Source organism: Pantoea sp. PNA 14-12, from assembly GCF_004364735.1.
GTDB classification, from domain to species: domain Bacteria; phylum Pseudomonadota; class Gammaproteobacteria; order Enterobacterales; family Enterobacteriaceae; genus Pantoea; species Pantoea stewartii.
Map to the genome: position 1 here is coordinate 1 of NZ_SOAJ01000005.1, position 115343 is coordinate 115343.

Annotated in this window: 114 protein-coding genes, 3 pseudogenes and 1 riboswitch (1 of these 118 running past the window's edge); of the genes and pseudogenes, 60 read left to right on the forward strand and 57 right to left on the reverse strand. The window is 50.5% G+C overall.

Features of this window, described 5'->3' with window-relative positions:
- The first annotated feature begins 676 nt into the window (after positions 1-676).
- From C7434_RS16680 to nhaA, 6 genes are all read left to right on the forward strand, one after another.
- Positions 677-1399, forward strand: a complete 723-nt coding sequence (locus C7434_RS16680) for a class I SAM-dependent methyltransferase (protein WP_133745673.1) — start codon at positions 677-679, stop codon at positions 1397-1399.
- On the forward strand, positions 1396-2472 hold the full coding sequence (locus C7434_RS16685; RefSeq protein WP_133745674.1) for a hypothetical protein: 1077 nt from the start codon (positions 1396-1398) through the stop codon (positions 2470-2472). The genes C7434_RS16680 and C7434_RS16685 overlap by 4 nt, the downstream gene beginning before the upstream one ends.
- A 1-nt stretch (position 2473) precedes the next feature.
- A complete protein-coding gene (locus C7434_RS16690) occupies positions 2474-3001 on the forward strand; it encodes a TIGR00730 family Rossman fold protein (protein WP_133745675.1) in 528 nt (175 codons plus the stop codon).
- Complete coding sequence (locus tag C7434_RS16695; protein WP_133745676.1) at positions 2998-3873, forward strand: DMT family transporter; 876 nt, start codon at positions 2998-3000, stop codon at positions 3871-3873. The genes C7434_RS16690 and C7434_RS16695 overlap by 4 nt, the downstream gene beginning before the upstream one ends.
- Complete coding sequence (locus tag C7434_RS16700; RefSeq protein WP_133745677.1) at positions 3870-4457, forward strand: non-canonical purine NTP pyrophosphatase; 588 nt, start codon at positions 3870-3872, stop codon at positions 4455-4457. The genes C7434_RS16695 and C7434_RS16700 overlap by 4 nt, the downstream gene beginning before the upstream one ends.
- Before the next feature lie 341 nt (positions 4458-4798).
- Complete coding sequence (gene nhaA / locus C7434_RS16705; RefSeq protein ID WP_133745678.1) at positions 4799-6013, forward strand: Na+/H+ antiporter NhaA; 1215 nt, start codon at positions 4799-4801, stop codon at positions 6011-6013.
- Positions 6014-6290: 277 nt separating this feature from the next.
- On the opposite strand, the gene C7434_RS16710 is transcribed toward nhaA, so the two are convergent.
- Entirely contained in the window at positions 6291-7418 is a 1128-nt protein-coding gene (locus tag C7434_RS16710) for a DnaT-like ssDNA-binding domain-containing protein (protein ID WP_133745679.1), read from the reverse strand.
- A 62-nt stretch (positions 7419-7480) separates the two neighbouring features.
- Positions 7481-7732 (reverse strand): helix-turn-helix transcriptional regulator, encoded by a 252-nt coding sequence (locus C7434_RS16715; protein ID WP_033774741.1) that lies wholly within the window; start codon positions 7730-7732, stop codon positions 7481-7483.
- 110 nt (positions 7733-7842) lie between these two features.
- Here C7434_RS16715 and C7434_RS16720 point away from each other — a divergent pair, with 110 nt between their 5' ends.
- From C7434_RS16720 to map, 17 genes are all read left to right on the forward strand, one after another.
- Positions 7843-8490: a LexA family transcriptional regulator gene (locus C7434_RS16720; RefSeq protein WP_166649061.1), complete on the forward strand. Its 648-nt coding sequence runs from the start codon at positions 7843-7845 to the stop codon at positions 8488-8490.
- Positions 8491-9289: 799 nt separating this feature from the next.
- Positions 9290-9577 carry a hypothetical protein gene (locus C7434_RS16725; RefSeq protein WP_205956240.1) on the forward strand — a complete coding sequence of 96 codons (288 nt, stop codon included), beginning with the start codon at positions 9290-9292 and terminating at the stop codon, positions 9575-9577.
- A 114-nt stretch (positions 9578-9691) separates the two neighbouring features.
- Entirely contained in the window at positions 9692-9889 is a 198-nt protein-coding gene (locus tag C7434_RS16730; RefSeq protein ID WP_133745681.1) for a hypothetical protein, read from the forward strand.
- A 64-nt stretch (positions 9890-9953) separates the two neighbouring features.
- Positions 9954-10220 carry a hypothetical protein gene (locus C7434_RS16735; RefSeq protein WP_133745682.1) on the forward strand — a complete coding sequence of 89 codons (267 nt, stop codon included), beginning with the start codon at positions 9954-9956 and terminating at the stop codon, positions 10218-10220.
- Between the two features lie 334 nt (positions 10221-10554).
- A complete protein-coding gene (locus tag C7434_RS16745; RefSeq protein WP_133745683.1) occupies positions 10555-11163 on the forward strand; it encodes a pentapeptide repeat-containing protein in 609 nt (202 codons plus the stop codon).
- A 397-nt stretch (positions 11164-11560) separates the two neighbouring features.
- Positions 11561-11746 carry a hypothetical protein gene (locus tag C7434_RS16750; RefSeq protein ID WP_133745684.1) on the forward strand — a complete coding sequence of 62 codons (186 nt, stop codon included), beginning with the start codon at positions 11561-11563 and terminating at the stop codon, positions 11744-11746.
- Positions 11743-12039: a host nuclease inhibitor GamL gene (gene gamL, locus C7434_RS16755; protein ID WP_133745685.1), complete on the forward strand. Its 297-nt coding sequence runs from the start codon at positions 11743-11745 to the stop codon at positions 12037-12039. The genes C7434_RS16750 and gamL overlap by 4 nt, the downstream gene beginning before the upstream one ends.
- On the forward strand, positions 12036-12839 hold the full coding sequence (locus C7434_RS16760; RefSeq protein WP_133745686.1) for a PD-(D/E)XK nuclease-like domain-containing protein: 804 nt from the start codon (positions 12036-12038) through the stop codon (positions 12837-12839). The genes gamL and C7434_RS16760 overlap by 4 nt, the downstream gene beginning before the upstream one ends.
- Positions 12840-12868: 29 nt before the next feature.
- Positions 12869-13957, forward strand: a complete 1089-nt coding sequence (locus C7434_RS16765; protein WP_226374669.1) for a RecT family recombinase — start codon at positions 12869-12871, stop codon at positions 13955-13957.
- 22 nt (positions 13958-13979) lie between these two features.
- The gene (locus C7434_RS16770) at positions 13980-14219 is read left to right on the forward strand and encodes an ANR family transcriptional regulator (RefSeq protein ID WP_133745688.1); all 240 of its coding nucleotides are present in this window, start codon (positions 13980-13982) and stop codon (positions 14217-14219) included.
- Positions 14220-14391: 172 nt separating this feature from the next.
- A complete protein-coding gene (locus tag C7434_RS16775; protein WP_133745689.1) occupies positions 14392-14673 on the forward strand; it encodes a hypothetical protein in 282 nt (93 codons plus the stop codon).
- Between the two features lie 166 nt (positions 14674-14839).
- The gene (locus tag C7434_RS16780) at positions 14840-15649 is read left to right on the forward strand and encodes a YadA-like family protein (protein ID WP_133745690.1); all 810 of its coding nucleotides are present in this window, start codon (positions 14840-14842) and stop codon (positions 15647-15649) included.
- Positions 15650-15758: 109 nt separating this feature from the next.
- Positions 15759-16013, forward strand: a complete 255-nt coding sequence (locus C7434_RS16785) for a hypothetical protein (protein ID WP_133745691.1) — start codon at positions 15759-15761, stop codon at positions 16011-16013.
- 77 nt (positions 16014-16090) lie between these two features.
- Positions 16091-16363, forward strand: a complete 273-nt coding sequence (locus C7434_RS16790) for an excisionase (protein ID WP_133745692.1) — start codon at positions 16091-16093, stop codon at positions 16361-16363.
- Complete coding sequence (locus tag C7434_RS16795; protein WP_133745693.1) at positions 16332-17417, forward strand: tyrosine-type recombinase/integrase; 1086 nt, start codon at positions 16332-16334, stop codon at positions 17415-17417. The genes C7434_RS16790 and C7434_RS16795 overlap by 32 nt, the downstream gene beginning before the upstream one ends.
- A gap of 124 nt (positions 17418-17541) precedes the next feature.
- Positions 17542-17784, forward strand: a complete 243-nt coding sequence (locus C7434_RS16800; protein ID WP_039339494.1) for a ParD-like family protein — start codon at positions 17542-17544, stop codon at positions 17782-17784.
- The gene (gene map / locus C7434_RS16805) at positions 17784-18569 is read left to right on the forward strand and encodes a type I methionyl aminopeptidase (protein ID WP_006121994.1); all 786 of its coding nucleotides are present in this window, start codon (positions 17784-17786) and stop codon (positions 18567-18569) included. The genes C7434_RS16800 and map overlap by 1 nt, the downstream gene beginning before the upstream one ends.
- Positions 18570-18632: 63 nt before the next feature.
- Here the strand turns inward: map and C7434_RS16810 are convergent, their stop codons facing one another.
- Together C7434_RS16810 and C7434_RS16815 are read right to left on the reverse strand one after the other, a co-directional pair.
- Positions 18633-19694, reverse strand: coding sequence for a diguanylate cyclase (locus C7434_RS16810; protein WP_058702518.1), 1062 nt, complete (start codon positions 19692-19694; stop codon positions 18633-18635).
- Between the two features lie 208 nt (positions 19695-19902).
- Positions 19903-20214: a hypothetical protein gene (locus C7434_RS16815; protein WP_006121995.1), complete on the reverse strand. Its 312-nt coding sequence runs from the start codon at positions 20212-20214 to the stop codon at positions 19903-19905.
- A gap of 158 nt (positions 20215-20372) precedes the next feature.
- On the opposite strand from C7434_RS16815, the gene C7434_RS16820 reads away from it, so the two are divergent.
- Positions 20373-21056 (forward strand): hypothetical protein, encoded by a 684-nt coding sequence (locus C7434_RS16820; protein ID WP_133745694.1) that lies wholly within the window; start codon positions 20373-20375, stop codon positions 21054-21056.
- Between the two features lie 264 nt (positions 21057-21320).
- Here C7434_RS16820 and C7434_RS16825 read toward each other — a convergent pair whose 3' ends face one another.
- Complete coding sequence (locus C7434_RS16825; protein ID WP_033742381.1) at positions 21321-22142, reverse strand: Cof-type HAD-IIB family hydrolase; 822 nt, start codon at positions 22140-22142, stop codon at positions 21321-21323.
- 225 nt (positions 22143-22367) lie between these two features.
- Between C7434_RS16825 and C7434_RS16830 the strand changes: the two genes are divergently transcribed.
- Both C7434_RS16830 and C7434_RS16835 read left to right on the forward strand, forming a co-directional pair.
- Positions 22368-23630, forward strand: coding sequence for a DUF1479 domain-containing protein (locus C7434_RS16830; RefSeq protein WP_133745695.1), 1263 nt, complete (start codon positions 22368-22370; stop codon positions 23628-23630).
- A gap of 58 nt (positions 23631-23688) precedes the next feature.
- On the forward strand, positions 23689-24438 hold the full coding sequence (locus C7434_RS16835) for a DNA-binding transcriptional regulator YciT (RefSeq protein ID WP_133745696.1): 750 nt from the start codon (positions 23689-23691) through the stop codon (positions 24436-24438).
- Positions 24439-24453: 15 nt separating this feature from the next.
- Here the strand turns inward: C7434_RS16835 and C7434_RS16840 are convergent, their stop codons facing one another.
- The gene (locus tag C7434_RS16840; protein WP_133745697.1) at positions 24454-25461 is read right to left on the reverse strand and encodes a LacI family DNA-binding transcriptional regulator; all 1008 of its coding nucleotides are present in this window, start codon (positions 25459-25461) and stop codon (positions 24454-24456) included.
- A 315-nt stretch (positions 25462-25776) separates the two neighbouring features.
- Here C7434_RS16840 and ascF point away from each other — a divergent pair, with 315 nt between their 5' ends.
- Positions 25777-27225 (forward strand): PTS cellobiose/arbutin/salicin transporter subunit IIBC, encoded by a 1449-nt coding sequence (ascF, locus tag C7434_RS16845; protein WP_133745698.1) that lies wholly within the window; start codon positions 25777-25779, stop codon positions 27223-27225.
- Between the two features lie 29 nt (positions 27226-27254).
- On the forward strand, positions 27255-28685 hold the full coding sequence (locus C7434_RS16850) for a 6-phospho-beta-glucosidase (protein WP_033742371.1): 1431 nt from the start codon (positions 27255-27257) through the stop codon (positions 28683-28685).
- A 94-nt stretch (positions 28686-28779) separates the two neighbouring features.
- Here C7434_RS16850 and C7434_RS16855 read toward each other — a convergent pair whose 3' ends face one another.
- Positions 28780-30546 carry a GGDEF and EAL domain-containing protein gene (locus tag C7434_RS16855; RefSeq protein ID WP_058702513.1) on the reverse strand — a complete coding sequence of 589 codons (1767 nt, stop codon included), beginning with the start codon at positions 30544-30546 and terminating at the stop codon, positions 28780-28782.
- An 823-nt stretch (positions 30547-31369) separates the two neighbouring features.
- On the opposite strand from C7434_RS16855, the gene C7434_RS16860 reads away from it, so the two are divergent.
- Positions 31370-31609 (forward strand): hypothetical protein, encoded by a 240-nt coding sequence (locus C7434_RS16860; protein ID WP_006122003.1) that lies wholly within the window; start codon positions 31370-31372, stop codon positions 31607-31609.
- A gap of 512 nt (positions 31610-32121) precedes the next feature.
- Here C7434_RS16860 and C7434_RS16865 read toward each other — a convergent pair.
- Both C7434_RS16865 and C7434_RS16870 read right to left on the reverse strand, forming a co-directional pair.
- Positions 32122-32892 carry a DeoR/GlpR family DNA-binding transcription regulator gene (locus tag C7434_RS16865; protein ID WP_133745699.1) on the reverse strand — a complete coding sequence of 257 codons (771 nt, stop codon included), beginning with the start codon at positions 32890-32892 and terminating at the stop codon, positions 32122-32124.
- A gap of 448 nt (positions 32893-33340) precedes the next feature.
- Complete coding sequence (locus C7434_RS16870; protein ID WP_133745700.1) at positions 33341-34534, reverse strand: diguanylate phosphodiesterase; 1194 nt, start codon at positions 34532-34534, stop codon at positions 33341-33343.
- A gap of 670 nt (positions 34535-35204) precedes the next feature.
- Between C7434_RS16870 and C7434_RS16875 the strand changes: the two genes are divergently transcribed.
- The gene (locus C7434_RS16875) at positions 35205-36977 is read left to right on the forward strand and encodes an EAL domain-containing protein (protein ID WP_133745701.1); all 1773 of its coding nucleotides are present in this window, start codon (positions 35205-35207) and stop codon (positions 36975-36977) included.
- A gap of 44 nt (positions 36978-37021) precedes the next feature.
- Here C7434_RS16875 and C7434_RS16880 read toward each other — a convergent pair whose 3' ends face one another.
- The 5 genes from C7434_RS16880 to C7434_RS16900 form a co-directional block, all read right to left on the reverse strand.
- Positions 37022-37693 (reverse strand): hypothetical protein, encoded by a 672-nt coding sequence (locus tag C7434_RS16880; RefSeq protein ID WP_033742365.1) that lies wholly within the window; start codon positions 37691-37693, stop codon positions 37022-37024.
- A 221-nt stretch (positions 37694-37914) separates the two neighbouring features.
- Positions 37915-38433, reverse strand: coding sequence for a GrpB family protein (locus tag C7434_RS16885; RefSeq protein WP_033742615.1), 519 nt, complete (start codon positions 38431-38433; stop codon positions 37915-37917).
- An 11-nt stretch (positions 38434-38444) separates the two neighbouring features.
- Positions 38445-39317 (reverse strand): 23S rRNA pseudouridine(2604) synthase RluF, encoded by an 873-nt coding sequence (rluF, locus tag C7434_RS16890; RefSeq protein WP_006122011.1) that lies wholly within the window; start codon positions 39315-39317, stop codon positions 38445-38447.
- A 229-nt stretch (positions 39318-39546) separates the two neighbouring features.
- Positions 39547-41520, reverse strand: coding sequence for an autotransporter domain-containing protein (locus C7434_RS16895; RefSeq protein ID WP_133745702.1), 1974 nt, complete (start codon positions 41518-41520; stop codon positions 39547-39549).
- Positions 41521-41817: 297 nt separating this feature from the next.
- Entirely contained in the window at positions 41818-42696 is an 879-nt protein-coding gene (locus C7434_RS16900) for a MurR/RpiR family transcriptional regulator (protein ID WP_133745703.1), read from the reverse strand.
- Positions 42697-43186: 490 nt separating this feature from the next.
- Between C7434_RS16900 and C7434_RS16905 the strand changes: the two genes are divergently transcribed.
- A complete protein-coding gene (locus tag C7434_RS16905; RefSeq protein WP_133745704.1) occupies positions 43187-45316 on the forward strand; it encodes a TonB-dependent siderophore receptor in 2130 nt (709 codons plus the stop codon).
- A 16-nt stretch (positions 45317-45332) separates the two neighbouring features.
- A complete protein-coding gene (locus C7434_RS16910; protein ID WP_226374670.1) occupies positions 45333-46436 on the forward strand; it encodes an ABC transporter substrate-binding protein in 1104 nt (367 codons plus the stop codon).
- A 48-nt stretch (positions 46437-46484) separates the two neighbouring features.
- On the opposite strand, the gene C7434_RS16915 is transcribed toward C7434_RS16910, so the two are convergent.
- From C7434_RS16915 to C7434_RS16955, 9 genes are all read right to left on the reverse strand, one after another.
- Entirely contained in the window at positions 46485-47456 is a 972-nt protein-coding gene (locus C7434_RS16915; protein WP_039339530.1) for an XdhC family protein, read from the reverse strand.
- Positions 47453-48022: a nucleotidyltransferase family protein gene (locus C7434_RS16920; protein ID WP_133745705.1), complete on the reverse strand. Its 570-nt coding sequence runs from the start codon at positions 48020-48022 to the stop codon at positions 47453-47455. Before C7434_RS16920 ends, C7434_RS16915 begins: the two co-directional genes overlap by 4 nt.
- Positions 48023-48044: 22 nt before the next feature.
- Positions 48045-50384 carry a xanthine dehydrogenase family protein molybdopterin-binding subunit gene (locus C7434_RS16925; protein WP_133745706.1) on the reverse strand — a complete coding sequence of 780 codons (2340 nt, stop codon included), beginning with the start codon at positions 50382-50384 and terminating at the stop codon, positions 48045-48047.
- Positions 50381-51373 (reverse strand): xanthine dehydrogenase family protein subunit M, encoded by a 993-nt coding sequence (locus C7434_RS16930; protein WP_033742351.1) that lies wholly within the window; start codon positions 51371-51373, stop codon positions 50381-50383. The genes C7434_RS16925 and C7434_RS16930 overlap by 4 nt, the downstream gene beginning before the upstream one ends.
- Positions 51370-51858: a (2Fe-2S)-binding protein gene (locus C7434_RS16935; protein WP_033742349.1), complete on the reverse strand. Its 489-nt coding sequence runs from the start codon at positions 51856-51858 to the stop codon at positions 51370-51372. The genes C7434_RS16930 and C7434_RS16935 overlap by 4 nt, the downstream gene beginning before the upstream one ends.
- A gap of 223 nt (positions 51859-52081) precedes the next feature.
- Positions 52082-52903, reverse strand: a complete 822-nt coding sequence (locus tag C7434_RS16940; protein WP_058702585.1) for a metal ABC transporter permease — start codon at positions 52901-52903, stop codon at positions 52082-52084.
- Between the two features lie 2 nt (positions 52904-52905).
- The gene (gene sitC / locus C7434_RS16945; protein ID WP_133745707.1) at positions 52906-53754 is read right to left on the reverse strand and encodes an iron/manganese ABC transporter permease subunit SitC; all 849 of its coding nucleotides are present in this window, start codon (positions 53752-53754) and stop codon (positions 52906-52908) included.
- Positions 53751-54569, reverse strand: coding sequence for a manganese/iron ABC transporter ATP-binding protein (locus C7434_RS16950; protein WP_133745708.1), 819 nt, complete (start codon positions 54567-54569; stop codon positions 53751-53753). Before C7434_RS16950 ends, sitC begins: the two co-directional genes overlap by 4 nt.
- Positions 54566-55438, reverse strand: a complete 873-nt coding sequence (locus C7434_RS16955; RefSeq protein WP_226374671.1) for a metal ABC transporter substrate-binding protein — start codon at positions 55436-55438, stop codon at positions 54566-54568. Before C7434_RS16955 ends, C7434_RS16950 begins: the two co-directional genes overlap by 4 nt.
- A 355-nt stretch (positions 55439-55793) precedes the next feature.
- Between C7434_RS16955 and C7434_RS16960 the strand changes: the two genes are divergently transcribed.
- From C7434_RS16960 to C7434_RS16975, 4 genes are all read left to right on the forward strand, one after another.
- Positions 55794-56084, forward strand: a complete 291-nt coding sequence (locus C7434_RS16960) for a hypothetical protein (RefSeq protein WP_054687896.1) — start codon at positions 55794-55796, stop codon at positions 56082-56084.
- A 227-nt stretch (positions 56085-56311) separates the two neighbouring features.
- Positions 56312-56557, forward strand: coding sequence for a regulatory protein YcgZ (ycgZ, locus tag C7434_RS16965; protein WP_033742343.1), 246 nt, complete (start codon positions 56312-56314; stop codon positions 56555-56557).
- A 164-nt stretch (positions 56558-56721) separates the two neighbouring features.
- Positions 56722-57009 (forward strand): hypothetical protein, encoded by a 288-nt coding sequence (locus tag C7434_RS16970; RefSeq protein ID WP_033742341.1) that lies wholly within the window; start codon positions 56722-56724, stop codon positions 57007-57009.
- 142 nt (positions 57010-57151) lie between these two features.
- Positions 57152-57406 (forward strand): biofilm/acid-resistance regulator YmgB/AriR, encoded by a 255-nt coding sequence (locus C7434_RS16975; RefSeq protein ID WP_033742340.1) that lies wholly within the window; start codon positions 57152-57154, stop codon positions 57404-57406.
- Positions 57407-57486: 80 nt separating this feature from the next.
- Here C7434_RS16975 and C7434_RS16980 read toward each other — a convergent pair whose 3' ends face one another.
- The 3 genes from C7434_RS16980 to C7434_RS16990 all read right to left on the reverse strand — a co-directional run bounded on the left by C7434_RS16980 (position 57487) and on the right by C7434_RS16990 (position 60869).
- Positions 57487-57681 (reverse strand): hypothetical protein, encoded by a 195-nt coding sequence (locus C7434_RS16980; RefSeq protein WP_072021715.1) that lies wholly within the window; start codon positions 57679-57681, stop codon positions 57487-57489.
- Positions 57682-58657: 976 nt separating this feature from the next.
- Positions 58658-59341 carry a hypothetical protein gene (locus tag C7434_RS16985; RefSeq protein WP_133745710.1) on the reverse strand — a complete coding sequence of 228 codons (684 nt, stop codon included), beginning with the start codon at positions 59339-59341 and terminating at the stop codon, positions 58658-58660.
- Positions 59342-60005: 664 nt separating this feature from the next.
- Complete coding sequence (locus C7434_RS16990; RefSeq protein WP_325992818.1) at positions 60006-60869, reverse strand: CfaE/CblD family pilus tip adhesin; 864 nt, start codon at positions 60867-60869, stop codon at positions 60006-60008.
- Here C7434_RS16990 and C7434_RS22230 point away from each other — a divergent pair.
- Positions 60850-61050: a hypothetical protein gene (locus C7434_RS22230; protein WP_226375812.1), complete on the forward strand. Its 201-nt coding sequence runs from the start codon at positions 60850-60852 to the stop codon at positions 61048-61050. The two genes, C7434_RS16990 and C7434_RS22230, sit on opposite strands and share 20 nt — an antisense overlap.
- A 49-nt stretch (positions 61051-61099) precedes the next feature.
- Here C7434_RS22230 and C7434_RS16995 read toward each other — a convergent pair whose 3' ends face one another.
- The 6 genes and pseudogenes from C7434_RS16995 to C7434_RS17025 all read right to left on the reverse strand — a co-directional run bounded on the left by C7434_RS16995 (position 61100) and on the right by C7434_RS17025 (position 67923).
- Positions 61100-63736 carry a TcfC E-set like domain-containing protein gene (locus tag C7434_RS16995; protein ID WP_133745712.1) on the reverse strand — a complete coding sequence of 879 codons (2637 nt, stop codon included), beginning with the start codon at positions 63734-63736 and terminating at the stop codon, positions 61100-61102.
- A 128-nt stretch (positions 63737-63864) separates the two neighbouring features.
- Positions 63865-64362 (reverse strand): CS1 type fimbrial major subunit, encoded by a 498-nt coding sequence (locus C7434_RS17000; RefSeq protein ID WP_033742332.1) that lies wholly within the window; start codon positions 64360-64362, stop codon positions 63865-63867.
- A 33-nt stretch (positions 64363-64395) separates the two neighbouring features.
- On the reverse strand, positions 64396-65130 hold the full coding sequence (locus C7434_RS17005; RefSeq protein ID WP_133745713.1) for a fimbrial protein: 735 nt from the start codon (positions 65128-65130) through the stop codon (positions 64396-64398).
- Between the two features lie 1178 nt (positions 65131-66308).
- Positions 66309-66485, reverse strand: a pseudogene (locus C7434_RS22235) (transposase domain-containing protein); the annotation flags it as partial.
- Positions 66484-66681, reverse strand: a pseudogene (gene tnpB / locus C7434_RS17015) (IS66 family insertion sequence element accessory protein TnpB); the annotation flags it as partial. The pseudogenes tnpB and C7434_RS22235, both read right to left, overlap by 2 nt.
- Positions 66682-67149: 468 nt before the next feature.
- A complete protein-coding gene (locus C7434_RS17025; RefSeq protein ID WP_039339554.1) occupies positions 67150-67923 on the reverse strand; it encodes a YoaK family protein in 774 nt (257 codons plus the stop codon).
- A 334-nt stretch (positions 67924-68257) separates the two neighbouring features.
- Here C7434_RS17025 and C7434_RS17030 point away from each other — a divergent pair, with 334 nt between their 5' ends.
- Positions 68258-68590, forward strand: coding sequence for a hypothetical protein (locus C7434_RS17030; RefSeq protein WP_033742327.1), 333 nt, complete (start codon positions 68258-68260; stop codon positions 68588-68590).
- A gap of 22 nt (positions 68591-68612) precedes the next feature.
- On the forward strand, positions 68613-68984 hold the full coding sequence (locus C7434_RS17035) for a RidA family protein (protein ID WP_006122018.1): 372 nt from the start codon (positions 68613-68615) through the stop codon (positions 68982-68984).
- 1425 nt (positions 68985-70409) lie between these two features.
- Here C7434_RS17035 and C7434_RS17040 read toward each other — a convergent pair.
- From C7434_RS17040 to C7434_RS17055, 4 genes are all read right to left on the reverse strand, one after another.
- The gene (locus tag C7434_RS17040) at positions 70410-70589 is read right to left on the reverse strand and encodes a hypothetical protein (RefSeq protein ID WP_133745716.1); all 180 of its coding nucleotides are present in this window, start codon (positions 70587-70589) and stop codon (positions 70410-70412) included.
- An 895-nt stretch (positions 70590-71484) separates the two neighbouring features.
- A complete protein-coding gene (locus tag C7434_RS17045; protein WP_033742325.1) occupies positions 71485-72456 on the reverse strand; it encodes a ParB family protein in 972 nt (323 codons plus the stop codon).
- Between the two features lie 7 nt (positions 72457-72463).
- The gene (locus tag C7434_RS17050; RefSeq protein WP_039339560.1) at positions 72464-73663 is read right to left on the reverse strand and encodes an AAA family ATPase; all 1200 of its coding nucleotides are present in this window, start codon (positions 73661-73663) and stop codon (positions 72464-72466) included.
- Positions 73664-75506: 1843 nt separating this feature from the next.
- Positions 75507-76436: a RepB family plasmid replication initiator protein gene (locus tag C7434_RS17055; RefSeq protein ID WP_006122024.1), complete on the reverse strand. Its 930-nt coding sequence runs from the start codon at positions 76434-76436 to the stop codon at positions 75507-75509.
- 459 nt (positions 76437-76895) lie between these two features.
- Between C7434_RS17055 and C7434_RS17060 the strand changes: the two genes are divergently transcribed.
- Positions 76896-78266 carry an aldehyde dehydrogenase family protein gene (locus C7434_RS17060; protein WP_033742323.1) on the forward strand — a complete coding sequence of 457 codons (1371 nt, stop codon included), beginning with the start codon at positions 76896-76898 and terminating at the stop codon, positions 78264-78266.
- Positions 78267-78391: 125 nt separating this feature from the next.
- Here the strand turns inward: C7434_RS17060 and zigA are convergent, their stop codons facing one another.
- Positions 78392-79624, reverse strand: coding sequence for a zinc metallochaperone GTPase ZigA (gene zigA, locus C7434_RS17065; protein ID WP_033742321.1), 1233 nt, complete (start codon positions 79622-79624; stop codon positions 78392-78394).
- A 220-nt stretch (positions 79625-79844) separates the two neighbouring features.
- Between zigA and C7434_RS17070 the strand changes: the two genes are divergently transcribed.
- From C7434_RS17070 to C7434_RS17085, 4 genes are read left to right on the forward strand one after another with little or no spacing between them, the layout of a single operon-like run.
- Positions 79845-81371, forward strand: a complete 1527-nt coding sequence (locus tag C7434_RS17070; protein WP_033742320.1) for an ABC transporter substrate-binding protein — start codon at positions 79845-79847, stop codon at positions 81369-81371.
- The gene (locus C7434_RS17075) at positions 81371-82306 is read left to right on the forward strand and encodes an ABC transporter permease (protein ID WP_033742319.1); all 936 of its coding nucleotides are present in this window, start codon (positions 81371-81373) and stop codon (positions 82304-82306) included. The genes C7434_RS17070 and C7434_RS17075 overlap by 1 nt, the downstream gene beginning before the upstream one ends.
- A complete protein-coding gene (locus tag C7434_RS17080) occupies positions 82303-83094 on the forward strand; it encodes an ABC transporter permease (RefSeq protein ID WP_033742318.1) in 792 nt (263 codons plus the stop codon). The genes C7434_RS17075 and C7434_RS17080 overlap by 4 nt, the downstream gene beginning before the upstream one ends.
- Complete coding sequence (locus tag C7434_RS17085) at positions 83079-84491, forward strand: ATP-binding cassette domain-containing protein (RefSeq protein WP_133745717.1); 1413 nt, start codon at positions 83079-83081, stop codon at positions 84489-84491. The genes C7434_RS17080 and C7434_RS17085 overlap by 16 nt, the downstream gene beginning before the upstream one ends.
- 12 nt (positions 84492-84503) lie before the next feature.
- On the opposite strand, the gene C7434_RS17090 is transcribed toward C7434_RS17085, so the two are convergent.
- Complete coding sequence (locus C7434_RS17090) at positions 84504-85052, reverse strand: XRE family transcriptional regulator (protein WP_033742317.1); 549 nt, start codon at positions 85050-85052, stop codon at positions 84504-84506.
- A gap of 102 nt (positions 85053-85154) precedes the next feature.
- Between C7434_RS17090 and C7434_RS17095 the strand changes: the two genes are divergently transcribed.
- The 6 genes from C7434_RS17095 to C7434_RS17120 all read left to right on the forward strand — a co-directional run bounded on the left by C7434_RS17095 (position 85155) and on the right by C7434_RS17120 (position 89332).
- Positions 85155-85820 (forward strand): AzlC family ABC transporter permease, encoded by a 666-nt coding sequence (locus C7434_RS17095; protein ID WP_033742316.1) that lies wholly within the window; start codon positions 85155-85157, stop codon positions 85818-85820.
- A complete protein-coding gene (locus C7434_RS17100) occupies positions 85817-86137 on the forward strand; it encodes an AzlD domain-containing protein (protein WP_133745718.1) in 321 nt (106 codons plus the stop codon). Before C7434_RS17095 ends, C7434_RS17100 begins: the two co-directional genes overlap by 4 nt.
- A 77-nt stretch (positions 86138-86214) precedes the next feature.
- A riboswitch (TPP riboswitch) is annotated at positions 86215-86334 on the forward strand.
- Between the two features lie 138 nt (positions 86335-86472).
- Positions 86473-87417: an FAD-dependent oxidoreductase gene (locus C7434_RS17105; protein WP_033742315.1), complete on the forward strand. Its 945-nt coding sequence runs from the start codon at positions 86473-86475 to the stop codon at positions 87415-87417.
- Complete coding sequence (thiS, locus tag C7434_RS17110) at positions 87402-87599, forward strand: sulfur carrier protein ThiS (RefSeq protein ID WP_006122036.1); 198 nt, start codon at positions 87402-87404, stop codon at positions 87597-87599. The genes C7434_RS17105 and thiS overlap by 16 nt, the downstream gene beginning before the upstream one ends.
- 2 nt (positions 87600-87601) lie before the next feature.
- Complete coding sequence (locus C7434_RS17115; RefSeq protein WP_033742314.1) at positions 87602-88360, forward strand: thiazole synthase; 759 nt, start codon at positions 87602-87604, stop codon at positions 88358-88360.
- Between the two features lie 9 nt (positions 88361-88369).
- The gene (locus tag C7434_RS17120; protein WP_033742313.1) at positions 88370-89332 is read left to right on the forward strand and encodes a HesA/MoeB/ThiF family protein; all 963 of its coding nucleotides are present in this window, start codon (positions 88370-88372) and stop codon (positions 89330-89332) included.
- Positions 89333-89354: 22 nt separating this feature from the next.
- Here the strand turns inward: C7434_RS17120 and C7434_RS17125 are convergent, their stop codons facing one another.
- Genes C7434_RS17125 through C7434_RS17135 form a run of 3 tightly spaced genes read right to left on the reverse strand, consistent with a single transcriptional unit; the run spans position 89355 to position 90908 of the window.
- Entirely contained in the window at positions 89355-89819 is a 465-nt protein-coding gene (locus C7434_RS17125; RefSeq protein ID WP_006122039.1) for a GNAT family N-acetyltransferase, read from the reverse strand.
- 59 nt (positions 89820-89878) lie between these two features.
- Complete coding sequence (locus tag C7434_RS17130; RefSeq protein WP_033742312.1) at positions 89879-90481, reverse strand: LysE family translocator; 603 nt, start codon at positions 90479-90481, stop codon at positions 89879-89881.
- Positions 90482-90533: 52 nt separating this feature from the next.
- Entirely contained in the window at positions 90534-90908 is a 375-nt protein-coding gene (locus C7434_RS17135; protein ID WP_006122041.1) for a VOC family protein, read from the reverse strand.
- Between the two features lie 65 nt (positions 90909-90973).
- Here C7434_RS17135 and C7434_RS17140 point away from each other — a divergent pair.
- Positions 90974-91368 (forward strand): annotated as a pseudogene (locus tag C7434_RS17140) (nuclear transport factor 2 family protein).
- 17 nt (positions 91369-91385) lie between these two features.
- On the opposite strand, the gene C7434_RS17145 reads toward C7434_RS17140, so the two are convergent.
- On the reverse strand, positions 91386-91799 hold the full coding sequence (locus C7434_RS17145) for an ASCH domain-containing protein (protein WP_006122042.1): 414 nt from the start codon (positions 91797-91799) through the stop codon (positions 91386-91388).
- Positions 91800-91858: 59 nt separating this feature from the next.
- Positions 91859-92410, reverse strand: coding sequence for a thioredoxin domain-containing protein (locus C7434_RS17150; protein ID WP_033742311.1), 552 nt, complete (start codon positions 92408-92410; stop codon positions 91859-91861).
- 343 nt (positions 92411-92753) lie between these two features.
- On the opposite strand from C7434_RS17150, the gene C7434_RS17155 reads away from it, so the two are divergent.
- From C7434_RS17155 to C7434_RS17165, 3 genes are all read left to right on the forward strand, one after another.
- The gene (locus tag C7434_RS17155; RefSeq protein WP_058702484.1) at positions 92754-93338 is read left to right on the forward strand and encodes a flavin reductase family protein; all 585 of its coding nucleotides are present in this window, start codon (positions 92754-92756) and stop codon (positions 93336-93338) included.
- 12 nt (positions 93339-93350) lie between these two features.
- Complete coding sequence (locus tag C7434_RS17160; protein WP_006122045.1) at positions 93351-94367, forward strand: NAD(P)-dependent alcohol dehydrogenase; 1017 nt, start codon at positions 93351-93353, stop codon at positions 94365-94367.
- 112 nt (positions 94368-94479) lie between these two features.
- Entirely contained in the window at positions 94480-95007 is a 528-nt protein-coding gene (locus C7434_RS17165; protein WP_033742309.1) for a sterol desaturase family protein, read from the forward strand.
- On the opposite strand, the gene crtB is transcribed toward C7434_RS17165, so the two are convergent.
- From crtB to C7434_RS17195, 6 genes are all read right to left on the reverse strand, one after another.
- Entirely contained in the window at positions 94946-95875 is a 930-nt protein-coding gene (gene crtB / locus C7434_RS17170; RefSeq protein WP_006122047.1) for a 15-cis-phytoene synthase CrtB, read from the reverse strand. The genes C7434_RS17165 and crtB overlap by 62 nt on opposite strands.
- Positions 95872-97350 (reverse strand): phytoene desaturase, encoded by a 1479-nt coding sequence (locus C7434_RS17175; RefSeq protein ID WP_006122048.1) that lies wholly within the window; start codon positions 97348-97350, stop codon positions 95872-95874. The genes crtB and C7434_RS17175 overlap by 4 nt, the downstream gene beginning before the upstream one ends.
- Positions 97351-97361: 11 nt before the next feature.
- Complete coding sequence (gene crtY / locus C7434_RS17180; RefSeq protein ID WP_006122049.1) at positions 97362-98510, reverse strand: lycopene beta-cyclase CrtY; 1149 nt, start codon at positions 98508-98510, stop codon at positions 97362-97364.
- Positions 98494-99789 carry a glycosyltransferase gene (locus tag C7434_RS17185; protein ID WP_033742308.1) on the reverse strand — a complete coding sequence of 432 codons (1296 nt, stop codon included), beginning with the start codon at positions 99787-99789 and terminating at the stop codon, positions 98494-98496. Before C7434_RS17185 ends, crtY begins: the two co-directional genes overlap by 17 nt.
- Positions 99790-99798: 9 nt before the next feature.
- Positions 99799-100710, reverse strand: coding sequence for a polyprenyl synthetase family protein (locus C7434_RS17190; RefSeq protein ID WP_033742307.1), 912 nt, complete (start codon positions 100708-100710; stop codon positions 99799-99801).
- 246 nt (positions 100711-100956) lie between these two features.
- Positions 100957-101505 carry a YtfJ family protein gene (locus C7434_RS17195; RefSeq protein WP_243835880.1) on the reverse strand — a complete coding sequence of 183 codons (549 nt, stop codon included), beginning with the start codon at positions 101503-101505 and terminating at the stop codon, positions 100957-100959.
- A 150-nt stretch (positions 101506-101655) separates the two neighbouring features.
- Between C7434_RS17195 and C7434_RS17200 the strand changes: the two genes are divergently transcribed.
- Positions 101656-101874, forward strand: coding sequence for a hypothetical protein (locus tag C7434_RS17200; RefSeq protein ID WP_033742609.1), 219 nt, complete (start codon positions 101656-101658; stop codon positions 101872-101874).
- Between the two features lie 60 nt (positions 101875-101934).
- Here the strand turns inward: C7434_RS17200 and C7434_RS17205 are convergent, their stop codons facing one another.
- Positions 101935-103662, reverse strand: a complete 1728-nt coding sequence (locus tag C7434_RS17205) for a DUF2534 family protein (protein ID WP_133745719.1) — start codon at positions 103660-103662, stop codon at positions 101935-101937.
- A 67-nt stretch (positions 103663-103729) separates the two neighbouring features.
- Entirely contained in the window at positions 103730-104155 is a 426-nt protein-coding gene (locus C7434_RS17210) for a DUF2946 domain-containing protein (RefSeq protein WP_133745802.1), read from the reverse strand.
- 206 nt (positions 104156-104361) lie between these two features.
- Between C7434_RS17210 and C7434_RS17215 the strand changes: the two genes are divergently transcribed.
- Positions 104362-105303, forward strand: a complete 942-nt coding sequence (locus tag C7434_RS17215) for a D-2-hydroxyacid dehydrogenase (RefSeq protein WP_033742301.1) — start codon at positions 104362-104364, stop codon at positions 105301-105303.
- A gap of 1 nt (position 105304) precedes the next feature.
- On the opposite strand, the gene glsB is transcribed toward C7434_RS17215, so the two are convergent.
- A complete protein-coding gene (glsB, locus tag C7434_RS17220; protein ID WP_006122057.1) occupies positions 105305-106225 on the reverse strand; it encodes a glutaminase B in 921 nt (306 codons plus the stop codon).
- Positions 106226-106247: 22 nt separating this feature from the next.
- On the opposite strand from glsB, the gene C7434_RS21995 reads away from it, so the two are divergent.
- On the forward strand, positions 106248-106397 hold the full coding sequence (locus C7434_RS21995) for a hypothetical protein (RefSeq protein ID WP_155489655.1): 150 nt from the start codon (positions 106248-106250) through the stop codon (positions 106395-106397).
- Positions 106398-106480: 83 nt separating this feature from the next.
- Positions 106481-107875, forward strand: coding sequence for a H(+)/Cl(-) exchange transporter ClcA (gene clcA, locus C7434_RS17225; RefSeq protein WP_033742298.1), 1395 nt, complete (start codon positions 106481-106483; stop codon positions 107873-107875).
- 172 nt (positions 107876-108047) lie between these two features.
- Here the strand turns inward: clcA and C7434_RS17230 are convergent, their stop codons facing one another.
- A complete protein-coding gene (locus C7434_RS17230) occupies positions 108048-108221 on the reverse strand; it encodes a GhoT/OrtT family toxin (protein WP_006122059.1) in 174 nt (57 codons plus the stop codon).
- A 342-nt stretch (positions 108222-108563) separates the two neighbouring features.
- Here C7434_RS17230 and C7434_RS17235 point away from each other — a divergent pair, with 342 nt between their 5' ends.
- Positions 108564-109100: a YbhB/YbcL family Raf kinase inhibitor-like protein gene (locus tag C7434_RS17235; RefSeq protein WP_006122060.1), complete on the forward strand. Its 537-nt coding sequence runs from the start codon at positions 108564-108566 to the stop codon at positions 109098-109100.
- A 58-nt stretch (positions 109101-109158) separates the two neighbouring features.
- On the opposite strand, the gene proP is transcribed toward C7434_RS17235, so the two are convergent.
- The 4 genes from proP to C7434_RS17255 form a co-directional block, all read right to left on the reverse strand.
- Complete coding sequence (proP, locus tag C7434_RS17240) at positions 109159-110634, reverse strand: glycine betaine/L-proline transporter ProP (RefSeq protein ID WP_054687877.1); 1476 nt, start codon at positions 110632-110634, stop codon at positions 109159-109161.
- Positions 110635-110966: 332 nt separating this feature from the next.
- Entirely contained in the window at positions 110967-112169 is a 1203-nt protein-coding gene (locus C7434_RS17245; RefSeq protein WP_039339306.1) for an MFS transporter, read from the reverse strand.
- Between the two features lie 218 nt (positions 112170-112387).
- Positions 112388-113212: a CDP-diacylglycerol diphosphatase gene (locus tag C7434_RS17250; protein WP_033742293.1), complete on the reverse strand. Its 825-nt coding sequence runs from the start codon at positions 113210-113212 to the stop codon at positions 112388-112390.
- 245 nt (positions 113213-113457) lie between these two features.
- Complete coding sequence (locus C7434_RS17255; protein WP_006122064.1) at positions 113458-114360, reverse strand: LysR family transcriptional regulator; 903 nt, start codon at positions 114358-114360, stop codon at positions 113458-113460.
- 99 nt (positions 114361-114459) lie between these two features.
- Between C7434_RS17255 and C7434_RS17260 the strand changes: the two genes are divergently transcribed.
- Positions 114460-115343: the 5' portion of an SDR family oxidoreductase gene (locus C7434_RS17260; protein ID WP_033742291.1), read on the forward strand. The gene runs 184 nt beyond the window's last position; 884 of the gene's 1068 nt are visible here — the first part of the coding sequence; it begins with the start codon at positions 114460-114462; its stop codon lies off the right edge, out of view.

Sequence of the window (115343 nt, forward strand, 5' to 3'; positions counted from 1 at the left end):
TGAGGACGGGTTGAGTTATTACGATATCGCCGCAGGAAAATTGATTGCCCAGGAAAACGGCATTCAGGTCAGGCAATTTTCTGGCGAAGAAGCCCATGAAGGTTCGGTGATAGCAGCACGTCCTGAACTTTATGACTGGTTCCATCAACGCTTTTCATAACCCCTCTGTGAGCTATATGCATGTATATACGAAATGCGCAAAAGCGAGATGTGTCAGCTCATAGCTTTTTAAACTATTTAGCACCACATACCTCAAGTATGCATGTCAGTGGAGTTCGTTTAACTTCTGACCCGACTTTGAACGGTGTCGCATATAACGGACTCAGGTATTCTTTAATGCCCATGTTGTGCCAGAAGCGTACCCCGCTAAAGCGGCCTGTACTAAATTGAGGGGAAGCGCAATAACAATGCCACCACCTTAATTAACTGCTAAAATTAACTTTCGTTTTTTCTTGAAAAATATTCTTCTATAAAAGGGAAGTGACGGCTTATTGGTCAAATTTCAACCAACATAATGCAACATGAAAATTAACATCATGTTAAACCATTTATTATCATACAACTCATTGTTTTATATTTAAAAGAATAAAAATGATGCATATTTTTGTTCACATACTGTTGAATACTGTTTAAGGATGGTTAATATAACTCAGGGTTACTTGACGAGGGCACTAGTTTGGATTTCAAAAAAAATGACTTTAATGAAATATATAACCAGCCTACACCTGACAGTTATATCTCACAGCTTGGAAGACTGAATTATCGGAATGATGATTTTGTTTATGGTCCGCTTTTAAAGCAAATGGAAATCTATACGAAGCAGCGTGGAGAGTGCAAAATCATTGATGTAGCTTGTAGTTATGGATTCAATGGCAGGATAGCTAAATATAGAGTTCCATACGGTAATTGGGATGAAAAATCATCTCCTTTTGCTAACAATATATGTAATGTGATCGGTATTGATGTCTCAGACAGGGCCCTGGCATATGCGCTAAAAGAGAATTATATAGATTATCTCATATGCCAGAATCTCGAAGAGGAAGAACTTAAAGAAGAGAATTTTAATCTTCTGTCAAACACGGATCTAATTGTTGCTTCCGGTGCATTTAGTTATGTTGGTGTTAAAACTTTTTCTAAAATTTACTCCCACCCTGAAAACAAAGCTGATTTTATTGGTTGGCCAACATGTAGCTTCGATAAGAACGAACTATTGTCTTTTCTTGAAAAAGAATTTGATCGCGTTGAAATTCATCCTGAAGTTTTTCCTATGCGAAATTTTGCGTCAAATTATGAACGTGATTCATACTTTGAAAATTTAAAAATTCACAATCCTGAATATATGAATAAGAGTCATAACGCATTGTCCGTTTTTCAAATTAATGCATATGGTAAAAGATGATGAAAAAAACACTGCCCCCTATTGGAATTAGTCATACTACCCATAGTATAGAAGATTTATACAATGAAAAACTCAAAGGGAAAAGTCAGCTTGTATTTCATCCGGCAGCTCAGCCAAATAGTTACCCTCACTTTGGGACAGTTACTTCGTTAATTAGCACTTTCGCACTTGCTAAAAAGCTTAAAGACAATTGTGGTACAGAGTCCAAGGTTCTTTTTTGGGAGCTTGAGAACGCACCGGGCGATACGTGCGAAATTGATGGTTCTATTTTCTACAGAACGCTGGGTAAATCTCCTTGTAATGACTATGACTCTAAGTCCGAAAAGCATTTGAAAGAATTTCGCAATCTTCTAAAGATTTTTTCTGATATTTCAGGCATTCCATATAACTCTTGGAGTTATAACGACTTCCAGTCTACCCCTGAAGTAAGAGAAATAATTATTAACTTGATTGAGAGGGAGGATGAGTTAGCTACACTTCTCTGCCCTTCAGAAAAGAAATTTAAAGTAAGATTCGCCTGTCCAGTATGCGATTTCGCCGAAAAGACAGGTGGGGAGTATGCAGGTAAAAGTACAGATGGTGGCCGTATTTATGAATGCTCTTGCCCTTTACATGGTAGTTATGAAGGTCTTTTGTCTGTAAACAATACTGATCTTTTCGATATAAACACTCCTGTTAGAGCACTCGCTCGCGAAATTTATTATATATACAAGATGAAAAAGGCTGATGGACAAAACATGATGAGTGATGGTGCTGACTGGGTTCAATACGCCACCCTAAACATGGAGGCGTTAATACGTTATGGTGTTCCAGTAGAAGATCACCCGCTCCGTTTTTTTTCGCCTGTAATATTAGATGAGTTTGGCGCAAAATTGGCAAAATCTGCTCAGATAGGTAGTGACTGTTATGCACACCTTCCCAAATATAACGTTGACTCCACCTGTCTTGAGCACACATTTGGAAGTGATATCTACTATCGGCTATGGAAAGAAGTCTCGGGTTGGTTAGAACACCCGCGTAAAGTTTTCAGGAATTACACCGTGAAATATTTCGAGGAATTACTGGGCCACTAATATGAATATATGTGTATTTTGCAGTTCAGGGAATGGTATCAATCCACTTTTAAGTTATGCAGCCTACGAGACAGGTAACCGTCTGGCAAAGCGAGGTGATACAATCATACATGGAGGTTCTCGGAGCGGATTAATGGGAAAGCTTACCGAAGGAGCAGAAGCTGCCGGAGGTAAAGTGATAGGCGTAACGTGTCCACAGGTTCGCCCCTCTGAACCTTTACCAGAAAGTTCACTTGAAATAATAGAAACCGACTCACTTAGCTTGAGAAAAATAGCGATGATAAATATAGCTGATGAGTTTCTCATTCTTCCAGGTGGTTTTGGGACATTAGATGAGACGTGCGAAGTCATCACACAAAAACAGTTAGGACTGATTAAGCAAACTGTAAGCTTTATAAATATCAATAACTATTGGGATAAGTTTTTTGAATTTATTAAAATAGCTGAGCGTGAAGAGATGATCATTACTGAAGGAAGAGATACATTCAGAAAATACGCCTCGCTTGATGAGTACTTCACAAAATCATGATTAATTATCTCCTTAATGGTACACTAATACTGCTATTAGGCCTTTTATGGGCATCTGAATCAGTCCTTGGCAAGTTGCTTTTAACAAATGGGGCAGGTATTTTTGATTTCCCCATAGTTCTGAACTTTGGAACTGTCATCGCTATTCTTATATTGGCATTATTAAAGAGAAATGTGAGGATTTTGACAGATGTGAACATTAAATCCTGCATTTGGTTGCTTAGTACAGCATTGACTTTAGTATTCTTTCCATACTGCATTCTTTACTTTTCCTTGCAGCAAATGAGTCCTGCCGAAACCTCTCTTATAACAAGCTTAACGCCAGTATTTTCAATGATACTAGGCCTTATGCTCGGACAGATGAGGCTTAGTGCTTTATCTATAGTGGCACTAGCCTCTGGTGTTTTTGGGGCATCTCTATTGATAGTGCCTCAGTTAGATAGTAGCTCTGGCAATGCTTCTTCATTCTATTATGTTATCATGCTTTTAGTACCACTTTCATACGCGGCTAGCGGCTATTTTCTGAAAGCTTCTTTTCGCGCCGGAATAACGTACAACCAACTCCTTCTTGCTACAAATCTTGTTTCTGGATGCTTGTTTTTAATTTTAAATGACGGATTACCCAGCAATATACAGATTAGTAGCACAGGTATTTATTTAACAGGTGTTGTATTTAATATTGCGGCAATAGCACTAATGCTTTTTATATCGGGCCGAAGCACACCGTTTTCATTAAGTTTTTCAAATCACGCAACACTTGTTTTTTCTTTTATTTTCTCTGCTTTATTCTTTAACCAAGGAATGAACTTCGCTATATTCTTATCAGTTATCCTTATAGTTTTTAGCTCCGTCCTAACACAGGTAAAAAAATGATGATTCATTTTATTACAGGCAACTCAGAAAAATTCAAAGATGCACGGCGACATTTTGACTCCTGTGGAATTAACTTAAAACAGACCATCATGTTTGTTCCTGAGATACAGGCTGAATATGCAAATGAAGTTTGCAAAAAAAAAGCAGAGTATGTATCAGGGAAAATTAATCTCCCCTTTTTTGTGGAAGACAGTAGTTTTCATATTCCTGCCCTAAAAGAGTTTCCTGGGGTTTATGTAAAATATGTTTTAGAAACTCTTGGCACGGAAGGCTTACTCAAAGTAATGAGTGGAATAAAGAATCGCGAATGCTATTTCAGAAGTTGCATTTGCTATTACAATGAAAAAAAAGAAAAGCATGAGTTTACGTTTATCAGAGATAATCTTTATCTCACTGAAAAACCATATAGCAGCATACATGGCTGGTCACAGCTTTGGAATATAATCGGCTTAAGCGATTATGGTAAACATTTTAGTGAACTCAATCCATTGCAGGCTTCAGCACTGGAAGATAAGTGGAGAAAAGAAACTCCTTTCACCCAGCTTACTGATTTTATACGAGAAGTTAATCAAGATGACGTATAATCAAAAATATATAAGCCAATAAATTTACAATTTTCAGTTATCACTTACGTTAGCTGAAGCAAACGTCCGCTTTTCGCTCATAGCGGACCTTCAGCCCAGTCAGACTTCCGCTTAGTGCCAGAAGCGGAACTTGCTTACATCGCGCTATATTGGTTTGCTGGGAACCGGTCACCGCACTGCCACAGAATGGGGGAGCAGGATTAAAAAGGTCTGGAGAGAGAAGTATTCCAAGACTCTGGTGGTTAGGTTGCGGTAAGATGGATGCCGGGTGTCACCGCATAATGCGGCAGGGCAGGAAAACTCAACGCAGGTCGGGCCGCCGCGTGGAGTTCCCGTGCCCAATGAACCTGGATCCCTCGCGCCTTAAAGACGCTCACGAATACCCTGCAACATCTTCCGCTCTTGCATTTCTGTCCCGATTCTTTGCCGCTGAGTCAGCGGGCGGCCTGATCCTCATGGCATCAGCTTTCGCTGCGCTTGTTGTCGCCAATTCCCCTCTGTCTGCTGGCTATTTCTCAGCACTGCATATCAAGGTCATTGGCCTGTCGGTTGAGCACTGGATTAACGACGGCCTGATGGCTGCCTTCTTCTTGCTAGTAGGCCTTGAGATCAAGCGTGAAATGCTGGTCGGCCAGTTATCCAGCTGGAACCAAAGGGCTCTGCCAGGATTTGCCGCTTTGGGGGGCATGCTTGTACCGGCACTAATCTACCTCGCCATTAACTGGGGAAACGCTGTGACCATGGGAGGCTGGGCCATTCCAGCAGCAACTGATATCGCCTTTGCTCTCGGGGTGCTTTCGTTGATTGGAAAGCGTGTGCCTATATCGCTCAAGGTCTTCCTTTCCGCCTTGGCGATTCTGGATGACCTGGGGGCAGTGGTAATTATTGCACTGTTCTACACGAGTGGTTTGTCCGTCAGCATGCTCCTAGCATCGCTGGCCGTTATCGTTCTTTTGGTGGTCTTCAATCGTTGTGGAGTAACTAGGCTTTTTCCTTATCTATTAGCTGGCGGGCTACTTTGGTTCTTTATGCTTCAATCCGGTGTTCACGCGACCTTGGCGGGTGTCATTCTTGCGTTGTGTATACCTTTAGGTGACTCGGAGAACGAGAGTAGGTCACCGCTCTTACGCCTGGAGGGCAAGCTTCATCCTTGGGTAGCGCTTGCCATTGTGCCTATCTTCGGCTTTGCCAATGCGGGCGTATCGCTTGCAGGTATTTCTCCTGACAACCTGGTCGACCCGGTGCCGCTGGGAGTGACTCTCGGATTACTACTTGGGAAGCAAGTCGGGGTGTTTGGCTTCGCTGCACTAGCGATCAGTTCAGGGTTGTCAAAACCACCCACTGGATGTGGATGGCTACAACTCTACGGAACTGCGCTTTTATGCGGCATTGGTTTCACGATGAGTCTTTTTATCGGCGCTCTGGCTTTTCCGGACAGCCAGCATTTGGTCGACGAAGTGAAGGTCGGTGTGCTGATGGGCTCTGTCATTTCCGCCATCCTGGGTGTCGTTGTATTGCTGTGTGCCAAGCGTCGAACATCTGGGCAATCCATCTAGTTGAATGAACCGTGCCTAGCTCTTGAGAGGACAATCAATCCCGCTTCCTTGCATTGGCTGCAGGCGAGCGGGATTCTGATAAGGGGAGGGTGTTCAACCAGTTCAGGTTTTAAAAAAAGCGCGGTAAGCGCTCCTCAAGGCTGTTTGCATCGCATTAATCCCTTATTCATTCAGTTGGAAAAGCTAAAAATCTTCTGCTCTAAGTAGAACTCCCCCAGACCAGAATCTATCTGGTGATAAATGTCCGCTTCTCGCTCAAAGCGGACGTAGAAACCTCTCACCCTCCCCTGAACCCCTCAGGTATTGCGTAATCCATTTCTGAAACTTGCGTGAAGTCTCGTCTTTCGCTGAAGCGCTTTGTGGGAGGCTTTTTACACCCCTTCTCAATGAACCGTGCCAGTTTTATTTCCCACTGGCTTTGGTAGTACGCCACGTTTTCTGCCATCCAGTAACGCACAAAATCAGCCAGCTGAAGCCTGTCAGGTGTATCTGAAATCTTTATGCCTATATGACTGGCGGTTTGAGTGAATGCTTGTGAAGGCTGCCACCCGTCAAACATAACGAACTTATGCTCTGGAGATTCTGCGCTAGTGGGATATTGGCTAACCGCTGGAGGAATTTGCTGAAGTGCATCACGCTGCGTTACGACAGAAGCGTTACGTTGCACCAGTGCTGATGCGTTACGCTGCGTTACGGTAGCGTTATGCTCGGGCGTTACGCTTTGCGTAACGTAACGCGTTACGCCATTATCCTGATCAACCTGTGGCTGCATCGGCTGAAGCAGCACCTCCGCCTTAGACCCCTGCTCTGCCATAAATCCTTGTGCCACATGGCTTTGCAGCATATCAGACTCTGGGTTATCCACAGTACCACCGGAATTTTCACGCGCGGTATGTGTGTTGTTTTGATTGTTATGTGTTGTTTTAGATCTTAAATAATCAAAACACGCGTAACGCGTTACGTTACGCGTTACGCTTGGTGTAACGCTTTTCTGAGCACGCTTCTTATTTCTGTAACGGCGCTGACGTTCAGCAGCTGCGGAGGGTTTTGAACTCTTAACCATTTCAAGCTCATCACCGGTTGTTAGAACAACACATTGATTTTCAGCATCGTAAACGGCCCACCCTACTGCAGCCATTGCCTCACCAAACCCTTCAAACTCAGCAAGCACATCCAGATAGCTTAGGTCGGCATTAATGAACACGTCATTTGGGGCGTATTCTTTTGCTGCTCCCCAAATACTGAGCAAACCAGTGACTGTAATGCACCTGGTAACATTTCGTGTCAGGAGTAAAGATTTCTGCCCATCAAGGGAGACGTCCAATCGTTCACACCCATCTGGCTTGCGCTCAAGCCATGCGGCGATCTGATTGACTTTGGGATGTGTCTTCAGCAAGGCATTCATTTTTATACTTGTGCCGCACATACAGAACCTTCGCATTTATTACACATTGATTTATCTGTAAATTATGTGGACTGTGAAGTAAAGTTGTCGGGAGGAGTTGAACTTGGTTGGGTTGAAGAAGTTACAAATTGATCCATACTTGTACAAAAACCATAAGAACCGAGGATGTCTATCATCTTTCGGCAAGTATTAATTGTCATCTGACGCTTACCTGATTCCCAATGTGATATTGCTCCGGGAGAACAGTTAGCTAGATGAGCAAGCTCCTTTTGAGTCAATCCGATAGCTTTTCTATAAAGTTTTAAGTTGTTCATAAGTACCTCCATAGGGGATCTATACATTATGTATATATAAGATGCAACGATGCATACAAAAATATACGCCGAGGTTAAAACAACACGAAACTTGTAAGGCATTGATGCTCATGAAATGGAACGAAGTCGCTAAAAGCCGAATGAAGGATCTCGGAATCACTCAGGAGAAACTGTCAGAACACTTAGGTATTACACCCGGTGCGGTAAGCCATTGGCTGAATGCTCGTCGCTCACCAGAACTTGAAGTCATAGCAAAAATTCTTCATCTGCTAAATGTTAATGAATTCAAAGTGGATAAAGATGGATCAATATTAACTTTGGATAGCTTTAAAAATTGTGAACATGAAAAAGCAATCCAGTGTTATCCGCTGTTTTCTAAAGAAATTATCCTAGGGAATATTAATAACTTAGGTTCAAAAGAATCCGAGGTTATTGCTAATGAGTGGATCGAGTCAGCTGCTGTCGTTCTTGGCAAAGGGTTTTGGTATAGGGTCGAGGGTGATGCCATGCTGTCTCCTACCGGTTTTGGAGTGCCGTCAGGTTCTCTGGTTTTATTTGATATGGGTAGAACCCCACAAGACGAGGATCTGATACTTGTTACATCAGATAGCGCTAGTGACCTTAGCTTCAAAAAGATTCAATCGGATGGCCATAGGCGCTTGCTAGTACCAATGAACCCAAGATGGCCAGTGGACTCAATGACTGATAAACATAGGATTTTAGCCGTAGGCGTGGAGTCAAAACTAAAATTGAAATAGGACAGAATAAAACACTAAGTATACATAAGCAGCAACCTAAAAACAGAACATCACCTCTTCACCCCCACATTATCCTAATAAAATCAATGAAATTAAACTCGCCGACTAACGATACATTTTGTATTGAACATTAAACGCGCAGTGGGTACTCTTTATGAAAAGCTGAACGGCACAGCATATTGTCGGGCGGGAGGAGTGCAGAAGCGCGAGATCCCGAAGTGGCAAAACCCAACCTCCCTGCAACAAAAGAGATGGTACTCACCAGTATCATTTCCTTTGTTGACGGAGGATTGTATGAAGAAGCACATTATCGACTGCCCTCTGTGTGGACGCAGTTTTGACCCGAGGGCACCCTATCCCCATATCCAAGAGTATCATGCGCTAGCAAGCGACGCTGAGTTAGCTCCGTTACGTGACGCCCGACGTCGCTGCTTCGGAAAGAGTAAGCCCATAAAGAAAAAATCCTACTTACTCACTTACAAGTTATCCGTATCCCGTTGATTCCCCGAACCTTCATACTGCTTAGTGGACCATCACATTCCTGAGTTTCAGCATTTATTCAGAATTATGAAAACGGGATTCGCTATAAATATATCGTCAGGCCAAGCACGACAGCCTGATGAAAGGAAAGTAGTGATCCCCTGGCCATAATAATGATAACTCTTGTTCTTTCCCGCCCCCTCGTGCGGGATTTTTTTTGCCGTGAAGATGTTCACCTCTTAGGTCAACACCAGGGTTTTTTTTCACATCAGTAATCATTTCACGCTGCCCTTAGGGCAGGCCTACAGGAGGAGTAGCCATGCTGTATCGTGAAGCTGCAGTTCGTATCAGCCAGACAGTGATGACGTTATCCCGAGAACTCAGAGTGTCTGTTGCCCAGATGCATCAGTATCAGAAAGAGGGGAAAGTCACTGAAGAGCAGGCGGGTACGCACATGCACAAGGTGAATGTGATCCTGGAGATCCTTTATACCGAACTTTTGGACCCCATTATCACGGGCGGTTATCCAGATTTAGGCGCCGAATGCCAGCCTTATGAAGGGGAATATGACAATCCCCCGCATGAATCTGAGCAGCCGCAAAACTGAATGATATTAACCCCACCTCACCATTAAGGTGATACCGCGATCCATGCGGCCAGACAAACCAAACTCAACCCGCTTCGGCGGGTTTTTTTATGCCTGATAAAAAAGGAATAACATATGCAAAAAAACACATCCCCGAATGCTCTCTCTTCGAAAGAAATGCAGCACCTCGCACTGATGCATATGAAGTCTTATCTGGAAGCCTGTCAGTGCCAGTCCCGTGTTGACGTGCTCCGGGCACTGACTCAGTGGCAGAACGTGGGCGCAGACCTGGCAGATTTTGTCCGCCACATCCGCATTATCATTATTCATTAACCCAGTTGAGCCCTGCTTGGAGCGCCTCCCCCCGCAGGGCATTCAACCCAGTTGGAGACACATTATGAAAAACCGTGAAGCAGCGGAATTCGTTACTGAAACTCTGCTGGCATTAACAGCACTCGTCACTACATCCGTTCAAAAAATCTATGACATGAATAAGGATGGCAAAGTGAGTTCAGAGGAAGCAGCGTTGTATCGTCAAAGCCTCATGGACCCACTGGATAAAATGCTCGGTGCAAACCTTGAAGGCATCTTTGAACAGCATCCTGAGATGAGGCCTCAATGCACCTGTTGTGAATCTCAACAGGAAGAAAAAATGGATGACTAAGATACCGGTCATCACGTCAATTTTGACCGCCCCCAAGGCGGTTTTTTTACGTCAGCAGGCGACATTTTATGAGGCACAACGAAATGAGGGTTAGCTGATGCCCAAACCTCATGCTCCTGCACGAATAAGGTTGCGGGCTCAGCGAATCAAGCAACACTGGCGCGCCGGTCTGGTTCATGCGAGACGAACTTACCGGGGCAAATATCTCACCCTGCGTGTGACGCCTCAGTGGCGACTGTTATCAAAAGACAATGGTCAGCACTGGGAACTGCTCAGTCACGCGGACTATGACAAACAAATATAGGCAGCGTTTTGCCTGAAACGAGGAAACATCATGAAAAAAGAAGAGTTTCAACATCACCTTGCTGCTCATGAGCGCTGGCTGGACTCTGAGGGCAGAGAAGGAAAGAGACTGCATTTAACCAGTGCATGTTTAGCGGAGTATGACCTTGAAAAGGTGAGACTAGACAGCGCTATTTTCTACCATACGAATTTCCAGGGTGCCCGTCTGCATTTCACAAAACTGAGAAACGCAACGCTTGAAAAATGCGATTTACGTAACGCCTCGCTTCATGGCGCGAAGCTTAACAATGCCTCACTCAACAATGCGATTGTCAGGTTTACCGATTTCAGTTTAGCAGACCTTCGTGGAGCGAGCCTGCTGGGTGTAGACCTGCGTTACTGCCATTTTTTAGCAACCCGCATGCCTGAAAAAACCTGGCTGATTGTAGGTGAACGCTATGACATCCACATCATGAACGGTATCTATCTTAAGGCGGGATGTCAGCTACACACTATCGAAAACTGGCGCACAATGACCCGTGAGCAAGTTGAAGAAATGGATGGACAAAATGCGCTCAACTTTTACCCGCGGTTGCTGGATATTCTCGACTGCCATATGGGCGTCGGTGCACGGCCAGAATGGGTGCAAAGTAGTCACTGAAGTCTACGGTTATTTGAATTAACGACAGAGGACTCAAAAAAATGAGAATTCAATATATTGCGACACCAAAACGCGGAACGCTCCTCATTAAAACCTGCATTCTGAAGGCTTTCGTTCATGACCGAGTGGTTCAGGCAGCTCTTAAAGTCGCACCTGACGCTGAGGTCACTCACACAGGACTGTTTATTATTCGCACATTCATATCTGGAGACCCTGCACTCATCTATGCAGCTACCCGAGCGGCCCGCCGCGAGGAGGAAATCTGAACGCGGAACTGAGACCAGTTTCACCATAAATAATGATACTTCAACAAAACCCTAATCCGAAGCCCTCTCCACACCGCCGGACGTTTCGGCAACGAAGCCATTTAAACAGACCGTTCAAAGGAACATTTCCCATGATGCAACCAGACATCAGGGGCGATGCCGCTTTTGCTCGCCCCTTTCACGCTGTTCGTTCAATCGAATTCAGCTCTGAAAACATTCTCAGTAGCGCCAGCTTCCCTCCAGCGCCGCCAAAACCTCTGCTGCAGTTGCTGGCAGACAGGCTGATTGAAATTTTGCTTAAGGAGTACGAACCATGAGAGACCCCTGTGCATTACTTGAACTTCACAAGGACCACCTTGATGCCCAGGAACAAGAGGCTATCAGGAAGGAACAGTGGATTGATGACGAAGCAGAACGTCTGCTGAGCTGTTTTCCTGACTACCTCTATCTGTTCCGCCACTGGAATCTGCATCCGGAAGTAAAGAAATGTTGTGCCCATCCGGAAGCAGACGAGGAGTACATCAGCTTCATCAGAAATCTGGCCTACCTGCAGGCAGCACGGAATTACAACCTGCAGGTGGTACTTGGCTGGGAGGACACAGTCTCATGAAACCGGGCATTTACTATGGCCTCAGCAATGAGGCCTACCATGCCGGACCCGGCATCAGTAAATCGCAACTGGATGACATCGCCATTAACCCGGCAGTCTACCTGTGGCGTAAACATGCGCCTGTTGATGCTGAAAAAACGGCTGCGCTCGACATGGGGAGCGCTTTGCACTGCCTGCTGCTGGAACCAGAGGAATTCGCCAAACGTTTCGTTGTGGCCCCCTCGTTCAACCGGCGTACCACCCAGGGTAAAGCGGATGAGCAGGCATTCATAAAAGAAACCCGTGTGCACGGTCTGAGCGTTATGGACGCCGAACAGGGCCGAAAGCTGCAGCTGATGCGCGAGAGCGTAATGGCACACCATACCGCGCGTTTTTTACTTGAAGCAGACGGCCATTGTGAATCCTCTGTTTACTGGACTGACAATGAAACAGAAGAGTTATGCCGCATCCGACCCGACAAAATGCTGATGAACCGGCCTCTTGTCATTGATTTAAAAAAGGTCTGTGACATGTCCCGCTTTGCTCGCCATATCGAAGAATTCAGGTACCACGTTCAGGCAGCCATGTATTCCGAAGGCTTTTTCAACACCTTTAACACGCATCCGCAGTTTGTCTTTATTGCGGTAAGCGAAGCCATTGACTGCGGACTCTACCCAGTCCGGGTTTTTGAAGTCCATGAGGATGATCTGAGCGCCGGATACAACCTTTTTCGTCGCGACCTCAACACATACCATGATTGCCGTCTCAGTGGTCACTGGGGCGGCGTTGAAACTATCCGCCGCCCTGCATGGGCACGTTAACAGGAAAAACCACGATGAACACCCAACTGATGAATACTGACGCTGAAAATGCAGGCACTGCAGCCACGATTTTCAGTCCGGATGCACTGGACAAGCTGATTCGCTTTGCTGACATCATGGCCAGCAGCAGAGTTTCCGTACCAGCACACCTTGCGGGCAAAACGGCTGACTGTCTTGCCGTCGCCATGCAGGCCGCACAATGGCGCATGAACCCCTTCGCCGTCGCTCAGAAAACCTTCCTGGTCAATGGCGTACTCGGCTACGAGGCACAACTGGTGAACGCCGTTATCACAACTATGGCACCCACCCGTGACCGTCCACATTATGAGTGGTTTGGCCCCTGGGAAAAGGTCTTAGGCAAATTCGTCGAAAAAACGTCAGGTAAAGGACACAAGTACACCGTTCCCGACTGGACGCTTGAAGATGAAGCCGGCTGCGGCGTCCGCGTGTGGGCGACAATGAAGAATGAGCAGGAACCTCGCGTTCTGGAACTGCTGTTATCACAAGCACAGGTGAGAAATTCAACGCTGTGGGCGAGCGATCCGAAACAGCAGCTCGCGTATCTGGCTATTAAAAGGTGGGCCCGGTTGCATTGCCCGGATGTCATCCTCGGTGTTTATACGACCGATGAACTGGAAGGTACGGTTAAGACCGAACGTGATATCACGCCATCCACACAGGATGGTGATCTGAACGATTACATTAATCATTCGATGAAAATCGATGACACAGAAATCGGTAATAATGCAGAGAAGGTAGAGGTGCTTTTGCCCGACAATCCAAAAGCAGAGACCCCTGCCCCCGCTTTGCCACCTGAACCTCCTGCGAGGTCACCCATTAAGCCATCAGATAATACGCAGCCGGTTCCGCTTCAATGTGGAGCTGAGGTTATGAGTGAGGCGGATACTGGTAAACAAAAACGCTCCCCAGAAGAATTGCTGACTGATTTTTGTGAAGCCGCCATGAACAGCAAGTCAGTCAGAGCACTCGACCGATGTTATGCGTATGCGGCAAAACTTTTGCAACCAACGCCAGCCCTGCTGGAAAAAGCCACAGATGCCTTTCTTGTCAGAAAGGCTGAAATCGAGGAAGAAGCCTTAAACACAGAAACGCACTAGCTGCTTTTAGCAGGAGTCATCAATGAATACCGATAACCACCCCTTAATCGAATTACGCAACGTTCGATATTATACGGTAGCCGAGGCCGCTGCATTTGCCGAAAGCCGCGGCCAATACGAACATGCCGAGAAACTCTGGTCACAGGCAGCAAAGCTCGCAAAAAACATTATTAATGCCCAATGGGCAGAGCACCGTAACCATTATTGTTTAAGCGTAATACGTAATGGTTGGTCTTATAATTGTTTTCCTGCTAAATCCTGAACTCAGGAGTTTAAAAAATTATGGTCTGCAAACCACATAAATTCATTTTTATGACTTCACTGAGCATAACCACAGTGATAATTTACGAGCTCAACGCACAGGGGTAATAAGCAATAAAAAAAGAACAACCAAACTCGGCATTCTCAGACTTTTGCACCTGAAGGAGTAAGTGGTGAAAAATAAAATCTTAGAATATATTGATAATTTCCTTTTCCATTCCTCATCAGATCCTTCTGAGCAGTTGGTCTATCTTATTGCAAAGCTCTCACTTACCGCTTACCCGGTGGCATGGGTCATCATGCCACCGGGAGGTAACGGAGAGAGTTTATTTTCCTCCTACTCAGAGGCTGTTGAGTCGCTCAATAAACGTGCGAAAAAAGATGAATACATTGCCCCTTTATTCGCGACTTTAAAATTTGAGTTCTGTGAGGTGAGCAGAGAAAGTAAGGATTAATTTCAAATTAAATTAATAGGAGTAGTGAAACCATTAAAAAGAAATCCGATAAATAAAGTCAACGCTTTATTACAGCATACCACTTTGACAGCAATGGATTACCAGTTAAAAATCCTGCCGCCCTGTCATTTTATTTCTACCAATTAAATACAAAAGCACAGAGAAAATGAAATTAAAAACAGCCATGCCATTTTTTATTTTATGTGTGTCAGTTTTAACACCGGCATATGCAGATATACTTTCCATATTTCGCCCCTCCGAGAAGGAAAAACCCATTGAGCAACACTTTGCTGAAATAGACACATCAGCCATTGAAAATAATATTCATGAAAATGCCGCGAGCATAGAAACCAATAAAAAGAACATTTTTGCTAACGCTGATGACATTGAAAGCAATCGAGACAACATCAGCACCAACACTGCTGAGATTGAGACCAACCAGAAGAATATCCGCACAAATGCTGCTGACATTCAAACTAACAAGCAGAGTATCAGTACTAACGCAGCAGGCATAGAGGCCAACAAAGAGGAAATTGGGGCCAATATTGCCAGAACAGAAGCTAACAGGAACGACATTAACCACAATCGTTCAGCTATTGCGGTCAACCATGAAGCTACTCTTCATAATCATGAGCTCATTACTGATAACACTCATGCTATCCAAACTGTCACCAGCCAGTTAAGTACATTTAAATTCGAAGCTGAAAGCCGATTCAGCAACATTGAAAATGATATTAGAAAGAACGACAAAAAAGCGATGGCCGGGATAAGTGCGGCGATGGCAATGAACGCGATCCCCTTTATTGAGGGAAAAAACGTCAGCATGGGGTTAAGTGGTGGTTCATATGGCGGACAATCGGCGCTTGCATGGGGGTCGATTTTCAAGCTGGGCGACAATGTCCGAAGCGGAACCTATCTGAGTTATGACACCAGTAGAAACCTTGGTGTGGCAGCCGGTCTTTCTGTTGGGTGGTAAGTGATTGCCTGACACACCTTTCAACCAATGGTCATTTACCAAGCTCACTTAGCGGATGCCTGAACTCCCTGTCAGGCATCCTTACCCTGATTATGTTAGGAGGCGGGTTATGCATAGCCGTGAAGCAGCTAAGCAAGTAATAGACACTTTACTGGCGGTGACAACAACGCTGACAGAGTCAGTTAAGATTATTGAAGATCTAAAATTCAAGGGTATGGTCAGCTCCAAAGAGGCCAGCCGGTATCATCAATCCGCAGCTGATGCACTGACCAAATTGCATAACGTAAAGATTGATAACCTCTTAGGGCATAACCCGAACCTGAAACATGAGTGTCCTTGCGCGAGTGAGAAAGAAAAACCCTGATTTCAGCAAGTCACACAGCGACAGAACCTGACCGCCCGCTGGGCGGTTTTTTTATGCCGTAATTCCGGAGGCAGAACATGACGAAGCTACTCAATTTGCAGGAATGGGCGAGCACAACATATTCTGTGCCGCCCTCTCTCTCAACCCTGCGGCGCTGGGCACGGGAAGGCCGTATTTATCCCTGCCCTCAGTTGCACGGCAAAGAATATAAGCTCCACCCTGACTCTGTTTATATCAATCCACGAAAACTGACAAGAAACCTGAACAGCCACCCAAGCAGTTCTGGCTCAGGTAATTCGCTGCTGGAGAAAATCATCAATGGCGAAAAGGCCTCAAACCTACGATTCTAACCTTCCCCGTAATCTGACTTACAGGCATAAACGCAAAACCTATCACTGGCGCAATCCTCAAACGGGAAAGGAATTCTTTCTGGGCAGTATTGCCCGGAGAGAAGCCATCGCGCAGGCATTAGAAGCAAACAATTACATTGAACAAAATCACACGCCCTCTGCCCTGCTGGCGAAATTACAGATGAATGCGGTAATGACGGTAGGTACCTGGCTTTCAAGATATGAGCTTGTTCTGGCAAGTCGGCATGTTAAGCCTACAACAATGCGTCTTCGCCGTTATCAGCTCAAAGTCATCGCAAAACATCTCGGTGACTACTCCCTGTCCTCGGTTACGACCCGTCATATCGCGGAATTTATAGAAGGTTACATTGCTGACGACAAGAGGACCATGGCAGTCATTCTGCGTAGCCTGCTCAATGATATTTTCCGCGAGGCTATTGTGGCGGGTCTGATAGAAAGAAACCCTGTTGAGCCCACGCGCGCCAGACAGCCTGCGGTACAGAGAAGCCGGTTAACGATGGATCAGTTCAATTTGCTCACCGAATGCGTTCGCGAATCAGAGCCCTGGTTATACAGAACGATGTTATTAGCGCTGGTGACGGCACAGCGACGTGAAGACATCAGCCGCATGAAATTCAGCGATGTCAGCAACGGCCGCCTGTTTGTTACTCAGAGCAAAAAAGGGAGTAAACTCGCCATACCTGTTGATCTGGAAATGAAAGAAATCGGTATAACCCTCAATGAGGTCATTGGATTATGCCGTGAGAATAATCCTTCTGAGTACTTCATTTACTCCACTACCCGACGGAACGGACGCAAGCCCGGCCCCGTTTCGCCCGGCAATATCACCCAGGCATTTGCCCGAGCACGTCAGCGTTGCGGTTTGAGTGAAGAAACAAATCCTCCCACCTTCCATGAAATTCGCAGCTTATCCGGAAGGCTTTACGAAGCCCGGTTTGGGGAGGAGTTTGCGCAGCGATTACTGGGCCATAAAAACCTGTCGATGACCAAAAAATATCTCGACCCACGGTCAAATGAGTTTGTTTTGGTATAAGCAATGTATGAGAAATTCGGACAAATTTCGGACATTTTCGAACGGCCGTCGATTTGCTCTTGCAACTCATGACGTTAGCGTTATCCTGTATATAAAACGCATACATTTTATATACAGGATGAGTATGGGCATCGTAAAAATATCCGACGTGATGCATGAGAATCTTCGTATTGCCAGTCAGGCAATGAGCCGCTCGATCAACTCGCAGGCTGAGCACTGGTTAAAACTGGGCATGCTGGCCGAGCTCTATCCGCAGTTAACGCAAAATGAACTGGCGCAAACGCTCATTCGTATAGAAATGAACGGCGGTGCTGATATTCGCCAGGTGCTGCATAAGAGTGACCTGGCCCCACAGGGAGAAGTGTAATGGGAACAGTGAAAATACATTCCGCCGAAGAAATCGAAAAAGCTCGCGCGGCAGGTCATGCTGCAGCACAGGTGCTGGCCATGATCACACCGCACGTTCGTCCAGGCATTACGACGGAAGAGCTGGACGATATTTGCCACGATTTTATTGTCAATGAACTCAACGTGACGCCGGCTAATATCGGTTATCACGGTTATACGCGAACCACCTGCACCTCTGTAAACCACGTTGTCTGTCACGGCATCCCTGCGGCAAAAAAACTGAAAGACGGTGATATCGTGAATATCGATGTCGCCATTATCAAAGATGGCTGGTATGGCGACACAAGCCGCATGTATTTTGTTGGCACACCGTCCGTGCGCGCCAAACGCCTGGTCGATATCACTTACCAGTCGCTGGTTGCCGGTATAAAAACTGTCCGTCCTGGCGCGACCTTAGGCGATATAGGGGCAGCCATTCAGCGCATTGCTGAAAATGCCGGCTTTTCGGTTGTCAGAGAATATTGCGGTCATGGCGTCGGCGAGATTTATCATACCGACCCACAAATTTTGCATTACGGTACGCCCGGTGAAGGGATGCCCTTGAAAGCTGGTATGATTTTTACTATCGAGCCGATGATCAATGCCGGAAAAGCGGGCACCAGCGTACTTTCCGATGGCTGGACGGTAGTCACGAAGGATCGATCACTCTCCGCACAGTGGGAGCATACCGTTGCCGTTACCGACACGGGTTTTGACCTGCTCACGCCCTGGCCCGAGGGAACGGGCGATTATCCCGCTATCTGAGTCAATAAAGCCGCCCTTAACAGGCGGCTTTATTTTTGCGGTATAAGATATCGTGCCCTGTGCTTAAAGACCTCGCCATAACTTTAAACCATTACGTCCTGAGCGCTTAACGTCATATAACGCTTCATCGGCACGGCGCAACCATTCGTGTATCGAACTGGCTTTTTCTGCACAGGCAATACCAATACTGACTGAACAGGTAAAATCGGGCGAAGCAGGCAACCGTAACTGCGTAATGCGCCACTGAATATGCTCAGCGAGTTTGACGATGCCAGCGTCATCAGCATCACGGACAATGACGCCCAGCTCATCGCCACCGAACCGCGCCGGTGTGTCTTTCATTCCCACACTGTCGCGTAATAAACCTGAAATTTCCGCCAGAAGAAAATCCCCTGCTTCGTGACCATAGGTATCGTTAACATGTTTGAAATGGTCAACATCGATCAGAATCAGATAGGCTTTACTGTCTCCACGGCGGGTACGAAGAAATTCGCTTTCGAGTCGGCGCTCAAAAAGACGTCGATTAGGAATTTGCAGACCCGGATCCATTAATGCAATACGTTCAAGCTCGCGATTTTTTTGACGCAGCATATACGTCAGATTATGGGATACAACGCTTAACGCCAGCATATAAAAGGTCGCCAGCGGTAATGTCAGCCAGGCTGTACGCAGGCTGAATGTCATTGATACCGGCGCGCCTTCAAGCGTCCAGACCAGAAGAAAGGCAAAAAGAAATGACTGAAATGCGGACAAGAGCTGTGGCCAGCCGCCTGCTGCGTAACGGTCGGAAATTAATACTGCCATGATCACAAAACACGGCATGGGACTCAGCGCCAGCAACGCGACCCAGATACCGCCAAACGCCGCATCAAGCGTGAGATTCATTCTTTCCCTCGCGGTTGAATCACGCGCGGAAGCCGCAAGGCGATAGGCCAGAGACGGCCAGAGGATGACATTACCGATCAGTAACGCAAAAATGGAGATGCCGTGACCCTGTTCGACTAATACAGAAGCGATTGGCATGGCACATAAAATCGTCCCTAATTGACGCATTGCGAACATGCGACGAACAAATCGCGTCGATCGCATTTTGAGATGATTATCATCGGGTGAGTAATAGGTCATTCGAAGGCGTAATTAGCAGTCTATATAATGCAGTTTATCTACAAAAAGAGCAGGCAGCATGACTTTTCAAGATTCTTTCCGCTTTATTTATTATTTTTTCTGACGAGAAAATTTTAGCTGCCCGCATTTTAAAAAATACGTTTAAGCCCAACGCGCAACATCACCTCATTGTCATGCATCAGGCTGTCAATTTAGCAATACATTGCCGCTATCTCCTGCGGCCCTTCGCGACCGACGCAGACCAGTTAAAATCGCTGACTTCACTGGCAGTCAGTGAGGACGGTTTCTTTTTTCGGACAGGTTTTTTGTTTTCCTTTTCTGCTTTTAACTTTTCTTTAAGCAATTTATCCGCCATCACCTGCTGACGCGCTTCAAGGTTAAGCGCTTTCTCTTTTTTGACGTCCGGTTCTTTACCCGTACGTTGGCGGTATTTTTCAATCAAATGATGAAGCACTTCATTGACGGCAAGTCGCTCTTCATCGCTGAACTGATCGATGGAAATCATTTTCTTGTCATTCATCGTCGCTTTCCTCGTCGTGGGATCATCGGCAGTGTACAACAAGCCGGATGAATAAAAGGCATTTGCTTGCCTCTTAACGCATTTTAACCGGCAACGTGAGTATCATTTCGTCTCAGGACAGCTAAAATAAGCGAAAATTAACAACGAGAATCTGGATAATGAAAATCCCCCTGCCTGACGATCATAAAGCATTTATCACCGCACTTCTGGACGAACCCGTTGACGTCATTGAGATGCACTCTCCCCACGCTGAACACATTGATCGCGCTTATACTATCGCGCTACAGCAAAAAAATCATGAGGCTGAGGCAGACTGGAAACGGACGACCACGTTTCTGGCCCTGTTCGTTTTTCTCTATGCGGCGCTGGGTGCATCACTGACGCTGGACCTGAGTCCCGCCGGGGCGAGTCACAAAAGTATTGAATACGCGTTAGAAGCCGTGCCGGTGCTTATCGCCTTTTCCGGCTTTTTTATTTCTGTGCTTTACCTGTTTCTTGTGCGCGCGGGTTCACGTCAACGCCGTAACTGGCAACGAACACTTTTGATTCTGGAAAGGTATACCACAGGTCATGTATTTAAACTGACGCATCAGCAAGGCGCGGGTACCAGCAACTACTCGCTTTCATCCATCATGCTGGCGCTCGCGATGTTCATTTGCCTCACATGGTTAATCATCTATAACTATCTTACCTTCACTACCAGCGGTGTGTTTGGTAGCGTCATTTCACTGTTTATCAGTACGATGGTTTATGTCATTTTGGATATTCAGCTCCTGAAACCGTGGCAGTCAGAGGCTGAAAACGATCCCTCCGGTGTTGATGAAAATAAAGCCGATCGCTAACCTTCCATGGCCCGATATGCATCGGGCCAGCCTTTGCATCTGGCAGGCGAAACAGGCACATAGGTTAATGCCAGGGATAACCTAAAACGCTTAAAGTATGTTGTAACTATATTATGCCTCGTTGATGCTCAGCTTACGTTCAGGCTCGTCAGGGAGGCTGCTCACGATGAGTGAGCAGCCCCTGAAAACATCGCTACAAGTGACAACGTCACCTGTGGTTTCCGCAGGACGTGATTTGGGTTGGTTGATATCTGATTAGTGAAATCAGTCGAATGGAAATTCACGAGCCAGAACGCGGGCAATCACATTCAGCGCGCCCTCGTCCGTATTACTCTCGGTTTTAAAACGCGCGACAGCCGAGACAGCCTCACCCGCATTGGCCATTGCAAAACTAAAGCAGGCCTGACGTAACATCTCGATATCATTCGCGCTGTCGCCGACAGCCACCACTTCACAATCGCTAATGCCCCATTTTTGCTGAAGCAAAGCGATACCGTGTGCTTTATGGCAACCCGGAATAATCAGGTCAATAAAGCCATAACCGCTGGAAACGGGATGCATGATGTGATCGATTTCGCCCAATTGGGTATGCAAACGCGTCATCAGGCTTTCAATCCCTTCGTGCGCCAGATTGAGCGAGAACTTAAAGACAGTGTCATCAATATCGTAAAGGTTGTCGCGCTTCTCGAGTCGGTAATAATGATTTTTTAGCATGCCGATCACGCTATCCGGCATGGACGCATGAACATAAGCACTTTTGCGGCCACAAACAACGACGCTGATATCCGGTTCTCTGGCCAGAATATCGAGTACGCTGTGTACCCTTTCTTTTGCCAGCTCGCCACAAAATATCACTTCATCGCCATGCGACACCCACGCACCGTTTTCTGCCACGAAGGCAATTTCATTTTTGATGTCAGGAAAATATCGCTGTAACTGGTAATACTGATTGCCGCTGGCGACCACAAAATGAATACCTTTTTCTTTGAGCAGAGCATACTGGCGTGAAAAGCGCTGGACATTGTACTGCTTGTTTTCATCAAGAAAGGTACCGTCCATATCCACTGCAATCATCCTTACTGCCATTTTACTCCCCCTTTGCTCCCGGCCTTAACAGGCTAACTGTGTGGTTAAGCTTACTCGCTGTAAGGATTATTGAAAGTTACAAACGCTGAATTTCCGCCTGTTATGGCAAATTGTGCCGTCGCGCCCAGATTGAAAGTTAAAGCTCTGTTAATAATGACCATCACCTTCGAATGAAGGTTACATAAATTTCATTCGAAATAACATCATCTGTTAAGAGGTTAATCTATGCGCGAAGGACTTCACTACACCCCACTTCCTGAGGACATCTCTGCCTCTATCCGTAACTTTAAGCAGCGCGCACGTAAGCAGATCGGCGACGTTGAGCGCGTATTTCGGCAAGTCTGTCAGAAAACAGAAGAGGCCATTGCCGAAGCGAGGCAGGAAGAGGCTCAAACCGGGAGCGCCTGGCCCATCGTCACGGGCGAGGCGATAGCCTCAGGCACGGTTTCCCCGGAAACGCGGGCGCGTATCAAGCGGCGCGGCTGTGTCGTCGTCCGGCAGCATTTCCCCCGTGAGCAGGCACTGGCCTGGGACGCCGACATGTTGCGTTATCTGGATGAAAACCAGTTTGATGCACAGTACCGCGGGCCAGGAGACAATTTTTTCGGCAGTCTTGAGGCATCCCGTCCAGAAATTTACCCCATTTACTGGTCTCAGGCCCAAATGCAGGCCCGTCAACGCCCGGAAATGCATCAGGTACAGTCGTTTCTGAACCGGTTATGGACCTATGAATCGGAGGGGCAGCGCTGGTTTGATCCTGACGTGAATATCCTCTATCCAGACCGTATTCGTCGACGGCTACCGGGCACCACGTCAAAGGGACTGGGTGCGCATACCGATTCAGGCGCGCTGGAACGGTGGCTGTTGCCTGCTTATCAACGCGTCTTTCACGCCGTTTTTAACGGGGATATTGATCGCTACGATCCCTGGAATGCCGCTCACCGCAGCGACGTCGATGAATACGATGTGCCGGACACCACAAAATGTTCTGTCTTCCGCACTTTCCAGGGCTGGACCGCGCTGTCCGATATGATCCCGGGTCAGGGTTTACTTCACGTTGTGCCCGTCCCCATGGCAATGGCCTATCTTCTGTTACGTCCACTGCTCTCCGATGTGCCGGAAGATGAACTGTGCGGTGTCGCACCCGGCCGCGTCCTGCCTGTTAATGAAAAATGGCATCCCCATTTGATGAAGGGCTTATGCCCGGTACCGGCTATTACCGCCGGCGATTCCGTTTGGTGGCATTGTGACCTTATTCACGCGGTCGCGCCGGTCGAAAACCAACAAGGCTGGGGAAATGTGATGTATATTCCTGCTGCGCCAATGTGCGATAAAAACCGTGCGTATGCGCATCATGTGGCGCATGCGCTGAAGCAAGGTCATTCCCCTGCGGATTTCCCACCGGAGCATTACGAAGCTGACTGGAAGAATCGCTTTACCCTGGCCGATCTTAACCCACTCGGGAAACGCAGCCTGTGCCAGTCCTGATAAAAAAGAGTAAGCGGGTTAATGCCCGCTTTGGTTCAGTAGGATAAAGGGAGCCGGTATGAATACGCGCCAGGAAAAAATTATCGAACTGGTCAATGCGCGTGGCAGCATCACCGTCAGTGAACTGGCTCGCGTTGTCAGTGTGTCTGAGGTGACGATACGGCAGGATTTAACACAACTTGAACAGCAGCGCGTGTTACGTCGCGTTCACGGTGCAGCCATCGCCCTGGACAGTGATAATGTGAGCACACGGATGAACACACGTTTCAGCATCAAACAGGCTCTGGCCCGTTATGCCGCCGGACGGGTCAATGAGGGCGAATCAGTTTTTATCGAGGGCGGCAGTACGAATGCCTTACTGGCACTTGCGCTTGCCGGTCGAAAAAATCTGACGCTTATCACCGTCAGTCACTATATCGCTCATCTGCTGAAAGAAGCCGATTGTGAGGTCATTGTGCTGGGAGGCCGGTTACAAAAGAGCAGTGAATCGATGACCGGGCCACTGACGCGTTACTGCATTCAGCAGATTCACTTTCATAAAGCGTTTATTGGTGCTGATGGCTGGCACCCGGAAACCGGTTTTACCGGTCGCGACATGCTACGGTGTGACGTGGTGGACGCTGTACTGGCAAAAAACGCTGAGAGCTACATCCTGACAGACAGCAGTAAATTCGGACAGCTTTATCCCTATCCTTTATCGCCCGGTTATGCGCCGCGTCATGTCATCACGGAACATGGGTTGCCCGCGGATACAGTGAACCGGCTTACAGAGCAAGGCACCGAGGTGATACCGGTGACGATCGCTTAAAGGTGGCTGTCGGTTTCAGGGTGCGACGCTGACAGAATCGCGCAAAACCAGACTGGCGATAAAAGGCTTACGCTGCATTAACTCGCCGCCATCGAGCATGGCGACCAGCCGGTTGATAGTTTCATTGATCATGTCGGTAACCGGAAACTTCATGCTGGAAAGCGAGGGAATCACATACGGAGCCAGCGGGATGTCATCAAAACCTATCACCGAAACTCTGGCCGGTACGGCAATGTTGTTTTCCGTGAGTTGTTTAATGGCACCAATTGCCATTTCATCGTTGCTGGCTACGATAGCGCTGAAAGACTCCCCGCCGGCGAGCAGGGATTTGACCGCCAGCATGCCGCTTTGTGCGGTCCACTTACCCTGCACAATCAGCTGGGGATTAGGCGCAATGCCCGCCGCGCTTAATGCAGCCTGATAACCGGAAAGTCGTTCCTGACTGGTAGGAGAATCCAGCGAGCCGGTGATAAACGCGATATCACGATGCCCCTGTTCAAGCAGATGATTTACAGCCAGCCGCCCTGCTGCCTGCTGGTCGCTGAATACACAAAAACTTTCATGAATGCGCAGGCGGCGATTGATCACCAGAATGGGTTGTTTGTGGTCGGAAATAATAGCATCCAGTTCATCAATACTCAGAAAGCGCGGATAGATGATGATGCCATCGCAGCGCAGATCGAGCAAAAACTGAATCGCCGCGCGCTCCTCAGCGGCAGTGTGCTTCCCGTCAGCCAGAATTAACTGACGATTCTGCTGCTCCATAATCCTTGCGGAATGCGACATTAACTCGCTGAAAATATTGCCGCTGTACAGTGTGTTAGTCACCACCAGCCCTATGGTTTGTGTACTTTTATTTGCCAGATTACGGGCCAGTAAATTGGGCCGATAGCCTGTTTCAGCGATAGCCTGCAAAACGTGTTCACGTTTCTCTTTGCCGACGTAACCGTTGCCCGACAACACCCGGGAAACCGTTGCTTTTGAGACACCGGCGCGTTTTGCCACTTCTGAAATCGTTGTCATATGAGGATCGCCAGAATTCTCAGCCTGAAAGCAGTCTACCTAAGTCTTTCATTATTTGAAATATTTACACGCCAGCCCACAGGGCGCGCCAGATCATTGACAGTGACCTTAATCACAGAAATAACACAGGGTGATTATTGGCGCTTGTGTCAGCCCCAAAACAGCTTCATGATTTTGTGAAACCGGTTTCCTATTTTGCCGTGCCGATCGTCAGTGGTCACACAACGTTCCCCTGGCGAAAGACGTAAAACAATAAGGCAGCCGTCATGAGCGGAAACCAGAACGCACTTCCCTCTACCCTACGAGAGAAACATCATGTCAGGAAATTATGCCGGGATTTCACAGGCTATCGTTACCGCCTTAGGTGGCCTGAACAACATTAGCGCCATTACGCATTGTATGACGCGCCTGCGTTTTGTCGTGAAAGACGACGACAGTGTCGATCTGGCGGCCCTGAAGGCCGTCAACGGCATCATGGGCGTCGTGCATACCGATACACAGTATCAGGTGATCATCGGGAATAATGTTGCCAAAGCCTATCAGGCCGTTCTGGCCCTCGGTCAACCGCAGGCTGAAAGCGCTGCGCCAGTTAAACGTCGTATCACGCTGAAAAGCATTGGTGCCGGTATTCTCGATGCGCTTGTCGGTACCATGTCACCACTGATTCCGGCGATCATTGGCGGATCGATGGTCAAACTGCTGGCCATGATTCTGGATATGGCGGGCGTTTTTGACAAAGGCTCGTCCACGCTGACCATCCTGAACGTTATCGGGGATGGGGCATTCTTCTTTTTACCGGTCATGGTAGCGGCTTCTGCCGCACTGAAATTTAAAACCAATATGTCACTGGCGATTGCTATTGCCGGCGTCCTGGTGCACCCCACTTTCATCGATTTAATGGCCAAAGCAGCTCAAGGCCAGCATGTCGAGTTTGCTTCTGTTCCGGTGACGGCGGTGAAATATACCTATACAGTGATCCCCGCCCTCGTGATGACGTGGATTCTGTCCCATATCGAACGTGGCGTGGATCGAATTACGCCTGCCGTCACCAAAAACTTCCTCAAGCCCATGCTGATTGTGCTGATTGCGGCACCGATTGCGATTGTATTAATAGGTCCCATTGGCATCTGGATCGGCAGCGGTATCTCTGCGCTGGTCTACACCATTCACGGCTATCTGGGCTGGCTTTCCGTGGCCATCATGGGCGGGCTGTGGCCGCTACTGGTAATGACCGGCATGCACCGGGTTTTTACCCCTACCATCATCCAGACGATTGCAGAAACAGGTAAAGAAGGCATGGTGATGCCTTCAGAAATTGGGGCCAACTTATCACTTGGCGGTTCGTCGCTGGCCGTCGCCTTTAAAACGAAAAACCGCGAATTACGCCAAACGGCGCTTGCAGCCGCGGCCTCCGCTATTGTGGCCGGTATTTCTGAGCCTGCTCTTTACGGTGTTGCCGTGCGCCTGAAACGCCCATTAATCGCCAGCCTGATGAGTGGCTTTATCTGCGGTGCCGTTGCCGGAATCGGCGGGCTTGCCAGCCATTCAATGGCTTCGCCAGGATTATTTACCAGCGTGCAGTTTTTTGATCCGTCCAATCCCCTGTCGATTGTCTGGGTCGTGGCGGTAATGGTGCTTTCTGTCGTGCTGTCGTTCATTCTTACTCTCATTCTGGGGTTTGAAGATATCCCTGAAACGACCCAGCCGTCTGCGCCCTCGTCCGTCGTCACCGCAGAAAAAGCGAACGCGGTTAACGCCAGTTAATTAATGATTACAGTATTAAAGAGGATGTCATGTCTGAGTCAGTATTCCCGGAAGGATTTTTATGGGGCGGTGCCCTGTCCGCAAACCAGTCAGAGGGCGCTTTTCTTGAAGGCGGGAAAGGATTAACGACCGTTGACATGTTACCGCTTGGCCCGGCACGCATGCCGGTGAAACTGGGGCAGGAAAAACGCGTCACACTGCGCGATGATGAATTTTATCCCAGCCATACCGCTATCGACTTTTATCATCGCTATCGCGAAGATATTGCGCTGATGGCAGAAATGGGATTCACCGTCTTTCGCACCTCTATCGCCTGGAGCCGACTTTTCCCTCGAGGGGATGAATTAACGCCCAACGAGCAGGGGCTGGCGTTTTACCGTGATCTGTTTACCGAATGTCGTCGCTATGGCATTGAGCCACTGGTGACGCTGTGCCATTTTGACGTGCCGATGCATCTGGTAACGGAATATGGATCGTGGCGTCATCGTAAAATGATCGCGTTTTTCGCACGCTATGCACGAAGCTGTTTTGAGGCATTCGACGGCCTTGTGAAATACTGGCTTACCTTCAATGAAATTAACATCATGCTGCATAGTCCGTTTTCAGGCGCTGGACTGGTGTTTGAACCGGGTGAAAATACCGAGCAGGTTAAATATCAGGCCGCCCATCATGAACTGGTTGCCAGTGCGCTGGTAACGAAAATTGCTCATGAGGTCAACCCGGCCAACCAGGTAGGCTGCATGCTGGCCGGCGGCAATTTTTATCCCTGGTCAAGTAAACCCGACGATGTCTGGGCGGCACTGCAAAAGGATCGTGAAAATCTGTTTTTTATCGATGTGCAGGCACGGGGCGCCTACCCAGCGTATTCCGCGCGTCTGTTTCGAGAGAAAGGCATTGAGATCGTTATGGCGGAAGACGATGCGGAGATCCTTAAAAACACTGTCGATTTTGTTTCATTCAGTTATTACGCCTCTCGCTGCGCATCTGCTGATATGCATGACCAGAACAGCAGCGCAGCCAATGTTGTCAAATCGCTGACTAATCCGCACATCGCACGCAGTGAATGGGGTTGGGGCATTGATCCGCTTGGACTTCGCATCACCATGAATATGATGTACGACCGCTATCAGAAACCGCTGTTTTTAGTCGAGAACGGGCTGGGTGCACGTGACGAGTTAACACCAGAAGGCGAAATCATAGACGATTATCGTATCAGCTACCTGCGTGAGCATATTCGCGCCATGGCTGACGCGATTGGCGACGGTATTCCCGTACTGGGTTATACCACATGGGGCTGCATTGATTTAGTGGCGGCTTCAACCGGTGAAATGAGCAAGCGCTATGGTTTTGTCTATGTTGATCGGGACGACCACGGTAACGGGACGCTGGAAAGACGCCGGAAAAAATCGTTCTGGTGGTACAAGAAAGTCATCGCCAGCAATGGCCGCGATCTGGATTGAGTCGGTGTGCAGCCACGAGACGTGGCCAGACGCGACGGCGGTGAACCATTTAAAGGGATAAGGCGACAGATAATACTGTCGCCTTCTGGTCCGGTTATTTTTGCAGCAGCCAGTGTTCAATCTCGCTGGCTGGCAGCGGTTTAGAAAAAAAGTAGCCCTGAATCTGGTCGCAACCATATTGCTTCAGCAGACTCAGCGTCGCTTCGGTTTCGACCCCTTCCGCCAGAACCGTATAATTCAGCTCCTTCAACATCTGAATAATGCTTCTGACAATCACTCTGGACGCCTGATCGTTGTCCATGCGGTTAATCAGAGACATATCAACTTTGATAACGTCTAAGGGAATTTCCTGTAAATAGCTGATGTTGCTGTAGCCTGTGCCAAAATCATCCAGAGAGATAACAAACCCCTCGGTTCTCAGCGCTTCCAGGCCGTTTATAGCAACATGGCTTTCTGTAATGAGTTCATTTTCAAGGCACTCCACGCCCATAAAGGACGTAGGCAAATCAGCAGCCTGCATTTTACTGGCCAAATCTGCCGCAAAGCCGGGGCGTGAAAAGTCACGTTCACTGACGTTAACTGAGACAGGAATTAACTGATATTCCTGTTTCCACGTTTTGAGTTGAACGATGACACGATCGATGACCCAGTCCGTCAGCACCGAGATCAGGTTTGTTTTTACAGCCAGGGGAACGAAATCGGCAGGGAACAGCTCGCCTCGTTCCGGGTGATGCCACCGGATCAACGCTTCCAGCCCCACGGTTTTGCCGGTTTTTAAACACACTTTGGGCTGATAAGCCAGATAAAGACCTTCGTCTTTTTTCAGCGCCTGTGCCAAATCATTCATGATGAGAAAATCATCCGTGCGGCGCGAATCATAAGCATGATCGAAGGTCATGGCACCGCAATTCTGATAAATGCATTCATGCAGTGCGCTTACCGCCTGACGAACGATTTCATTGGCATCTATCTCTCGGGAGACAAATTCTGTTTCACCTGCATAAACGTCGATATCGATCGTGATATTGTCCGCTAAATCCGCCTTCAAATTCTTGAGAACATCAATCGTGCTTTGTGCCGTGTACCCTTCAAGATAGGGCTGGATGAGGGCAAACCGACCCGGTGCGAATGAATAAAGCATATCATCGGACTCAAGTTCGAGGCGCGCACTGACCAGGCCGGCGATTTGCCGGAGCAGGTTTTCTACCGGCGCGATACCAAAGGTGCGCGAGAGTTCATAAGCATGCGGAATATCAATGCAGTCGATAAGAATAAGGCGGAAGCGTCGATCAGGATTGCTCACGGCCAGCTGCTGCATATCACGCAACAACCGCGGGCGATTAGGAAGATGCGTGATCAGGTCAGTAAAACTGGCCAGATTCCAGGCGTCCAGAAATGAGGTGACCAGCCTCGCTAACGACTTTAAGGTTTCGAGTTGCGCATCGTTAAAGGTATGGGGTTGCGTATCTGTGACACATAACGTGCCCAGAACCAACCCTTCAACATTACATAATGACACGCCCGCATAGAAGCGGATATGCGGCTCGCCTTCCACTAACGGATGGAAAGAGAACCGATTGTCTTGCAGTGTATCCTGAATGACCAGTTGGCCGTCGCCATCAATAACATGTCGACACAAGGAAACATCACGTGACGACGCCTTAAGATTAAAGTTGCGGGAAACTTTAATGTATTGATTTTTGTCGTCAATAATTGAGATAAAACTGCCCGAAATGCCGAGTGCCTGCGCGGCAAGCTGTACAAATTTTTCCAGCACCTCATCCCTGGTTACATCAGGTGACAAAAGTGCTTTAACCGCTTTAAGACGATTTTCTTCATTGCCACTTTGATTATCGTGCACAACAGCCTCCCCATGTGCGGGTGCAAAACGCAGAAAACAATTTAGCCTAATTTTAAATATTTAGCGCCACATTGACCGACAATTTATAGCAAACAAGAGGCCATGCGAGACTGTATAACATGCAAGAAAAGGTTTTAAGTCATTTTTAACCGTAAATGTCACAACGTTCTGCGTTATGCCCGACACGCAGGCGGCACTTTTGGTGAGGAGACGACATCGCTGTCAATGTTCAGGCACAATAATCGATCAGCTTACCCCATTAAGGGTATTGGTCCACATTAAGCGGTTTTTTCTCCCGACGCTTTATCTTGCCACAGGCTGCCTCTCTCAGTAATGAATGCGCATTCAGTTATTACCTGTTGCGCGCCTGTAAGACTGCCGTTATGAAATATTACTTAAGCTTTTCTGTCAGAGATAAGAACTTAATAATGGCAAAACATCCTGACGGCACAGACGTTAATTAAATGCAAAATGTAAAGTTATGGAAGCAAAGATTAACAAACACGGTCGGGGGCTTCGTGATGGCGCGAGGAATACAGAACAGTTCAGGCATCTTAGTGTCTGCAGACACGATAAATGTCAGCAGACTTCTGGCTGAAAGCATAAGGAAATGGACGTTAGCCCGCTATCGCCGGCTACGGTATGCTGAACAGCTTTTCTTTTCGCTTATTAAACGACGCCCTGACGGTAATGATGGGCTGACACGCTGATAATTGGTACACTTATTGCCTTGGCGGAACAATGCCAATGCTGAACTCGATTAACAGGTTAAACAACCCTGCCAGTTGGCGCCAGCAGGTCTGGGTTGCTCAGGAAATGAAGTATGCTGACTGACGATCAACTGAATTACATTCTCAGCCACCCCGACGAATTTTCAGATCAGGTTGTGGCAATGGCGAAAGAGATACGGGTTTACCGTGCTGCGTTCGCACAGCCCTATGCGATCATTGAACCATTAGGTATGACGTTTATTGGCGATGAAAATGGCGCGATGGTGTGGCATCCGAAACACTACGAAGAAGGCGATACGCCGCTCTACCTCAGACCATCAATGGAAGAATAACCGTTGTGACGCATTCATACTTACACATCTGTAAATCCCCGTCCTGGCACGCCCCCGTTCACCTTCATTCATGTCAACGCTGCGAGACTCATGTTACACACTGATCCTCCCTTAGTCAGCCCTGCTCTTTACCCTGTAGCATCAACACTTCATCTATCCATGTTTAGTTTGATTCGAGACACTGCCTGGCGCTGCCATGATGCGTGTGGCGTGACCACCCGCTCTGCAGAAAGATAAGCGATTCGGTCACTTTTCATCGTCAACGCATACCGATGCCGTCCATTGTGGTTGTTGGCATCTGTCCCGGCTCTGCACTTACTGAATCACTGATGTGATGCGACAAGCGCGTGATTTAAGCGAGACCCAATCATCACAACACGCGATCACCGTTCTCAGCCGCCACCGGGCGAGTCAGAAAACGCGGGTTGACCGCATTTCTCTGGGCCCCATCGTTGCGGCTTCTGCGCCCATCAGTTTTTGTAAGTTGTTACTGGCAAAATAATGCAGGCAACTCAGGCAGGATGAGCGATAGTCAACGCAGGCACGCTGTTGGACAGGAGCGCTTTCCTGACATCTGCGTCCAGATTAGCGTCAGTGACAATATCCGTCAGCGCATCCAGATGAACCACATTGAAAAGAGACCAGGCACCGTATTTTGAACTGTCTGCCAGCAAAACACGTCGCCTCGCATTGATGATCAAATCGTGTTTCAGAGCCGCTTTTTCTTCCGTGGGCGATGTCACGCCTTTCGTCATATCCCATCCATTACCACTCAGGAAAGCAATGTCAGGATTGATATTGTTCAGCATCTTCCGACCGTGATCGCCAATGCAGGACTGGCTGCTTTCATCGATTCGCCCACCAATAATGGTTACTTCAATCTGCTTAAACTCGGAGAGGAACAGTGCAATATGTAAGTCATTGGTGATCACACGTAGCGGCATATGGGTAATTTGCCGGGCCAGCTCAAACATCGTCGTCCCTGCATCAAGGATTACAGCATCGCCTGCTTTAATGAAGGTGGCTGCAACGCGCGCAATAGCATGTTTTTCAGGCTGATTCCGTGACGATTTTTCCAGCGTCGTCGGCTGCGATGGAATAAAGCGGTTAAGCGTTACGCCCCCGTGCGTGCGGCTGACCACTCCTTCCTGATCGAGTTTAATCAGATCACGCCTGATAGTGGCAGGAGAAGCGCCTGTGACCGAAACAAGCTGTTCAACCGTTACCAGATTATTTCCTTTCAGGTAATTCATTATCGATTCTAAGCGACTGTTTTCTTTCATCTTCACATTGACCAGGGCGTTTTCTTTTTTGGATCATGCAGATATGATCGCAAAGTGCGATTTTTCTGTCCAGGTAATATCTGAGAAGATGATTAACTCAGCTCACGGGTGAGTAAATACCTTTGGATTCCTCACTGCACGACTAAAATGATGGTGATCCGCTTTCCTGCGCCATGCATACTCTCATCGCGAAAGCATTCTGTTCAGCATGACTTCTCAGCGAGCGACGGCGTGTTAATGCTCTTAGATGAATATAAGGTTTCGCCCCACTTCGTCTGAAACGAGGACGGTAAAAATTTGATGTGAAAGGCGAGATGACTGATTCAGGCGTGAAGTCGGGACAGGTTGAATGCGGTATCTGGAGCACTGCTGACGCAATCAAAACGGCAGCGGTCCCTGCTGCGAGTGATACGATGTCTTTATCGTGACATATAATATTAACCGGACCTTACATCGCGCTTCGATATTCCGGCCAGGCCACCGCGTCTGAATGAAGCGCACCTGAAGGAGCAAATAAACTGCCCTGGAAATTAATCACGCCCGCTGCTTCCAGCCACATCCACTCCTCCGCTTTCACGATGCCGGCAGCAATGACCGTAATCTCTAAGGCAGAGCAACATTTTATAATGGCCTGAACCACGGCTTGTTTCGGACCACTGCGGTGAACATCGGAAGTGATACTTGAGTCAATGCGAATCCGGTCGGGCTGAATATGTGTCAATAACGAGAGCCCGGCGGAACCGGCACCAAAATTATCGACGGACAGACTGATGCCCGCAGCCTTAAGCTCCCTGACGGCAACCGAAAAAGCTTCCACGCGTGAAATAACTTCCGTTTCGCTGACACCAATGACCACCTGCTCAGGGACCAGCCCTGCAGCATTTATGGCCGCAACAATGGTCTGAACCGCATCAGGTACGACAACCAGCGTCATAGGCAGCATACTGACATACAGCGTCATCTCGTCCGGGCAGGCCCGCCCGGCCATCCTGAACGCTGTAATCACCGCGTCAAGATCGGCATCATGTAACTGCTTTGACGAATCGCGCTGTTCAGTACGACGAAGCCGTGCGTCCGCTATCGCCTCAATCGCCGTCACTTGACGGGCAAGCGGATCGACGACGGGACGGAAAGTAATACCCGATACCGAAGGCGTCACCTTGCTGGCAGTGGTGCTTTCCGGAATGAATTCCCAGTATTCGGAGGGCAATACCTCGAAGTAATTCTCTTTCTCACGCGCCTCAACAAAGGTACGCAGGAACTGCAACGCGCGGTCAGCATAAGTTAACTGGTACTTCGACGTGCCTTTATCCAGCACCGCCTGAAGCACAGTGGAACGATCATGCTCACGTAAATCAAACAATTCCATGCCGGCATTACCGAACCGACGCGAGGGCGCATAATCACGCATCAACTCGACCAGGTTATGGTGACGTCGATCAGCACAAATGCGCTGATAAATGGCAAGCACGCCCTCTTCCGGGCCTTCCAGTAACTGGAAAAAGTGCGTGCCATTGAACAACAGAATACCGGTCACATCATGAGACGCATTCAGTATGCTGGCATCATCCACCATTCCGGGTAGCGTCTTAACAGGAACGTCATCCGAGATATGGCTGCGATAAATTATTGTGGTCAGCAAAGGGCATCTCCAACATCAACGTGATTGTAGTCGTCAGCTTATCAGTTATTCCTTTAACATGCAGGTCTCGGTGCGCGGACTGACGCAATAATTTACATTAAATTGCATCAGGGAGGAACAGTGATGGCGCGCAAGACAAAATAACATAAAGTAAACCCGGATCGGCTTCTCATTAATTATCGTTACTTTTTCAGCGGGGAACGATTACTGCCCTGACCTCTTTTTACAAGAGATATTTTTTAACTGCTAATGAGTGCGCTTTTATTTATTTTTTAACTCTATGTTTTAAAAGGCTTTAACCCACCTGCCGGTGACCCGCGCTTCTGGGTTTGCAGATTTATCCACCTGAAGCCGGCCCGACATGCCGCACGGAGAACGTCGGAAAATGTATCGCAGCCAGAAATTTCCCTTATAAAAAAGCGTAAGCGAAAATAAAATCTTCGTTCGAGGCTCCAGGGTTTCTGTTCTTTCCTCACCTGACGTATTAATCAATACGCATTAACTCAAAAAATAAACGGCCTTCATCCGGGACGTAAACGGTTATTCCATGACGGTTTAATATCGCAACGCATTAATTGCTTTCGCCTTTTATAGTGATTGGCTTTTATTTTTTAAAATCAACGTACAATTATTTTTTGCAATATCATTCAGCATATGGGCAGGAGCGGCAATGGCTCAGGAACCTGGCGACAAGGAATATCACCGCACCAGAACAACACAGTCACTGCGCTTCTCAGACAGAGGCCGGGATGAGGTGCTGAAAAAGTTTTTACGTCTGGCCTGTCAGTTAGTTGGTATTAATGGAAGTTATATCGCTGTCTTAAATGACGATAAGCATAGTGTGCGTGCCAATTACAATATTGAGCTGAGTGACACGACGCGCGAACAGGCCTTATGCCGACATGTTGTCGAAAGTGATGCGACGGTCATTGCACCTGATACCCGACTTGATCCGCGTTATGCCCATCACCCTTTGATTGTCCATGCCCCTTATATTCGCTTTTATGTCGGTACGCCGCTGAAAAACGCTCATGGACAGATACTGGGAACGCTATGCCTGACGGATACGGTGCCACGGACTTTTAGCCACCAGCAGAAACAGATCATTGAGTCACTGGCTGGATTGGTTGTTGCCTTTCTTGAAGCCTGGCATTCGGCGGCCTTTATCGAACCTGTTACCGGCATGGCCAATCGGGAACGTCTCTTTCGCGACATTCTGCATCTTGCCACGCTGAATGACACGGCACTGCGCCGTCTGGTGCTTATCGACTGTATTGATATGTCACGCGCCTACGACCTGTCCCGGTCACTGGGCATGGCGTCGCTGGAGTCCTTGCTTAAGGATGTCGCCACCCTGTTAAGGTTACGTCTTCGGCCTGCCAGTGGTGAGTCGATTTACACGATCGCGACTGGCCGCTTTGCGATTTTGACCCGTGCAGAAAGCCACGTTAGCGCAAAATGGGTTGAGGAACGGTTAAACGGGATTCATGCCGATATGGGCGACGGCCTCACTATGGCGTTGGCGACCTGTACCGCGCAGATCGACTTTATCGCCGGCCAGACCTTCCCCCAGGACGCTCTCAGACGGGCAGTCAATGCGCTGGAACGCGTGAGCGGTCCGTCCGTTCGTCTGTGTGATGCTGTTAGTGATGGAATTAAAGACGCGAGTTCCCACGCTGATTTCACCTTAATGCGTGATCTTGCAGACGCGCTGCGGCGCAACCAGGGACTGTATCTGGTTTTCCAGCCCAACGTTTGCTTGCTCAGTGGTAAACCGGTTAGCCTCGAAGCGCAGATCCGTTGGCATCATCCCCAACGTGGAGAGCTGGCAGCCGATAACTTTACTTCACTGGCCGTTGGGACTGAGCTGGGCACAACACTCACGACCTGGCTGATTGACAGCACCATTGCCCGGCTTAAACGTCTACGTAATCATCCTATTCAGTTACCTGTCACGATCAGTATTCATGAGCGGGATGTGACAGATCGGGCGTTTGCAGAAAAGCTGGCGGAAAAAATGCTTAAGGCAACCTTACCTGTGTCAATGCTGGTCATCAAAATCGTTCAAAAAGAGCATATCATTGACAGCCCCTCAGCCATGCTGGGCCTGGAAATGCTAAGACGTATGGGATTCACAATGACATGGGAATATATCGCGAAAGGCTATCGCAAAATACGCTATCTGCGCGGGACGCCGCCTGATGTTATAAAACTGGATAAAACACTGGCCAACGAAATCCATACAAATATTACTTCCCGACTTATCGCACACAGTATTTTTACGACGCTTAAAGAGCTCAATCTCCTTGTTTTAGCCTACAGCGATCGTCCCGCCTCTGTGGTCACCTCAGATAACAGTGAGGCTACCTATGAATATTTCAACATTAAACCTATGACAGAAACGGAACTCGATCCCTGGCTGAAATGGAAGTTACCGGGGTAAGCGTTTTCTCCCCGTTCTGTACTCGTGGACCATCCTGCTGGTATTTATTTTCTGGCCAGATGGCGTTTCGTATCACGGGCCTGGATACGCGCTTCTGTGGGTGAGGGAAACAGATAATGGTACAGATCGCGATACAGGCTCAGATGTTTCACCACGCCCTCATGAATGGTCTTGGTAATATCGTTGATTAAAAAATCGCAGGTGGTGTTGAAGTTTCCCATTTTAAAAAAGGCTTTATCAAAAACCGTAATAATGCCTTCCCATTTCATCTGATATTCATCCCTGATCGGATCATGAGTTGCAATGAACAGGCCTTTGTGGGACTTCACACCATGTTTGCCCACATAGGTGGTTTGCGAATCGTAGCCACGTTTACTCCGCCAACGGCAAAATTCATAAGGCACATCATAATGGGGCAAAATAAAGTCGGGACAGCGGAAATTCTCGTCGCTTAACAGGCCATCCAGCGTCACCGTGAAATGCAAAAAATCCTGCATAAAATCGAACTGACGCGTCTTGGTTAAGGTGACATTGATGGTGAAATTGCCTGAATGCACATACCAGTAGTTAGTAAAACCGTTGACCAGAATACAAAATACCTGCCAGTCGCTAAGCCGCCGGTCACCGGCTAATCCTCTGAAACGACTTATCATTAGCCTTGCTTTGGGATGCTGATACGCTTTGAACAACGGATCATTCATACCTTTCAGTAACATCAGGCCCACTCCTTTGTAATTTAGCGTATCCTGCCATGCCATTTTACTACTGAAAAGGTGGCGTCATCTGATTATGCGACGTTGCGCTTTCCTTTTGGGCACCGTCTTACTTATCGTTCTGTGATGCCGTCTGAAGCCATAAGCATCAGGCTGCATCATTGAATGTGCAGGCAAGGCTAAATTTTGCAAAAGGAAAATAAAGACGCGTTCAGAGAGATAATTCAGAAGGGATAGAGGGCTAGTGCGCGTTGCTGATGGGTCTGAACAAACGCATTTTTTAATTCACAGTAAACGTTACTCTCCCCCCGGCAGTCACGTTGCGCGGCGTATTTCACTGCCGCATAGCTGTCGCGGATGTCTGGATATTTTCGCAAATAATCCCGAAACGCCAGATGCCGGATGATATCTGGACTGCCCTGGATAAAAGCATGGACGTGATGCGTACGGCGGCCCTGAAGGCCCTTGGTATAATAGCGTCTTCCTGGCATACCGTTTTCGCCACGCGCCTGATAGCCAGAGGCGCACAACGCTGACGTAATGTCAGACGAATCATGAGTAATCACTTCCAGCAAAATATCGATGATCGGTTTGGCCGCTAATCCTGGCACCGCAGTGCTACCAATATGATGAATAGCGACAAGGTGTTTACCCAATCTCGCCGCTAACACAGCCGCCTCAGCAGAGAAATGATTCGCCCATTCAGGGCAATACTCACTCACGATTATCTGACGCCCGTTTATCATTTCGCTTTTTAGCGCCCTTTTTTCTTGCGACCCGGCTGCGTAAATCGCTTGCGTGAAGCGGGCTTATCATCAGCTTTTACGCCCGATTTAGGTTGGCTATTCCCTGGTTTTTTTGCAGGAGATTTTTTCTGCGGCGTCTTTTTTGCCGATTTGTCATCAGAAGTGGAATTTTCGAGCAGCTTAAACAGTTCGATTAATTCATCATCCGTCAGATCGCGCCATTCACCCAAAGGAATACCTTTGAGATTTACATTCATAATGCGCGTGCGTTCCAGTTTGGTGACTTCATACCCAAAGTGTTTGCACATACGACGGATCTGCCGATTAAGCCCCTGTACCAGCGTAATACGAAACACGTAGGGTGCTTCTTTCTTCACTTTGCACTTTTTGGTTACCGTGCCCAACATGGGAACGCCGGCTGCCATACCGGCAATAAATTCATCGGTAACGGGCTTATCAACAGTGACGACATATTCTTTTTCGTGGTTATTGCCTGCACGCAAAATTTTATTGACCAGATCGCCATGATTGGTCAGGAAAATAAGTCCCTGCGAATCTTTATCGAGACGACCGATGGGAAAAACGCGTTTACTGTGATTAACAAAATCACTGATGTTATCGCGTTCGCCCTCTTCCATTGTGGTGATAATGCCTGTGGGTTTATTCAGCGCGATCAGCACCAAATCATCTTCATCACGAGGCTCAATCAGCTGCCCATTCACTTTTACGACATCGCCAGCAAAAACCTGGGCACCAACGGCTGCGCGTTTACCATTGATAAAAACGTTGCCCTGTTCGATAAAGCGATCGGCATCGCGGCGGGAGCAGATTCCGCTCTCACTGATGTATTTATTGAGTCGTGTTGATGAATGCGTCAGCATGGTTCCTCCAAAAACGCGCACTATACCTTACCCGCTCTCGCTTGCGAAGCAGAAGGCATTAAACTTTTGGCCCCTTCATCGGCCAGTAAAATCAGGCCATATCCTCTGCGTTTTGAACCTGAAAGTGCAGGCAGACGACGTGACACATCAGTCTCGTCCCGCGCCTTTTTCGATGGCGCTGACCCGGGCCTGATCGATGCGACGCCCATAGCTCTGCACCGGGCAGGTACTAAAACCGCGCGCTCATGCCAAGGTTCCAGGTGACCTCATGATAATCACGTGCGCTCGCCACCGTCGACACAGCGGCAAAAGCGCTAACCGCGTCGCCGATGGGGACATTGGCCCCTACAGCTATATCCGCCCAGTCTTTATCCTGATTCGAACGGCTTTGTCGGAAAGCCGTTCGTGTCGATTTCAGACCTGCACTCACCGATGTATCCGTGTCGCCAAACTGATGGTTATAACTGACCTGTGCCCAGGGATTGATTCCTAATCCCTGGGTATCAATGCGCCACCCCACTGCGCCAGTTTGTGAATGCCGTGTTTGATCGGAGAAACGCATCGCACTGCTGCTGTCGCCGCGTTCCTGATAACCGTCGGCCCGCACATAATCCAGCGCATAGCTGACAACAGGCCCCGTGGTAATCGTCTCGTTTAAGGGAAAATCCCAACCGGTTTGAACCCGCGTGCCCATCAGCTTTCCACTACTGCTGCCCTGTTCAGTGCGGACCGCAGGGCCAAGTTTTATCTGACGTTCAATGCTGTCGTAATCCAGATCCGCATAATGGATATCGGCGTTGACCCACAGTCTGTCCATCAGTTGTAGCTGGCTCCAGAGTGCCACCATGTTGCCGTGTAGCCGGTAATCATAACGTTCAGAGGGATGCTGTCGTTGGCTGGCCGTTGACAGCAACGCCCCTGCCTGCAGGTTGTCGGTCAGCTGATAACCCATGCCGGCTGACAGGTTTGCGGTATCTGTGTCGCCATCATTAAAAACATCACGTTTGTTGCGCGCGTGCTGACCGGCGTAACCGCCAAACACGGTGAATTCTCCAGCTTCAGCGGGTTGCCTGCGCTGCTGCTGGAAATGACTGTCCAGCGTGTTATGCACATCCTGCAGCATCGACAGCGGTGCCTGCGTCAGTACCGCGACCTGGGCTGGTGCATCCAGGATTGACTGAATGTAGTCAGCAATCAGGGCATGCACCGCAGGGCTGGGATGAAGACGATCGGCAAACAAAAAAGTCTGTTGCGATGAGAAACCCGCTGTCGACGAAGTACAGACGGCGGAAGAGATGCCCGGTGGACAGGCCATGCCTGCGGTGTTAGTAAGACCATAAAGCGCCGGACTGGCGATCACTTCATTAAAAAGCCCATTAATATCGACCCGAACAATATTCCCCTGTGCAGCCGCCAGCGCGTTTTCTTCCTGCTGATTGTAACGGGCCGTCAGAGAAGCCGCCTGATCGCTTAACTGCTGCCAGGTGGCGAACAGCTGTTGTGCGATCAGGTCACGAACCGCCGGTATGGCAGAGAGCTGCGCAGCGGCCTGACCGAAAGCCGTCTGGATAGCCTGCTGCCGTTCCGCCGTAGTGAACGTGGTCGCCGCGTTCAGTGACTGAAACGCCGCCGCCACCGCTGCGGAACCGGCCCCCTGAAGTATTCCTTCTATCAGGGCAGGCGTCGCACCGACATTCGGCACGGTTGGCACTATCACCGTACCAGCGCCCGCATTCAGTAACGCGCTGACCTGGCTGGCGGCCGCACCGGCGCTGTTGTCAACCAGAGAAAGCGCCAGCGAGGGGCTGGGAATGAGCGTGGCAGCGGCCAGGTCATTCCCGCCGATCCAGTGAATATAGAGCCCGTTGGAATCGGCCCGGCCATTCGTTGACGACAGATAGCGGGCAACCTGATCCTGGGTATTAAACTGCGGATTGAGAGCAGGCACCGCCACAGCACCGCCTGCCGCGTAATTACTCCCGCCCTGAGAGGACGGCTGCAGCATCAGTCCCGCGTCACGGGCGATGATTTCATCATAGAGTGGATGACTGGCAGAATCGTAGGTAAAACGGCCGACGTTGCCTGTATCACTCAGGCTGTCGCCAAATACGGTAAGACTGTCCCAGGCCATCACCGCTGGTGGGCTTACCAGGATGCCAAGCGCGACGAACGACACAGGAAACCATGCACGATTTTTCTTCATGACCAGCTCCGTTCAGGAAAATAACAAGGATGGATAAATCAAAAGAACAGCAAATAAACATCACGGCTGAGTAATAGCCGCAGATTGAAGAACGCTCCAGACGAAAGCTGACGTGAGTTCGCAAAAACGAAAAATTTTTAAGCCATTCCGAAAAGTGTCTGCCACTTTTGCAAACCCGATCACGCCAGGTATTGAGGAAACACATCCAGGCGTTGCAGGGTGAGCGAAAGCGTTAAGCTGCGCCAGCCATGTACTGGCTCAACTCTCCTCTTGTCGTGTGACATCTGAACGAAGGATTTATTTTTTTATGGCAGGCTTAAGACCACGGTAGAAATCCTGTAGCCGTTTCATGGTCTTAGTCGTACGATCTGGCAGGGAAGCGGCCACCGAGAGAATCAACATTTCAAGGCAAACCATCACTGTGCCGTGTAACGGGATGCGCCCTTTTTCCCCGCCGCGTGGCACGTCAATAACCACATCCGCTTCCCGGGCAAAGAAGGCGTCGGTTGCATGGGTGAGAAGAATTATCGGAATGCCCAGCCTTTTGGCCTCACGCACCACTGTTGTTCCTTCGCGATGTGCCGACTTTTGCGCCATCATGATCAGCACATCGCCCCGTTGCAGCGCCAGCATCTGTTCCGCCAGCGCAATACCTGAACGGTTAAGTGAGAAGGCCGGCAAACCGATGCGATTTAACAGGCGGGCGGTGTAGTCAGCCAGAATACCCGAGGCGTTAATCCCGAAAACGGCCACCTGGCGGGCTTCACTCAGTAACCCCGTCGCTTCGGCCAGCGCCTGACGGTTTTGCTCAGAGGCCAGTACCTGACACGCATGGAGATGCCCCTGCAATACGAAGTCTATCGACGACGAAACATCCCGCGTCATAGCATTGACGGTGCTCAGCATTTTCTCTTCTGAAGAGAGGCCGGGACCAAACCAGGCCTGAAGGACGTTTTTCAAATCGCGCAGTCCTGAAAAACCCAGTGCCTGAATGGCGCGAATCACGGTCGCATCCGATGTGTTGTTCGCGCGGGCGATATCCATGGCAGTGCTGTCCAGAACCGTTTCCCGGTTGGTGTGAAGATAATGTGCAACAGTCAGCAGGCGGGGTGAGAGTTGCTGTTCCCGCGAACGCAAACGCTCGCCCAATATATCTGTACGACTTCTGGCCTGCATCAAGGAAGCCTGTCCCGCTGATTACTGTTAAAAACACCGATGAGATGAAACACTCTCACGCCCCCGTTAAATCCTGAACGATAATGTGTGAACCTGACAGGGTAAGCCCCTTCGACGATACTGTTCTTGCTTCGCCTGCGCTAAGCATGTCTCGCCCGGCTGTAGTCAGCAAGCCTTTTCTCCCTCACGAACAGCAAGGTTATGCTTCTTCTCATGGATACACTTCGCCAGAATAACTTTTTTAATTCATGAAAATTAATGATTTAACAATATAAAAACAGTTAAATCATCGTTAATACACTCTCCTGGAAATGTAGTAAAAATAAATGTTTTTATATTTACTACTACATTACTCAATGATTGAATGATTCTCAATTACAAAACAGCCTACCAGGACGGACGCAAAAACCTCCGCCTGAAGGCGAAAAACCCCCACGTTTAACGTGGCCTTTACGTTTATTTTGTTTTTGATGATCAGCGAAAAAATATAATGAAAACACGTCCAGGCGAGAGTAAGAACCTCAGATTTCAGCAGGCTTTAATAGTGGCGATCTGTTCCAGCGCCTGGCTTCCGGCCGGTAACAGCCTTGCCGCCACCGGGGATGATACCGTCACCGTCACCAGCGATGCTGACCGTGAAGAGGGCTATGCAGCCACCACCAGCAGCGTTGGCAGTAAAATGCCGACAGCGCGTCTCGACGAGGCCCAGTCTGTCAGTACCGTGACACAACAGCAGCTTGATGATTATCAGGTCAGCAATCTGAGCGATGCGATGCGCTTCGTCAGTGGTGTTGCGGAAGCCAACACGTTGGCAGGAACAGAGGACGGTTTCGTTCGCCGTGGCTTCGGTAGCAATTCTGATGGCTCGATATATCGCGATGGTATACGAAGCAGCCAGGGGTTAAATCTGGATGCGACCACGGAGCGGGTTGAGGTACTCAAGGGATCGGCATCTCTGCTCTATGGCATTCAAAATCCGGGCGGTATCATCAACGTCATCAGCAAAAAACCACGCTATTCATGGCAGTCTTCCGTCAGTGGGCGCTACGCAAGTGAAGGCGGTGGAGCCGGTACGCTCGATGTCACCGGCCCGCTGGGTAATGGTTTTGCTTTCAGGCTCATCGCAGAGAAGCAGCGTCAGGATTACTGGCGCAATTTTGGCAGTGATGCGCATTCTCTGCTCGCACCGTCATTGCAATGGTACGGTGAGAAAGCCAGCCTGTTGGTCAGCTACAGCGACTATCGTTATGACATTCCTTACGATCGCGGTACCGCTTTTATTAATGGCGCACCACTCGATGTCGGTTACAAACAGCGACTGGATGACAAAGCGAATCATGCCTGGGGACGTAATCAGGCACTGAACGCGCATTACGACTGGCAGTTCAACGACAGTTGGAGCACGCGCCTGACGCTTGGCTGGAATCAGCGCCGTTATGACAATAACGAAGTTCGGGTCACGGCGATTAATCCTGCTACCGGCGTGGTTACCCGGCGCGCCGATGCCAATCGCGGATTTAATCAGCAAACCAAATATCTGTCGTGGGACGTCCTGGGGAATCCGGACATATTCGGCATGGCGCATGCGCTGGTCTTCGGTACGGATTATGAAATGAACCAGACGTACCGGGCGCACCAGTATCAGGGCAAAAATGACCGCCGCTTTAACTACCTCAACCCCACTTATGACCTGCTGTCACCGGTAACCGACAGCACAACCGAAAATACGGCAAATGCTAACAACCTTAACCGTATCCACAGCCGTTCGGTTTATTTAAAAGACAGTATTTCGCTTACTCCAGACTGGATTGCGGTCATTGGCGGACGTTATCAACATTACGAACAACGCGCGTCAAAAGGATTTAATCCGGTCGTTGAAACGCTGAATGATGAGGGAAATACCTTCCTGCCACAAACCGGGCTGATTTATAAAATCACACCGGATGTTTCGCTCTATGCCAGCATGAGTAAATCGTTCACCCCATCGACGGATGTCGACGATGAAGGAAACGTCAGTAAGCCTGAGCAGGGCACCACCTGGGAGGTTGGCAGCAAATGGCAACTTTCTCCGCGCCTCTTCGCCTCGCTGGCGCTGTACAGAATCGATGAAAAGCGGATGACACTGAACATCAACGGTACTAACCGTCCGATCAACAAGGCGCGCTCGCAGGGCGTTGAGGTTGAGCTTAATGGTGAAGTGGTCCAGGACTGGGATGTCAGTGCCAGTTACAGCTATGACAACGCTGAAATTGTCGATGACCGGATTAACCCGGCGAATAATGGCAATCGCTTACAGAACGCACCAGAGCAGTCCGGTGCGCTTTACCTGAGCCATAATCTGATCGTCAGCAACGTGCCCGGTGATTTTCGTGTCGGCGGCGGCGCCCGCTATGTTGGCAGTCGTGCTGGCGATCCTGACAACAGTTTTACCTTACCGGATTATGTCGTAGCGGACAGCTTTATTGCCTGGAACAACGCGTTGCTGGGCAAGAAAACACAGATACGACTGAATCTGAATAACCTGTTTAATAAACACTATTACACGTCGAGCGGCGGAAACCTGCGCGTACGTGAAGGTGAAACCCGCAACCTGATGGTACAAGCCCGTGTTGAATTCTGATTTCTGTAAGCGCAGCCTGCTACGAACGCTCCTGCTGTTGGCTTTGACCTTCAGTAGCCTGGTCTGGGGCAAAACCATCACCGATATCAACGGCGATAAGGTCACCGTTCCCGACCATCCTGTGCGTATTGTGCTGGGCGAAAGCCGGATGCTTTACACCTACGCACTGCTGGAGCCCGGCAACCCTTTCAAAAGGCTGGTCGGCTGGCCCGAGGATCTGAAAAAGTACGATCGTCAGACATGGGATATTTTCGCGCGTCAGTTTCCTGAGATGCAGCATATCGCGTCATTAGGTCAGGAGGGATCAAATGACATCAACCCTGAGAAGGTGATCGCATTACAACCCGATGTGGTAATTTTGCCGGCACTGGCGCGCAGCAGTGAGGCCGGACAACGGCTGGAGCGCGTCCTGAAATCCGCGCATATCCCGGTCGTGAAAATCGACCTGCGGGTGCATCTTCTTGAAAATACGACCCGCAGCGTAGCCATTCTGGGAGAGGTGCTCGATCAGGGTGAGCGAGCCTCGGCTTTTAATGCGTTTTATCAGCAACATATGCAGACCCTTGCGCAGCGCCTCGCTCAGTTTCGCGGGAAGAAGCCCACCGTACTTCTGCAGTTGCATCTGGGACGTCGAAATGAATGCTGTGTGACGTCGGTAAACGGCAGCCTTGGTGAGATACTGGCGTTTGCCGGCGGCGAAAACATTGCCAGCAAAACGGTTTCCGGCGTTTTCGGCCGATTGAATGAAGAAACGGTGATTGCGTCACATCCGGACTTCTATTTTGCAACGGGCAGCGGCGATCGTAATGATACGTCCGATCTGCGTATTGGCCCTGCCATCACGCAGGCTGAAACGCGCGCCTCGCTGCGGCAACTGACCGCGCAACAAACGGGCCTGAAGTCGTTGCGTGCGTTGCAGGACGGCCACGCGGCAGCCCTGTGGCATAATTTTTACCTCAGCCCCTGGCACGTTGTCGCGGCAGAATTTTTTGCCAAAACGCTTCATCCCGCGCTCTTTAACGATATTGATCCTGAAAAAACGCTGCGCCAGCTGTTTACTGATTTTCTGCCGGTTCCGTATTCCGGCACCTATTTCTGTCAGCTGACGCCCAATACCTGATCACGGATTGACCGGCGTCGTAATAGTGACGCCGGTCAACGCAACGTCTTAACAGTGATTTTTTACCCGTACGATGTCGGCCATGACAGACAGCGCGATTTCCGCGGGGGTTTTACTTCCGATAGCCAGACCAACAGGCGCAATGATCCGTGCGAGCTCATCGTTATCCAACCCTGCAATGGTCTGTAAACGCGTCTTGCGCCTGGCCGTATTTTTAGCCGACCCCATAATGCCAATGTAAAACGCATGAGTGTTGACCGCTTCCATCATGGTTAGCTCATCTATGCGCGGATCGTGGGTTAATGAGACGATGGCTACCGCAGCATGCGCACCGTTGAGCTCCAGCCAGCGCGCGGGATGCTGAGGGACGATCGTAATCGTATCCTGGCCCGTAAAATGACCTTCCAGCTCACTTAACATCTCTGAGCGATGCTCACATACCCGAACATGAAAGCCCAGGATTTGTGCCAGCCGGATGCACTCAAAGGCCACGGTAGAGTAACCTGCCACCAGCAATTCCGGGACGGCACCAACCGGTAACACGACCTCTGGATGCTGATAACGAAGCACCGGCAGCGCCGCCGTCATCGCCATAGTTTGCCAGGTGGCACGTTTGCTCACAGTGACCGTTTTGAGCAGTCGTGTTTTGCCACGCAACGCCTGATGCATCGCTTGTAACATCTGGCCGCTGTCGTTATCGGCAACCAAATATTCCACCAGCACGTCGAGGCTACCGCCACAGGGCAACTGCACCTGCGTTTGCCTTCCGCCTTCACCATAACGGACAACCTGACTGTGGATGCGGTAATGCCCCTCAGCCAGCCGTGCCAGAAAGTCTTCTTCTATACAGCCGCCGGAAAGCGAGCCGCATCCTTCTCCACTGTCACTGATCACCATCATCGTGCCAGGTGCGCGCGGTGAAGAGCCCCAGGTCTGCAACACAGTGCACAGCCAGACGGCCCGTCCCGCATGATGCCAGCCTAATGCCGTTTCAATCACTCGTTGATCTAACGTCATCATGGACTGCACCTTATTCGCCGTAAATCATCCGGATAATCAACATCCTCCAGGCAACCGCGATCCCGAAGTGGCACGTAATGTACAGGATGATGTTGTAACAGTTGCTGCGCACCAGTATCACCGGTCAGCTGGCGCAGCGCGGGGAAAAAAGCGGCCGAAAAACCCACGGGATGACCAGCACGGTCGTCAACCCAGGGACGCACCAGCGGATACGTGCTTAACGCCCTGTTTACCGCCCTGTAACTTGCAGCGGTAAGCCACGGCATATCGCCCAGCGCCACGATCACGCCATCATAATCCGTGCACGCGCTGACGCCCGCCGCTATCGACTCGCCCAGCCCGGCGCTGGCACACAACACCCGCACCGCATCACCTAGCAGAGAATGAATGGCCACGTCTTCGGGACGCGATACCACGACCACCTCCATTCCGCTCGCCCTCGCCTGATCAAGCGTATGTTTCAGCACGGCTTTGCCATTCCACGCCGTCAGTAGCTTATGTTCGCCACTGGCATGCCGAAACCGGCGGCCCATCCCTGCCGCCGTTAATACAATGGCCGTTTTCATCTCAGCGCGTTCCTTCGCATGCTTACAGAATCTTATCCAGCGTGATGGGCAGATCGCGGACCCGCTTGCCCGTAGCATGGTAAACCGCGTTACTGATCGCGGCCGCCACGCCCACGATGCCCAGTTCACCAACCGTTTTGCCGCCCATCCGGGTCGCTTTATAATCCGGCAGGCCAACATCAATCGTGGTAATCGCCGGGATATCCGCGTTCACGGGAATCAGATAATCGGCAAGATTGTTGTTCAGCACTCTGCCGTTGCGCGGATCGATAATGCCTTCCTCAAGCAAGGCCTGTCCCACGCCCATAATCATGCCGCCAACCCACTGACTGCGGGCCAGTTTGGGGTTATAAAGCCGGCCGCTGTCAAACGCCGCGACCATACGTTTGATCCGGATGGTGCCAAAGTCCTCGTCCACTCTCACTTCGACAAACTGTGCACTCCAGCTGTGTGCGGAGACGTCTTCCGGGCGGCTCATTTCACCCAAGCTACCGGTCACACTGTCCCGTTCCTCGGCAGACATATCCGCTGAGAACGTGCCGCCTTCGACGCACAGCACGGATGCATTCGTCAGGCTGACCAGTGCACCAAAAGAAACAGTCTGAGAAGGGTTAGCGGTAACACAAATCGCCCCGTTCGCCAGGCTGAGTTCATGCGGAGGGATGCCTTTCAGAGGCGAGCCCGTTAATTCGCTTGCGAGCGTGACTAAGCGCGCGCGCATTTTTTTGGCGGTGTCATCAACCGCAGCCGTCAGGTTTCCTGCCAGCTGAGAGCCCCCCGCGACGCCGGCTCGTGGCAGTTGCGTATCGCCCAGTTCAACTTCAATGCAATGTGAATCCACCCCTAAGATATCAGCGGCGGTTTGCGCCAGAATCGTGTACGTCCCGGTGCCGATGTCCGCGCCCGCGCACTGCACAACGATCTTCCCCTGAGAGGAAAGCAGGATTTTTGCCTCAGCCGGCATGGTATTAACCGGATACGTGCCCGATGCCATGCCCCAGCCAATTAATTCACGCCCTGCGCGCATCGAACGAGGCGCCATAATGCGTTTATCCCAACCGAAGGCTTCCGCCCCTTTTTCATAGGCTTCTTTCAGACGACGTGAACTCCAGGGCAACCCCAACTGATAATCGTGATCTGCCCAGTTGCGTAAGCGAAAGGCCAGCGGATCGAGATTTAGCGCATAAGCCATTTCATCCATCGCCACCTCAAGCCCGAATGCGCTGGGATTCTCACCCGGTGCGCGCATCCAGCCTGGCGTGACGGTATTGATGGGCCTGACCTGGTGCTGCGCCGAGAGATTTTCAATAGCGTACATGCGCCCCGTCACCTTACTGCAGTTTTCAGCGAAGACATCAATTAGTGACGTTTCACTGAAGCTGCGCAAAATCACCGACTGAATTTTCCCGTCGCGTGTCGCTCCCATTTCCAGTTGCTGTGACGTGGCAGGACGTCCCCCTAAACCCGTGAAGGTTTGTGGCCGCGTCAGTGACACCCGAACCGGACGATTAAGCGCGCGCGAGGCCACGCAGGCCAGCGCTACGTGCGTATAAGGCACCGGCTTAGAGCCAAAACCTCCACCCACATAGGGCGAGATGACGTGAACATCTTTTGGCGAGATCCCCATCCATTCGGCGATTTCAACCTGCGCCCCTGCCACCCACTGGCTGGGTTCCCAGACGGTTATGCGGCCCTGCTCCCAGTGTGCAATACAGGCATGGGGCTCCATCGGCATGTTATATTCGCGTGGCGTGGTATAACGCTGATTAATCCGCACGTCCGCACGTTCCATGGCGGCCTGAGCCTCACCTAAATCGATGTCCTGCTTTGTAGTCGGCTTAGGCTCCACCCCTTCATCCGTCGCCGAGATCAGGGCAGGCGTCGTCTCATAGTGGATATCGACCAGGGAAGCGGCATAAGTTGCCTGTTCAAATGTCTCTGCTACGACCAGGCCAATGTTCTGACCATTGTGAATAATCACATCGTCCTGAATGGGCGTATAGGTTGTCTGCGCCGCACCGCCATCAGCGATAGCCGTCGGCTTATTGATTCTGAGTGAATTAAGATGCGTATAAACGGCAATCACACCTGTCGCACGTTCCGCTTTGGCCGTATCGATATGTGAGATGCGGCCACTGGCAATTGTCGATTGCAGGACGACGCCATGCAGCACGCGGTCGGGCTTATGCTCTACAGCATAACGCGCTTTTCCCGTGACTTTGACCTTGCCCTCACCGCGGGTTCGCGGTGTGCCAAGACCGGAAGGGCTGGCAGAGGCGCGACGGTGAGGATTGACGCTTTGCTCATCCGCGGACAGCACGGCATTATCGGTCAGCGTCGGATCATTATTGTCTTTTGTCATGCCAGTTCTCCCGCAGCCAGCAGCGCGCGGGCAATCACGCGCGGCGTTAACGTTATTTTGTAAGCGTTGTGCGCCAGCGCGCGCGTTTCCTGAGTGATTAACTCTGCGGCCTTATACAGGCTTTGTTCCTCAAACCGTTGTCCGGTTAACGCATGCTCCACATGACGGGCACGCCAGGGCTTGGTTGCGACACCACCTAACGCGATATGAACGGTCTCTATCCGTCCCTGCGCAAGCGTTAATCCCACGGCCGCACTCGCGCTGGCGAATTCGTAAGAAGTCCGATCGCGTACTTTCAGGTAATGGGACTGTTTTAATGCTAAGGAACGGGGAATTTCGATGGCGACGATAATTTCATCGGGTTGTAAGGCGTGCTCATGCTGCGGCGTCTCGCCGGGCAACAGAAAAAAGTCGTCAACCGGAATGCGCCGCGTATCCTGATGGCTGTTTTGGACAATGATCGTCGCGTCAAAGGCCGTCAGCGCGACGGCCAGATCACCAGGATAGACCGCCACACATTGTTCACTGCCGCCCAGAATAGCGTGACTCGCATTGATGCCGTGCAGCGCTGCACATCCGGAACCCGGCGTGCGTTTATTGCAGGCGGAAAAGGTGGCCGGATCGCGGTAATAGGCGCAACGGGTACGCTGGCAGAGATTGCCGCCGATGGTTGCCATATTGCGGATTTGAGGCGACGCCGCCTGCCACAGACTGCCATACAGCGCGGGGGCCAGGGCCTCACAATCAGGATGACTGGCCAGTTCACTCATGGTGACCAGCGCCCCAATGGTGATTTTATCGTCGCCGAATTCGATCGTTGACAGATCCGACAAGCCGGCAATATCGGTGAGAAGTGAGGGAGTCAGTACGCCACATTTCATCAAATCAAGTTGCGTCGTTCCGCCCGCGATAAGCTGATTGTCAGCGTGCTGTTTAGCGCCTGCTGCATCCGTTACTGACCGGGCAACCTGCCAGCGAAATTCGTTCATCGTACGTCCTCCGCCATTTCAGCTGCAGCCTGCTTTATCGCATCAATGATAAAAGGATACGCGCCACAGCGGCAGAGATTACCGCTCATGTATTCACGAATCTCGTCGTCTGAGCCTGTATGACCTTCTTTAATACAGGCGACCGCAGACATAATCTGCCCGGGCGTGCAGTAGCCGCACTGAAAACCGTCATGTTCAATAAAACAGCGCTGTACCGGGTGCAGCTCACCCGATGCCTGTTCCAGACCTTCAATCGTGGTGACGGCTTTTTCTTGCGTCTGAACAGCCAGCGTCAGGCAACTCAGGACACGCTGACCGTTCACCAGCACTGTACAGGCGCCGCACTGGCCCTGATCGCATCCTTTTTTAGTGCCGGTCAGATCAAGATGATCGCGCAGTGCATCTAATAATGTGACGCGAGGATCGACCGTTAACTGCCGGGTCTCACCATTGACCTGCATCGTGAGTGGTATTTTTTCTGACATTATCTGTTTCCCATGGTTGCAGGGCCGGTTACGTGATGTGAGGCTTATCGCTAACGGGCGAAATTAAAAACGTGAAGCGCGGATAACCCTGATGTTTACATGCGTATGTCCGTCATTAGGTTTAGCACTTATTTTTCGGGTCGGAGCTAAAAACAAGAAGAATGTCTGCTGTGCTTGACGCTGACCGTCCAGACAAGGGTGACGGTCAGCGAAACAGCGAAGATTAATGGGCAGGTAAACGTGGGCCTTTAACGTGCGTGATCAACAAACTGATCATAAAAACGAAAGCGAATAAGACAACGATGGTCGGTGCTGGGGCACTGTCGATAAAAAATGACAAATATACACCGCTGAGCGATACCATTACGGAAATGAGAGCGGCCAGAATCAACGCATGTGAAAAACGACGTGTCAGTAAGACAGCAATCGCGCCGGGCGCAATCAACAAAGAAATGGAAAGAATGATGCCCACCGCTTTTAACGTCGCCACAATCGTCAGAGAAACCATGGCTAACAAGCCATAATGCAGCCAGCGCACCGCCAGGCCACAAGCCCGCGCCTGCTGGACATCGAAACTGAATACCATCAGGTCACGCCATTTCAGGATAACAAGTATTACCACTGTCGCAGCCATCGCCCCTGTCTGAATAATGTCATCACGGCTGATTCCCAGCATATCGCCAAAGAGAATATGGTCGAGATGAATCGCGGGTTTTAACGCAACAAACATAATCAGGCCGGTGGCAAACATGCCCGAAAAAACAATCCCCAGTACCGTATCCTGTTTGATTCTGCTGTTATCTTTAAGATAGCCGCTGGCAATCGCGCAGAAAAAACCCGCGCTGAAAGCGCCTGTGGCAAGCGGTAATGACAGCATCCATGCCAGCACAACACCGGGAAACACGGCATGGCTCATGGCATCCCCCATTAGCGCCCACCCTTTCAGAACCAGAAAGACAGACAACAGCGCACAGGGAATAGCAACGATACAGGCAATTAACAGGGCGTGGTTCATAAAACCAAACTGAAAAGGTTCCAGCCACATCATCATATCTCCTGCATCCGGCGACGCCGATGGTTCGCGAGTAAACCGTGCTTAGGTGCAAACACAAAAGTCAGCAGAAACAGAAACGTCTGGGCCACCACAATGATTCCTCCTGTCGCACCATCGAGATAATAACTTGCCCAGGCACCCGCAAAGCTGGTCAGGCTGCCGATGGCGACAGCAATAGCCAGTAAACGTGGAAAGCGATCGGTCAGCAGCCATGCGGTTGCGCCCGGTGTTACCACCAGACTGATGACTAAAAAAGCCCCAACCGTTTGTAATGCCGCTACGGTTGAAACTGCAAGTAAGGTGAAAAACAGTATTTTGAGCCGTCCCGGCTGTAACCCCACGGCGCGAGCATGGTTCTCATCGAAGAAAGCCACCATTAAATCTTTCCATTTGAAAAATAAAATCGTGGCAGACGTGATCCCGATAACAGCCAACTGAACAATATCCGCGGGGGCGATAGCCAGAATATTGCCCAGTATGATGGTTTGAATATTCACCGACAGGGGATTCAGTGAAACCATAAACAGCCCTAACCCAAAAAACGAAGAAAATACCAGACCAATGATGGCATCTTCTTTTAAACGTGTACGCTGATTCAGGACTAGCATGCTCCCCGCCGCTAATCCCCCCGACAGGAATGCACCAAAGGCAAACGGAAGCCCCAGCATGTACGCGCCTGCCACGCCCGGCACGATAGCGTGCGACAGCGCATCGCCGATAAGCGACCAGCCTTTTAGCATCAGGTAGCATGAAAGAAAGGCACACAATCCACCCACCATTGCGGCAATCCACATGGCGTTCAACATATATTGATAACTGAAGGGTTCAAATAATAACGTCATGGCTGACCTCGTACTGAACGCCTGTCAGGCGATGCGGGTAAAAGAGGCTTATCATCCATGACCTCACGTAGTTCACCCTCAACCATCACATGGCGAAGTACACCGCTAAATGCCCGTTCGAGATTTGCCTGTGTAAAGGTGGTGCGCGTCGGCCCGCTGGCCAGAACGGTACCTTTGACCATCACGGTGTAGTCACAAAACGCCACCACCGAACTGAGGTTGTGCGTTGAGACCAGCAGGGTTTTCCCTTCATCGCGCAGTTCACGCAACAGACTAATGATTTTGGCTTCGGTTTTTACATCGACGCCTGTAAAAGGTTCGTCCAGTAAAATTACCTCTCCCTGCTGAGCAATGGCCCGGGCGAGAAAGACACGTTTTTTCTGACCGCCTGAGAGCTCGCCGATTTGCCGCTCCCGGTATTCGAGCATATCTACCCGTCCGAGCGCAGCCATGACTTTGTCACGATCCTGTTGTCTGGGCCTGCGCATCAGACCCATGTGACCATAACGCCCCATCATGACAACATCCTCAACCCGGACAGGAAAAGACCAGTCGACCTCTTCTGCCTGCGGCACATAAGCCACCAGACTACGGCGTAAGGCCTGTCGCGTTGTCATACCGAGGATACTGACCGTACCTGCACGGACAGGAACAAACCCCATCAGCGCTTTAAAAAGCGTTGATTTTCCCGAGCCATTGACGCCAAGCAATGCGGCAATGGAACCGGCTGGCACGCAAAAACTGGCCTTGTCGAGGGCAATATGGCCATTGCGGTAGATTACCGAGAGGTCAGAAACATCAATTGTCGGCGTCATTGTTTTTTCATCCCATCATTAATGCCTTTCACCAATGTATGAGTGGTGACCTTAAGTAAGTCCAGATACGTTGGTACGGGTCCACTGGCGGTACTGAGAGAATCGACATACAGAACGCCGCCATAGTGCGCCTGTGTTTCACGTGCTACCTGACGAGCCGGTTTATCCGATACGGTGCTTTCACTGAAAATAACGGGAATGGCATGTTTCTTCATCTGGTCAATAACCTGGCGTACCTGTTGAGGCGTCCCCTGCTGATCGGCATTGACAGGCCAGAGATAACGTTCCTTAAGCCCCAAATCGCGCGCAAGGTAGGAAAATGCCCCCTCGCTGGTCACGAGCCAGCGTTTGTTCTCAGGGATGTCGGCGATTTGTTTTCGGAAAGGCTCAAGCGATGCGATGATTTTCTGCTTATAGGCAGCGGCGTTCTGTGCATAGATCTGGGCATTGGTCGGATCATATTTACTCAGCGCGTCACGAATATTGTCGACATAGATAAGTGCATTATCGGGCGACATCCACGCATGAGGATTGGGTTTGCCATTGTAAGGCCCCTCCCCTATCCCCATGGGCTCGATTCCGGCAGAAACGACAACGTCAGGTACGCCTTTCAGGTGCTGATAAAAGCGCTGGAACCATAGCTCAAGATTCAGGCCGTTAGCCATCACCAGTTGCGCCCCCTGAGCCCGCTTTATGTCTCCGGGCGTCGGCTGATAATCATGAATTTCGGCTCCGGGCTTAGTGATGGATGTTACTTCAGCCGCCTCCCCCGCCACATTTTTTGCCATATCGGCAATGACGGTAAATGTCGTTACAACTTTAAATTTTTCAGCGGCATGGCTATTTGTTGTCATTGCAACACCGAGCATGACACTCAGCGCGGTTATCCAATACCTTTTAAACCTGTTCATCGTACTGTCCTCAGCTTAATGCGCAAATATAGCTTGTGCTAACTTGTATAGCACAAGCTATAAATCAGGGACAGAAACACTTTGTGAAGTTTTTTAATGAAATGAATGGAAGTTTCATTTTTTCTGACAGGAGGTATGTAATTCATTATTTTAAAGAGTAAAAAATAGATCCACCCCTCTCCAGCTAATGCAGATTTTCTGTCTAAACAGGTGCAGTGAGTTCGTGTAAGCGTACAAACAGCGCTGTACGGTAAGGCGGATCGTATTCTTTGCTAAAATTACGAATGTGGAACACATGCCAAAGGAGGTTATTTTGCTACTTTCACAACAGTATCTGACTAACACTATCATTGGCGAGGCCGCTCTGAACCTGATAGCAATTAATCAGGACGTAAGTGTTGAGTCCCTGGTGGATGAGCTCAGGGTAATGAAAGAATCTGAAGTTGATGAAAAACGACTTCTGCAACTGGCCGATGCGACAAAGTGGCTCATGGGATTCAGAAAAATCGGTGCACGGTCGTCTGCCGGCACAGGCTGGTCTGCACGCAAGCACCCTTTTTCAGCGTCTTCTGACAATGACTATGATGATATTTTCTTTAAATAGTAATAAGCTTGTTTTTCATCCCTGTTGGTGGGAAACAAGCTTAACCGCACGCCATAATTGTTAAAAAAGTTTAAACGCCAACCTCTATAACCCTCTGTTTTACCTCAATTAGCACTTTTTGCACAAAAATATTCCTTCAAGATCATCAAAATTCTGTACAAGTTTTTAAAACATGTATAACTTTCGCTTAGCGGCGAAGTATATTTTAACCACTTGAGGATATGAGCATGCGTCAGAACGGACATGCACCGGATAATACCAGCGACATTGCCCGTTATTTTAACCAGGCCAGCCAGCCCTCTCAGCAGGAAACATTGGGCGAAATTGTTGTGGAACTCCTGCGCGCTGGTCAAACGCTCTCTCGTAAAGCTATCTGCAGTAAACTTCTCCATCGTCTTGATGGGTGCGCTTCATCAGAACAACAGCAGCATTATCAGGCCCTGATTGGTTTGCTGTTTAGCCGTGAAGGCTGATAAATTTTGCATTAATCGTTAATTCGTTTTTAAAGTAAATTCTGATCGGACAGTACTGCGTTTAGTCACAGGGAGTGTACTGTCCACAGCTGACGCGGGAAGGTTAGCTGTCCCCGTCATCGTGACCGGACTATGGCCACACATTCGTAATCAGAGAAGCCAGTATGTACAGAAGTGAAGAAGAAAAAATAACGGATGTGATGATAGGTGAGGCCGTGCTGACCTTACTCAAGTCCGAAAGTCCGATTTCCAGCAATGCATTAATTGCCCAGCTTGAGGTGATGGCGGGCGAAACGGAAGATGCAACACGACTGCGTGCGATTAAAGTTGCCATCGTTGAAGTGCAAAAAGGAATGGCTTCTGCAAACAGTCGTCGAAGAGTGGATCTTTCCGAACGTGATAAGCACCGTTTAAACAATGATGGTCCGCCTGAAGGTTCTAAAAAGCACTGAGCTTAATGTTTGTGGCTGGTCATCAGGCGATGATGCGGTGTGATTGCAGACAGGTAAGTTACCTGATTAACCCTGATAAATAATAATACTGTCGGCTGACTTCCTGCTATTCAACTGACAATTTTCTTAGAGAATTGAGACTATGCAACAGAGCACATCAGATTTAGCCATCATCGAATTTTTCCGCAGTGAGGGCGATCACCTCGCCAAAGAAACTGAATTGCTTGGTCGGGTGATCAGAAACATTGTCAGCGATAAGAAGCGGGTGACGAATAAAGCCATTATTCTGTACTTAATTGCTGAACTGGAGTGCACTGACGATGCATCTCAGATTGAACTGTTACGCAATACGCTGGAAATCGTAGTAGGCCGTACCCCGGACGACGCGGGCATTTGATATTATCACCAGGAAATAAAACAACGATATTTCCTGGCTGCCCTCTTTATCCTGCAACACCTTTGTATTGCAGGATAAGGCTAATGCATTTTACGCATAAAAAAATGAATGGCGCGCTTGCACAGATGTTTGACTCTTTTGTCCCGGCTATCCTCGCCCATTCGAAACAGTGCATCCGTGATCTGATGAAACTGAACGGGCTCCCCCATCTTCAAAAGCTCACTCACCACCTCTCCAATCAACGCACGAATATCGTTGTCTTCATGGTTATTCACATAACCTCCAACTGGTGTATGTATATACAGACTAACATCTTTATCATCTTAAAAACAAAGAAGATAATGGAAATTTATCGTAAGCGGAGCGGTGACATTAAGTTATGCTCTTGATTTTATTCTGAATTATTTATTACTAAGCGTGCGTAAATAGCGAGATTCCTGGTACAGGATAAATTGACGAAATACGATAAAAAGTAAATTTATATTTCCTGAAAGAGCAAAACGTGAAGAAAATTTAACAATCCTTACTTTATATGTTGACCGATATTGCGGATGTATCATAAAAATCAGAGCGGCTTTTCAGATAACGCCACCCGATAAAATACGACTTCAACTCTTTTTTAGTCTGCGTCAAGCGATTGCCGCCTGTTGCGATTACTAACGACTGGCGATGATATTTACCTGGCAGACGCCGACTACCCGATGAAATAAATCGGCCAATCATAGAGCGAATATCAGTTGTTTTACCTGATATGGCAAACACAGAAAAACAACGCTGGAAGCTGTCAGGTAGCCACTCAGAAAAATTTCAGAAACCGGAAAATTCATTCTCTGTCTTTTTGCCCCCGAGCAGGAAAAAACGGCCCAGCGCTGACAAAAACGCATGATCTTCCTTAAGTCTGGCACGTGTATCGACCCAGCCATGCAGTGAGAAAACACTGTCCCGAGGCTGAAAACCTGATGTCATCGTCATGAATCTGAATGAAACGCGTACCTCCACCACCCGGTGCACCCTGAATAAAACCTTCGGCTATCACATTGTTTTTTACAACCAGTAAGCATGTAACTTACCGCATCGCCTGCCCTTTGAGTACTTATCCTGAATGCGCAGGAGTTTTCTGTGACGGATACGGGTCGCCCTGAAAACCTGGCCCACCAGGCTACTGCCAGCACACCTCCGCGGGTAAAACCCGGGATGCATCCCTCATACCCGGCGGCTGGATGACTTTACCTTTTTGTTTCTTGTTAACTTTCAGCATGCAGCCATATTTTCCTGGTAATGAGAAAAACGATGCGTAAAGGCCCCACAGAGGAACGCATGCTGGGATACGCCTGCCAGGTTCTGGATAACAACATGGCGAAGGTTGTAGACGGATTTAATCTGACAGTTCTGATTGCGCGCCTGCTGCTTTTCCGGAACGCCTTCAATCATTGCCATGAGAGAAGCCCGACGCAGAGGGGTGAGATTGAATGCTTGTGCAGTTACGGGTTTTAACTCAGTGGAACCCGTGATGATGTCCTGTAATGCGCATTTCATCTGCTGAGGTGAAAGTCTGGAGGGTATTGCGTAAAAATTATCACCTGAGACATAAGGCAGGCCGGCTAAACGCAGGAGCACCTGAATACAGTTAGCAGACATATCAGTAAGTATGATAACCGGTCCCTTAAACTTTCCTCTGACACAGCTCCGAACAAGTGAACGAAGGATACTGAATTGTATGCTGATACTGTAGTGAAGATTTATTATGACAGCATCATAATGCATTTCAGGAAATAAACCGCACTTACCGGCGACAGGCAAACGGATATGCGCTATATCGTCATATTTCGCGCCTGACAATTGTTTAACTGCCAACGAAAAGAAGTTACAGTCATCTATTATGCAGAGTCTTCTTCCAGAGGGATGTGAGCTCTGTATTTTTACAACTTCATTCATGTCCACTCACCTGTACGAAAAGGAGTATAAAAGAAACCCCATTAAGTATTAAACCAACCGAAAATGAGAGATTTGACCCACACGAATAACTTAATATTCAGTAATCAACACGATTTAAGTTATGAATATCACTACTCATATCCGGGACGCCAGCAGCATCACTTTATCGATCACCTGATATAATCAATTCAACACCTTTCCTGACCTGTTCGAGCCTACACCAGAGTCAGGCTTGCAATCTGTCTGAATATTCGATTATGGAATGAATGATAATTCAGAGCGGCAGTATCAGAGAGGGTTAAAGCGAAGCTCGGATTTTTTGATGTAGTACCTGACACAATATTACCAATTGGTGAATTATTTTTATTAACGTCACACGCTGCTAGCTCTGGTGCTTTTATTGAAAATTACCTACCTTACCAGTCTGCATCCTCATGCTTTAAATAACAGCAGAACTGGCTGTTGCAGAATGGAAGAATGTCGCATTAGCATCATTTTAAATAGCAGCACGACCTGATACTACCTGGGCAGCATCACCCGTCATATTTTAAGTAAAGGCAAATGCACCTTCTCAATATTTTCCACCAGGTAACCTGTATATCATCTCCTTTGAGCGCCCGTCGGAAACGTAAAAAATTCCTGCGGTCATAGTAAGCGCGACTTCTCAACTGGTGCTGGGGGTATAGGTGACCGTTACCGTCCCGGTATACTCGCCGCTGTTTTTAGCTGATGGCTTAAAAGTCGGGGTGGTAAATGTCAGCGGTGCCGGAACGCAATACGTGGAGGTTGTGTAACCCGGCAGGGTGACCAGGCGGCCGGTGAACCCTCTATCGGGTGCTACCCAGGTGATGGCTTCCCCATTCTTCACCGTCTGCGCAGCGCTGGTAACCGGATTCCTTACGCTGATGGCGAAGTCAACGCGGTCAGCCGGATTAGTCTCACTCCCTCCGATCCGGTAAACAGAGAAAAGACCCGATGTCCGGTCAGAGGGACTCCCCCCTGCATCGCTCAGTGACAGGATTATCTTTTTTCCCGCCGCATTTGCACCGTCATACAGGCACATATCCAGCGAGGCCGAACCGCTTGTGGTTGGCCAGAAACCGGAAACGCCCAGGTCGACTGTTGCATCCGAGGACGTAAAGGCAGGAAAATACACCTGCTGGGCACTGGCAGTGGTGACAGTCAGGGTGATGTCGGCAGTCCAGGTAGCCACATACGTATATTCCCAGCTGTAGTAATCCATCACCAGTGTGGCACGCCAGACTCCGTCAGTCAGACTGCTTAACTCACTCTGCGCGATAGAATAAGTAAAGACAGGAGCAGTTGGTGTATCCATATTTATACTGCTCCAGGGTGCCCAGTCACTGGGGCCATTATAAGAGCGCCTTCCTAGCACAGTCAGAGGCTTTGTCTGCCCGGTGCGGTCCTGAGTGAAGGTCAGCGTAATTCTTCCCGGGGCTTCAGGCTTCCAGGAAAGAGCAGTATCACAGGCCCCATTTGTGGAGTCCGTGCTACTTTTACAGACCATGCCTACCCTGAAGGAGGATGTTCCACTAATACTGCCAACGGTAACGTTATTCCAGATGTACAGCGGAGCGGGCAGCGAACTGGTGTCTATCGTCTCCGTCACGGTCGTCGTGCTACTTGTCGGCAGGTCGGCCAGGACAGGCAGCGATACCAGCCAGCACAGGGCGGTCAGCCAGCAATAGATGTTTGTTTTCATGGTCTCTCACGGTCTGAATTATTGGTATAAACGTATTAATCTGTCATCGCTACCGGGCTGTCTGCACGCTCTGACCCGGCGGTCATCAGGGTAACCTGACGACGCTCTGCTGACGGCAGGCGTGCCATATCGGTGTTCTGGCATGTGGTCGCCCCCAGATAGCGAACGACCTCGCGCACTTTCTGCACCCTGAGTGCACACACCCAGAACTGGTCTGCCCGCATGACGTACAGCTGGTCCATACGTGACTCCGTCTCCATGGTAAAACCGCCGTCACCGACTGTCGTCCATGACGTCACATTGAGAGGAATGACGTTCTCAAGAGGCTGACGTGAACCATCAAGCAACCGGCCAAGCCAGATATAGCGCGGACTGACGGTAACCTCTTTGTTAAGTATTTTGCCGGGAGCCATAAAGGCTGTGGTCGTGCCTGCGCCCCGGGTGATTTCAGCCGCCACCCCGTCAGAGGAGACGCCCGACTCGTGGATTCTGAACGTGCTTTCCTGATACCCCTGCGTCGTGAACACAGCCCGCCGTCCGCTGGTGATATCCGTCCGCCCCCCAAGACCGGAGATACTGACCCGGGAGCCGGTCTCACCATCACTCCGCCCGACGGAGACACCAAAGGCTGAGGCCGCGCCGTCATTGCTCCAGCGTCCCAACGCCACGCCTGACCGGTCCACCACCAGGGAGGAGTTGTAGGCTCCGCTGCTGCCAAACGTGTGCCGGCGGCTTCCTGAACGGTCCCATGCATCACTTATCGTCAGCGTCCCGTCACCGTACTGACCGCCGGCACTTCCGGTGACAGAGCCATTCACCGTATCCGTATTGATGCCTGACAACGCCACACCTGCACGGTTATTTCCGTTATCTTCGCCATAGTGAGTCATTGAGGTACTGTACCCAAGCGCCCCACCCGACCGTTCAGACTGCCAGTTCATGCCCGCACTGGTTGTTAGTCGGGCGCCGTCTGAAAGTTTCGTACTGCGGAATATTGACACCCCGATGTACCCGCCTTTGTCGGGGCTGCTGTAGGAACTGACATTTCTGACATAAGCGCTCAGCCGCATGTTTATATTGAAGCTATTGACAGCAAAGCTGCGATTCAGACCCAGCTGCCAGCTCTCGCTACGGGAACTGGACTGATAAATCTGCTCCCAGGGGGCACCGGCATTATATTCAGCACTGCTTTCATCCAGGTCCTGACGGTAAACATAACGCCCCTGATTATCGCTAAGGGTATAACCCACAGAGGCCTGCCAGCTCATTACGGGAACAGACAGCATCACGTTGGTATTTTTGTAGCAGCCCGTGAAGCCGTAAATATGCGATCGCTGAACATTACAGTCATCCGCTGTCCGGGATGTGCGGTAAAAGCTGAGAGCGAAACCATCGTTGTAACTCACCTGCTGGGTATTCCCCCGAGAGCCATCGCTGCCCTGCAGCCAGCTGACCCGTGTGCTTAGCTGCCCGTCCAGTACTCCTGAGTCAAATCCGTGAAGCCAGTCGGCTGCCGCTTCGGCATATTCAGAGTCACTGAGCACAGCTGTTCCGGCCGTCAGCGCCAGCGTGTCTGTCAGAGGGAGGCGGCCGCCGGCATGCATGACAAAATGCTCATGTGAAGCATCAGTAGTCATGGAGGACCGTTCACTGTCCGGTGAGCCCGCCTGCAGGAACCACTGAAATCCATTCCCCCACCCCATCTCCTGGCGGGTGTAGAGTTGTGATTCGGTTCGCACGAGCTGGTTATTCTCATAAATACGCAAGGTCAGCGTGTAACTGCCGGCCGGTAACATACTGGTATCGAGCAGCTGCATGCCGGCTTTGAGGTAAAACGTATTGAGCAACTGATTATCCCGGTAGGCATCCACTCGCGCATCCCGGGGTAAAAACAGGTTTACGGGCGTGCCTGCTGACATTTTACTTTTATTTGCCCACGCCAGAGTCGACCCCATGCGAACGCCGCGAATACGCTCTATCGGCAGCTGATTCAGGACTATATTCCCCCCTGCATTCGTAAAAATATCCTGAGAATTCATCAGTCCGGCCTGGATATAGATGCGCTTCAGAAAATCTTGCCTGAAATACGCATTAGAGGCTTCTGCCTCCTGGGTGCCGGAATGTCCAGAGCGCTGACTCAGCCAGCTCCAGTCCACACTGGCATAGCTGGTTTCTCCAAGCCCGAGCGTGCCGTTACCTCTTAAGGTCAGTGACTGATACTGACCCGTCGTGGCCAGATTCAAAGCCTGCTGGTGAATAAAGGCGTTTCTGCCTGCCGGAGTGGCCTTGTAATAACCACTGTCTTCAGGCACGTGAAGAGTGTAAAGATCGCTGAGAAACAGTCTGACTACATTATTGTTTTCATCATAAATGACACTGAGGCTGTCTGTTTTGAGATAATCACAGCCGACACGCCCCCGGTGGGCACTGCATGACAGCTGGCCATTCCTGCTCAATGGCAGATGAAGATTTTTTGTCAGCAGGGAATCAAGTCCGGAGGGATTACCGTAAAGTTTCGCGATGGCCTGCGATAATTTATCAGGCTCAAGAAAGGTTATATTTTCAAGGTCCACCCGCACACGGGCCATTCCCAGAGACTGACCGTATATCTGAACCTCTGACTGAAATTCCTGGCCCTGAATCAATTCTTCAAACCCAGCCGGAACACGCATAGCGGCCTGAGACATCACAGGAATGATGACTGCAAAAGGAAAGAAAATAGCCCAAGAGGGAAATCGGTTCACGTAACACCCGCACAGAAGATACCTGACGGGGTTACCGTCAGGTATGAATTAATGAATCAGGAACTTGTAGCCTGGGACAGAATCAGGGAGACGGTCCCGCTGTACTCACCGGCAGTACTGACAACCCCCTTGGTTGTCTGGGATATCGCCAGGGGAATTGTGATTGAACCGTTAGTAATTCCGTTCGGGAAATAGGTGGCATATGACAGCGTCGACTTAGTTGTGCTAAGCGCGGTACCGTTCAGCGTCACCGTCAGCGGAATGGTGGTGGTAGTCGTGGATGCGCTCAGTTCCGGTGAACTGGCCAGGGCAACGTTCAGGTCGGCAGTGGTTGAGTTGGACCAGAGCTTAACATCTTTTGAGACTGTACCGAGTCCAGAACCCACAACATACTGCATGGCAATGGTGTCAGGTAAAACAGTGCCATCGGCCAGCGTGATGTCCACAGTCGGATCAATCGATGCCGTGACGGTGATGTTTTTTGTCACAGCATGCGCGGATGCGAACGTCAGCATGGCTGCAGAAAGCAGTGAACAGGAAAGAATTTTTTTCATCAGATACCCTTAAATCAACTGTTATTAAAAGTGTTATGGCAATACCTCAGGCGCAATCTCCTTAATATTGCCGGTTGTAACGTCTGTATATTTAAACTTGTAATGTTCGCCTGGTCTGAACGTAAAATCTTTAAGGATGACATGCATGTCTGGATAAATTGTTTTCACTTTGCTTTGCCATTTACAGCGCCCCTGCTTATCACAAATGCCGATTTCCTTTAAAGGCAACCTGACCGTGCCATCATTTACGATTTCAGATGAGCCCGGACGGTATTTCATGCTGACAACTACATTCTCAGGTGGAACATGCAATAAAACACCCCAGATAATATTGACACCCACCCGGGTGGAAATATCTTTATTTGATTTTTCCCCGGTAATTTCTGAATTGAAGGTATTGTTATCCACAGATTCAAAGTAAATACGCCAGGTTGTTTCTTTCTCTGGTGGCAGCATTGATACAATGCGGACAATCCTTTCGCTACCGGCTGCCAACGCAATTTTTGAGGGCACAACAGCAATACCGGTATCACCACCAATATCAGACACAACCTCATGCTCCTGCGGCGTGCCGGGATTTTCTATCCGTTTCAGCGTCACTTTAACAAATTGTACATCATCATCTTTTGATAAAAGCGTGAGTTGCCTGGTGCCTTTGTCATTCAGAGAGACTTCCATCGGGTAGACGTACATGGCCGCGGCAGCATCTGCGGTTATAAAAAAACAATAAATCGCAGTCACACCGAAAATAAGTGAACGAAGCTGCATGACAAACCTCACTGGCATTAATGTTCATTTATCTGAACCGTCAACATTCAGATTAAAATAATTTCAGACCCAACATGACTGAGAGCGGAAATAAATGGCCCCGGCCGTTGATGATGGCATATAACCATATTTACGGCGCAACGAGACCTGCACGGGAAACAGAAACCTGTGACTGCATCAGTCGCTCTGGATAAAAACGTTCTTTCAGGCGTCAACTTAAAAGTCAGAGATCATTTCCTGCGGAACAACAGACCAGCGCGGAGTTAATTTCCTGTCACAGAGTATTCATCCCGGAAAAAACATACACCCATCATCATGCCCGACAAGACACTCAACTAACTTTCCCTGAACCTATTTCAGTTCTGCCTCCCTGGGGTATGTATCGCATACATAGTCAAAAAAGATATATTTTGTCCCCACTGAATAAACCCGTAAATCCTAATCCTGTCTTTAAGAATACTGCGCATCAGTGATGACTGAAGCCAACTTGCCATACCTGATTTACCCCCTTAATTCCTTTAGCATAAATAAGCATCCTGCCGCCCTTATCAGATGGATAAATATTTTTTAACAGATACAGCAATACCCCGCAGGGGTAAGAGCTTTCCGAAAAAATAAAATCAAGCGCATTATGCACAACGACACACCGACGTCAAACCCGATCATAAAAAGGCATCTGATAGTTATCAACTATCAAAAAAACAAGTATTGATCGTTTTCCACAGCTAGTGGATTATGCAAATAAACACATATCATATTGAAAATAAAGATGATATTTAGCACGCACCTGCTGCATTTATTGGCATAGTGTTTGAATGTATGTGAAATTCTCAGGGAAAAATGGTTCCGCAAAAAAAACTTTTATTTGATATATGACAATATTTACGTTGCGGCACCAAATTAATCCTTTTCATTTTGATAATGGAAAATACACACTCCTTCCAGGAAGACAGCAATTGGATCAATATTATTTTCATTTGAAATGATAAACTGAGTTTACATCCCAATAAATTTCCATTTAAAACTTAAAACCCTGAGATTATTAGCGCCGTATTAGTTACTCCAGTTGCAATTAATAAGTATGTAACTGGACAATATGAAATAAGTCCCCAAAGCCACCCCATCAGAATCTATGATAATGGAGAGGTGAAAGTGAAGAAGGTTTAAGGGCGAGAAATTTACAGAAATGTAGGCGTACAGAGAGAACCGTAATGACGAACAAGAACGACTTGGTTGGCAGGACGATGCGCCCGGTTTATCGGCCAGTCAGCAATAACGTCCAGGACATGCCGGAAATCGCTTTCAGGTTCCACATCGTTCAGTTTGCACGTCCCTATCAGGCTGCACATCAGCGCCATCGCGGACTGACGGCCAGGCGAAGCGGCCGCGCTCCAGCCGTTTGGTCAGCAGGCACAGCCCGTCACCGACAGACCACAGCCGTATGATCTGACTGCCGCTGCAGCCCGGGAAGATGAAGACGTGGCCGGACATCGGATCGTCTTTCAGCGTCGTCTGTACTTTTGTGGCGAGGCCATTGAAACCGTTACGCATGTCGGTGATACCGGCAACCAGCCAGATTTTGGTGCCTGTTGATAACGGGATTACCGTTTGAACGCCTGTATCAGCAGGGTCAGCAGATTTTTGCTGACAGTGCCCTTGAGGCAGAGCGTTCCGTGCCGGAACGTTACCTCACAGCCAATATTAAGGGTTCCCGGGTCCTCTGCGAGTGGCTCTGACTGTACGGCAGCTGCATCGAGAGTCACAGGAAGTAGCTGAGGACTCTCTGAAGAGGGTAATAGCAGCTTTCCCTCACGCTATTGTTGGTGCCATTTAAACAACAGATTGGCGTAAATGCCATTTCAAGCGCCAGCTTTTAAATAAATTTCCCGGGTTCGCAGGGGGCAGCAACGCGCTGCTGTTTAATTTCAGGAGAATAATCAGGGCAGTCTTTACGCCTGCCGGGAGTCATATTTTTCTGCATATCTGACACTTCGGTTCCCACTACTTATTTGGTGAACATCACTTTGTCGGATGCTTCAGATTATGAGCAGACGGTTTGCGCTGTACGCTTACCTTTTTTGCATTATTCAGGGTGATTATTATGGCGCTTGTCGCGAGGGTGATAAGGAAAATACCCAATGCAATCATCGCATTAAATCCATAACCTTTAAAAAGCATTAAACCGGCGATACACCCGGACAAAAATGAAAAGACGGTGGTCAGATGGGTATGCAACTGTTTCTGTGCAAAACGTCTGTCGCAGGGTTCGGCACGAGAAACGAACGAAGAGACGTACGTGCCAAGTGCAATTCCGGCATCAGTAAGCGTACCTGTGATATGTGTTGATCGAACACGGCCATTTGAGAGTTGAGTAGACGTCGCATTATGCAATCCCATCAGGAAAGCCAGCATCAATAACACTTCACCATTATACTCAGGAGAATAAAACATTTTCTCGAACAGCGAAGCAGACGTCAGAGCAATTCCTTCAGCCAGGATAATCTGACAAAAAACCGTCCTTATTTTCCGCCTTTCTCCGGCAATGATAAATAATCTTGCCGACGTGCATCCAACAACAAACGCCATAATTAATCCAGCAAGAAATATGAGGCTGTCAAAATCGGATGTAAAAACTTCAGTTGAAATTTGAGAGGTATTTCCACTCATATGTGACGGAAAAAAACCAAACGCGCCAAGCGCCATGGCATTAAGAATACCTGCCGTTGTCGCTAATGCCAGAGCAAGATAACGGTCTTCGGTATGTGAACGCAATTTCTTCTTTTTTATCAGCATATGATTCCCCTGTTACTGTTTTTCCGCACCATTTATGATTTCGCCTGTTGTAGATTTTTTAGCATAGTCGGTTTTAAGAAACGTAACGGTAAATACAGACTAGTCTGGACAGATAACACCCTAATTATATTGATATTTACAGTTATTTACAGGAAACGAAAAGGCGCGTAAAAATGTTAAAAATGGGTGTTCGCAGTTGATTTAATAAAACAACGAAAGACTGTTTCGCTTGTTTCCCCAGCCATGTGCTTTAACAACACTTCATGTTTATGGCAGGATACGCAACCAAACCCGTAACTGTGCAGACTGTCAGTCATATTTTTAAGGTTGTATCATGGCAAAGGTTGGTCCTAAATTTATTGTTCCTGTAATTATTGTGCTGGCTTGCCTGGCCTGGTGGCTCGTTCCGCATTATGATGCGGAAGAGGAAGCTTATTATGTATCAGTGCTCTGTACAGTGCCTCAGCAAAATGAACATCAGATATACAATGCAATGAATAATGTTATCGAAGGCAGTAACTCTGATTATGCATTGCAAAAAATCCATTTTATCCCGGGACTGGCTAAACGTGTCATCACTGTCTGGAAAAATCTGACGCCCGACCAGCAGCAACTCGCCGCCAGTAATAACACGCAGTGCCAACACTTGCTCACCCACAATAAATAACTGCGCAAAGGGTCACTTAATCATGCTGCAACGCAAAAACTACGCTGCGCTGGGCCAAATAACAGCGCCATATGTCCACGCCGTCAGCCATAACGGAACACTGTATGTTTCAGGCCTTACCGCCCACGGCACGACAGCAAGCCAGCGTGACATAGCAGCTCAGGCAGAAGCGATATTCGATCAGCTTGAGGTTATCGCCAGCGCTGAGCAAACGTCGTTAGAGAATTTGATAAAGGTGACCCTGTTCATTACTTCATTCACTGATATTGATGCACTTCGTAAGGTATTGTTTAAACGCTATGGCACCGCTCTCCCAGCCAGTTCACTGGTTCAGGTTAACGCCCTCTTTGCACCTGAATTGTTAATTGAGATTGAGGCGATCATTGCACTTTAAGAAAAGTTCGCCCTGCCCTTTTCATACGTGTAATGTCACCAACGGGTAAGAACATGCTTTTCGCACAGCATGTTCTTAATGTATTTTCCATGACCTATCCTTTTCTGACTTCACATCATTTCAGATAAGTGCGGTACACGTTTGTTCTGCACGTTGACGTGGTATTCCTCTTATGGCGCCGGCTTTTATACTTTCCTCTCTTGGCTATCTGGTTTTCAGGCATGCTCAACGCGAAAGATGCTGGCTGGCTATTAATATTGCAGCGATCGCGCTTGTATTCATACTTATGAAAGCTTTTTGACATGCCATACAGATATGCCACATTGTCGTTGCGATACGAATAACAAACCGAGTGGCTGACGTTTCGCAGCTCGCTTATCAACCTGTCGCATACCTGTCATAACCAGAATTGCGGTTTATCTGCATAAGGCTTTCTCATTCAGACAAACTGGCCGTGTCTGTCAAAAGGCACCTGATTAATTAATTCGTATTACGCGAGGGACTGCGTAAAAGGGATTCATTCAGAAACCCATGACATGTGAATTTCAGCCTGAAATCGCCAAAGAGAAGCACTGACTACAGTGAATGTTTGAGTATTCACTGTAGTCAGTTCGCGTGAACACATGACTGCGTTATTGGCACGCTTATTCTATAAACAGATAAAAAGGACGGCTAACAGCGATGCTGCAGCGATGTTAAGATCGAAGCTAGTGGCAGCCCTAGACCGCCTGATATTAAGGTCATTGAGCCGGCCTGAAAGACAAGCGCGCTGAACATGAATCACGGACAGCAATACGGGTACCGCAGGCTTGCGATATGCAGCAAGCCGCTAAAATGTCACGGTCATCTTAGCTGGACGCGCATTTTATAGTGCCGTGATTTATTAAGTTTAACTTTTACCCGATTTCGCTTTGCGGCCTTCCGGATTATATTAATTCTGTATTTCTTCAATAACGATGCGAGTCAGTTTCAGCGTGATGAGTTGTAAACATTGACTCAGGCGCGTAACCGCATTCACGGCTTAGCTTTTAGCTTCCGCCCGGAAAGGTTGACGACCAAATTTCAGCCTGAAATCGCCAAACTCATTTTGCTCACTGATTACAGTGAACATGCAGCAGGTGTTCACTGTAATCAGTAATCAGTAATCAGTAATCAACTGCATTTTACATATGGCCTCTTCAGGCTAAGCAAGAGATCTCATGTCAGTGCCATACTCATCCCAGGCTGCGCACCGCGCCGTCAGTAAACGGCATATTCCTGACTAACAGCGGTACCGATGCGTGGCAAGTGATTCACTGTAATCTGTAGTGTGAAGCATCGGCAAGCGTCAAAGCCTGAGCAACATGCTCAGGGCACCAGAATACTGATTACAGTGAATTCAATATTAAAACCTGAGCTCCCATCGCTTTGTCCTTTTGAACATGATTAGCCGGAGCAGATGTAATAAGCCTTTCTTTGTTTTCTAAAAGTGAGATTAAAGCCAATGATTGTGTCACCTGCATTCTGGTGCCTGAAACGTTTTGCGGCCGATTCAACAGCAATGATACTGACGCAACCCGCAGGCTTAAGCGGTTTTATTGATACACCGCGAATTTGCATCATCATTCACAGCGCCTTCCAGAAAACGCGGTGATATCATTTGTCTCACCTTTCCTCACTCGCTGGCCCCAGTCCTGCAGTGTACGGGCGACTACAGGCTTCACTCTTAAAGAAAAGAGGGATGAGGGCGCTAATCAGCATGTGAGAGAGATTCGGGCAAAATCGTGATGGTGCCATGCATTGACAACTTTGGCTTAATCATTACCAAATACTTTCCCGTTAGCACATCATCATACAGAGTGATTTATCCATCACAGCCTTAGTTATCCACTTTTTCTGTGGATAACTAAGGGATATTTTCTGTATATCGTCATTATTGATAATTTTATTGTTTATCAAATTTTCTCGCGGCAAATAAGTTTAGTGAGGATACGGTGTCAGCTCATATCAATGAGGTTTACATTGCTGGCAGATTTAGAAAAATTTCAGGGTGAAATCGCCAAAACAAAAGCTATATAATACAATTAGATATAAGAGAAAATCGCAAATTTATCGCCGTCATGGTGTAACATTAAAGCATTCCATCACTCCTTCAAACTTTCCTTTCAGTACGAACAGTCGAGAGACAGCACGAAGAGCTGATAAAAGCGTAAGCGGTTGAACAAATATCATCCATAAGATGATTATAAGACCGGATTTCTGAACGTCAGGCTTTCATTACAGTCTTACAGATCATGCACAATTTCGACAAGCACAACCAAGACCCGAAAAAGAATTTCGGGCGAAATTTTACGGCACTGAGATAAAAAAGAACTTATTTTTCAATATATTAATATCGACAAGGAAGACTATTAGATGGCGATTTCAGCCTGAAATTGCGAGTGTAAATAGCAGCATAAACAAAGCAGGAAGGGAGGAAAGAAACCAGGCAAAGGCTATTTGCCTGGTCAGGGTTAGACGCTCATCGTGTCATGAATTTTTTCAGGGTTTCTGAGATCACTTTATCCAGCTCATCCTGCAGCTCTTTAGACTGGCGATTAAATTCATAACTGAACATCCTTCCTCGCGTTTTTTTACGCGCAAAACGATCTTTATCTGCGAAAGACCACAGCGCAATGGCAGTGGTTTTGTCTTTTTCGGGCTCTTTAATCAACGTCTGGCTACCCTGACGAATTAAGCGAAGAATATTATTCTTTAGCTCATCTTCAGCTAAATTTTCACGCGCTCTGACCACATCGATTTCAGCAGAAATCGCATTAATCAATGCATCAACTGATTGCCCTGTTTCACTGAGCTTGTCTGAAGCCTGGAGCAGAGCTTTATAATCAGGATAAGTCAGTTCAGATTGATTGGGGAAAAGCGAAATCAGATCGGCAGGCACACTCGCCGCCTGTAATGCACGGGTCACTTTAGCCTGAGACAGCCCCTGATTTTCAGCAATTTCCTTTTGTGAAAGTCCGCCTTCTTTAAGCGCAAGCAAACGCATGCCGACTTCACGTAAATTATGTTCGCGCGCCGTCTGTATATCCTGTGCAAGCTTGCGTGCCTCATCGGGCGTGATTGCAGCATCGGTAACCAACACATCAAGACCGGTTTTACAGTGCAACGCTGCGGCCCGTCGCCTTGAACCATCCAGTATCTCGATACGTTCGTCCTGCATGATGCCAATGGCAGGAAAAAACTGCTGGAGTTTGATGGTACGAATAATGTCGCGTAATGAATCAGGTGTAAGACCAGACTGGTCGCGACCATTGGTTTCCATATTTACGAAGGTTTTAGCAGCCACTTCGCTGGCAGGTATATGATTAAACCTGAACACGGCGCGTTTCCCCGTCGAAAGCACAAAGGTTTGTGAGGGGAGTTCAGAGGATTTTTCGGTAGTTAACGGCGTCTGGCTGAAGGTTCGACCAATCGTTATTCTTTTTGCACTCATAAAAACCTCAGTTCAGGCGAATAAATTCGATGCGGTCAAAAACCGCTTTTGCAAAATCTTCAGCGGCAGAACGCGCATTTTTTAGCGCTTCGCTGCTGCCCACATAGGTGGATGGATTAGCAGATATAACGGTGTCAAATGACTCTCCACAGCGTTCAAAACCATCCAGTCGCGGAAGCGTTGCATCTAACATATCGCCGCCAAAAATTTCTTTAGCAAGACTGTGACACAGCTTATGGTCAGCTTTATTCGAGAGTTTCGACATAAAGCCGATATTTCCCTGAAGGCGACACTCTGCCCCCGATTCTTCAATGATGCCAATCAACTCAGGTAAACGCGTCAGATATTTGAGAGTGGAATGAAAATCCACCTGTGCAGGCGGCACCGGCGTCATCAGAAGATCAGAAGCAGCAATCGCGTTCTTTAAAAAGGCATCCAGATGGGGACCACTGTCGATGAAGATAAAGTCGTAATCTTTTTTGAGTTTTGAGACAACATTGTCATAAAGCACTGAATGGACATTCTGTCCTGGAAGATGCGTGGCACAGAGCTCATCCCAGCTAGATGCAATAAACGCATCATCGATGGAGGCGGGTAGCACATCCACGCCCGGAATGATGGACGATACGATAAACTCATTCACCAGCTCGTCACGACTCACGTTCTGTAGCATGGCCTGCGCGGCCGTAGCCTCAACCAAACCGACTGAGCGTTCATGATTTAAAAACATGGTGGCTGAGGATTGTGGGTCAAGATCGATAACCAGAATGCGCAGGTCTTCATAGAGCAGGTGAGGGTGAGCGCGAAGCGCATGCGCCAGAGAAACTGTCGAAACGGTTTTAGATACGCCGCCTTTTAAATTTCCGACAAATAATGTAAAGGCTTCAGGATGGCGATCACGGTATTTCGGTACGCCGCGATGGTGATAGATATCAATGATATTCTGTATGGACATGGCGTATTTGACCGAACTTCCCGCAGCACGCTTATCAAACTGGTAGCCACTTTCTTCCATCTCATTGACAGCATAATCCACACTGGCGCGGGTTAATTTTGGCAGTTTAGCCAGCGCAGCCTTCGCATAAATCTGGTAATAACTGTTTTCCTGTAACTCAAGCTTTTGCGCCTGAATTTGTTCAGTAAGGCTCAATAGCATCCGTTCAGAACGCTGAGCAACTTTCATGACCTGACTGTCATCGTTAGCCATACTTACTCCAGATATGTAGGATTTACGACTTTATACCTAAATCCTGCACATCGGGCAAGAATTTATCTTATAAACGCTATGCTGTGTTTAATGCTGAACTTATGATTTATGTGACGCTATACACATAATTTACTGTAATAAGCATCTGCGATGCGTTCAGGAGTGGACTATACAGGAGGATGAACTTAATCCGTCTCGCCCACACAGCTGGACAAAAATACCGTGAGGCTATCTTCGCTCGGTTTATACAGGAAAAGTAGAACGTCAGTACGTACAACGAGAAGCGAACATTCACTGTAATCAGTAAAGCCCGCCGATCACATGAGCGCAAAACTGCGTAGCAGAGGGTCAGCAGCTACCGCGCTTGTGGCGTCACTGCTGGCGAATGTATTTAACGGGCATCTGACCAGCAGGTGCCTTTTAACCTGTATTCGTTCACTGTAATCAGTAAAAGATTCACTGTATTCAGTAGCGGATGAGCGCCGAGCGTGTGGTCAGAATCAGGATGACAGACAGCTAAAACAGCACAGCAGGTGATTCAGCATCAATATCTATTACTCAGACTCAGCGGAGGCGTTCTGGACCCATCCTGTGTTCACTGAAGCAAGCTGTGTCTCAATGCTAACTCTCTAAAAATCTGACAGAGCGAACATATACATCCGCAATGTTCACTATAATCAGTATCCCTTCCAGTTGCCTGCAGATGAAAAGCCTGACCACAGAGATGCCGCTATTTGCCACACGACTTGCTTCTGTCGCAACAGATGTGGAAAGGCATCGACTAAAACATTCACTGTAATCAGTAAGTGATGCCGGGCCAGCTTTAAGGCCGGACCTGGCGATAAAGGCGTAGCGATACAGACCGTGACGAGCCTTTAGCGAAAAATAAACAGGGAAGGGGAATGACGTAAACATTCACTGTAATCAGTAGGAGAAACCCCATACCAGCGTGGCAGTCTTTGTTGTCGGGTAGAGAAGTCCGGAAGAGGCTTCATCAGCCCGGTCCCCTGAATATTCACTGTAATCAGTAACACTTGCAGCCTTCAGAAGGAGAAAATGCTCATGGCATCAGGCTGGAAGGCTATAAGAATGATACGCTTCCCTGTAACATTCACTGTAATCAGTAAACGCCCTGATCTGAATCAGCCTCTGCCTGACTTTGTGGTCCATCCATGACACGTCGATAGCATTCACTGTAATCAGTAAACGTAGCTGCCACCGTCAGTAATCTGGATCTAACTTCGGAACGTTCACTGTAATCAGCAGGAACCTCGTGACGAACAGAGGACAGATTCACTGGAATCAGTAAATGCATTTTGTCGGCTTAACCCGTCATAACATTCACTGTAATCAGCGTTCCACTAACCCTGTCACTTTTTTAGTGTGATTGTTCATTAATGCCAACGTGTTCAACCCTGCGTTGTCTAACCCAAAAAAAATACAAATAAAATCAATTAATTAATAACAATATTCACTATAATCAGTTATATCATTCTCCACAAACGTTCACTGTAATCAGTGAAAGGCAGGGCGCGAATAAACGCAGCCAGTATTCACTGTAATCAGCAAGGCGAGGCAAAAAAGGATAAGCAGAAAATTAATAAAATAATAGTAAGCGCATACTTACTTATAAGTCATTGAAATATTATTAAAATAAAATCAGATGGCAGACGTTCCAACAGCATAACTTCAGCGGCGTTACTGACTATAGTGAATGCCGCTGATTACAGTGAATGATTGTAGGTAAGGAGTGAAAGAAGTATATGAACTGGCGTGCAGTGTCACTTTTTAGTTAAAAGTGACACTGCAACGCAAAACTTACTGATTACAGTAAATGTGCGCGCTATTCTTCAAATTCAATGTCTTCAAGGGTATCAATGCCTTCAAGATTGCCGATACCATCCAGTTTAGGCGTCCTGCTGTGGATAATGAAAAACACAGAGCGTCCGCGTTTGACTTCAGAATAGTCGAGATAGCCAATCTCTTTAAGCTGCTCCATTGCGCGTCGCACAACGTGGTTCTGCGTCGTAATTTTAGATCCTAAATTCAGGCGCATACGCAGGCGTGCCAGTGATATAGGCGCAGGGTTGGTGGGAAGGCTCTCAAGGAACGTATAGAGCGCCTGAGCCGATTCTTTACGTTTCAGACGGGAGATGGCGCGTAGCTGAAGTAAAACCTTGTGATCGAAGTTATAGAGCTCAAAAAGCTTGGGATCAGCTTGTATGCGAACAATATCTTTTTCACGATCATAGTAGGCAGACTGAACAAGGTGCGTGTGATAGGCCTTACCGTTTCCTTCAAATGACAGGGTATTGGTCGCAATTCGCCGTAGGGATGCATCAAGCCGCTTACGTAAGGCAGCAGAAGAGTTTGCTGAAGGTATTCCACACATTTTAACGAAATCGATAAAGGGCAGCGTGACCGTATCGCCCTGAGTAGGATAACGCGAAAAAGACTGGATGATGCCTGCCCATGTCTTGAAATCATTATCCATATCCAGCCTGGCACCGGTGATGGTAATCTTTTCATACCCTTCCGCTTTCACCAGCGAGAGGTTTTTAAGTTCTTTCGTCGCATCCGTGGACGCCATCGCGCCTGAAATCCCGCGCGCGGTGGATTTAAGCGTTGGTACAAACAGTCCCAGTCGCATCAAGGCAACAGGCTGAACAGTGTTATTTTTATTGGGATGAAGCTGAATAACTTCACCGCTGTTTTTAGTCACAGACAGAAAAGGCTCTAGTAACGCTTTGTTTTCACTATCTTTATCTGCCATGGGATAAGATCTTCATTCTGTGGATGAAAAGGATCGTTTTCTGATTACAGTGAACATTAGCACTGATTATAGTGAACTTTCTACAGTGTGTAGTGAATAAAGTACTGATTACAGTGAATAGTTTGCTGATTACAGTGAACACCAACCCCCTCTCAGCCCTTGTGTGGCGCGGCCTGCAGCGATCGGGGATCTCTTTGGATCTATTATGGATCTCTCTATGATCGTTATATAGGAACTATTCACTGTATAAGTGGATAACTCAGCGATAACAGATCATAGTGATGTTTCCCTGAATAGCGTTTTTTATAAAAACGATAAGGTAACTGCCACCCGTCCCGGACAAACGCACTCACTTGTACCTTCATTTATCAGAAACAAGTTCATCACTATTATTCATTTTTCATCAGTATTACGACGGCGTATGGTGACAGAATTTCGTCATTAATAAGGATCACGATCATGACTGACTTTGCCATTTCCCGTAATCCCACAACGGGTGAAATTCTTGCAAAATATCCAATGCAAACCGCTTCTGAACTGGAGCAGACGTTAGACTCAAGTGCCAAGGCCAGTAAAGCGTGGCGGCAAAGCAGCATGGACATGCGTGTCAACGTACTTCGTCAACTGAGCGAACAACTTCGCCAGCGTGAGCCAGAACTGACGCGAATGATAACCCTGGAAATGGGTAAACCTGTTGCACAGGCAAGAGCAGAGATCCTGAAATGTGCCAGTTTGTGTGACTGGTACGCTGAATTTGGCCCTGCCATGCTGCAAGACCAACCCTCACAGATTCCCGATGCGTGGCAGTCATTCCGGCCAATCGGGACTATCCTGGCGGTAATGCCCTGGAATTTCCCCTTCTGGCAGGTTCTGCGCGGTGCTGTAGGGATGCTGCTGGCGGGTAACACTTATCTGCTGAAACACGCCCCTAATGTCATGGGAAGCGCAATGCTGATGGCAGAGCTGTTCGATGCTACAGATCTGCCTGAAGGCGGTTTTAACCTGATAAACGTCGATAACGAAGGCGTTTCAACCGCAATCCGGGATGATCGCATCGCAGCGGTTGCAGTAACAGGCAGCGTCCGGGCGGGTGCCGCTATAGCTGCCCAGGCGGGTGCGGCGCTGAAAAAAACCGTGCTGGAGTTAGGTGGTTCAGATCCTTTCATCGTGCTGGCCGATGCTGATCTTGATGAAGCCGTTAAATCCGCAGTCACAGGCCGTTTCCAGAACACCGGGCAGGTTTGTATGGCAGCGAAACGCTTTATCGTTGAAGCGCCGATTGCGGAAGCGTTTGAAATGCGTTTTGTTGAAGCCGTTAAGGCGCTTAAAATCGGCGATCCGCTGGATGAACAAACGTACATTGGCCCAATGGCCCGTTACGATCTCCGCGATGAACTGGATGACCAGGTCAAAGCGAGTCTGCGTGAAGGTGCACGTCTGGTGTTAGGTGGCGAAAAAATAGCAGGGCAGGGCAATTATTATGCACCGACGATCCTGTCTGATGTAACAAGTGACATGACAGCCTTCAGGCAAGAGCTTTTTGGGCCTGTCGCCGCTATCGCAGTCGCCCGTGATGCGGATCATGCGCTGGAAATCGCTAATAACAGCGAATTCGGACTCAGTGCAACGGTATGGACGAACAACACCAATCTTGCTGAGCAGATGACGGCAAACCTCGAAGTGGGTGCTGTATTTATTAATGGCAATGGTGCATCCGATCCACGCGTGACTATCGGTGGCGTGAAGAAGAGTGGCTATGGTCGTGAGTTATCGCACTTTGGCGTCCATGAGTTCTGTAATATTCAGACAGTCTGGAAAAACCGGCGCTAACCAGTATTTTCTTATCCCCTGAGTCTACCGGCGCAGCAGTGCGCCGGCTTACTGTCTTTTCCCATCGGACAACAACATTGATTTCTGCCTGACACAAAACAGGATCCTTTGCAGAAAAAGATCCGTTACGATTCTGCGTCATCGAACCAGCCGGGCAGGGGATCGGAAAGCGTCACCCAGTATCCCGGCCCCGCCGCCATTTCCTGAGGGGTTAACAAGGCGTGATCAAGCGCAGCACGCACTGCCGTTTCATCCATATCGATGCCGATAAAAACCAGTTCCTGTCGTGCATCGCCTGTCCCGTCTATCCAGTTGTCGGCAATAAACGCGAGGGATTCACTGTCCTGTGGCCATTTATCACGCGGGATACTGGCCCACCAGCTGCCTGCATAGCCATGCCGGGCTATCGCACCCGCCTGAGACCACGACGCTGCATATTCAGGACGGCTGGCCAGCCAGAAATAACCTTTCGAACGAATCACCCCCTCAAGCTGATGATTAACCGCATGCCAGAATCGTTCAGGATGAAACGGACGCCTTGCGCGATAGACAAAGCTACGAATACCGTACTCTTCTGTTTCTGGCTGATGCTCGCCGCGAAGTTCTTTTAGCCAGCCTGGTGCCTGAGCGGCCTGGTCAAAGTCAAACAGGCCGGTATCCAGTACCTGATCGAGCGGAACATTACCAAAATGGCTGGTGATAATGCGCGCCCGTGGATTCAACCTGTGCAGCATCGCTTTGAGCGTGCGTTGATCCTCATGGCTGATAAGATCGGTTTTGTTCACAATCAAAACATCGCAAAATTCAATCTGATCGATCAGCAAATCCACAACCGAGCGCTCATCCTCTTCGCCCAGTGATTCGCCACGCGCCTGTAAGGAGTCCAGTGAACGGTAGTCACGAAGAAAGTTATAACCATCCACAACAGTGATCATGGTATCCAGCCTTGCCACCGTCGACAGGCTTTCACCTTCTTCATCGGCAAAGGTAAACGTTTCGGCAACGGGCAGCGGTTCGGAAATGCCGGTTGATTCAATGACCAGATGGTCGAAACGACCTTCCGACGCCAGCCGTTTCACCTCCAGCAAAAGATCCTCACGTAGCGTGCAGCAGATGCAGCCGTTGCTCATTTCCACCAGCTTTTCATCCGTACGAGACAGTGCCGCACCGCCATTACGTACTAAGGCTGCATCGATGTTGACTTCCGACATGTCATTGACAATCACGGCGATGCGCCTGCCTTCACGGTTATTGAGGATATGGTTGAGAAGGGTGGTTTTGCCTGCCCCGAGAAAGCCGGACAGCACGGAAACGGGCAAACGTTTGTCTGTGGGCGATGAAAGAAAGTGGCCTGACATGAAATGATCCTTAAATGGCGAATATATTATGTTATAACATAACAAAATAGCGGCCATTTTCAATATGCTTTGTTGGATTCAGGGTTTCCATTTCTTTGCTGTTAAGACTGAAAGCGAGCAGGCTGATGCGACTGGCTGAGCGTTAAGCGGGTTCATATTTTAATTGTTATGTTATAACATAATTAATTCTGGGAAACATTATGTGGTAAACAGACATATCATGACACAATTCAAATACTGGTTTTTCGGTACGCTTACTGGCCTGCTGTTTGCGTCATTAAGTGCTTACGCCGATCGCAATCAGCCCGTTCGCATTGCCGCACCTTTCGAGATTAAAGGTCCCGATCCCGCCCTTTCAGGCGACATTCTGCTTCGTATGGATGTGGTGGAAACGCTGGTGGAAACGGATGAGAAAGGTAAGGCGGTACCCGCGTTAGCCGAAAGCTGGGACATTTCGCCTGATGGGCTGCAATGGCATTTTACGCTGCGGAGCAACGCCCATTTTCATGATGGATCGCCTGTTACTGCTGAGAGCGTCGTAAAATCGCTGAATACCGCCCGCAGTAAGCCAGGTTTACTCGACAAGGCACCCATTACGTCGGTCAGCGGAGAAGATCGGCGTGTGACGGTCACGCTGAGCGAGCCTTTCACGCCGCTGCTGGCAGTGCTGGCTGAAAGCCGTTCGCAAATCCTCGCGCTGAGTTCCTGGGACGATACTAATACCATTACGCGCGTCATCGGCAGTGGCCCTTTCCAGCTCGTCAGTTTCCAGCCACCTCAGTCACTGAGTGTAAAACGGTTTGAAGGATACTGGGGAGAGAAACCCAGCATTGAACGTGCCCGTTATTTGTCCGCGGGTCGGGCCGAAACGCGCGCATTACTTGCAGAAAGTGGTGATGCGGATTACGTCTTTAATCTGGACGCCGCCAGCCGTCAGCGCTTGTCACACAAAAGTTCACTACAGGTGCTTACCGTTTCCGTACCCCGTACGGTGATGCTGAAGCTGAACGTCGCTCATCCGTTCCTGAAGGAACAAACCACGCGCGAAGCGCTCAGCCTGGCGATCAATCGGAATGCGCTGTCTGCGGCCATATTACGCTATCCCGGTGCGGCAACACAGATGTTCCCGCCCTCTATGGCCGGGTGGCACAACGCGTCTTTACAGCCTCTGGATTATGCTCCTCAGCTTGCCGCCGCCTTACTGGCACAGTCCGGATGGATGTCCGGCCGGGACGGCATGTTAACCCGCGCTGGCCAGCGCTTTACCCTCACGCTGCTGACATATCCCGATCGCCCCGAGCTGCCCTTAATCGCCGTGGTCATTCAGCAACAACTGCGAGAGGTCGGGATCGAGGTCATCATCAATTCAACCAATTCCAGTGAGATACCCGCGCGTCATCATGATGGCAGCCTGCAAATGGCGCTCTATGCCCGTAATTTCGCCCTGACGCCGGATCCTGGCGGCACGCTACTTCAGGATTACGGTTCGCAGGGAGGTGACTGGGGCGCAATGAACTGGCACGACAACGCGTTTGATAAGGCGCTCAGCACGCTTTCACGTAGCAACGATCCTGATCAACGACAGCAGGCAAGAGCGGTCATCACCGCCGCATTACAGCGTGATTTACCGGTTATTCCGGTTGCCTGGTACCAGCAGTCAGCAGCAGTAAACGCGAAGCTCGCCGCCATAAAACTGGATCCCTTTGAACGCCATTTTGGCCTGCGTGAAATGAAATGGACGGAATAATGCTTAAACAACTCGTCTGGCGCCTGGGTCAGGCTGCCTTTGTGATTTTTGCCGTCGGTATTTTAACGTTCGTTTTAGTACAGGCGTTACCGGGCGATATGGCGTGGCGCATTGCGTCGGGACGATATGGTTATGACCGGGTCGACCTGGCGGCGGTTACCCGCGTGCAGCAACAGCTGACGGACTTTTCCGCTCAGGGAAATGCACTATGGCACTGGATGTGGGATCTGCTGCGCTTCGATTTCGGGCGATCTCTCGTCTCAGGGGAGCCGGTCAGCAGTGAGCTGGGCTGGCAGTTAACACAAACCCTTGCTCTGGCCGGTGTAGCACTGCTGATGATGTTGATTCTCATTATTCCTGCGGGGGTCTGGGCAGGATGTCGGCCGGGCGGTGTTGTTGATCGGCTCATTAACGTGCTGGCACCCACGTTTAAATCGATTCCACATTTTGCCCTGGGTTTACTTCTGATTATGTTGTTTTCGCTGCGCCTGAACTGGCTACCCAGTGCGGGGCATGGGGAAGGGCAACATGTCATCCTCCCGGCGCTGACGCTGGCATTAACGTTGAGCGCGGTAGGGGCGCGTGTTGTCCGTGAGGCAACCTGTCAGGCTGTGAAAGCAGGCTGGTATCGCTGGGGAGCGCAAAAGGGCCTTTCCGCGCCGCACCTGTTCTGGCGACATGGTTTGCGCAATCTCAGTGTCCCTGTCGTCACCTGGATCGGCATGCAGTTCGTCTGGTTAGTGGAAGGTGTGGTGGTGATCGAAACTCTTTTTGCCTGGCCAGGTGTCGGACACGCGCTGGTACATGCGATTTTTGCCCGGGATGTTCCGGTGATTCAGGCCAGTGCGGTGGTACTGGGATTGACCTTTGTCACCTTAAATATGCTTGTTGATGGCGTGTGTTATGTCCTGGATCCCCGAGGTAAACGCGTATGACGTACCGCCAAAAAACGGGGCTGGTGATAATTTTAACCTTGCTGGCCTTTGCGTGGCTGATGCCGTTGTTGAATCAGAACGATCCCCTGCAGCAGGATCTGTTGCAGATGTTAACGCCACCCTCGGATAACGCGTGGCTGGGTTATGACCATTTAGGGCGTTCGATGCTGGCGCGCCTGAGTGCGGCGCTGCGATTGTCGCTGGGGCTGGCGGCCCTGTGTGTGATTACAGCAATGCTTATGGGGCTGCTGGCGGGAATAGCCAGCGCCTGGTACGGCGGATGGGTCGATCGACTTTTCGGTATGCTTGCCGACATGTGTCTGGCGCTGCCGGGCCTGCTGTTAGTCCTGCTGCTCGCCGCAATCGCACCTGACGCGCCGCTCATGTTATGGCTGGGACTTTCACTGGTACTGTGGGTGGAATTTTTCCGTGTGACGCGCGCCACGCTGCGGCCTGTGGTCATGTCGCCAGCCGTTCAGTCATCTTCACTGCTTGGCTTCTCCATTGTTTATCTCTTTCGCCGACATCTTTGGCCGGCCCTGTCTCCGTTATTGCTGACACTGACCGTCTATGCATTCAGCAATGCCATTATGGCCGTATCGGCGCTGGGATTTATCAGTGTTGGCGTTCGTCCACCCACACCTGAGCTGGGCCTGATGATGACGGAGCTGTTCCCCTATGCCTGGGAAGCGCCCTGGCTATTACTGCAGCCTGTGGTTGTGCTGTTTATCCTGCTGGTGGGGCTGAATTTGTTGGTCAACAAGGAGCGCAAATGGCAAGTATCGTAATCAAACAGGTCGCCGTCTTCGCGGATACCTGCATTGTTGAGCCTGTAAGTCTGAGCATCCATCCCGGCAGGCCCGTCACCTTCATTGGTGAGACAGGATCGGGAAAAAGTTTGTTTGCGCAGGCGATTTTCGGCGCCTTACCCGACGGACTGCGGGCTGAAGGAACAGTAGTCATTGACGGGCAGCAATATAATCTGCAAACCGATCTGACAGCACTCCGTGCGCTGTGGGGACACCGTATTGCCGCGTTACCTCAGGAGCCCTTGCTGGCGCTTGATCCGACGATGCGTGTGAAAGGCCAGACAGAAGAGGGTTATCGGTACATACAGGGGTACACGCGTCAGGGCGCACAGCAGGCGGCAGGTTTGGCGCTGGACTCGCTGGGGCTGGCCCACGCGGCAGAGCGTTTCCCCTGGCAGCTTTCCGGTGGAATGGCCCAACGGGTGTGCTTTGCCGCTGCGCGGGCGGGCGGTGCCACTCTGCTTATCGCGGATGAACCGACGAAAGGACTGGATGTGGCGCGACGGGACGAAATTGGTGACATGCTCAACCTGGCCGTAGCCCGCGGCGAAGCCTTGCTGACCATCACCCATGATATCGCACTGGCCAGGCAGTTAGGCGGTGACATTGTCGTGATGCATAAGGGAAAGGTGATTGAGCAGGGCAATGCCACGCAAGTCCTGAATGCGCCGCAGAAGGCTTATACGAAACAGTTGCTGGCCGCCGAACCCCATGCCTGGCCACCAGCCACGTTGTTGCCCTGTGATGACACCCTCGTATTACGGGCCGAAGGGCTTACTCTGAAACGCGCCGGGAAAACGTTGTTCCGCAATGTAAATTTATGCTTTCGCGCCGGTGAAATCGTTGGGCTTTATGGTGAGAGCGGCAGTGGCAAAAGCAGCCTGGGAGATACGCTATCGGGCTTGATTAAGCCCGATAAGGGAACGATAACCCGACCGGGCAGGTTTCATCCGTTGCGTTATCAAAAACTGTACCAGGATCCTTCTGCGGTTTTTCCACCGGATATCACTATGGCCCAGATCATCGACGATCTGCTGCAGCGCCACACAATTCCGGTGAGGCGACGTGATGAGCGGATGCGCCAATTGGGGCTCGGACAGGCGTTGTTACACCGTCCGGCTTCAGGATTGTCAGGCGGTGAGCTTCAGCGGTTTTCGCTGCTTCGGGCGATGTTGCTGAATCCCGTGTTCCTGTTTGCCGATGAACCCACGTCGCGTCTCGATCCTGTGGTTCAGCAACAGACGCTGGCCTTACTGACTGATCTGGCCATGCAGCAACGCTGCGCCATTCTGCTGGTCAGTCATGATCTCACGCTACTTGAGAGGAGTGCACATCGGGTCATTTCCCTTGATGCGATTAGCCTGCCTGATGACTGAGGCAGAGCACCCTCAGATGTGCTCCATGACCAGCACGGCCAGCGTATCCGGCTCCAGCGCACGAAAAATATGTTCAGTGTCGCCGGGATAGCTGATGTAGTCGCCCGGTGCCAGTTCGACGGGCGAGTCTGTGGGCCCGACCAGCGCGCGTCCCTGAGTCAAGATGAGATGCTCAATGGTGTTCGGCGAATGCGGTTGCGAGCGGCGCTCGCTGCCGGGCTGGATGTTTAGCAGATAGATATCCCGTCGCGCGCCGGGCGGACAGGTTGCCAGCAGGACGGCTTTATAATCCGCCTGCTCGGCGGCAACGGCAGGACCTTCACCACGACGTATCACCTGCAGGCGGTTCGCTTCCGGCTCCATCAGGCGGGCAAACGGAATATTCAGGGCAACGCAAAGTGACCACAACGTCTCAATGCCAGGATTACCGTTTCCCGCCTCAAGTTGAGAAAGGGTCGACTTTGCTATGCCAGCCCGACGCGCGACTTCTGCGAGAGTCAGTCCTGCCCGCTGGCGCTCTCTGACTAAACTGCTGGCGATAATATCAATGGGTGTACTCATCCTGCATCCTGTTCGTTATAGCGAACGTATCGTTCATCTTGTAATGCTGCTGCGGTCCGTTCATTATAATGGGTATATCGTTCGTTATGGGATCTAATCGTGATGCTGGATAAAAAAGAGACGCTGGACAAGGGCGTGATAAAAGCCATTTTCCTTGTCTGTCTTGCCGATGGCATTGTTGGCCTGTCATATGGTTCGCTCGCTCTTGCAGAAGGTTTTCCGTTTTGGGTGCCGCTGGCGTTATCGACGCTGGTGCTGGCGGGGGCGTCGGAGTTCCTGTTTATCGGTATCGTGGCGGGCGGTGGCAGTCCTCTCACGGCGGCAGCGGCGGGGCTGTTGGTCAATGCGCGTCATCTTCCTTTTGGTATCACTGTCAAGGATTTGGTCGGTCAGGGCAGACGGGGTCTGCTAGGATGCCACATCATGAATGATGAAAGTGTCGTGTTTGGCATTTCCCAGCCTACGCTGGCGCAACGTCGCCAGGCATTCTGGATATGCGGCATCAGTATTGGCGTGATCTGGCCTGTGACAGTAATGGCTGGCGCGGCGATAGGGCAGTTTATTCCGAATGTGTCTGCTATCGGCCTGGATGCGGTCTTTCCCGCGATCCTGATTGCGCTAATCTTTCCTGCCTTACGCAAAGCGCGCACCCGCATTCCTGCTATGGCTGGTGCGTTTTTGTCGCTGGTGGTCACGCCTTTCGTACCTGCCGGTATGCCCGTATTGTTTTCCTTGCTGGGCCTCTTTACATGGAGATCGCGCAAATGAATCACGCCATGATTATTGCAGGTATTGCGTTGCTGGCTGCTGGCACCTACGCCATCCGTTTCGCGGGTGTTAAACTCGGCAATCGTCTGCCCGTCAGTGAACGAACCCAAAACATGTTATCCGATGCTGCCACTGTACTGCTGCTTGCGGTTGCGGCAACCACCACGCTGTTTGAAGGCCAGTATTTTGCAGGGATGGCCAGAGTGCTGGGTGTCGGGTTTGCCCTGTTCCTTGCCTGGCGTAGAGCTCCGCTGATTTTCATTATTCTGAGCGCGGCCTGCATGACGGCGTTGTTGCGCTATATGGGTGTACCCTGAATGCGCTATTTATCTTGCCGGACCCGGCGATAAATTGCGTGTCAGCCTTGACGAACAGCGTCGCTTAAAATACAACTAGAACCCGTCAGGGGAGTCTCGCCAGAGAGACTGAGAGGCTAATAGCGCCATGCGCGGCTTAGCGACCCTTAGAACCTGACCCAGTTGATACTGGCGTAGGAAGACGGGCATCTGCGCATCGCGTAGATGCTTGCCGCAGAGCCTGTTTCTGTCAGGCTTGTGCTTTTTCCCTTCTTGTATCGCGGGTCTCTGAGAGCTAACAGAGAGGCCAATGTGACTATCCTTATTCCGTTTTTACCCCATCAGGATGGCGGACAATGAGCCGCTGGTCAGTGCTGGGCAGCGGTGTATCCGGACTCTGTATCGCGACGTTACTGGCCGAACACGGCGAGAAGGTTGAAGTCATTACACGACCGAATTGTCAGGCGGCGTCCTACTGGGCTGGCGGCATGCTGGCACCCTGGTGTGAGGCAGAAAGTGCGCCTCAGCAGGTCGTTGAATGGGGACAGCATGCTGCAGCGTGGTGGGCAGCCCGCGTAAGTGGCGTTGAACAGCAGGGCACACTCGTACTCACGCCACCGCGTGACAGCGCCGAACTTACCCGGTTTGCCAGCATGACCACAGCGCATCAGTGGGTTGCGCCAGGTGACATCGAACCCGCGCTGGAAAACCGCTTCGCCCGGGGATTATTTTTCCCGGCTGAAGCGCATCTCGATCCGCGTCAGGCAATGCAACAGTTACGTGCACGTCTGGTCAGCGCGGGCGTCAGTATTCACGCTGGCAATCCCAGCGGACGCATTATTGATTGCCGCGGTATTCATGCGCGTGAGGCACAGCCAGCCTTGCGTGCGGTGCGGGGCGAAATGCTAATCCTGCAAACGGATGAGATCACGTTTTCCCGACCTTTACGCCTGCTGCATCCCCGTTTTCCTTGCTATCTGGTTCCCCGGGCGCAGGGGCACTTTATGCTCGGGGCCACCATGGTTGAGAGTCAGGATACCAGCCCCATCAGCGCGCGCGCCATGATGGAGCTGCTGAGCGCTGCTTACAGCATTCATCCTGCGCTTGCCGAAGCGCGCATTATCGAAAGCGGGACGGGGTTACGTCCTGCTTATCACGACAACCTCCCCGACGTGCGTTATGAAAACGGTGTCTTTTCCATTAACGGTATGTATCGCCATGGCTTTTTGCTGGCACCGGTTATGGCCGAAAAGCTCATGCATCAACTTGCAACAGAGAGACTACTATGCGAATCGAACTAAATGGTCGTGCTATCGAGACGAAAGCCGGGACGCTTGCGGAGTTGTTAGAAGAGCAGGGCATTGACGCTGGCTGTGTGGCCAGTGCCCTCGATGGAACCTTTGTTCCCAGAGAGCGCTATGCCTCACAGTTGCTTGAGGCCAACTGCCGTCTGGAAGTGCTGTCGCCAATGCAGGGAGGTTAATCATGTTTTACGACTACACGGGCGACTCCCGTTTTTTACTGGGCACGGCCGGTTATCCCTCACCGGATATTCTTCAGCAGGCTGTTGTGGCCTCCGGTGCGGATATCATCACGGTCAGTCTGCGTCGGGAAGGAAGTCAGGGTGGGGCCTTTCGCGATTTACTGAAAACGCTGAATAAGCGCGTGTTACCCAATACGGCGGGTTGCCATACCGTCAGGGAAGCCGTCACGACGGCGCATATGGCGCGCGAACTGTTTGCCACGCCGTGGATCAAACTGGAAGTGATCGGGCACGCGGATACCCTGCAACCGGATCCTTTCGCCCTGGTGGAGGCCGCCCGTATTTTATGTGCCGAAGGTTTTCATGTTTTTCCTTACACCACAGAAGATCTGATTGTGGGCGAAAAACTGCTGGAAGCGGGCTGTCAGGTGCTGATGCCCTGGGGCGCGCCCATTGGCTCGGGGCAGGGGCTACGCAATATTGACGGTTTACGCACCATGCGTGCCTGGTTTAAAGACGTTCCGCTGATCATTGACGCAGGGATCGGTGCTCCCAGCCAGGCGGCGCAGGCGATGGAGCTGGGCTTTGATGCCGTGTTGCTGAATACCGCCGTCGCGAAATCCCACGATCCGGTACGCATGGCGGGAGCGTTTGCCAGTGCCATTCAGTCAGGACATCAGGCGCGGTTGGCCGGCATGATGGAACGTCGGGATATGGCGGTCGCCTCCACGCCCGTTTTTGGTCTGGCGCAGTTCAGTTAAGGAGCGAAAATGTCGCGATATCAACGACAGACTATGTTGCCCGAAGTCGGGGATGAGGGGCAGCAGGCGCTGGCTGCAGCCCGCGTTCTGGTCGTGGGCGCGGGTGGACTCGCGTCAACCCTGTTGCCCCTGCTCGCAGGTGCCGGCGTGGGCTATATTCGGCTGTATGATCATGATGTCGTGACGCTGCATAATTTGCATCGCCAGACGTTGTTTACCGTTGCCGACATTGGCGAGCCCAAGGTTTTCTGCGCGCAGCGTGCGCTGGCGCAACGCAATCCTGACATACTCATCGAGCCGCATGTTGATGCCCTGCGTGCCAGCATTATCGATACGGCAATGGCAGGGATTGATTTGGTCATTGACGCCGCAGACAATTTTGCAGTGACCTATCTGCTCTCCGACAACTGCTATGCCCGACGAATTCCCCTGGTGAGTGCCTCAGTGCTGGGAATACAGGGCTATGTTGGCGGATTTTGCGGCGGAGCGCCCAGCTATCGCGCGCTGTTTCCCCGTTTACCCAAAGCATCAGGCAACTGCAACACCGCGGGGGTTTTAGGCCCGGCGGTTGCCACCTTAGGCGCCATGCAGGCTCAGATGGCGCTCAGCATACTGCTAACGCTGTCGCCGTCACCGTTAGGGTGCATGATTAACTGTGATTTTGTGTCATGGCAACTGCGTCAGTTCCGCTTTGACGCGGCACCGGAACCGGAAAAACCCGGGATTCCGTTTATTGATCCTGCCTTGTTGACGCCAGACGACTGCGTGGTGGAGCTGCGTGGGATAGATGAAGCCCCCGTGAGCGTCAGCACGAATGCTGAGAGGCTACTGCCACAGGATATTGCCTGCTGGCAGCCGCCCGCGGATAAGCGCATTGTTCTGGTCTGCGCGAGCGGCATGCGTGCCGCGCAGGCCGCGCAGGCACTGGAGGCGCGTGGCTGTGAGCGGCTGGCCATCATCGCCGACCGCTAAATCTGACGGAAAAGCAGGCTTATCAGGCCCGGTCTGAACGACGGGCCTGATAGATATCGGGTCGGGTAATCGTCCAGGCGTAATCGGGCCGGTTGACGGGCTCGTAACCGAACTTTTTATATAGCCATGGCGCGGTTGAGGTGAACAGTAGCATCCTGCGAAGTTTATCCACGATGGGATGGGACTGACAGCAGGTAATCAGCCAACCTCCCAGACCTGCGCCCTGATACTCTTCCAGCACGTAGACATCACATAAATAGGCAAAGGTGGCGTAATCAGTAACAAAGCGGGCAAATCCGATCTGCTGTTGATGATGAAAAAGGCCAAAATTTAAGCTGTTCTCTACCGACAGGGCCACGGTTTCTCCATCAATACCGGCTGCCCATGTTGAGCGGGTGAGATAGCGATGAATCGCCTCAATATCCATCCTTGCGCGATCTGTCGTGATCAGATAATCGTCTTTATACCATTGCTGAACGGCTACCATCTGTTTCCCCCTGCCTTCCGATATGAATGAAAGTTATGATGACCGCGTTGAGCTGACGATCAGGATACCAGGTTGTGTACGGCAATCACTATCAGCAAAAGGCCCCCTGCCATGTTTACATAACGTTTCAGAACAACGGGATTCACGCTTTGCGCTGAAAAAACCAGTAGCTGGCTGATAAGCGTGAGCCAGAGACACATCACTACAATGTGCACGGTGGCCAGGCTCAGGAAGGCAGCCAAATCGGTTCTGTCGCCTGTAAACTGGGAAACCACCGTCAGGTAAAACAGGATAGCTTTAGGGTTAATGACGTTGGCCAGCCAGGCGCCTTTTATCGTCACCGCGCTGTCCATAGCGTTCAGCGTAAAGGTTTTTGTCTTTATCCCGGTGATAAACAGCAGTCCGCCAAGCCACAGTAAATAAACGCCCCCCACTATCTTTAGCCAGGTGAACAGTGTGGATGACGCCACCAGCGCCGCCGACAGCCCCAGTCCAATCAGCAGCGCGTGCGTGTAAATACCCAGCGCAGTGCCGAACAGTGTTTTAAACAAGCCTCTGTAGCCTGATGTAAGTGCACTGTTCATCGCCAGAGTGAAACTCGCCCCAGGTGACAGCGCAATCGGCAACAGTGCAGGCAGAAAGCCAGCGAGATTAATATCCAACGGCTCTCCGTTTACAAGGCTTTTTCGCTGCGTGCACAGAACCGATCATACACTATGACGGATTGTAAAAAGCACACAGCTTGTTACCGGTGGGATCTCTGAGATAAGCGACACAGCGACCATCGGTTTCTCTGATATGCGGTGGGGATTCAGCCGAGGTTCCGCCGTTTTCGAGACCCTGCTGATGCCAGCGGAAGACGGCGTCAGATGAGGGCATCGCAAAGCCAATGGTTCCGCCATTGGCAAAGGTGGCGGGTTGACCATTAATGGGCTTAGTGACAATAAAACGCTGGTTATTTTTCGAATAAAAAGGGCGGCCTATGGCATCAATTCCCTGCTCTTCACACGCTATTACGGCAAAAATGGCGTCATAGAATTTTTTAGCCTGTTCAATATCGTCTGTACCAACAACCATATGACTAAACATGATTAACTCCTTTTAACATCGGTAAGCATATACTTAACATACCCGCAATGTGTGCGGAAGAGCTGATGAATGAGCTACCTGTTTTACAGGTTATCAGACGATGCGACAGGTCGATGACTTCCCGTGATTACGACGCATTGATGCAGCACTATGCAGAGGGTGCCAGCCTGATGATAAAGCCGGGAATGACGGTAACGGGCAAGGCCGCCATGCGTCGTGCTTTTAAGGCCATTGTTCAGGATAAGCGGGTGGTTGAGCAGGGCAGAATGGCGGTCACTGAGGGGGGAAAACGGCGCTGGTGATCATGGAAACCGTGCTGCGTTATCCTTGTCAGCAGGAAAACCATGTTGAAACGACCCGGCGCGCCACCTATGTGTTTCGCCGGGACAGCGATGGTCAATGGCGCTGCACCGTTGATTCGGCCTGCTGCCGCGGAATGAAACCGCCTGTTCGGATATAATACGAACGGGCGGTTAGTCAGATGACTTCCACCAGTTGGAAGGTTTCAAAGATCAGCTCCATTTCGGGACTGAATCCGCCGTTGCGCTGGAAGAAGCGTTGATGTTCACGCTGCCAGTACTCAAGACTCAGGTCGCCTTCTCCTTCCATCATGGCCATTTCCGGCGTGACGCGATCAAAGCGCGTCAGAAAAAGCCCGGTCGTTCTGACGACGCACAGCGGTTTTTTCTCGCCATCTAAAATAATGTTGTAACCGCCAGGCAGCGGCCTGACGTCGTCATCGTACCAGCCCTGCAGTGAGCTGCAGGTGGCAATTTTCTTCCCGGTCAGGACCAGGGTCGCCAGTTCATTCGCCAGCTCAGGTGAATCGCCAAATGACCACGACAGTGCGCCAGGATATTTAGCCTTTATTTGTTCCACATTCATTGTCATGGGAATATTACGTCCGTTTATGGGTTATCCACTCAGTTTGTGTGCATCGCAGGGGAATATCAGGCCAGAAGGCGTTCTGCCCACTGTTCAACCGAATCGCCGCTGCCGATATCGGGCTGGACCAGACCATTAATCATGAAGGTTGGCGAGACATGAATCCCGTTCTGACGGGCATACTTACAGTGCCATTTCACCAGATTTTGTAAGTCAGGGCGATCGAAAGCCGCATAAGCATCAATGCCGCTGTAATCCCTGAGCCGTGCCAGGAGTTGGTTAGGCGTGGTGTCCATGTTAGGACCACGGCAGTGGTCAGTGAACTCAAACGCTTCGCGGTGATCGGCCACCGCCTGGAGGACGGCTTTAGCCGCCGCTTTACCTTGTACTGAGGCGGCAAGAATATAGCGCACAATAACCCCGGAATACATATGCCAGGGCTGGGACTGAAGATGGACTTTAAGCGTCATCTTATCTTCTCCGACCAGGCTCAGGAGCGCATCCAGCTTATTGAAAGCCCGAACGGAGAAAGGGCAGGTGGGCTCGATAAAAACTTCAAAAAGATGAGGCCCATGACCCCAGGTCAGTGGTTCTGCCCGTAGTGTTTCAGTGTTCATAGCGGCTCCTGTTGTAAAGCATGAAAGTTGGCTTCAATGACTGTGACAAACTTAGCCAGGTTCTGCCAGTGCAGACCTTATTTTAAACTGATAAGGATTAATCTCATTTCTCCCACATCAAACCAAACCAAACTAGAATTAGCTATCCGGCGGTTTCGCTTTAAAGGCCAGCACTATCAGATTTCATCAATGTTAAATCATGATATTAAACATTATTTTTAACGTTAAGGCACAAAGCGGCAAACTGAAGCGAAATAAAAGCCGCTAAGGTAACGCGCTTTATTCCCTGATATTGGGGTTCAGTCGCGTCATTTATGCCTGGTTCAGGTCTGAGGAACACTGCATGTCGCATTTTCGTCCGGTAGCGCTGGAACACGCAAGCCGTCTGCTTAATCACGGTCCCACGGTGTTAATTACCAGTCGCGACAGTCAGTCAAAGCGCCGCAACATCATGGCCGCAGCCTGGTCGGTACCCGTTGAGTTCACACCAGCAAGAATGGCTATCGTTGTGGATAAATCCACATTGTCACGTGAGATCATTGAAGCCAGTGGGGCATTTGGCATTTGTGTACCGGCGGCGGGTTTTGTGGATATGGCTTATGCGGTGGGCAGCACGTCCGGGCGCGATCAGGACAAGTTTGCCGACTTCGCTATTCAGGCACACGAAAGTCCGCACTATGGCGTGCCGTTGCTGGAAGAGAGCTGTGTCGCGTGGATGGAGTGCCGTCTGCTGCCTGAAACGGAAGCGCAACAGGCCTATGACACGCTGTTTGGTGAGGTGATCACTGCGGCGGCTGACAGCCGGGTATTTTATGACGGCCGCTGGCATTTCGAGGCCGTGGATCCCGCGCTCCATACATTACATCATCTTGGCGGTGGTCAGTTCGTGACCGTTGCGAATACGCTGACTGCCAAATCAACGCGTTAAAAGAGGTACAGAATGACAATTAAGAGTTACGCAGCCATGCAGGCGGGACAAGCGCTGGAGCGTTACGACTATGATCCCGGCCCGTTGGACGCTGAAGATGTTGAAGTCGAGGTTGAGTATTGTGGTGTCTGTCACTCCGACCTGTCGATGATCGATAACGAGTGGGGAATTTCGGCTTATCCCGTGGTTGCTGGTCATGAGGTCATCGGACGCGTAGCCGCACTGGGCGACAGTGCAAAAAATAAAGGGCTGAAAGTTGGTCAGCGCGTGGGCATTGGCTGGACGGCCAAGAGCTGCCAGCACTGCGATCCCTGCATCAGTGGCGATCACGTTAACTGTGCACAGGGTACGACGACGACCATCGGCAACCACGGCGGTTTCGCTGAGAAGCTGCGTGCTAACTGGCAATGGGTCATTCCGCTGCCGGAAAAACTGGATCCTGCCACGGCAGGCCCACTGCTCTGCGGCGGTATCACGGTATTTAAGCCTCTGCTGATGCACAACATCACGGCGATGAGCCGGGTTGGTGTGATCGGGATTGGTGGACTGGGTCATATCGCCATTAAAATCCTGCATGCCATGGGGGCGGAAGTAACGGCGTTCAGTTCATCTGAAAGCAAAAAGCAGGCTATCCTCGACATGGGGGCAGACCATGTGGTGAACAGTCGCGATCCCGAGGCGCTGAAAGCGCTGGCCGGTCAGTTCGATCTGATTATCAGCACTGTCGCGGTCGATCTTGACTGGCAGCCGTACTTTGCGGCACTGGCTCCTCGCGGCAAGTTCCATACAGTCGGCGCGGTGCTGAAACCTTTCGATGTCCCGGCTTTTAGTCTGATTCTGGGCGACCGTGCCGTTACTGGCTCGTCAACAGGCTCTCCGGCTCAGTTACGTTCACTGCTGAAGCTGGCTGGTCGTGCAGATATCGCCCCGACGGTAGAGTACTTCCCAATGTCCAAAATTAACGATGCGCTGGCGCACGTACGCGCGGGTAAAGCCAATTACCGCGTGGTTCTGAAGGCGGATTTCTGATGCCAGGCGCGCCTTTCTGGCGCGCCTTTTCTCTTTCCCGTAAGTAGACGGGCTAATCTCTGTTAAAATTAACTCCTCACGCTTGATGCCGGACGTCTGTACTGGAGAGATTATGTTGTGGATTTGGAATGCCCTGATCGTGTTTATCACCGTGGTCGGCATGGAAGTGGTTGCTGCACTGGCACATAAATACATCATGCACGGCTGGGGTTGGGGCTGGCATCTTTCACATCATGAACCGCGTAAAGGCGCATTTGAAGTTAACGATCTCTATGCCGTGGTATTCGCCATTGTGTCGATTGCCCTGATTTACTTCGGCAGTACAGGAATCTGGCCGCTCCAGTGGATTGGTGCAGGCATGACCGCTTATGGTTTACTGTATTTTATGGTCCACGACGGACTGGTACACCAGCGCTGGCCGTTCCGCTACATACCGCGCAAAGGCTACCTGAAACGGTTATACATGGCCCACCGTATGCATCATGCTGTAAGGGGAAAAGAGGGCTGCGTGTCCTTTGGTTTTCTGTACGCGCCACCGTTATCTAAACTTCAGGCGACGCTGAGAGAAAGGCATGCGGCTAGATCGGGCGCTGCCAGAGATGAGCAGGACGGGGTGGATACGTCTTCATCCGGGAAGTAACTGCCTGACCGGATGCCGTCAGCAAAAGCGTTAATTTTTCGGCGGTGGACGTGGACTGGCGATGATCCCAGGCCTGCTTACCGGCCTGTTCAACTTTCACGCCAATTTTACGGTACACCTGCTTCGCTGTCGCGATGGCCCAGGCCGAGCGTAAGGGTAATTGTGCCAGACCGGCCATTGATGATACGTAATAGGGTTCCGCTTCCCGTACCAGTCGCCCGGCGATACGGCTTAAGGCCTGCCGGTTTTCTGGCGCAGCATAATTCGCTTTCGTCAGTCCTTCCTCTTCCAGCCAGCTTTCAGGCAGATAACAGCGGCCCACCTGAGCATCGTCGACAATATCACGCGCAATGTTGGTCAGCTGGAAAGCCAGCCCGAGATCGCAGGCGCGATCGAGCGTGGCGTTATCGCGAACGCCCATAATTTGCGCCATCATCAGGCCCACAACACCGGCGACGTGATAGCAATAACGCAGCGTATCATCTAGTGTCAGGTAGCGCGTTTCGCGCACATCCATGGCAAAACCTTCCAGATGGTCGAACGCGTAGGCGGGAGCGATATCATGCGCCATCGCGACTTCCTGAAACGCGGCAAAAGCGGGCTCGTGCATTTGCGAACCGGCGTAGGCCTGACGCGTTTTCATTTCAAGCTGCTGCAGGCGCTGCTCAGGCATCTGCGAAGAGGGCTGGTCGGCATGAAAGCCCAGTGTTTGATCGTCAATGACGTCGTCGCAGTGGCGGCACCATGCGTAAAGCATCAGCACGCTGCGACGGGTTTTGGCGTCGAAAAGCGTCGATGCAGTCGCAAAGCTTTTCGAGCCAACCGCCATGGTTTCGACGGCATGATTCAGTAATGACGTATTCGTCAAATCAGGTCCTCCAGCATTAAGCCTGCCGTCGCCTTCGCCGAGCCGATTACGCCGGGAATGCCCGCGCCAGGATGGGTGCCTGCGCCAACCAGATAAAGATTATCAATGTGCTTATCGCGGTTATGTGGTCGGAACCAGGCGCTCTGGGTCAGAATAGGTTCAACCGAGAAGGCCGAACCTTGCCAGGCATTGAGCTCGTCGCGGAAATCGAACGGCGTAAACATACGGTGCGTCACCAACTGGCTTCGCAAGCCAGGCATGTAATGTTGCTCAAGGTAGTCAAAAATACGATCGCGCAGTCGGGGTCCTTCTACCGCCCAGTCGAGGTTCGCCGTGCCTAAGTGTGGAACAGGCGCCAGCACATAATAGCTGCCGCAACCTTCCGGTGCCAGTGACGGATCCGTGACACAAGGTGCGTGTAAATAAAGCGAAAAATCCTCAGCCAGACCATCATGGTTAAAAATTTCGTGAATCAGTTCACGGTAGCGTGGCCCAAAACAGACGGTATGATGGGCGAGTTGATCGTGATGATGGTTGAGACCAAAATAGAGTACAAACAGTGAGTTACTCATACGCTTGGATTGCAGTTTTTTCGCCTGCTTAGCGGCAGCGGGATGCTGAGACAGCAGATCGCGATAGGTATGTACAACATCAGCGTTCGACGCCACCGCGCAGGTTTCAAACCGTCTGCCGTCTTCCAACTGCACGGCCTGAATCTTGTCCCCAACGGTTTCCATATGACTGACCCGGGCGTTAAGCACGACTTCGCCGCCCAGATCCTGAAACAGCTTGATCATGCCATTGACCAGCGCACCGGTGCCACCGCGTGGAAACCAGACGCCCCATTCCCGTTCTAACGCGTGAATCAGCGTATAAATGGACGAGGTTGCAAACGGATTCCCCCCCACTAAGAGCGAGTGAAAAGAAAACGCCTGCCGAAGATGCTCATCCTCAATGTAGCCGGCAACTTTACTGTAAACGCTGCGCCAGGCCTGCAGCTTTGCCAGCTGGGGTGCGGCCCGAAGCATGTCTTTGAACGATAAAAAAGGCACAGTGCCGAGCTTCAGATAGCCCTCATTGAATACGGCACGCGAATAGTCAAGGAATGCTCGATAACCCGCAACATCGCGCGGATTAAACTGCTGTATCTGCGCTTCTAACTGGGCCTGGTCGTTATCGTAATTGAAGACCTTGCCGGACTCCCAGCACAGGCGATAAAACGGCGTGACCGGCAACAGCTCGACGTAATCCTTAAGCTGTTTACCGGCCAGAGCAAACAGTTCTTCAATCGCGCTGGGATCGGTGATAACGGTAGGGCCTGCATCAAAAGTAAAGCCCTGCTCCTGATAAACATAAGCCCGGCCACCCGGCTTGTCGCGCTGCTCAAGCAGCAAAACAGGAATACCTGCGGCCTGTAAACGAATTGCCAGTGCCAGGCCACCAAAGCCCGCACCAATTACCGTAGTTGGTTTCATGTAGTCGCTCTTCAACGATGAGTCGTCATAATTGCCTGCAATGCCGCGAAAACGGGAACGGGCGGCTTGCCGCTCAGAATGCGTAGCCGATCGGTCACGGTGAGTTTTCCCGCATAAAAGCGGGCAATCAAATCCTCGGGTAAGCCATAGAAACGCTGCATCACACGCCAGCGTGACTCGGCCGGTCCGGCTAAAAACAACATGCGATTCAGCATGCGGAAAAACCCCTGTTGCTGCCAACGTTGCTGGGCGAAGTGAGCAATCGTCTGGTGAACAGAGGAAGAGGTAAACACATCCAGCGCGCTGAGACGATCGGCGAGTGCCACCGCGAGCGGTAGGGAGTAGCCGGTTGTCGGATGAAACAGCCCGGCGCGTAATCCGCTACAGGCTTGTGGTTGCTGTTGCCAAAACTGACGATTATCGCCCGTTAACGTAATGGGCAATGCACCCTGTTCTTCCCGCAGCAACGTCTGTAACGGCCAACCCTGTCGCGCAGCATAATCGCGAATGTTCTGACGCGCCCGTTCGGCCTGAAGATTAGCCTTGTCAATGTAGTGTGTGTCTTCGATCAGCAGTGCGGTTGCGGAAAGCGGCAGGGTATAAACAAAGCGGTAGCCATTTTGCTGATCGACCGTCGCATCCATGATAATCGGTGACGATAAACCATGCGGCGCGCTCAGTTGCCACTCCTGACCGATAAATGCCTGGAATCCTACGCGTAGTGCAGAATCAGGCGTGTAACCCCGTCCGTCGATCACTGTACTGGCATGAATAATCCGGCCATCCGCTAACTGGACCGATTCAGCATGAACGGCTGAAACCGCGGTATGCAGCCATAAATGTTGTCCAAACTGTTGCCGGAGTATCCCGGCGAAATGCCGGGAGGTCACGCAGTAGTAGCCACTGTTCACATGGCGACGGCGTTGGGGGAAACGAACCTGGTAGTCGGGCCAGTGATGGACCACAAGCGGCGCTATCCAGCGATGCTGGTTCAGCGTTAAATCCTCTTCGTGAAAGGACCAGGTATGGTTCCCTCCCGCCTCAGGACCCGCCTCAATAAGCAAGATCCGCATATCCGGATGCTGTTGCTGAAGCCGGAGCGCGATAAGGCCGTTAGCCAGACCGGCACCGACCAGAATGAGATCATAGTGCGGTTGCATAATCCTGCCCACTGAGTACTGGCTGACAGGTCCGCATCGCCTGTTCAACAATATCGGCGGCGGCTGGTGTGCCGCCTGCCAGACGCAATGCGGCCTGAATTTTTGTCATACGCTGCGGGTAATCGGTGTTAGTCAGCAGCGATCGAATCTGCCGCGCCAGCGCATGGCTGGTGGTAAACCGAGACGCACGCTTGCCGATGCCATGATAAACAATTCGTGATGCCACGCCAGGTTGATCAAATGCCAGCGGCAGCGCCAGTAGCGGTGTGCGGGAAGCAATAGCATCCAGTACCGTATTCATCCCACCATGTGTGATTGCCAACTGTGCCTGTGAAAGTGCTGCGGATTGATCGGCAAAATCCACAACCTGAATGTCCCCGCCCCGGGCCAGTTCACCTGCCTGCGTGGCTGAGAGGCCGCCACAGTGTGCCAACAGTAACTGCGCATCCACTTCTTCGCAGGCTTTGGCGATGGTCCTGAACAGGCCATAACGATGCCCCTGCAGGGTGCCCAGCGAGGCAAAAATACGGGGTTTGTCCGGGGACGGAAAATAAGAAGTTGATGACCCCGGCCTCCCCTGAGGTTGCCGTAACGGTCCAACCGCATGAAAGCAGTCGGGCAGCGCTTTGCGGGGAAAATCCAGTTCGGGGATCAACTGGCTGATTTGTGCCAGTGGAGAAAAGCAGTGATGCAGTTTTTCACGCGGGGCTAAACCCATTCTGCAGGCATGATGCGCGATCACACGATCGTGACGTCGCATCAGCCAGTCATAAATTTTTTCGCTGGTGGTATAGCGTTCCCGAGCCGCATCGCTGGTGCCGTATTCGAAAGGCATCACCGCCAGAGGCAAACCCGGTTCGCGGTTGAGCGGCAGCGCGCAGGCCACCGAAACAAACGGCAGGCCTGACGCTTCTGCGATTACTGCACCTGCCGGTTCCATTTGATCAACGATCACGCCCTCTATCTGCAACGCATGAAAAGCGGCGGGCAGTTCCCGGCAAAGCATATCGCTGGTACGTGCCATTTCATTGATCAGTCGTAACATCGAGGGTCCGAGCGGGTGCGCGGCCAGGTGCAGCAGGTGCGATAAGGAACCGGGAGGATGCGTTTGCAGTCCGACGGTCTGGAATCCGATATCGCTGCCCGTTACCAGCGCTTTGCAGTCATGTTGCTGAAAAAACGTAACACGATGACCGCGGGCCACTAATTCCTGAGCAAGGTTTTGCAGAGCGCGAACATGGCTGAAAAAGGGCGGTGCGATCACCGCAAAATGGCTCATGCAGCATCCTTAACTGACGGCAGCGAGTTTTTTGTCAAACCAGGCCTGAATAAAAAGTTGGGTGGTGGAATGGCCGTTTTGGCATGCCGCGGAAAGGTGTTCACTGGCCAGGCGCAAATGCTGTCGCAGGCGTTCTTCGACCGCGCCTGAGCCTAATAAATTGACCAGCGTTGATTTACCTGCATCCTGATTGATGTCTTTGCCGGTATCGGTCATGCCATCGGTAAGATCGTCAAGCAACTGAAAGGCCTGGCCGAGATCGAGCGAGAAACGATGCAGGTTCTCACGCGCTTCGCAGGACGCGTTGGCCGCAATGGACGCCATTTGCGTTGAAGCGCAAAACAGCGTGCTGGTTTTAAACTGATTGGTTAGCAGTATGGCATCGGCGCTGCGGGGTTTATCGCCTTCCGAGAGGTCCTTAAACTGGCCCTGAACCAGACCCTGCATGCCAATCGCAGTGGACAGCTCCGACACCGCGCGAGTTTTGGCTATCGGCGTCAGACCTTCAGCCTCGGCAATCACCCCAAACGCTTTGCTGAGTAAAGCGACCGCCGCCAGAATCGCCACATGTTCACCGTACTGCGTGTGAATGGTGGGACGCCCCCGACGCATCTGCGCATCGTCCATGCAGGGCATATCATCCAGAATCAGCGAGGCAGCATGCACCATTTCAACCGCGCAGGCTAAATCCAGTAATCCCCCGTGACTGATCGCACAGCCAAGATCGCGCGCTGTTAATAACAGCAGCATCGGACGAATACGTTTGCCCGGTGCCAGCGTGCCTTCACGCATCGCGGCACCCACACAATCCCGCTCACCCTGAACCGGCAGTAACTGATCAAGGCGGCTATCAATATCAGCCAGCAACTGCTCAGCCGAAATGCCAGTAAGGTGAACGTGTTTTTTTGCGCAGACCGTCATTCGGGCTGTCCTTATTAACGGATACATTTACGACAACGCTAAAACGTGCGATGCCATTTTAAAAGACACTTTAACTGCCAGAGCATCGTTGGCAGGGCTACCCGTTTTTTTACCGTTCGGGTTTTCAGTTTTTATTGGGCTAAACCCATATAATTAATACTAGTTGAGCTTTAAGAAAAGAGGGGAAATTCATCAACCTCCGTCACTGCCCTCTGCCGGACTGGCCTTAATCACCTGGATCGTTCTTCAGCGCGTCAGCACCCGTAATAGCGAAATAATCTGCGAAATGTCATCCGCGCTCAGGGGAGTGTCTTTGGCAAATTGCACATTGCCTTGTGCGTCAAGAACAATTGCCGCCGCCCCGCCCGGTTTAAGCTGCCAGCGATGGCGGGCAAGGCCACTGCTGTCAATGATGAACTGCTGCCACGGCGACGCTTTTTTACTGGCGCGAATGCTGTTAACCACAAAAATACTGCTGCCCGGCAGCGCATCGTCGGTATTAACGATGGTGGTTGTCTGAAAGGTCTTTTCCGGCAGACTGGCCTGCTGAATGGCGCTGATGAGGCCTGCGGACTGCTCTTTAGCCGATAACCGGCCAGCCACATGAATAAGTAAACGGGCTTTTCCTATAAGTGACTGACTGTTCCAGGTTTGGTAGTGAATTTGACCGTTGCGTAACTGCATTTCACCTTTATCTGCGACAGAAACGGCCGGAACAGGTTTGCCCATCGTAAATGTGTGAGCATCAGACCAACAGGAAACAAGAAAAAGCACCATCAATCCATAACGTTGCACGTGGTCTTCTCATGTTGTATTCAGGAGAACTTCCAGCTTAGCAACTTTCTCCCTCTTTCGTCTGTTTAATGCGTGTATATGACGCAGATCAATAAGAACTGCCCTGAATTGAACAAAAATGCAGCATTAACGACAGGTTGGGAGGTGAACATGCATGCAGAGTTTATGACATTACCCGAAATGGCGACCTATCTGGGTATTTCGCAAACAAGCCTGGTCAGAGCGCTTTGCAATCGTGGGGCGTTATATGGGGTACCATTGCCTGAGGGGCTGGAGCATCTGCCTTTGACGCAGCGTCACTGGTTACGCGAGGATGTGCGGCAGTTTAAACATGCGCTACAACGTGCCCATGTTATCCATCATCACTGAACGGACAAAACGTTATTATGCCTGACAGCACTGTCGCCCGCTTTTAGCGGGCGACATTGTTTATTTACCTTGCTCGTCGCTTTCACCCAGGAAGAAGTACCAGAGCGGAATGGACATTAAGCCTGTAAACACTGTTGTATAAAGCAAAATCATCAAGGCCTGCGTGATATACATCATCGCGGTCCAGTCGCTGAACGGAATATTGTATTGCTCAATTACACCACTCACCATGGCGCGAGCCATCACCGTTCCGACAATAATGGCGAGAATGGCGACACTGCGCAGGAAATAGCGCATCTCTTTACGCTTTACTGCAAAACGGGACTGCACAATCGCCAGCGGCGATTGTTGATCTTCCGGCGTAGCGACCACCTGGCGTACCGCACGCTGCGCTTTACGCCAGCGTTGCAGATCCAGCAGCACAAAGACCACTAAACTGACGCCCATCAGCGGCAACGCATAACCCAGAGCCAGGGCGAGAATCAGGCTTGAGCCCTGAAGATAGCGGGGTAACGCCAGCCAGGCCGCGAGCAGCGTTTGCACTGGATTGGCCTGCGGCAGTGCCGGGCGTCGAATCCACCACATGCGGTAGCCGAGCACGATCATGGCGCACAAACCAAAACCAAAGAACGCGAGAAGCAACTGATTGGGTAAGCCAAACAGCACGCCCATATGCGCATCCACGCCCCAGCGCGTAAGTTTTGCGACCAGCGGGAAACGGGCAAACTCAACGTGATCAACAATGCTGAAGTCATGCGGATTTACGGATACCGAGTCGACCTGCGTCGGCCAGCGACGATCTATCTCACTGACCGTCCAGGCCTGGTCAGGGTTTTTGGGCTGGCGCAGCTCAATTTTGGCAGCGTGTAAACCGGCCAGGCGCGCGGCGTGTTCAACGCTGTCCCAGTCCGCGTCCGGCTGATTGAATACGGCGGGCATACTGGCATGATGACCCGGCATTGAAGTCTCCATCACCATGCCGTCCATGTCGGGATGATGATCGGCGTGGGGATCGGCAGGCGCAGAGGGTGCAGCCCCGTTTAACGCCGTTCTGACCTGCGGTGTCAGCCAGCCAAGATCGCTACGCATTTTATCAATATTGCTCCCGGCCCACTGCGACCAGGTCAATCCCGTAACGGAGAAAAAGATCAACCCCAGAGATAACACCAGGCCCAGCGTAATATGCCAGTATCGTGTCAGTGCAAAACCCGTCTTGCGCGTTTTTACCTGACGCCGGGGCCGGGTACCAGACCACAACACGATCCCGCCCAGCGCCGCTACCCACAACCACGACGCCGCGAGTTCACTGTAGTTGCGGCCAACATCCCCCAGCAGCAGTCCACGATGCATCTGGTCAAGCCACATCCGCAGAGGTAACACGCCGCTGGTGCCGTATACGGTCATATCACCTTTGACGCGAAGCGTATAAGGATCGATGAAAACAGAGCGTGACTCTGAGGGGCCTGACTGTGCATCCGTAAATTGCACGCGAGTGGTGTCATGAGCGCCGGGCGCAGGCCGTACCGCATAAATCCGCGCATCACCAACATATCGCCGCGCCGCAGCAATCTGAGCGGACAGCGGCTGAGCGGCACCCACAGGTTCCGCGGTTAACGCATCTTTATAAATTACGTTTTCTATCTGTGGCGTCAGGACATAAAGCGTGCCGGTTAATGCCGCAATAAAAATAAACGGCGCAATAAACAGGCCAATGTAAAAATGCAAACGGCGCAAAACATTCAGTACCGTGCCGCGCGGCGCCGATGTTATTTCTTGTGAAACACTCATAGCGATTCCATATTTCGAGAATACCGGGCTTTTCTTCTTCGTGGATGACGAAGAAGAAAAGATCACATTAAGCTGAGGCGCGCATTTGCAATGGTGGGGCGCGCTGCCGGTAAACCCGCTTGTGGCGCGGTAACAGAGGGCAAAACGTATCGGGAGTCGGTGGGGCCCGGCTAATTAAACACATTAACCAGATGAACGGAATAAACACCCACAGCATAAAGGGGATATGGACCAGCAGATCGCAATAACCACAGGCACTCATCATCATGCTGTGATCGCCCATGGCCATATCGCTATGGTGATCCCCCATCGGCATGTCGGCCATGATCATATCGTTATGCTGATCCAGCATCGTCATGTCGGACATCGCCATCGCGTCACGATTTTCAGCCAGATTTTTGGATACCATCGGTGCAATGAACAACAGCAGCACCGCCAGTATCGCAAGACAGGCGGTAAAACGTTGTCGATTATAATGGGTGGCGTTAATCATCTGAACGGCGGTAGTCGGGTACACGATAGAGGCGGCAGTGTAACGCGTCAGAGAGTTTAGGGTTAAAAGAAATGCCTTTTTGCCCCAAAAAATTAGCACCTTTTGAACACCTTCACTTAATTAGATATTAAGAATAACTTATCTGTTACTGCTGCCATACATTTGAGCAACATTATTCATCCGCAAAACGTGATAAAGGATACGTCATGAAAATCGTAACGCTTGATGGCGGCACGCTGCCCGTCCCTCCTTCTCAACCTGACTGGTGCAGCGACTGGTGTTTTCGTGAAGAAACGCACGACAATGAGATTATTGAGGCGTTAAAGGGCGCAACGATTGCCATCACCAATAAAGTCCCGCTGCGTGCGGCGACGCTGGCGCAGCTTCCTGACCTGCGCTACATCTGCGTCACCGCCACGGGCTTTGATTGCATTGATATTCCGGCGTGTCGGGAACGTGGAATCGTCGTGAGTAATATCCCCGGCTATTCAACGCAAAGCGTTTCAGAATGCGTGATCGCCTTTATTTTTGCGTTGCGTCGCCAGATAGTGGAATACGCGACGTTCACGCGTGAAGTATGGCCTGCCTCTTCTCATTTTTGTTTTCACCGTTCACCGATTCAGGATATTGCGGGGGCAACATTAGGCATTGTGGGAAAAGGAGACATTGGTATCGCCGTGGGCAGGCTGGCACAGGCGCTCGGCATGAAGGTGTGCTTTGCCGAACGCAGGGACAGCACCAGGGTGCGTGAGGGCTATGTAAGTTTTGACGAGATGCTGGCCGCAAGCGATGTGATTTCGCTGCATTGTCCCCTGAGCGAACAAACCCGGCATCTGATTAACAGTGAAACCCTGAATAAGATGCAACCCCATGCGCTGTTGATCAACACAGCGCGTGGCGGTCTGATTCATGAAGCTGATTTGGCGGAGGCATTGCAACAGGGCACGATAGCCGGAGCGGCACTGGATGTGCTGAGCAGTGAGCCGCCGCCAGCCGATCATCCTCTGCTTCAGGCCGATGTGCCGAATCTGCTTGTCACGCCGCATATTGCCTGGGCAAGCAAAAGTGGTATGCACAATTTGTTGCAAGGCATCATGGTCAATCTGGCTGGCTTTGAGCAAAACCGGCCTGTAAATGTTGTCAGCTGAGTCAGAATATTGAGCGGCCCAGCCTGTCAGTCAGGCACTCCAGCGCGGCAGTGCCTGCCAGCGAGTTGCCTGCACTGTCCAGCCCGGGTGACCATACCGCTATACTCATTTCGCCCGGGACCACGGCAATAATACCGCCACCTACGCCCGATTTTGCGGGCATGCCGACACGCCAGGCAAATTCACCCGCCCCATCGTACATGCCACTGGTGATCATCAAGGCATTGATTTGCCGGGCCTGACGGGAGGTGATGAGCGCCGAGCCGTCAAGCGTTTTTCCCTGGTTTGCCAGGTAAATAAAACTGCGGGCCAGTTCAATACAGTTCATGGACAATGAGCAGTAGTGAAAGTAGGTCTGCATCACGTTGGTCACGTCATTGTCAAAATTGCCAAATGACTTCATTAACCAGGCGATAGCCGCGTTGCGGGCTGAGTGTTCAAACTCTGAACGCGCGACATGACGATCGTACTGAATATCAGGTTGCTGGCTCAGTTGACGGATAATCTCAAGCATACGCTGGCGCGGTGCTGTAAGACGCGTTTCAAGCAAATCACAGATCACCAGCGCGCCGGCGTTAATAAAAGGATTACGCGGTTTTCCCTGCTCAAGTTCAAGCTGAACCAGTGAATTGAACGGCTGACCTGAGGGCTCTTTACCCACGCGTTGCCAGATCTCCGCATCCTCATAGCGCGTCAGTGCAACAGTTAAGGAGAGGACTTTAGAAATCGACTGGATGGAAAAGCGCGTTTCAGCATCACCCGCCTGAAAGACTGTGCCGTCACGCAGACAGACGGCAATACCTAAATGATCGGCAGCGACGTCGGCCAGTGCCGGAATATAATCGGCTACCTTACCGCGATGAATTAAGGGACGAACCTGTTCAAGAACCTCTTCCAGCAAGGCATTACTCAGCGTGGTCACACGTTTCACTCCAGAATAAGCGATGATGGCGCAGGATGATGAGCGCCCTTCAGGCGCAAATCAATGGTTTATGGATAAAATTGCCGTGCACATCCTGAAATCATGTTCTTCGCGGGTGGCGAGTGGCAGAACAGCAGGCGTTGCTGGCGTAGTAAAATCCAGAGATAAATAAAAGCGAGGAATAATGCTGCAAATACGCTAACCTCTCGATTTAATTTGGGTCGTCAGTTTTCAGCAGGATATTTGAGGTCAGGCATGCGCGCTTCTGTTTCAAACCGACACGGGATTTTTCGGCCTCGTCGGCTCCGTCTGTTGCAATATATTATACGTCGAGACAAAACACCGGCCGCGTTGCTGCTGATGGCCGCGCTGGTGGGTGTGCTGACTGGCCTGACCGCGGTGGCGTTTGATAAAGCCGTTGGCTGGGTGATTCATTCGCGGGTCAACTGGCTGAGCCAGCATGAAAATAATGTCTTTCTTCTTGGCTGCTACGCTTTTATTTTTTCCGCCGTGCTGGCCGCGACAGGCTATTTTCTTGTCAGGCGCTTTGCGCCGGAAGCAGGCGGTTCGGGCATTCCTGAAATCGAAGGTGCGCTGGAAGAACTGAGGCCGGTGCGCTGGTGGCGCGTGTTGCCGGTTAAATTCTTTGGCGGACTTGGCGCAATTGGTTCTGGCATGGTGCTGGGTCGTGAAGGCCCGACGGTTCAGATTGGTGGTAACATCGGGCGTATGTGCCTCGATATCTTTCGCATGCGCTCCTCTGAATCCCGCCACACTATTTTGGCTACCGGGGCCGCATCAGGTCTGGCCGCAGCCTTTAATGCACCGCTGGCGGGCATTCTGTTTATCATTGAAGAAATGCGTCTGCAGTTCCGCTTTAGCCTTATCTCCATTAAAGCGGTGTTTGTGGGCGTCAGTACGTCAAGCATCGTTTTTCTTGCGCTGAACGGTAATCAGCCCATTATCAATATTGGTCAGTTAAAAGACGCTCCGATCCAGACGCTCTGGTTATATTTACTGCTGGGGATTTTATTTGGCGGTTGTGGCGTCGCTTTTAATCGCCTGATATTTACCCTTCAGGATCTGTTTCAAAGGCTGCATCAGGGACGGACATCACGCTGGGTCCTGGGTGGGGCGTTATTGGGCGGCTTATGTGGCTTACTGGGGCTGATATTGCCCCAGGGCGTAACCGGCGGGATTACGCTCATCCCCGACTTTACCGCAGGAAACTATACGTCGATTGCCTTACTGTCCTTATTTTTATTGCGGGCGGTCGTCACGCTACTGTGTTTTGCCTCTGGCGCCCCAGGGGGCATTTTCGCCCCCATGCTGACGCTGGGCACCTTACTGGGTACCTGCGTGGGGCAACTGTGCGTTAACCTGTTCCCAGCCTATCATCTTGAAGCCGCGACGTTTGCCGTAGCAGGCATGGGCGCCTTGTTTGCCGCTTCTGTTCGGGCACCGCTCACCGGAATTATTCTGGTACTGGAGATGACCAACAATTATCAGTTGATCCTGCCGATGATTATTACCTGTCTCGGTGCGACACTCTCTGCACAGTATTTCGGCGGTACACCGCTGTATTCAACGATACTGGCACGTACGCTGGCAAAACAACAACCTCAGGAGGAGGGGGCAACGGCGCGGTAAAAGCATCCCGATTACGGCAGGCAGGGCGCGCGCCATCTGTAAAAGGATGGCGTCCGTATGTAAAGCAGACTGCGCGGAACAGGTGCGATATCACGCAGGCTTGTGCAGGGAAAGGTCTGGCAGAGAGAAAAGCGATCAGGAAAAGCCAGCCGGCACGGGCAGGAGAAAGGCCTTAAAACAACGCGAACATAAGGGCGACGGGGAAACTCATCGGCCAGGTTGCACCCACCAGAAAGGCACTCAGTAATTTAATGCTGAGTTTGTCGCGGGCGATAAAAAACGTAATGAGCGCGGCAACAAAAGCAACCACGCCGTAGAAAACCAACATGTGTTGATAAAGTGTCATTTGAGCCCTTATCCCTGATTCATGATTTGTTACGATCATGCGGTTTTTTGTGACTTAGATCAAGTATCAGACCTTTTGTGTAAATAAAAAAACAATGCCTCTCTAAGAAGGTAAACCGTAGAGCAGCCAAGGTGAGCTGGCGATTTCATGCTGAAATCGTCGAAAGTTCAGGCGATTATGTAACAGCATGCTCGCGCTTACCGTAAGCCTTCAGGCTAATGACAGCCCTCGCTTTCATAGCGTCTCATGCTTCTGCACAGCCAGGCTTTGCGACATATACTGTTTACGGCAACGTGCCTCACGCTTACCTCCTCTCAATACGGTTTCGCACAGGAGTACCCGGTGAATAAACTAATTTCTCTGCTATTAATTTGTTTGAGTCCTGCGGCATTGGCTTTGACGCTGCAGTCAAAAGATTTTAGTGATAATGGCGTGCTGGATAAGAAGTTCGCGGGCGCAGATAAAAGTAAACCAGCCTGTACCGGGCAGAATGTTTCTCCTGAACTCAACTGGTCCGAAACACCGGCGGGCACAAAAAGCTTTGCCTTGCTGATGACCGATCCTGTTGGCGCAAAAGGGCTCGGGGTTACGCATATGGTGGCGTACAACATTGCCGCTGAACGCAGCGCATTTGCTCAGGGCGAACTGACGCAGGGGAAAGGCTATACCGGCGGTAAAAATTCACCGGGTACGGCGCACTATTATGGTCCTTGTCCCCCTGTGGGATCTGGGCTTCATCACTACAACTTTGTGCTTATTGCCACAGACCTGCCGCCGTCTGCGCTTGAAGCCGGTTTAACGCATGATCAACTGCTGAGTAAACTTAAAGGGCATGCGCTGGCTGCTGCAAGCACCGTCGCCCGTTTCGGCAATGACTAACGTGCTATGCGATCAAAAAAACACCCTGCATGTGCAGGGTGTTTTTCGTGAGTTTGCTTTATTTCGCGTCGGCTGGTGAGGGTGGCACTGGTTCTGCGCTTTTATCCAGTTTTCTAATCAGGCTATGCGCTTCAGCTTCGGTTGCCACAGCGGGGGATGAACCGCTTAACGGCTTACGGGCGGTTTCCCTGACCGTCAGAATCGTCAGTAATCCAATCACACCCGCCACCATCATATAGTACGCTGGCATCATGGTATTCTGCGTGGTATCGACCAGCCATGCTGTCAGTAACGGGGTTGTCCCGCCAAACAACGATACAGACAGATTAAAGCCGATGGCGAGCGCACTGTAACGAATATCCGTGGTAAACAGTGCCGGTAATGTCGAGGGCATTGTGCCGCTGAAGCAGGTATGGAGCACGCCCAGAATCAACAGTCCCGCAAAGACGGCCCACATATTATGTGTCCCGATCAACATAAAGCAGGGGATTGAGAGCAAAATCAGCCCTACCGCACCGAAACCAATCACCGGGCGGCGCCCAATGCGATCGGTCCAGCGGCCCCACATCAGCGTGAGCGGCATCATCACAAACATGACAACCATGACCAGTAACAGACCGCTCAGTTCAGGTAAACCCAGCACGCCGGTCAGATAGCTGGGCATATACGACGTCAGCATATAGTTCGACACGTTAAATAACAGGACCAGGCCGATACATTTCATCATCGGGACACGATGCTTACTTAGCATCTTAAACAGGCTCAGGCGCGGTTTGCTTTGCTCCAGTTCCTCCTGCTTTTGCATATGCTGTTTGAAGGCCGGCGTTTCTTCCAGTTTCAGACGCACATACAGGCCGAACAAGCCCAACGGTGCGGCGATAAAAAAGGGCACGCGCCAGCCCCACGACATCATCGCCTCGGACGAGATTACCGAAGTCATGACCGTCACCAGACACGCGCCCAGCAGGTAACCGCCAAGCGTTCCAAACTCCAGGAAGCTGCCCATGAAACCGCGACGTTTGTCTGTTGAATATTCTGCGATGAAGGTGGCTGCACCGCCATATTCACCGCCCGTTGAGAACCCCTGCACCAGGCGGGCGACCAACAAGAGAATGGGGGCCATTATCCCGATAGAGGCATAAGAAGGGATAATGCCGATACAAAACGTGCCAATCGACATCATGATCATCGTTATCGCCAACACCTTCTGGCGTCCAATCCGATCGCCAAGTGGACCAAAGACCATCCCACCCAGTGGACGCACTAAAAAGGCGGCCGCAAAAGTACCAAAGGTGGCGATAAGCTGAATCGCGTTATTGGCATCGGGAAAGAAAACCTTACCGATGATCACCGCCAGATAGCTGTAAACCCCGAAGTCGAACCACTCCATGGCATTGCCTAATGCCGCGGCCCCTACTGCCCGCTTCAGCATGTCATTATCAATAACGGTAATATCATCAACAGTGAGTTTTTTTGGCCTTTTATTCCAGAAATGCTTTTTTGGCCTGGTTGACGATGAATGGTTAGTATCCATATTTTCCTCATACGACTTAAATGGGACGACCTATAGCTTTCGCAGCCAGTCAGCGAGGTTAACGGAAGAGAAGGAAGTGAAAGCTATAAGAGGCCAGTAACTTTAATGATAGAGCGTTCTTAACCGCAGCGTAGAAACATAGTCGATGAATGTCATTTTTTGCAAGTCTCTGGGAAAAAAGACTGTCTTATAAGTGAGATAGCAGAAAATGAGTTTTTACTTTTATTTACATTTTGCTATGTTTTCCAAAAGGCACTGAGAGTGACCCGGGAGCCCGTTAAAAGTGGTGCGCGAAGACTCTCTGCCAGCCAGGGCTGGCAGAGAAGGGCACATCAGGCAGGCTTCGCCTCGGGTGTCCGGCCCGAGAACCACCACAACATCAAGGCTACCAGGGCAATGCAGCCTAATGCGCTAAAGGCAATACTGTAAGAGTAACGGGCCACAATCAGGCCTGTCATGGCCGGGCTCATGGACGCCCCAACGCCCTGCATCAGCATTACCACACTCTGGCCAGCGTTCACGTGCCCACTGCCGCGCAACAGCGACACGATATAGCCCGGCACGGCGACGCCCAGTATCCCGGCCGCAATACCGTCCAGGATTTGTACGGGAACCACGAAAAAGGTCTCCGGAAATTCTGCTGCAATAACCGCGCGCAGTGGCATCATTAACAGTGCGGTCATGATTAAACGGCGATAGCCAATGTGATCGACACGTTTAGAGACAAAGATCGCGACAGGGATCATCACTAACTGGGAAATTACGACCGTTGCGGCAGCATACAGGCCGGGATCCACCGTATCAGGTCCGGTTGAGGAGGCCACACGCATGCTCAGCATGGGCAACAGCGCAGCGTTAGCCAGATGGAACAGCAGCAGCGTCAATCCGGCCACCAGCAACGCCGGTTTGCGCGCCAGTATCCACAGGCTGAGCGTAGGTTTATCCGACGATTTATCGTCCAGGCCGCGCGCCACATCATGGTCAATATCGTCTGCACGAATAGCCAGGGTGGCGATAGCCGCAAATACCGCCATGACCATCATCAGGATGAACACCGCACCCAGCCCCCATTTCCAGGCGGCAAAACCTGCAAGGACAGCCGCCAGCGTATTCCCCGCATGGTTATAGGCTTCGTTTCGTCCCATCTGACGGTTGAACCCTTTTTGCCCGGTCAGGCCCAGCGTTATACCTGCCACCGTCGGACCGATGAAGGCGGCAGCGATGCCCGCGACGATTTGCGAAATAATCGCCGTCCATGACTGATTGCTGTACCAGAGCAGTAAGGTAGCGACCGTAATCACGACACAACCCGCCAGGATAATAAAGCGTTTGTAACGTGTGGCGTCGGCAACCACACCCGCCGGTAACGTTGAGAGCAGTCCGGCGATACCGCCTGAGGTCATCACCAGGCCTATTTCATCCGGGCTCCAGTGGCGTTCTGTCAAAAAAATGCCTAAAAAGGGCCCAAGGCCGTCTCTGACGTCGGCCAGAAAAAAACTCATCAGGCACAGCGCCTGAAGTGACCGTTGTGACATGTGCTTTTCCCTGTAGCTGATAAGAAGGTGTGGGTAACGACCACATTTCAATGCGTAACGCAATGCATCATGGCAGTAAAAATACTCAGTAACATAACGTTAAAGTTACAAAATGAAAAAATTCACGTTTTGTGTAATTTAGTCTAATGACTGGCTGACTGTGTGAGGGGCACTGAGGCTGCCAGCGGTCAGGCTTTATGCCATAGCGTGCCATCCCCTTATTGATGCGGCACTGTCTTCATCGTTGCCACTGGGGAGGCCTGCGGAGGGAGCAGTGTTGGGTCGTGCAGAATTTCACAATTTTTATCCAGAAGCGATTCGACGGATGCCCGGTTCCCTTTATCCCAGCCTCGTCGCGTCACCAGCAGGATAAAGCCGTTTTTTCCTGAAAACGTGGCAGGAACAACGGCAATCCCGTATTCCGCCAACTGAGGCGGAGACAGATGAAAATCGCGGGCAACGGATGCAACAGGATAAATGCCCATCACACTGGGCTGCAGGACGCGTCGCGCATAATAAGTGTGCGTTAACAATTTGTCTGGCAGGGGATGCCAGTCATCCAGAATATAAGGGCGTTCAGCCTGTAACTGGCGATAGACATCTTCCCGCAGGCAGGTGAGATGAATATGCAGTTGATTCTGGCTGCGCCCCCAGGCGGAATTGACAGCCATGCCCAGCCTGTCTTCCGGCACCGTTCCGCCATACGCCGCCATTACGCGATAACGCATCAGCCACGCATAACCGAAATAGTCTGTGCGGGTCGTATACGACAATAAGGGGCTTTCGATACCAGATAACAAAAGTGTGGGCACCAGAATAAAATGATACGGATAACGTGGATTTTGAATAACGCTGAAGCCCTGCTGTTCCCCTTTTGCAAGATAGACTTGCTGGCAGGGGGCAGCATAGCCAGTGTACGCGTAGTTCACCCTGCAAACGTCGTTCGTCACCATCCACAACGCATCCTGGCGCGCACAGCCTGACAGCGCAAAAGCTATCCCTGCCAGAATACTCAGGCGGCACAGAAGGGGCAGGAGAGGCATCAGACTGCCGCCGGTGTTAACGTGCCGCGTGGCGCCGTACTATGTGCATAATCCGAAGTGTTCGCGCTCTGAAAAGCCATACCTTATTTGTCCTTACAGGCTTATCCGTTCCACCGGCTACACAATAAATTAGCGACACGCCACAATAAAGGCCACAGCGTGTGTGACAGAAGATCATCCCGCACGTGTTTCTGCGCTGGCCGTGCCGAACGCCCGTCGGCCGCAGAGGTGAGATCTTTGATCACTTAGCGAATCACCAGCTGTGTCAGTGCGGATAACAAGGCATCTACCTTCGGCAGCAGTTGCTTACGGCGTGGCCAGATGACGCTCAGGGCCAGACCATCAGGCTGTAATTGTGGCAGGATAATCTCCAGTTCGCCTTTAGCTACGGCACTGTTTACCAGCCAGGAGGGCATTTGCGCTATGCCAAGTCCGGCTATGACCGCCTGGAGTTGCGCATCTACATCACCCAATGCCATCCGAAACGGCATGTCTCGCCACTGGACATGTCCTTCTTCACGGGGGAATAACCAGGGTTTGGGCGTATTATCCGCGCGTTCGTAAAGAATGGCCCGATGTTGCATCAGCGCCTGTTCGTCCTGTGGCCGGCCTTCGCGATCCAGCCAGGCTGGCGATGCACAAAACACCATTCTCTCTCGTCCCAGGTAGCGACTGCCCATTGAGGCTGGTAAATCGGCGGATCCGCCAATCCTGACCGCGACATCAATACCTTCGTCGAAGAGATCAATAAAACGATCTGAAAAGCTCACTCTGAGCTCAAGCTCGGGATGCTGCTGGCAAAACGGAATCAGCAACGGCATCACATTCAGGCGACCATACGTATGCGGCACAGCGAGTCGCAGGCGTCCTGACGGAATAATACGTTGTGCTGCCAGAACTGACTCAGCTTCAGCAAGCTCCTCCATGATGCGTATGCAGGTTTGGTAATAGGCGTTACCGGCATCGGTGAGCTGCAGCCTGCGTGTTGTGCGCTCCAGCAGGCGCGAGCCCAGCCGCGCTTCCAGCCGACTGACGCTTTTACTGACGGCGGAGCCGGTGACATGCAGACGTGCTGCCGCAGCAGTAAAACTGCCGCTTTCAACACTGGCAACAAAGGGAACAATATCCTTAAGACGTTGATCGTGCATGATTGATGAACTCAGGTTGAGAATGCTGTGAATAATTACCAATAATAGGAATTAAATTCTCTATTACGCTTAGCATTACGCAAAACGAGGAGAATTAACATGCAAAAACAGGCTTTGATTGTCGGAATCAGCGGGGTTATCGGACGAGCGCTGGCTGAAAGGTTAATGAAAGACGGATGGCAGGTCAGCGGATTATCCCGCGGTCGCGGCGCTGTTCCGCAAGGCTGCTACAGTCTGACGGCCGATTTGACCGATCCCGATGCGGTGCGCGCTACCCTGAAAGATACGAAACCCGATGCGGTATTCTTCAGCGTGTGGGCACGTCAGGACAGCGAAAAAGAGAATATCCGCGTCAATGGCGGGATGATCCGTAATGTCATTGAGGCACTCGGCGAGCGCTTACAAGGGGCGCATGTTGCCCTTGTCACCGGGCTGAAGCACTATCTGGGGCCGTTCGAGGCTTACGGTAAAGGTGCGGTGCCGGTTACGCCTTTCCGTGAAGAACAAGGTCGTCAGCCCGTTGATAACTTTTATTACGCGCAGGAAGATGAGGTTTTTGCAGGCGCTGACAAGTACGGCTACCGCTGGAGTGTCCATCGTCCCCATACCATCATTGGCTATGCGCTCGGCAATGCCATGAACATGGGGCAGACGCTGGCCGTTTACGCGACCTTGTGTAAAGAAAAAGGCTGGCCGTTTATCTTCCCGGGCTCACCTGAACAGTGGAACGGCGTTGTGGATATGACCGATGCGGATCTCCTGGCTGAACAACTTGAGTGGGCGGCAACCAGTCCAGACGCGGCCAATCAGGATTTTAACGCTGTCAATGGTGATGTGTTCCGCTGGAACTGGATGTGGCCGAAACTGGCTGAATATTTTGGTATTGAAGCCGCTGCTTATCCGGCAAAAATGATGCCGCTCGATGGCCGTATGCAGGACGCTGCCAGCGTATGGCAGGCCATTGCCGGGCGCGAAAACCTGCG

Bases quoted from the DNA above. Each gene is read 5' to 3' on its own strand.
- C7434_RS16685 (WP_133745674.1), top strand. From the start codon at position 1,396: ATGATGAAAAAAACACTGCCCCCTATTGGAATTAGTCATACTACCCAT.
- C7434_RS16690 (WP_133745675.1), top strand. From the start codon at position 2,474: ATGAATATATGTGTATTTTGCAGTTCAGGGAATGGTATCAATCCACTT.
- C7434_RS16695 (WP_133745676.1), top strand. From the start codon at position 2,998: ATGATTAATTATCTCCTTAATGGTACACTAATACTGCTATTAGGCCTT.
- C7434_RS16700 (WP_133745677.1), top strand. From the start codon at position 3,870: ATGATGATTCATTTTATTACAGGCAACTCAGAAAAATTCAAAGATGCA.
- nhaA (WP_133745678.1), top strand. From the start codon at position 4,799: ATGAACCTGGATCCCTCGCGCCTTAAAGACGCTCACGAATACCCTGCA.
- C7434_RS16710 (WP_133745679.1), bottom strand. From the start codon at position 7,418: ATGAATGCCTTGCTGAAGACACATCCCAAAGTCAATCAGATCGCCGCA.
- C7434_RS16715 (WP_033774741.1), bottom strand. From the start codon at position 7,732: ATGAACAACTTAAAACTTTATAGAAAAGCTATCGGATTGACTCAAAAG.
- C7434_RS16720 (WP_166649061.1), top strand. From the start codon at position 7,843: ATGAAATGGAACGAAGTCGCTAAAAGCCGAATGAAGGATCTCGGAATC.
- C7434_RS16725 (WP_205956240.1), top strand. From the start codon at position 9,290: ATGCTGTATCGTGAAGCTGCAGTTCGTATCAGCCAGACAGTGATGACG.
- C7434_RS16730 (WP_133745681.1), top strand. From the start codon at position 9,692: ATGCAAAAAAACACATCCCCGAATGCTCTCTCTTCGAAAGAAATGCAG.
- C7434_RS16735 (WP_133745682.1), top strand. From the start codon at position 9,954: ATGAAAAACCGTGAAGCAGCGGAATTCGTTACTGAAACTCTGCTGGCA.
- C7434_RS16745 (WP_133745683.1), top strand. From the start codon at position 10,555: ATGAAAAAAGAAGAGTTTCAACATCACCTTGCTGCTCATGAGCGCTGG.
- C7434_RS16750 (WP_133745684.1), top strand. From the start codon at position 11,561: ATGATGCAACCAGACATCAGGGGCGATGCCGCTTTTGCTCGCCCCTTT.
- gamL (WP_133745685.1), top strand. From the start codon at position 11,743: ATGAGAGACCCCTGTGCATTACTTGAACTTCACAAGGACCACCTTGAT.
- C7434_RS16760 (WP_133745686.1), top strand. From the start codon at position 12,036: ATGAAACCGGGCATTTACTATGGCCTCAGCAATGAGGCCTACCATGCC.
- C7434_RS16765 (WP_226374669.1), top strand. From the start codon at position 12,869: ATGAATACTGACGCTGAAAATGCAGGCACTGCAGCCACGATTTTCAGT.
- C7434_RS16770 (WP_133745688.1), top strand. From the start codon at position 13,980: ATGAATACCGATAACCACCCCTTAATCGAATTACGCAACGTTCGATAT.
- C7434_RS16780 (WP_133745690.1), top strand. From the start codon at position 14,840: ATGAAATTAAAAACAGCCATGCCATTTTTTATTTTATGTGTGTCAGTT.
- C7434_RS16785 (WP_133745691.1), top strand. From the start codon at position 15,759: ATGCATAGCCGTGAAGCAGCTAAGCAAGTAATAGACACTTTACTGGCG.
- C7434_RS16790 (WP_133745692.1), top strand. From the start codon at position 16,091: ATGACGAAGCTACTCAATTTGCAGGAATGGGCGAGCACAACATATTCT.
- C7434_RS16795 (WP_133745693.1), top strand. From the start codon at position 16,332: ATGGCGAAAAGGCCTCAAACCTACGATTCTAACCTTCCCCGTAATCTG.
- C7434_RS16800 (WP_039339494.1), top strand. From the start codon at position 17,542: ATGGGCATCGTAAAAATATCCGACGTGATGCATGAGAATCTTCGTATT.
- map (WP_006121994.1), top strand. From the start codon at position 17,784: ATGGGAACAGTGAAAATACATTCCGCCGAAGAAATCGAAAAAGCTCGC.
- C7434_RS16810 (WP_058702518.1), bottom strand. From the start codon at position 19,694: ATGACCTATTACTCACCCGATGATAATCATCTCAAAATGCGATCGACG.
- C7434_RS16815 (WP_006121995.1), bottom strand. From the start codon at position 20,214: ATGAATGACAAGAAAATGATTTCCATCGATCAGTTCAGCGATGAAGAG.
- C7434_RS16820 (WP_133745694.1), top strand. From the start codon at position 20,373: ATGAAAATCCCCCTGCCTGACGATCATAAAGCATTTATCACCGCACTT.
- C7434_RS16825 (WP_033742381.1), bottom strand. From the start codon at position 22,142: ATGGCAGTAAGGATGATTGCAGTGGATATGGACGGTACCTTTCTTGAT.
- C7434_RS16830 (WP_133745695.1), top strand. From the start codon at position 22,368: ATGCGCGAAGGACTTCACTACACCCCACTTCCTGAGGACATCTCTGCC.
- C7434_RS16835 (WP_133745696.1), top strand. From the start codon at position 23,689: ATGAATACGCGCCAGGAAAAAATTATCGAACTGGTCAATGCGCGTGGC.
- C7434_RS16840 (WP_133745697.1), bottom strand. From the start codon at position 25,461: ATGACAACGATTTCAGAAGTGGCAAAACGCGCCGGTGTCTCAAAAGCA.
- ascF (WP_133745698.1), top strand. From the start codon at position 25,777: ATGTCAGGAAATTATGCCGGGATTTCACAGGCTATCGTTACCGCCTTA.
- C7434_RS16850 (WP_033742371.1), top strand. From the start codon at position 27,255: ATGTCTGAGTCAGTATTCCCGGAAGGATTTTTATGGGGCGGTGCCCTG.
- C7434_RS16860 (WP_006122003.1), top strand. From the start codon at position 31,370: ATGCTGACTGACGATCAACTGAATTACATTCTCAGCCACCCCGACGAA.
- C7434_RS16865 (WP_133745699.1), bottom strand. From the start codon at position 32,892: ATGAAAGAAAACAGTCGCTTAGAATCGATAATGAATTACCTGAAAGGA.
- C7434_RS16875 (WP_133745701.1), top strand. From the start codon at position 35,205: ATGGCTCAGGAACCTGGCGACAAGGAATATCACCGCACCAGAACAACA.
- C7434_RS16880 (WP_033742365.1), bottom strand. From the start codon at position 37,693: ATGTTACTGAAAGGTATGAATGATCCGTTGTTCAAAGCGTATCAGCAT.
- rluF (WP_006122011.1), bottom strand. From the start codon at position 39,317: ATGCTGACGCATTCATCAACACGACTCAATAAATACATCAGTGAGAGC.
- C7434_RS16895 (WP_133745702.1), bottom strand. From the start codon at position 41,520: ATGAAGAAAAATCGTGCATGGTTTCCTGTGTCGTTCGTCGCGCTTGGC.
- C7434_RS16900 (WP_133745703.1), bottom strand. From the start codon at position 42,696: ATGCAGGCCAGAAGTCGTACAGATATATTGGGCGAGCGTTTGCGTTCG.
- C7434_RS16905 (WP_133745704.1), top strand. From the start codon at position 43,187: ATGAAAACACGTCCAGGCGAGAGTAAGAACCTCAGATTTCAGCAGGCT.
- C7434_RS16915 (WP_039339530.1), bottom strand. From the start codon at position 47,456: ATGATGACGTTAGATCAACGAGTGATTGAAACGGCATTAGGCTGGCAT.
- C7434_RS16920 (WP_133745705.1), bottom strand. From the start codon at position 48,022: ATGAAAACGGCCATTGTATTAACGGCGGCAGGGATGGGCCGCCGGTTT.
- C7434_RS16925 (WP_133745706.1), bottom strand. From the start codon at position 50,384: ATGACAAAAGACAATAATGATCCGACGCTGACCGATAATGCCGTGCTG.
- C7434_RS16930 (WP_033742351.1), bottom strand. From the start codon at position 51,373: ATGAACGAATTTCGCTGGCAGGTTGCCCGGTCAGTAACGGATGCAGCA.
- C7434_RS16935 (WP_033742349.1), bottom strand. From the start codon at position 51,858: ATGTCAGAAAAAATACCACTCACGATGCAGGTCAATGGTGAGACCCGG.
- C7434_RS16940 (WP_058702585.1), bottom strand. From the start codon at position 52,903: ATGTGGCTGGAACCTTTTCAGTTTGGTTTTATGAACCACGCCCTGTTA.
- sitC (WP_133745707.1), bottom strand. From the start codon at position 53,754: ATGACGTTATTATTTGAACCCTTCAGTTATCAATATATGTTGAACGCC.
- C7434_RS16950 (WP_133745708.1), bottom strand. From the start codon at position 54,569: ATGACGCCGACAATTGATGTTTCTGACCTCTCGGTAATCTACCGCAAT.
- C7434_RS16955 (WP_226374671.1), bottom strand. From the start codon at position 55,438: ATGCTCGGTGTTGCAATGACAACAAATAGCCATGCCGCTGAAAAATTT.
- ycgZ (WP_033742343.1), top strand. From the start codon at position 56,312: ATGCGTCAGAACGGACATGCACCGGATAATACCAGCGACATTGCCCGT.
- C7434_RS16970 (WP_033742341.1), top strand. From the start codon at position 56,722: ATGTACAGAAGTGAAGAAGAAAAAATAACGGATGTGATGATAGGTGAG.
- C7434_RS16975 (WP_033742340.1), top strand. From the start codon at position 57,152: ATGCAACAGAGCACATCAGATTTAGCCATCATCGAATTTTTCCGCAGT.
- C7434_RS16985 (WP_133745710.1), bottom strand. From the start codon at position 59,341: ATGAATGAAGTTGTAAAAATACAGAGCTCACATCCCTCTGGAAGAAGA.
- C7434_RS16990 (WP_325992818.1), bottom strand. From the start codon at position 60,869: ATGGTCTGTAAAAGTAGCACGGACTCCACAAATGGGGCCTGTGATACT.
- C7434_RS16995 (WP_133745712.1), bottom strand. From the start codon at position 63,736: ATGCGTGTTCCGGCTGGGTTTGAAGAATTGATTCAGGGCCAGGAATTT.
- C7434_RS17000 (WP_033742332.1), bottom strand. From the start codon at position 64,362: ATGAAAAAAATTCTTTCCTGTTCACTGCTTTCTGCAGCCATGCTGACG.
- C7434_RS17005 (WP_133745713.1), bottom strand. From the start codon at position 65,130: ATGCAGCTTCGTTCACTTATTTTCGGTGTGACTGCGATTTATTGTTTT.
- C7434_RS17025 (WP_039339554.1), bottom strand. From the start codon at position 67,923: ATGCTGATAAAAAAGAAGAAATTGCGTTCACATACCGAAGACCGTTAT.
- C7434_RS17030 (WP_033742327.1), top strand. From the start codon at position 68,258: ATGGCAAAGGTTGGTCCTAAATTTATTGTTCCTGTAATTATTGTGCTG.
- C7434_RS17035 (WP_006122018.1), top strand. From the start codon at position 68,613: ATGCTGCAACGCAAAAACTACGCTGCGCTGGGCCAAATAACAGCGCCA.
- C7434_RS17040 (WP_133745716.1), bottom strand. From the start codon at position 70,589: ATGATGATGCAAATTCGCGGTGTATCAATAAAACCGCTTAAGCCTGCG.
- C7434_RS17045 (WP_033742325.1), bottom strand. From the start codon at position 72,456: ATGAGTGCAAAAAGAATAACGATTGGTCGAACCTTCAGCCAGACGCCG.
- C7434_RS17050 (WP_039339560.1), bottom strand. From the start codon at position 73,663: ATGGCTAACGATGACAGTCAGGTCATGAAAGTTGCTCAGCGTTCTGAA.
- C7434_RS17055 (WP_006122024.1), bottom strand. From the start codon at position 76,436: ATGGCAGATAAAGATAGTGAAAACAAAGCGTTACTAGAGCCTTTTCTG.
- C7434_RS17060 (WP_033742323.1), top strand. From the start codon at position 76,896: ATGACTGACTTTGCCATTTCCCGTAATCCCACAACGGGTGAAATTCTT.
- zigA (WP_033742321.1), bottom strand. From the start codon at position 79,624: ATGTCAGGCCACTTTCTTTCATCGCCCACAGACAAACGTTTGCCCGTT.
- C7434_RS17070 (WP_033742320.1), top strand. From the start codon at position 79,845: ATGACACAATTCAAATACTGGTTTTTCGGTACGCTTACTGGCCTGCTG.
- C7434_RS17075 (WP_033742319.1), top strand. From the start codon at position 81,371: ATGCTTAAACAACTCGTCTGGCGCCTGGGTCAGGCTGCCTTTGTGATT.
- C7434_RS17080 (WP_033742318.1), top strand. From the start codon at position 82,303: ATGACGTACCGCCAAAAAACGGGGCTGGTGATAATTTTAACCTTGCTG.
- C7434_RS17085 (WP_133745717.1), top strand. From the start codon at position 83,079: ATGGCAAGTATCGTAATCAAACAGGTCGCCGTCTTCGCGGATACCTGC.
- C7434_RS17090 (WP_033742317.1), bottom strand. From the start codon at position 85,052: ATGAGTACACCCATTGATATTATCGCCAGCAGTTTAGTCAGAGAGCGC.
- C7434_RS17095 (WP_033742316.1), top strand. From the start codon at position 85,155: ATGCTGGATAAAAAAGAGACGCTGGACAAGGGCGTGATAAAAGCCATT.
- C7434_RS17100 (WP_133745718.1), top strand. From the start codon at position 85,817: ATGAATCACGCCATGATTATTGCAGGTATTGCGTTGCTGGCTGCTGGC.
- C7434_RS17105 (WP_033742315.1), top strand. From the start codon at position 86,473: ATGAGCCGCTGGTCAGTGCTGGGCAGCGGTGTATCCGGACTCTGTATC.
- thiS (WP_006122036.1), top strand. From the start codon at position 87,402: ATGCGAATCGAACTAAATGGTCGTGCTATCGAGACGAAAGCCGGGACG.
- C7434_RS17115 (WP_033742314.1), top strand. From the start codon at position 87,602: ATGTTTTACGACTACACGGGCGACTCCCGTTTTTTACTGGGCACGGCC.
- C7434_RS17120 (WP_033742313.1), top strand. From the start codon at position 88,370: ATGTCGCGATATCAACGACAGACTATGTTGCCCGAAGTCGGGGATGAG.
- C7434_RS17125 (WP_006122039.1), bottom strand. From the start codon at position 89,819: ATGGTAGCCGTTCAGCAATGGTATAAAGACGATTATCTGATCACGACA.
- C7434_RS17135 (WP_006122041.1), bottom strand. From the start codon at position 90,908: ATGTTTAGTCATATGGTTGTTGGTACAGACGATATTGAACAGGCTAAA.
- C7434_RS17145 (WP_006122042.1), bottom strand. From the start codon at position 91,799: ATGACAATGAATGTGGAACAAATAAAGGCTAAATATCCTGGCGCACTG.
- C7434_RS17150 (WP_033742311.1), bottom strand. From the start codon at position 92,410: ATGAACACTGAAACACTACGGGCAGAACCACTGACCTGGGGTCATGGG.
- C7434_RS17155 (WP_058702484.1), top strand. From the start codon at position 92,754: ATGTCGCATTTTCGTCCGGTAGCGCTGGAACACGCAAGCCGTCTGCTT.
- C7434_RS17160 (WP_006122045.1), top strand. From the start codon at position 93,351: ATGACAATTAAGAGTTACGCAGCCATGCAGGCGGGACAAGCGCTGGAG.
- C7434_RS17165 (WP_033742309.1), top strand. From the start codon at position 94,480: ATGTTGTGGATTTGGAATGCCCTGATCGTGTTTATCACCGTGGTCGGC.
- C7434_RS17175 (WP_006122048.1), bottom strand. From the start codon at position 97,350: ATGAAACCAACTACGGTAATTGGTGCGGGCTTTGGTGGCCTGGCACTG.
- crtY (WP_006122049.1), bottom strand. From the start codon at position 98,510: ATGCAACCGCACTATGATCTCATTCTGGTCGGTGCCGGTCTGGCTAAC.
- C7434_RS17185 (WP_033742308.1), bottom strand. From the start codon at position 99,789: ATGAGCCATTTTGCGGTGATCGCACCGCCCTTTTTCAGCCATGTTCGC.
- C7434_RS17190 (WP_033742307.1), bottom strand. From the start codon at position 100,710: ATGACGGTCTGCGCAAAAAAACACGTTCACCTTACTGGCATTTCGGCT.
- C7434_RS17200 (WP_033742609.1), top strand. From the start codon at position 101,656: ATGCATGCAGAGTTTATGACATTACCCGAAATGGCGACCTATCTGGGT.
- C7434_RS17205 (WP_133745719.1), bottom strand. From the start codon at position 103,662: ATGAGTGTTTCACAAGAAATAACATCGGCGCCGCGCGGCACGGTACTG.
- C7434_RS17210 (WP_133745802.1), bottom strand. From the start codon at position 104,155: ATGATTAACGCCACCCATTATAATCGACAACGTTTTACCGCCTGTCTT.
- C7434_RS17215 (WP_033742301.1), top strand. From the start codon at position 104,362: ATGAAAATCGTAACGCTTGATGGCGGCACGCTGCCCGTCCCTCCTTCT.
- C7434_RS21995 (WP_155489655.1), top strand. From the start codon at position 106,248: ATGATGGCGCAGGATGATGAGCGCCCTTCAGGCGCAAATCAATGGTTT.
- clcA (WP_033742298.1), top strand. From the start codon at position 106,481: ATGCGCGCTTCTGTTTCAAACCGACACGGGATTTTTCGGCCTCGTCGG.
- C7434_RS17230 (WP_006122059.1), bottom strand. From the start codon at position 108,221: ATGACACTTTATCAACACATGTTGGTTTTCTACGGCGTGGTTGCTTTT.
- proP (WP_054687877.1), bottom strand. From the start codon at position 110,634: ATGGATACTAACCATTCATCGTCAACCAGGCCAAAAAAGCATTTCTGG.
- C7434_RS17245 (WP_039339306.1), bottom strand. From the start codon at position 112,169: ATGTCACAACGGTCACTTCAGGCGCTGTGCCTGATGAGTTTTTTTCTG.
- C7434_RS17250 (WP_033742293.1), bottom strand. From the start codon at position 113,212: ATGCCTCTCCTGCCCCTTCTGTGCCGCCTGAGTATTCTGGCAGGGATA.
- C7434_RS17255 (WP_006122064.1), bottom strand. From the start codon at position 114,360: ATGCACGATCAACGTCTTAAGGATATTGTTCCCTTTGTTGCCAGTGTT.